105 protein-coding genes and 3 tRNA genes (1 of these 108 only partly in view) are annotated in these 113,514 nt (G+C 62.4%); 39 read left to right on the forward strand and 69 right to left on the reverse strand.

Features of this window, described 5'->3' with window-relative positions:
- Positions 1-314: 314 nt before the first annotated feature.
- The 11 genes from CLV85_RS00005 to CLV85_RS00055 all read right to left on the reverse strand — a co-directional run bounded on the left by CLV85_RS00005 (position 315) and on the right by CLV85_RS00055 (position 10,402).
- Positions 315-1,055 carry an NAD(P)H-hydrate epimerase gene (locus CLV85_RS00005; RefSeq protein ID WP_100387581.1) on the reverse strand — a complete coding sequence of 247 codons (741 nt, stop codon included), beginning with the start codon at positions 1,053-1,055 and terminating at the stop codon, positions 315-317.
- 11 nt (positions 1,056-1,066) lie between these two features.
- On the reverse strand, positions 1,067-1,849 hold the full coding sequence (locus CLV85_RS00010) for a DUF427 domain-containing protein (RefSeq protein ID WP_100387582.1): 783 nt from the start codon (positions 1,847-1,849) through the stop codon (positions 1,067-1,069).
- 126 nt (positions 1,850-1,975) lie between these two features.
- Positions 1,976-3,553, reverse strand: coding sequence for a carbohydrate-binding domain-containing protein (locus CLV85_RS00015; RefSeq protein WP_100387583.1), 1,578 nt, complete (start codon positions 3,551-3,553; stop codon positions 1,976-1,978).
- Between the two features lie 99 nt (positions 3,554-3,652).
- Complete coding sequence (locus CLV85_RS00020; RefSeq protein WP_100387584.1) at positions 3,653-4,045, reverse strand: HsmA family protein; 393 nt, start codon at positions 4,043-4,045, stop codon at positions 3,653-3,655.
- Between the two features lie 83 nt (positions 4,046-4,128).
- Positions 4,129-4,204, reverse strand: a tRNA-Arg gene (locus CLV85_RS00025).
- Between the two features lie 86 nt (positions 4,205-4,290).
- Complete coding sequence (locus tag CLV85_RS00030) at positions 4,291-5,040, reverse strand: SDR family NAD(P)-dependent oxidoreductase (RefSeq protein ID WP_100387585.1); 750 nt, start codon at positions 5,038-5,040, stop codon at positions 4,291-4,293.
- Positions 5,037-5,885, reverse strand: a complete 849-nt coding sequence (locus CLV85_RS00035) for a fumarylacetoacetate hydrolase family protein (RefSeq protein WP_100387586.1) — start codon at positions 5,883-5,885, stop codon at positions 5,037-5,039. The genes CLV85_RS00030 and CLV85_RS00035 overlap by 4 nt, the downstream gene beginning before the upstream one ends.
- Positions 5,882-6,988 (reverse strand): Gfo/Idh/MocA family protein, encoded by a 1,107-nt coding sequence (locus CLV85_RS00040; RefSeq protein WP_100387587.1) that lies wholly within the window; start codon positions 6,986-6,988, stop codon positions 5,882-5,884. Before CLV85_RS00040 ends, CLV85_RS00035 begins: the two co-directional genes overlap by 4 nt.
- 325 nt (positions 6,989-7,313) lie before the next feature.
- Positions 7,314-8,342 (reverse strand): isopenicillin N synthase family dioxygenase, encoded by a 1,029-nt coding sequence (locus CLV85_RS00045; RefSeq protein ID WP_100387588.1) that lies wholly within the window; start codon positions 8,340-8,342, stop codon positions 7,314-7,316.
- 90 nt (positions 8,343-8,432) lie between these two features.
- Positions 8,433-9,887, reverse strand: coding sequence for a glyceraldehyde-3-phosphate dehydrogenase (locus CLV85_RS00050; protein WP_100387589.1), 1,455 nt, complete (start codon positions 9,885-9,887; stop codon positions 8,433-8,435).
- 161 nt (positions 9,888-10,048) lie between these two features.
- Positions 10,049-10,402 (reverse strand): DUF1801 domain-containing protein, encoded by a 354-nt coding sequence (locus CLV85_RS00055; protein ID WP_205030302.1) that lies wholly within the window; start codon positions 10,400-10,402, stop codon positions 10,049-10,051.
- Positions 10,403-10,500: 98 nt separating this feature from the next.
- Between CLV85_RS00055 and dgoD the strand changes: the two genes are divergently transcribed.
- The gene (dgoD, locus tag CLV85_RS00060) at positions 10,501-11,646 is read left to right on the forward strand and encodes a galactonate dehydratase (RefSeq protein WP_100387591.1); all 1,146 of its coding nucleotides are present in this window, start codon (positions 10,501-10,503) and stop codon (positions 11,644-11,646) included.
- 92 nt (positions 11,647-11,738) lie between these two features.
- Here dgoD and CLV85_RS00065 read toward each other — a convergent pair whose 3' ends face one another.
- The 7 genes from CLV85_RS00065 to CLV85_RS00095 form a co-directional block, all read right to left on the reverse strand.
- The gene (locus CLV85_RS00065) at positions 11,739-12,476 is read right to left on the reverse strand and encodes an SDR family oxidoreductase (protein ID WP_100387592.1); all 738 of its coding nucleotides are present in this window, start codon (positions 12,474-12,476) and stop codon (positions 11,739-11,741) included.
- A gap of 31 nt (positions 12,477-12,507) precedes the next feature.
- A complete protein-coding gene (locus CLV85_RS00070) occupies positions 12,508-13,257 on the reverse strand; it encodes a FadR/GntR family transcriptional regulator (protein ID WP_100387593.1) in 750 nt (249 codons plus the stop codon).
- A 51-nt stretch (positions 13,258-13,308) separates the two neighbouring features.
- On the reverse strand, positions 13,309-15,423 hold the full coding sequence (locus CLV85_RS00075) for an alpha-galactosidase (protein ID WP_100387594.1): 2,115 nt from the start codon (positions 15,421-15,423) through the stop codon (positions 13,309-13,311).
- A 90-nt stretch (positions 15,424-15,513) separates the two neighbouring features.
- Positions 15,514-16,863, reverse strand: coding sequence for an ABC transporter substrate-binding protein (locus CLV85_RS00080; RefSeq protein ID WP_100387595.1), 1,350 nt, complete (start codon positions 16,861-16,863; stop codon positions 15,514-15,516).
- Between the two features lie 100 nt (positions 16,864-16,963).
- Positions 16,964-17,908, reverse strand: a complete 945-nt coding sequence (locus tag CLV85_RS00085; RefSeq protein ID WP_100387596.1) for a carbohydrate ABC transporter permease — start codon at positions 17,906-17,908, stop codon at positions 16,964-16,966.
- A 3-nt stretch (positions 17,909-17,911) separates the two neighbouring features.
- Positions 17,912-18,799: a carbohydrate ABC transporter permease gene (locus CLV85_RS00090; protein WP_100387597.1), complete on the reverse strand. Its 888-nt coding sequence runs from the start codon at positions 18,797-18,799 to the stop codon at positions 17,912-17,914.
- Positions 18,800-18,973: 174 nt separating this feature from the next.
- A complete protein-coding gene (locus CLV85_RS00095; protein WP_229820444.1) occupies positions 18,974-19,981 on the reverse strand; it encodes an ROK family protein in 1,008 nt (335 codons plus the stop codon).
- 79 nt (positions 19,982-20,060) lie between these two features.
- Between CLV85_RS00095 and CLV85_RS13555 the strand changes: the two genes are divergently transcribed.
- On the forward strand, positions 20,061-20,186 hold the full coding sequence (locus CLV85_RS13555; protein WP_268249131.1) for a hypothetical protein: 126 nt from the start codon (positions 20,061-20,063) through the stop codon (positions 20,184-20,186).
- A 62-nt stretch (positions 20,187-20,248) separates the two neighbouring features.
- Here the strand turns inward: CLV85_RS13555 and CLV85_RS00100 are convergent, their stop codons facing one another.
- The 8 genes from CLV85_RS00100 to CLV85_RS00135 form a co-directional block, all read right to left on the reverse strand.
- Complete coding sequence (locus CLV85_RS00100; RefSeq protein WP_100387599.1) at positions 20,249-21,607, reverse strand: DUF1501 domain-containing protein; 1,359 nt, start codon at positions 21,605-21,607, stop codon at positions 20,249-20,251.
- Between the two features lie 62 nt (positions 21,608-21,669).
- Positions 21,670-23,562: a DUF1800 domain-containing protein gene (locus CLV85_RS00105; RefSeq protein WP_147433323.1), complete on the reverse strand. Its 1,893-nt coding sequence runs from the start codon at positions 23,560-23,562 to the stop codon at positions 21,670-21,672.
- A 188-nt stretch (positions 23,563-23,750) separates the two neighbouring features.
- Entirely contained in the window at positions 23,751-24,281 is a 531-nt protein-coding gene (locus tag CLV85_RS00110) for a redoxin domain-containing protein (RefSeq protein ID WP_100389199.1), read from the reverse strand.
- Positions 24,282-24,325: 44 nt separating this feature from the next.
- Complete coding sequence (locus tag CLV85_RS00115; RefSeq protein WP_100387601.1) at positions 24,326-24,865, reverse strand: YaeQ family protein; 540 nt, start codon at positions 24,863-24,865, stop codon at positions 24,326-24,328.
- A 144-nt stretch (positions 24,866-25,009) separates the two neighbouring features.
- Positions 25,010-25,098: transfer RNA gene (locus CLV85_RS00120), tRNA-Ser, on the reverse strand.
- 65 nt (positions 25,099-25,163) lie between these two features.
- Positions 25,164-26,453, reverse strand: a complete 1,290-nt coding sequence (locus CLV85_RS00125) for an LCP family protein (protein ID WP_100387602.1) — start codon at positions 26,451-26,453, stop codon at positions 25,164-25,166.
- Positions 26,454-26,498: 45 nt separating this feature from the next.
- A tRNA-Ser gene (locus CLV85_RS00130) sits at positions 26,499-26,583 on the reverse strand.
- An 88-nt stretch (positions 26,584-26,671) separates the two neighbouring features.
- Positions 26,672-28,258 carry a PucR family transcriptional regulator gene (locus tag CLV85_RS00135; RefSeq protein ID WP_100387603.1) on the reverse strand — a complete coding sequence of 529 codons (1,587 nt, stop codon included), beginning with the start codon at positions 28,256-28,258 and terminating at the stop codon, positions 26,672-26,674.
- A 131-nt stretch (positions 28,259-28,389) separates the two neighbouring features.
- On the opposite strand from CLV85_RS00135, the gene CLV85_RS00140 reads away from it, so the two are divergent.
- On the forward strand, positions 28,390-29,709 hold the full coding sequence (locus tag CLV85_RS00140; RefSeq protein WP_100387604.1) for an aspartate aminotransferase family protein: 1,320 nt from the start codon (positions 28,390-28,392) through the stop codon (positions 29,707-29,709).
- A 79-nt stretch (positions 29,710-29,788) separates the two neighbouring features.
- Here CLV85_RS00140 and CLV85_RS00145 read toward each other — a convergent pair whose 3' ends face one another.
- Together CLV85_RS00145 and serS are read right to left on the reverse strand one after the other, a co-directional pair.
- Complete coding sequence (locus CLV85_RS00145) at positions 29,789-30,631, reverse strand: HAD family hydrolase (protein ID WP_189621852.1); 843 nt, start codon at positions 30,629-30,631, stop codon at positions 29,789-29,791.
- A complete protein-coding gene (gene serS / locus CLV85_RS00150; RefSeq protein ID WP_100389200.1) occupies positions 30,628-31,893 on the reverse strand; it encodes a serine--tRNA ligase in 1,266 nt (421 codons plus the stop codon). The genes CLV85_RS00145 and serS overlap by 4 nt, the downstream gene beginning before the upstream one ends.
- Before the next feature lie 67 nt (positions 31,894-31,960).
- Between serS and CLV85_RS00155 the strand changes: the two genes are divergently transcribed.
- Complete coding sequence (locus CLV85_RS00155; RefSeq protein WP_229820442.1) at positions 31,961-32,920, forward strand: diacylglycerol/lipid kinase family protein; 960 nt, start codon at positions 31,961-31,963, stop codon at positions 32,918-32,920.
- Positions 32,921-33,011: 91 nt separating this feature from the next.
- Here CLV85_RS00155 and pheA read toward each other — a convergent pair whose 3' ends face one another.
- Together pheA and CLV85_RS00165 are read right to left on the reverse strand one after the other, a co-directional pair.
- Entirely contained in the window at positions 33,012-33,983 is a 972-nt protein-coding gene (gene pheA / locus CLV85_RS00160; RefSeq protein WP_100387606.1) for a prephenate dehydratase, read from the reverse strand.
- Positions 33,984-34,008: 25 nt separating this feature from the next.
- Entirely contained in the window at positions 34,009-34,821 is an 813-nt protein-coding gene (locus CLV85_RS00165; RefSeq protein ID WP_229820440.1) for a M15 family metallopeptidase, read from the reverse strand.
- A gap of 76 nt (positions 34,822-34,897) precedes the next feature.
- On the opposite strand from CLV85_RS00165, the gene CLV85_RS00170 reads away from it, so the two are divergent.
- The gene (locus tag CLV85_RS00170; RefSeq protein ID WP_100387607.1) at positions 34,898-35,182 is read left to right on the forward strand and encodes a GNAT family N-acetyltransferase; all 285 of its coding nucleotides are present in this window, start codon (positions 34,898-34,900) and stop codon (positions 35,180-35,182) included.
- 21 nt (positions 35,183-35,203) lie between these two features.
- On the opposite strand, the gene CLV85_RS00175 is transcribed toward CLV85_RS00170, so the two are convergent.
- Genes CLV85_RS00175 through CLV85_RS00195 form a run of 5 tightly spaced genes read right to left on the reverse strand, consistent with a single transcriptional unit; the run spans position 35,204 to position 39,524 of the window.
- The gene (locus CLV85_RS00175; RefSeq protein WP_100387608.1) at positions 35,204-35,959 is read right to left on the reverse strand and encodes a heme ABC transporter ATP-binding protein; all 756 of its coding nucleotides are present in this window, start codon (positions 35,957-35,959) and stop codon (positions 35,204-35,206) included.
- Positions 35,956-37,014 carry a FecCD family ABC transporter permease gene (locus CLV85_RS00180; protein ID WP_100387609.1) on the reverse strand — a complete coding sequence of 353 codons (1,059 nt, stop codon included), beginning with the start codon at positions 37,012-37,014 and terminating at the stop codon, positions 35,956-35,958. Before CLV85_RS00180 ends, CLV85_RS00175 begins: the two co-directional genes overlap by 4 nt.
- Positions 36,993-38,042 (reverse strand): lipoate-protein ligase LplAB, encoded by a 1,050-nt coding sequence (gene lplAB, locus CLV85_RS00185; protein WP_100387610.1) that lies wholly within the window; start codon positions 38,040-38,042, stop codon positions 36,993-36,995. The genes CLV85_RS00180 and lplAB overlap by 22 nt, the downstream gene beginning before the upstream one ends.
- 33 nt (positions 38,043-38,075) lie before the next feature.
- Positions 38,076-38,537, reverse strand: a complete 462-nt coding sequence (locus CLV85_RS00190; protein WP_100387611.1) for an HIT family protein — start codon at positions 38,535-38,537, stop codon at positions 38,076-38,078.
- Positions 38,538-39,524 (reverse strand): alpha/beta hydrolase, encoded by a 987-nt coding sequence (locus CLV85_RS00195; protein ID WP_100387612.1) that lies wholly within the window; start codon positions 39,522-39,524, stop codon positions 38,538-38,540.
- Positions 39,525-39,647: 123 nt separating this feature from the next.
- On the opposite strand from CLV85_RS00195, the gene CLV85_RS00200 reads away from it, so the two are divergent.
- Complete coding sequence (locus CLV85_RS00200) at positions 39,648-40,064, forward strand: MarR family winged helix-turn-helix transcriptional regulator (RefSeq protein WP_100387613.1); 417 nt, start codon at positions 39,648-39,650, stop codon at positions 40,062-40,064.
- On the forward strand, positions 40,061-41,398 hold the full coding sequence (locus tag CLV85_RS00205; RefSeq protein WP_100387614.1) for an MFS transporter: 1,338 nt from the start codon (positions 40,061-40,063) through the stop codon (positions 41,396-41,398). The genes CLV85_RS00200 and CLV85_RS00205 overlap by 4 nt, the downstream gene beginning before the upstream one ends.
- 61 nt (positions 41,399-41,459) lie before the next feature.
- Here the strand turns inward: CLV85_RS00205 and CLV85_RS00210 are convergent, their stop codons facing one another.
- The 3 genes from CLV85_RS00210 to CLV85_RS00220 are packed head-to-tail and all read right to left on the reverse strand — an operon-like array spanning position 41,460 to position 44,898.
- The gene (locus tag CLV85_RS00210; RefSeq protein ID WP_100387615.1) at positions 41,460-42,308 is read right to left on the reverse strand and encodes a transglutaminase family protein; all 849 of its coding nucleotides are present in this window, start codon (positions 42,306-42,308) and stop codon (positions 41,460-41,462) included.
- Positions 42,305-43,237, reverse strand: a complete 933-nt coding sequence (locus tag CLV85_RS00215) for an alpha-E domain-containing protein (protein WP_100387616.1) — start codon at positions 43,235-43,237, stop codon at positions 42,305-42,307. The genes CLV85_RS00210 and CLV85_RS00215 overlap by 4 nt, the downstream gene beginning before the upstream one ends.
- A complete protein-coding gene (locus CLV85_RS00220) occupies positions 43,231-44,898 on the reverse strand; it encodes a circularly permuted type 2 ATP-grasp protein (RefSeq protein WP_100387617.1) in 1,668 nt (555 codons plus the stop codon). The genes CLV85_RS00215 and CLV85_RS00220 overlap by 7 nt, the downstream gene beginning before the upstream one ends.
- Before the next feature lie 85 nt (positions 44,899-44,983).
- On the opposite strand from CLV85_RS00220, the gene CLV85_RS00225 reads away from it, so the two are divergent.
- Positions 44,984-45,628, forward strand: coding sequence for an alpha/beta hydrolase (locus tag CLV85_RS00225; RefSeq protein WP_100387618.1), 645 nt, complete (start codon positions 44,984-44,986; stop codon positions 45,626-45,628).
- A gap of 43 nt (positions 45,629-45,671) precedes the next feature.
- Here the strand turns inward: CLV85_RS00225 and CLV85_RS00230 are convergent, their stop codons facing one another.
- The 3 genes from CLV85_RS00230 to CLV85_RS00240 form a co-directional block, all read right to left on the reverse strand.
- Positions 45,672-46,370: a potassium channel family protein gene (locus CLV85_RS00230; protein ID WP_229820438.1), complete on the reverse strand. Its 699-nt coding sequence runs from the start codon at positions 46,368-46,370 to the stop codon at positions 45,672-45,674.
- Positions 46,363-47,721 (reverse strand): TrkH family potassium uptake protein, encoded by a 1,359-nt coding sequence (locus CLV85_RS00235; RefSeq protein WP_100389203.1) that lies wholly within the window; start codon positions 47,719-47,721, stop codon positions 46,363-46,365. Before CLV85_RS00235 ends, CLV85_RS00230 begins: the two co-directional genes overlap by 8 nt.
- A gap of 66 nt (positions 47,722-47,787) precedes the next feature.
- Entirely contained in the window at positions 47,788-48,228 is a 441-nt protein-coding gene (locus CLV85_RS00240; RefSeq protein ID WP_100387620.1) for a nitroreductase family deazaflavin-dependent oxidoreductase, read from the reverse strand.
- A 95-nt stretch (positions 48,229-48,323) separates the two neighbouring features.
- On the opposite strand from CLV85_RS00240, the gene CLV85_RS00245 reads away from it, so the two are divergent.
- On the forward strand, positions 48,324-48,815 hold the full coding sequence (locus tag CLV85_RS00245; protein ID WP_147433324.1) for a hypothetical protein: 492 nt from the start codon (positions 48,324-48,326) through the stop codon (positions 48,813-48,815).
- A gap of 49 nt (positions 48,816-48,864) precedes the next feature.
- Here the strand turns inward: CLV85_RS00245 and CLV85_RS00250 are convergent, their stop codons facing one another.
- The 5 genes from CLV85_RS00250 to CLV85_RS00270 all read right to left on the reverse strand — a co-directional run bounded on the left by CLV85_RS00250 (position 48,865) and on the right by CLV85_RS00270 (position 55,077).
- Entirely contained in the window at positions 48,865-50,268 is a 1,404-nt protein-coding gene (locus CLV85_RS00250) for a mannitol dehydrogenase family protein (protein WP_158592980.1), read from the reverse strand.
- Between the two features lie 145 nt (positions 50,269-50,413).
- On the reverse strand, positions 50,414-52,105 hold the full coding sequence (locus tag CLV85_RS00255) for an ABC transporter permease (protein WP_100387623.1): 1,692 nt from the start codon (positions 52,103-52,105) through the stop codon (positions 50,414-50,416).
- Positions 52,105-53,214, reverse strand: coding sequence for an ABC transporter ATP-binding protein (locus tag CLV85_RS00260; protein WP_100387624.1), 1,110 nt, complete (start codon positions 53,212-53,214; stop codon positions 52,105-52,107). Before CLV85_RS00260 ends, CLV85_RS00255 begins: the two co-directional genes overlap by 1 nt.
- A 46-nt stretch (positions 53,215-53,260) precedes the next feature.
- Complete coding sequence (locus CLV85_RS00265; RefSeq protein WP_100387625.1) at positions 53,261-54,244, reverse strand: ABC transporter substrate-binding protein; 984 nt, start codon at positions 54,242-54,244, stop codon at positions 53,261-53,263.
- A gap of 59 nt (positions 54,245-54,303) precedes the next feature.
- On the reverse strand, positions 54,304-55,077 hold the full coding sequence (locus tag CLV85_RS00270) for a tyrosine-protein phosphatase (RefSeq protein WP_100387626.1): 774 nt from the start codon (positions 55,075-55,077) through the stop codon (positions 54,304-54,306).
- 125 nt (positions 55,078-55,202) lie between these two features.
- Between CLV85_RS00270 and CLV85_RS00275 the strand changes: the two genes are divergently transcribed.
- Positions 55,203-56,180: a sugar-binding transcriptional regulator gene (locus CLV85_RS00275; RefSeq protein ID WP_100387627.1), complete on the forward strand. Its 978-nt coding sequence runs from the start codon at positions 55,203-55,205 to the stop codon at positions 56,178-56,180.
- Positions 56,181-56,225: 45 nt separating this feature from the next.
- Here CLV85_RS00275 and CLV85_RS00280 read toward each other — a convergent pair whose 3' ends face one another.
- Positions 56,226-58,796: a helix-turn-helix transcriptional regulator gene (locus tag CLV85_RS00280; protein ID WP_100387628.1), complete on the reverse strand. Its 2,571-nt coding sequence runs from the start codon at positions 58,794-58,796 to the stop codon at positions 56,226-56,228.
- A gap of 131 nt (positions 58,797-58,927) precedes the next feature.
- Between CLV85_RS00280 and CLV85_RS00285 the strand changes: the two genes are divergently transcribed.
- A complete protein-coding gene (locus CLV85_RS00285) occupies positions 58,928-59,845 on the forward strand; it encodes an NAD(P)-dependent oxidoreductase (protein WP_100387629.1) in 918 nt (305 codons plus the stop codon).
- Here CLV85_RS00285 and CLV85_RS00290 read toward each other — a convergent pair.
- The 5 genes from CLV85_RS00290 to CLV85_RS00310 all read right to left on the reverse strand — a co-directional run bounded on the left by CLV85_RS00290 (position 59,842) and on the right by CLV85_RS00310 (position 65,586).
- The gene (locus tag CLV85_RS00290) at positions 59,842-60,870 is read right to left on the reverse strand and encodes a LacI family DNA-binding transcriptional regulator (protein ID WP_100387630.1); all 1,029 of its coding nucleotides are present in this window, start codon (positions 60,868-60,870) and stop codon (positions 59,842-59,844) included. The two genes, CLV85_RS00285 and CLV85_RS00290, sit on opposite strands and share 4 nt — an antisense overlap.
- Positions 60,871-60,956: 86 nt before the next feature.
- Positions 60,957-61,982, reverse strand: a complete 1,026-nt coding sequence (gene rhaS, locus CLV85_RS00295) for a rhamnose ABC transporter substrate-binding protein (RefSeq protein WP_100387631.1) — start codon at positions 61,980-61,982, stop codon at positions 60,957-60,959.
- Between the two features lie 60 nt (positions 61,983-62,042).
- Positions 62,043-63,086: an ABC transporter permease gene (locus CLV85_RS00300; protein WP_100387632.1), complete on the reverse strand. Its 1,044-nt coding sequence runs from the start codon at positions 63,084-63,086 to the stop codon at positions 62,043-62,045.
- Positions 63,083-64,072, reverse strand: a complete 990-nt coding sequence (locus tag CLV85_RS00305; RefSeq protein WP_100387633.1) for an ABC transporter permease — start codon at positions 64,070-64,072, stop codon at positions 63,083-63,085. Before CLV85_RS00305 ends, CLV85_RS00300 begins: the two co-directional genes overlap by 4 nt.
- On the reverse strand, positions 64,069-65,586 hold the full coding sequence (locus tag CLV85_RS00310) for a sugar ABC transporter ATP-binding protein (protein ID WP_100387634.1): 1,518 nt from the start codon (positions 65,584-65,586) through the stop codon (positions 64,069-64,071). Before CLV85_RS00310 ends, CLV85_RS00305 begins: the two co-directional genes overlap by 4 nt.
- A 225-nt stretch (positions 65,587-65,811) precedes the next feature.
- Here CLV85_RS00310 and CLV85_RS00315 point away from each other — a divergent pair, with 225 nt between their 5' ends.
- Positions 65,812-66,150, forward strand: coding sequence for an L-rhamnose mutarotase (locus tag CLV85_RS00315; protein WP_100387635.1), 339 nt, complete (start codon positions 65,812-65,814; stop codon positions 66,148-66,150).
- Between the two features lie 29 nt (positions 66,151-66,179).
- Here the strand turns inward: CLV85_RS00315 and CLV85_RS00320 are convergent, their stop codons facing one another.
- Positions 66,180-67,202: a LacI family DNA-binding transcriptional regulator gene (locus tag CLV85_RS00320; RefSeq protein WP_100387636.1), complete on the reverse strand. Its 1,023-nt coding sequence runs from the start codon at positions 67,200-67,202 to the stop codon at positions 66,180-66,182.
- Between the two features lie 230 nt (positions 67,203-67,432).
- Here CLV85_RS00320 and rhaI point away from each other — a divergent pair, with 230 nt between their 5' ends.
- Together rhaI and CLV85_RS00330 are read left to right on the forward strand one after the other, a co-directional pair.
- Positions 67,433-68,599, forward strand: coding sequence for an L-rhamnose isomerase (rhaI, locus tag CLV85_RS00325; RefSeq protein ID WP_100387637.1), 1,167 nt, complete (start codon positions 67,433-67,435; stop codon positions 68,597-68,599).
- Positions 68,600-68,686: 87 nt separating this feature from the next.
- Positions 68,687-69,736 (forward strand): LacI family DNA-binding transcriptional regulator, encoded by a 1,050-nt coding sequence (locus CLV85_RS00330; RefSeq protein ID WP_100387638.1) that lies wholly within the window; start codon positions 68,687-68,689, stop codon positions 69,734-69,736.
- Here CLV85_RS00330 and CLV85_RS00335 read toward each other — a convergent pair.
- From CLV85_RS00335 to CLV85_RS00365, 7 genes are all read right to left on the reverse strand, one after another.
- A complete protein-coding gene (locus CLV85_RS00335) occupies positions 69,701-70,834 on the reverse strand; it encodes a Gfo/Idh/MocA family protein (protein ID WP_100387639.1) in 1,134 nt (377 codons plus the stop codon). The genes CLV85_RS00330 and CLV85_RS00335 overlap by 36 nt on opposite strands.
- A gap of 95 nt (positions 70,835-70,929) precedes the next feature.
- Positions 70,930-71,916 carry a sugar ABC transporter substrate-binding protein gene (locus CLV85_RS00340; protein WP_100387640.1) on the reverse strand — a complete coding sequence of 329 codons (987 nt, stop codon included), beginning with the start codon at positions 71,914-71,916 and terminating at the stop codon, positions 70,930-70,932.
- Complete coding sequence (locus CLV85_RS00345; protein ID WP_100387641.1) at positions 71,913-72,935, reverse strand: ABC transporter permease; 1,023 nt, start codon at positions 72,933-72,935, stop codon at positions 71,913-71,915. The genes CLV85_RS00340 and CLV85_RS00345 overlap by 4 nt, the downstream gene beginning before the upstream one ends.
- Complete coding sequence (locus tag CLV85_RS00350) at positions 72,932-73,915, reverse strand: ABC transporter permease (RefSeq protein WP_100387642.1); 984 nt, start codon at positions 73,913-73,915, stop codon at positions 72,932-72,934. Before CLV85_RS00350 ends, CLV85_RS00345 begins: the two co-directional genes overlap by 4 nt.
- Complete coding sequence (locus tag CLV85_RS00355) at positions 73,912-75,423, reverse strand: sugar ABC transporter ATP-binding protein (protein WP_100387643.1); 1,512 nt, start codon at positions 75,421-75,423, stop codon at positions 73,912-73,914. Before CLV85_RS00355 ends, CLV85_RS00350 begins: the two co-directional genes overlap by 4 nt.
- Positions 75,420-76,466, reverse strand: a complete 1,047-nt coding sequence (locus tag CLV85_RS00360; RefSeq protein WP_100387644.1) for an aldose 1-epimerase family protein — start codon at positions 76,464-76,466, stop codon at positions 75,420-75,422. The genes CLV85_RS00355 and CLV85_RS00360 overlap by 4 nt, the downstream gene beginning before the upstream one ends.
- Positions 76,459-77,703: a cupin domain-containing protein gene (locus CLV85_RS00365; RefSeq protein WP_100389204.1), complete on the reverse strand. Its 1,245-nt coding sequence runs from the start codon at positions 77,701-77,703 to the stop codon at positions 76,459-76,461. Before CLV85_RS00365 ends, CLV85_RS00360 begins: the two co-directional genes overlap by 8 nt.
- Positions 77,704-77,935: 232 nt before the next feature.
- Here CLV85_RS00365 and CLV85_RS00370 point away from each other — a divergent pair, with 232 nt between their 5' ends.
- The 3 genes from CLV85_RS00370 (at position 77,936) to CLV85_RS00380 (ending at position 82,210) form a co-directional block, all read left to right on the forward strand.
- A complete protein-coding gene (locus tag CLV85_RS00370) occupies positions 77,936-78,697 on the forward strand; it encodes a DeoR/GlpR family DNA-binding transcription regulator (RefSeq protein ID WP_100387645.1) in 762 nt (253 codons plus the stop codon).
- A gap of 82 nt (positions 78,698-78,779) precedes the next feature.
- Positions 78,780-80,816, forward strand: coding sequence for a bifunctional aldolase/short-chain dehydrogenase (locus CLV85_RS00375; protein ID WP_100387646.1), 2,037 nt, complete (start codon positions 78,780-78,782; stop codon positions 80,814-80,816).
- The gene (locus tag CLV85_RS00380; protein ID WP_100387647.1) at positions 80,813-82,210 is read left to right on the forward strand and encodes a rhamnulokinase; all 1,398 of its coding nucleotides are present in this window, start codon (positions 80,813-80,815) and stop codon (positions 82,208-82,210) included. Before CLV85_RS00375 ends, CLV85_RS00380 begins: the two co-directional genes overlap by 4 nt.
- A gap of 160 nt (positions 82,211-82,370) precedes the next feature.
- On the opposite strand, the gene CLV85_RS00385 is transcribed toward CLV85_RS00380, so the two are convergent.
- On the reverse strand, positions 82,371-83,363 hold the full coding sequence (locus CLV85_RS00385) for a Gfo/Idh/MocA family protein (protein ID WP_100387648.1): 993 nt from the start codon (positions 83,361-83,363) through the stop codon (positions 82,371-82,373).
- 119 nt (positions 83,364-83,482) lie between these two features.
- Here CLV85_RS00385 and CLV85_RS00390 point away from each other — a divergent pair, with 119 nt between their 5' ends.
- From CLV85_RS00390 to CLV85_RS00400, 3 genes are all read left to right on the forward strand, one after another.
- Positions 83,483-84,133 carry a GntR family transcriptional regulator gene (locus CLV85_RS00390; RefSeq protein ID WP_100387649.1) on the forward strand — a complete coding sequence of 217 codons (651 nt, stop codon included), beginning with the start codon at positions 83,483-83,485 and terminating at the stop codon, positions 84,131-84,133.
- Positions 84,134-84,141: 8 nt separating this feature from the next.
- Positions 84,142-85,500 carry an alpha-hydroxy acid oxidase gene (locus tag CLV85_RS00395; RefSeq protein ID WP_100387650.1) on the forward strand — a complete coding sequence of 453 codons (1,359 nt, stop codon included), beginning with the start codon at positions 84,142-84,144 and terminating at the stop codon, positions 85,498-85,500.
- A 112-nt stretch (positions 85,501-85,612) separates the two neighbouring features.
- On the forward strand, positions 85,613-86,839 hold the full coding sequence (locus CLV85_RS00400; RefSeq protein ID WP_229820435.1) for an MFS transporter: 1,227 nt from the start codon (positions 85,613-85,615) through the stop codon (positions 86,837-86,839).
- 88 nt (positions 86,840-86,927) lie between these two features.
- On the opposite strand, the gene CLV85_RS00405 is transcribed toward CLV85_RS00400, so the two are convergent.
- The 4 genes from CLV85_RS00405 to CLV85_RS00420 form a co-directional block, all read right to left on the reverse strand.
- Complete coding sequence (locus CLV85_RS00405; RefSeq protein ID WP_100387651.1) at positions 86,928-87,776, reverse strand: endo alpha-1,4 polygalactosaminidase; 849 nt, start codon at positions 87,774-87,776, stop codon at positions 86,928-86,930.
- A 10-nt stretch (positions 87,777-87,786) separates the two neighbouring features.
- Positions 87,787-88,044 (reverse strand): hypothetical protein, encoded by a 258-nt coding sequence (locus CLV85_RS00410; RefSeq protein ID WP_100387652.1) that lies wholly within the window; start codon positions 88,042-88,044, stop codon positions 87,787-87,789.
- Positions 88,045-88,186: 142 nt separating this feature from the next.
- Complete coding sequence (locus CLV85_RS00415) at positions 88,187-89,023, reverse strand: M56 family metallopeptidase (protein WP_100387653.1); 837 nt, start codon at positions 89,021-89,023, stop codon at positions 88,187-88,189.
- Between the two features lie 2 nt (positions 89,024-89,025).
- A complete protein-coding gene (locus CLV85_RS00420) occupies positions 89,026-89,388 on the reverse strand; it encodes a BlaI/MecI/CopY family transcriptional regulator (RefSeq protein ID WP_100387654.1) in 363 nt (120 codons plus the stop codon).
- A 111-nt stretch (positions 89,389-89,499) separates the two neighbouring features.
- On the opposite strand from CLV85_RS00420, the gene CLV85_RS00425 reads away from it, so the two are divergent.
- The 5 genes from CLV85_RS00425 (at position 89,500) to CLV85_RS00445 (ending at position 96,322) form a co-directional block, all read left to right on the forward strand.
- Positions 89,500-91,104 (forward strand): cytochrome ubiquinol oxidase subunit I, encoded by a 1,605-nt coding sequence (locus CLV85_RS00425; RefSeq protein WP_100387655.1) that lies wholly within the window; start codon positions 89,500-89,502, stop codon positions 91,102-91,104.
- Between the two features lie 18 nt (positions 91,105-91,122).
- Positions 91,123-92,187: a cytochrome d ubiquinol oxidase subunit II gene (cydB, locus tag CLV85_RS00430; protein ID WP_100387656.1), complete on the forward strand. Its 1,065-nt coding sequence runs from the start codon at positions 91,123-91,125 to the stop codon at positions 92,185-92,187.
- Positions 92,188-92,202: 15 nt separating this feature from the next.
- Positions 92,203-95,541 (forward strand): thiol reductant ABC exporter subunit CydC, encoded by a 3,339-nt coding sequence (gene cydC / locus CLV85_RS00435; RefSeq protein ID WP_100387657.1) that lies wholly within the window; start codon positions 92,203-92,205, stop codon positions 95,539-95,541.
- Positions 95,542-95,626: 85 nt separating this feature from the next.
- Complete coding sequence (locus CLV85_RS00440) at positions 95,627-95,821, forward strand: hypothetical protein (protein WP_100387658.1); 195 nt, start codon at positions 95,627-95,629, stop codon at positions 95,819-95,821.
- A gap of 3 nt (positions 95,822-95,824) precedes the next feature.
- Complete coding sequence (locus CLV85_RS00445; RefSeq protein WP_100387659.1) at positions 95,825-96,322, forward strand: hypothetical protein; 498 nt, start codon at positions 95,825-95,827, stop codon at positions 96,320-96,322.
- On the opposite strand, the gene CLV85_RS00450 is transcribed toward CLV85_RS00445, so the two are convergent.
- The 3 genes from CLV85_RS00450 to CLV85_RS00460 form a co-directional block, all read right to left on the reverse strand.
- Positions 96,319-97,422: an acyl-CoA dehydrogenase family protein gene (locus CLV85_RS00450; protein ID WP_100387660.1), complete on the reverse strand. Its 1,104-nt coding sequence runs from the start codon at positions 97,420-97,422 to the stop codon at positions 96,319-96,321. The two genes, CLV85_RS00445 and CLV85_RS00450, sit on opposite strands and share 4 nt — an antisense overlap.
- A 28-nt stretch (positions 97,423-97,450) precedes the next feature.
- Positions 97,451-97,840 (reverse strand): VOC family protein, encoded by a 390-nt coding sequence (locus CLV85_RS00455; RefSeq protein ID WP_100387661.1) that lies wholly within the window; start codon positions 97,838-97,840, stop codon positions 97,451-97,453.
- Positions 97,841-98,126: 286 nt separating this feature from the next.
- Positions 98,127-98,492, reverse strand: coding sequence for a DoxX family protein (locus CLV85_RS00460; RefSeq protein ID WP_100387662.1), 366 nt, complete (start codon positions 98,490-98,492; stop codon positions 98,127-98,129).
- A gap of 158 nt (positions 98,493-98,650) precedes the next feature.
- On the opposite strand from CLV85_RS00460, the gene CLV85_RS00465 reads away from it, so the two are divergent.
- The 3 genes from CLV85_RS00465 to CLV85_RS00475 all read left to right on the forward strand — a co-directional run bounded on the left by CLV85_RS00465 (position 98,651) and on the right by CLV85_RS00475 (position 100,913).
- Complete coding sequence (locus CLV85_RS00465; RefSeq protein WP_308430448.1) at positions 98,651-99,049, forward strand: winged helix-turn-helix transcriptional regulator; 399 nt, start codon at positions 98,651-98,653, stop codon at positions 99,047-99,049.
- Between the two features lie 101 nt (positions 99,050-99,150).
- Complete coding sequence (locus tag CLV85_RS00470) at positions 99,151-100,422, forward strand: MFS transporter (RefSeq protein ID WP_244899820.1); 1,272 nt, start codon at positions 99,151-99,153, stop codon at positions 100,420-100,422.
- A 50-nt stretch (positions 100,423-100,472) separates the two neighbouring features.
- Positions 100,473-100,913, forward strand: a complete 441-nt coding sequence (locus CLV85_RS00475; protein ID WP_100387664.1) for a nitroreductase family deazaflavin-dependent oxidoreductase — start codon at positions 100,473-100,475, stop codon at positions 100,911-100,913.
- A 185-nt stretch (positions 100,914-101,098) separates the two neighbouring features.
- On the opposite strand, the gene ddaH is transcribed toward CLV85_RS00475, so the two are convergent.
- Positions 101,099-101,935, reverse strand: coding sequence for a dimethylargininase (gene ddaH / locus CLV85_RS00480; RefSeq protein ID WP_100387665.1), 837 nt, complete (start codon positions 101,933-101,935; stop codon positions 101,099-101,101).
- Between the two features lie 103 nt (positions 101,936-102,038).
- Here ddaH and CLV85_RS00485 point away from each other — a divergent pair, with 103 nt between their 5' ends.
- From CLV85_RS00485 to CLV85_RS00535, 11 genes are all read left to right on the forward strand, one after another.
- Positions 102,039-102,476 (forward strand): Lrp/AsnC family transcriptional regulator, encoded by a 438-nt coding sequence (locus CLV85_RS00485; RefSeq protein WP_100387666.1) that lies wholly within the window; start codon positions 102,039-102,041, stop codon positions 102,474-102,476.
- 203 nt (positions 102,477-102,679) lie between these two features.
- Complete coding sequence (locus CLV85_RS00490; RefSeq protein ID WP_100389207.1) at positions 102,680-103,900, forward strand: ABC transporter ATP-binding protein; 1,221 nt, start codon at positions 102,680-102,682, stop codon at positions 103,898-103,900.
- Positions 103,901-103,912: 12 nt separating this feature from the next.
- On the forward strand, positions 103,913-105,094 hold the full coding sequence (locus CLV85_RS00495; protein WP_100387667.1) for a polyamine ABC transporter substrate-binding protein: 1,182 nt from the start codon (positions 103,913-103,915) through the stop codon (positions 105,092-105,094).
- A 92-nt stretch (positions 105,095-105,186) separates the two neighbouring features.
- Complete coding sequence (locus CLV85_RS00500) at positions 105,187-106,071, forward strand: ABC transporter permease (protein ID WP_373296760.1); 885 nt, start codon at positions 105,187-105,189, stop codon at positions 106,069-106,071.
- On the forward strand, positions 106,068-106,910 hold the full coding sequence (locus CLV85_RS00505) for an ABC transporter permease (protein WP_100387669.1): 843 nt from the start codon (positions 106,068-106,070) through the stop codon (positions 106,908-106,910). Before CLV85_RS00500 ends, CLV85_RS00505 begins: the two co-directional genes overlap by 4 nt.
- 54 nt (positions 106,911-106,964) lie before the next feature.
- The gene (locus CLV85_RS00510; RefSeq protein WP_100389208.1) at positions 106,965-108,635 is read left to right on the forward strand and encodes an amidohydrolase; all 1,671 of its coding nucleotides are present in this window, start codon (positions 106,965-106,967) and stop codon (positions 108,633-108,635) included.
- Positions 108,636-108,669: 34 nt separating this feature from the next.
- Positions 108,670-110,097 (forward strand): NAD(P)/FAD-dependent oxidoreductase, encoded by a 1,428-nt coding sequence (locus CLV85_RS00515; RefSeq protein ID WP_100387670.1) that lies wholly within the window; start codon positions 108,670-108,672, stop codon positions 110,095-110,097.
- Between the two features lie 106 nt (positions 110,098-110,203).
- A complete protein-coding gene (locus tag CLV85_RS00520) occupies positions 110,204-110,860 on the forward strand; it encodes a TetR/AcrR family transcriptional regulator (protein WP_100387671.1) in 657 nt (218 codons plus the stop codon).
- Positions 110,860-111,567 (forward strand): hypothetical protein, encoded by a 708-nt coding sequence (locus CLV85_RS00525; protein ID WP_100387672.1) that lies wholly within the window; start codon positions 110,860-110,862, stop codon positions 111,565-111,567. Before CLV85_RS00520 ends, CLV85_RS00525 begins: the two co-directional genes overlap by 1 nt.
- Positions 111,564-113,423 carry a YhgE/Pip domain-containing protein gene (locus tag CLV85_RS00530; RefSeq protein ID WP_100387673.1) on the forward strand — a complete coding sequence of 620 codons (1,860 nt, stop codon included), beginning with the start codon at positions 111,564-111,566 and terminating at the stop codon, positions 113,421-113,423. The genes CLV85_RS00525 and CLV85_RS00530 overlap by 4 nt, the downstream gene beginning before the upstream one ends.
- Before the next feature lie 4 nt (positions 113,424-113,427).
- Positions 113,428-113,514: the 5' end (the start) of a cupin domain-containing protein gene (locus CLV85_RS00535; RefSeq protein ID WP_100387674.1), read on the forward strand. It continues 270 nt past the right edge of the window; 87 of the gene's 357 nt are visible here — the first part of the coding sequence; the start codon lies at positions 113,428-113,430; its stop codon lies beyond the right edge, outside the window.

The raw sequence follows: 113,514 nt of genomic DNA on the forward strand, positions 1-113,514 counted from the left end.
TTCAGCCTGCTTGTCAAACCAGCAATCCCGGACCGAAACAGCCCGAAACAACCAACCGACACACGCATGAAGCGGATACTCATCCTAAGATCTGAAGTCGGATCCTAATGAAAGGAATTCCGCTGTTTGACTCGACCACAACTCGAAAGTTGTGGAGGATGGTGGCCCCCACTTGAGGCCGGAAACCTAGCAGCAGAACTGCCCGGGACTTCCGCACCTTTGGGGTGACAAGAGGAAACATTACGTGCATTTTGCCCCCCTCGCCAACACCGCCCACATCCCGGGCGTGTCGCAAAAATGAGGCCACTAAAACACTATGTTTTCGACGCTCGAAGTTGCACTCGATAACCCGGAGCGAAGAGTGCGGGAGGCAGCTCGATACCTACCCGCCGATAAACCTCACGAGGAATTCCGATGTCGGCCAGCCAGAGAGTGCCGACGGCTTCGGCATCCAACCCCGTCTTCGGAGCAGCGAGCGTCACCGTGTGGGTCGCGGAGACATGAGCGCCTGGAGCTACGCCGGTTGTGGAGTCGACCCCAGATGGGATGTCGAGAGAGACGACCGGGGCGGGGTGGCGCGACATCCATCTGATGAGTTCAGCAGCTGCCCCGTGCGGTGCACCATCGAGGCTGTACCCCAACACGGCATCGACGAGCAGGTCAGCATCCACGGTGTCGAGGTCAGCGACCGTCGCAACTCGTGCGCCAGTGGCGCGGTAGAGCGCGAGTTGGTCAGCAGGAACGCCCTTGAGATGAGACGGGTTAGAGATCACCAGAGTGACATTGCCACCGCGGTTGGCCAGGTGGCGGGCGGCGCAGATTCCGCCGCCACCGTTGCCTCCGGTTCCGGCCAGCACCACTATCGGTGCTGATGGCCAGCGATCGCCGAGGAGCTCCACACACAGCGACGCCAGATTGCCGCCCGCGTTCTCCATCATTTGATAGAGGTTTGGCCCCAACTCATCGATCGCAATCCGATCGACCTCGCGCATCTGCGTCGTCGTAATTGCGGGCACGACGAGTCCGGCATCCGTTCGGAAGGAACTCGCAGTCACAACGGGCTCCGTTAGCTCGCGGGCGTGGACGGGAAGAAGTGCGTCTTGGCCTGCGTGAGCTCAACACCGTCGATGAAGATGTCGACCTTTTCGTTGTAGAACGCCACCAGGCCGGTGATCGGAAGCAACTGGCGTGTGGGGAACGAATATGACCACGCCAGATCGTCGTGAACCGTGTCGCCCACCTTCACTGACCAGTAATCGGTAGTGGTTCCCTTATAGGGACACTCGGTGACGGTGTCGTTAGGCACGAGGTGCTCAAAGTTCACATCGGTGCGATTGAGGTAGTACCGCGTCGGCAAACCGGTTTCATAGACCATGACCGGAGACGACGACTCGGCGAGAACGGCCCCGTCGAGCTCAACACGCACCGTGCGCGTGGAGCGAATAGCGTCCACGCGAGCGTACGGGCTACGCGGGTGCACGAAGATTTGCTCGTCTTCTTCGAACCAGGAGTCAAGCGCATCCCAATCAAAACGCACCATGCCAGCGAGACCGGGAAGGGAATCATCCGAAAACAGCTTGGCAGCGGACGACTGCTCTCGTTCGCCCGACTTGAGACCGAGCCGCATATAGGTACCGCGCGACTCGTGCTTCTCCTGCTCTTCATCGACAAGCACGTCATCATTCACGTCGTCGATAGGAATGTAGTACTGCGGATACGGCGCCCACTCCCACACATAGATCGCCTGTGTGGTGTCAAAGAGAAGTTCGCCAGCAAAGTATCCGCGAATGCGACGCGGGACAGGCTGAATGAAGTTCTTCTCGGTGATCATTGCTGGGTAGTCGTTCATCAGCGCTCTCTTTCGTCAGTGGATTTAGCCTGTCACCGTCGCCTGTGAGGAACAACAAAAACAGCGATCGCCGCCAGTGCACATCCCCCACGGATGAACACTGACGGAGATCGCTCCCGCGCCGGACTACGGGCGAGGTGCTCCCCCGCCGGGAGCTCCGCCACCGGCGCTTTCGCTGCCCGCTGCAGCGACTCCGGCAGTCACGGTTCCGGCGGTGTCGCCGTCAACCGTGACCGTGTAGGTCTCGCCGTTCGTGATGGCGGCATCCGACAACACGACCGACTGGAAGGACTTGACCGAGGTGAACTCGGCAACCACTGTGCCGCTGCTATCGAGCACCTGAACCGTCTGGTCGGCGCCATACGCCTGCTCGAGTGAAGCGCTCACCCAGCCCTGTGCCGAAGACGTTTCAGGTGACGTCGCCATGAAGGTCATACCGACCGCTAGCACTGTTCCGCTATCGACCACGATGGTGCCGTTCGCATCGAGCGCACCCTCACGGTCTTCTGACGATCCGAACACCGTGGTCATACCGCCCGTGACGAGCATCGACCCGTTGGAGTCGATTCCGTCGCCGGCAGAGTTGACCGTGGTCTCGCCGCCGGTGATCGACACCATTGCTCCGTCATCCGCTTCGACGATGCCGCCGATGTCGGTGGTGGTGCTGGTGCCGCTCGTCGCGTTGATGCCGTCATCGCTTGCGTTGACCGCAAGAACGCCGCCCTCGATCGTGATGTAGTACGACTCGATGCCTTCGTAAGAATCGGTGACAGCGGTTCCGCCGCCCGAGACCACGATGTTGACCTCAGACTTGAGCCCGTCGTCTTCAGCCGCGAGCGTGGTCGAACCGCCCGCGATCACGATGTCGGTCTGGGCCTGAACTCCGTCATCCGCCGCGGTGAGAGCGACAGTGCCACCCGCAATGTAGACGTAGCCGCGAGTTTCGTCTTCGTCGTTGTCTGACTTGAGCGCGTCGCCGCCGGCATCCACCGTGACGGTGCCGCCTTCGATTGTGAGGGAGTCCTTGCCGCGCAGACCGTCATCGCCGGCGGTAACCGTGATGTCACCGGAGAGGATGACGAGGTCGTCATGGCTCGTGATGCCGTCGTTGACCGAGCTGCTTACCGTGAGCGATCCGTCGCCCGAGATGGTGAGGTCGGCGTCGCTGAAGAGCGCGGCGTTGTAGTCGGCGTCATCTCCCGTGGAGGAGAGCGTGTTGGTTCCGCTGAGCGAAACGACGACGTCTTCGGCGTTAGCGACCGCGATCGCGGCGCTTGTTGAGCTAGAGATTTCGGCGCCATCGAGCACGAGGGCAACAACAGCTTCATCGTCGGTGTCGACGACAACTTGGCCATCGAACTGCCCCGAGAGAATGTAGGTTCCGGCCGCGCTAATGGTGATCGTGGAACCGGAGACGCTCACGCCATCGCCGTCGGCAGTTGCCGTGGAGCCGTCGAGGGCGATCGAAACGGCGCCATCGAGGGTCCACTCGTCGTCGTTGGTAGTCGTTGAGTTCGCGTTCGCCGCGAGGACTTCTGTCGCAACAGGTCCCAGGTTCAGGTCGACGTTCGCCTCGCTGATCTCGGCGGTCACGCTGGAGGTGACGGCGGGAGTTTCAACGGCGGTCGAGCATCCGGCCAACAGCACTCCGCCAATCAAGAACGTGCTGACTGCGGCGGTAAGGGTGAAGTGATTTCGCTTCATGATCAAGCTCCTCTGTTGGGTGACGTGTTACATCACACCGAGGTTCTCTATGAGATTTCTATGAGCGAGATATGCGTGAGCCGTGCATGTTGAAATGCTCTAGCCGAGGCTCGATCCCAGGGCGCCAACAATGTACGGCACGAGCCAGATTCCCCACACGATGACAGAGAGTCGGTGAAAGCTGGTCTTCTCGGCTTCACGGTTGCGCACCAGCACGACGATCGCCCAAGCGAGGTGCACGGCCATGAGAACGATCGCGATGACTCCCGTGACGCCCATCAGCTGGTTCAACGCGCTCTGCTCGATGCCGGCTGCACGATTCTCGGTCGCGATCAGGTTCATCAGGAATGTGCCCGTGGCATCCGCCGCCAATCCCAGCCCGAAGAGCACGACGTGCCACGGTTTGAGCACCCTCTGCACTCGCTCGCTCCACACCCCGACGGTGTAAAACACGAGGGCCAGTGTGATGAGGATGATCGCAGGCAGCAGCATCTCTCTAGTGTGGCCTGTTCACGGCCCGCGGGCGAAAGTGGTTCTTAACGACGAAAGCCCCACACGAATGTGAGGCTTTCAGCTGGTGCGCCCGGAGGGATTTGAACCCCCGGCCTATTGATCCGTAGTCAATTGCTCTATCCGCTGAGCTACGGGCGCATCTCATTGACTTTCGCCAACCAGAAAACTATACCAGCGGTTTCGGCCTCTCAATGACACTTTTGCCAGATGGATGCCGCGAACGCCTATTTTCTGACGCGAAGGTGCGCCACACCGCCATCAACTTCGAGCGCGGTGCCCGTCGTTGAGCCCGAGAGCGGGCTCGCTAGGTACGCGACGGCGCCGGCAACTTCTTCGGGCGTGACCATGCGTCCGGTGGCCTGGCGGGCATCCAGAGCGGCACGTTCCTTGACCGGATCGTCGAAGCCCTGCAGCATCCGCTCCACGAATGGGGTCGAGACTGTGCCGGGGCTGACCGCGTTGACGCGCACACCGTCCGCCACATGGTCGGTGGCCATCGCGTAGGTCAGCGCGAGAACGGCCCCCTTCGAGGCGCCGTAGAGCGCACGCTGCGGGAGGCCGTTGAGCGCGGCGATGGAGCACAGGTTCACGATCGCGGCGTGCTCAGACTGGCGCAGCCACGGCATCGCCGCCGCCGACACTCGTGCCATTCCGATGACGTTGATGTTGAGAACGCGCGCCCATTCGGCGTCGTCATTCTCTTCGACAGTTCCGACCGCGCTGATGCCGGCGTTGTTCACGACGATGTCGATGCCGCCCAGTTTCTCGGCGGCCGCAGAAACAGCGGCGTCGACGGAGGCACGATCTGACACGTCGGCGGTGAACCCATGGAGCCGAGCATCCAACCCCTCGGTGTTGAGGTCGAGCACCGCAACCGTGGCACCGCGCTCTTCTAGCGCGAGGGCCGAGGCGAGGCCGATGCCGGAAGCGCCACCCGTGACGAGGGCGACGAGACCGTCGAACTCGGCACTCATGCCTGCACCAGAGTCTGGCGAGCGCGACCGAGGCCGTCAATCTCGAGTTCAACGACGTCGCCGGCGCGCAAGTACGGCTGGCCCTCGATGCCCATGGCGACGCCTGCCGGGGTTCCCGTGTTGATGACGTCGCCGGGCTGCAGCACCATGAACTGGCTCAGGTACCAAATGATGTGGTTCACGCCGAAGGCCATGTTCGCGGTCGTGCCATTCTGGCGTTCGACACCGTTCACCCACAGGCGCAAGCCCAAGGCTTGAGGGTCGGCGACCTCGTCAGCGGTCAGCAGTTCAGGCCCGAACGGATTGAAGGTCTCGCAGCTCTTGCCCTTGTCCCAGGTTCCGCCACGTTCGAGTTGGAAGGCGCGCTCGGAAACGTCGTGCGACACGGCGTAACCGGCAATTACGGCAGCCGCGTCATCCGGAGACTCAAGGTAGCGAGCGGTCGCGCCAATCACGACGCCGAGCTCGACCTCCCAGTCGGTCTTTTCGCTCGTACGCGGGATGAACACATCGTCGAAGGGGCCGACCATCGTGCTCGGATCTTTCATAAAGATGACGGGCTCATCGGGCAGCGTCGCGCCCGTTTCTTCGGCGTGGTCGCTGTAGTTGAGGCCCACACACACGATCTTGCCGGGGCGCGCGATGGGCGCACCCACACGAACACCCTCGGTAGCCACAGCGGGAAGAGTGCCTGCGGCGAGCGCAGCCTTCGCGGCAGCAACACCATCCGCGGCGAAGAATGCCCCATTGATGTCGGCAGCGATCGACCGCAGATCGAAAGCTTCCCCGTTGTGCAAAGCGACGGGGATTTCTGAGCCAACCGGCCCGAGTCGCGCGAATCTCACTGAGTGTTCTCCTTCGTTGCCAGCGCGATACCTTCGCGCTCTTGTGATTCATAACCGGCCTCGACGACCGCCATGGTGTGCATGACGTCGTCGACCGAGGTCGGAAGTTCAGAAACTGAGCCCTCGAGGAAACGCTGCAGCGCGCTCATCGAACCGATGAAGGCATCCGGGAACCAGCTGCCCTCAAACGGTACCGGCTGCCAGCCCAGCTCGGGCTTGTCGGTATAGGCGATAGCGAGAGCGTCGGGGCCTCCGCGCGGATAGTCGAGCATGAGGCCCAACTGCGCGCGAATGGCGCCCTTGGTGCCCTCCCACTTCACGAACGCCTCCTCGAACTCGCCGCCGAATCCGTGGTCGTGGTTCGTGCTGATCGTGACCCGCAGCGGCCGATCGCGGTACCGCATGATGATCGTCGAGCGAGTGTTCGAGACCTGAGGCTTGGCCGGATGCCGCACCGTCGCCACGCTCACACCGTCGGGGTCGCCCAAGAACGAGCGCACCAGATCCATGTAGTGCACGCTGTGCATGTTGAGTTCGAGCCGCTCGATGCCGAGCACGTGCGGGAAGATCTCCCACGGCGTCTCGGTCGCAATGCGGATTTCCATGTCATAGAGCTCGCCAATCGCGCCCTCGGCGATGAGCGTGCGAGCGGCCGCGATGTACGGCGCGAACCGCAGTTGCGTATTGACGGCAGCAACAAGGTTCTTGCGGTGACAGATCTCGAGCAGCACTCGCGCCTCGGCCAGGTTCTGCCCAAACGGCTTCTGGATGAGCACCGCCGCACCATCAGGCAGCTGGTCGAGCACTGCCGGGTACTGCTCGGGCATGAGCGCGAGGTCGTAGACGGCATTTTTCGGAGCCGCCGCTACGGCATCCGACAACGACGTGTACACATTCGGGATGCCGAACTCATCGGCCAGCGCCTGCGCCTTGGCCGCCGTGCGGTTCACGATCCCCCACACCTCGAACCCCGCCTTGCGGTAGGCCGGCAAGTGAGCGTCTTTGACGATTCCGCCGGCGCCAATCATGACGACGGGCCGCGGATGTTGCGGCAGCGCCACCGTGTAGGCCTCGGCTGGCTCACGTTCTGGAAAGTGCGACACGGGGTGCTCCGGCTCTCATAGACGGTAAAACTCGTGATCAAACGATATATCAAACGCGTGGAGGCGGCAATGCGGCGGGCGGGAACTCCGCGGGGTGGCGGCACTGGCAAATGTCGCCGGCCTTCGGAAATTCAGGAAATTCGAGCGCGCGATGGCTTTATTGGCACGTTGGGAGCTACGAGCAGACGAATCTCCTGAATTTCCAACGCTGGCAAGCACGCGGAAGGCGTCGAGGGTAGCTGTGCGCCACAACGACAAGTGCGGCCCACCCGCAAGGGTGAGCCGCACTTGTCGTTGTGTCAGCAAATAGCGCTAGCGAGCGGCCTTAGATCGCACCCCGCGGGCCCTGGATCAGATCATCGTGATGAATTTGGGCAACGTTGGGGTGCGCCCGCATTCGGTAGCGGAGGGCATTGTCTCCGTACGTTTCGAGGATCGGGCTGTTCGTGGGGTCGAGCGAGAGTCCGCGCGCTTGAGCGGCGAGCTCGGGTGGCAGCTGCAACTGCGGCATCACGGTGTCGAGAGCCGGGTTGAAGAAGAACGGGATCGAGATGCGATCATCGCCGATCAGAGGGGAGATGACGCGGTGCAGGGTCGCCTTGAGATAACCCTCCGTCGCGAGTTCGAGCATCTCGCCGATGTTGACGACGAACGCACCCGGCTTGGGCGGGACATCCACCCACTCGCCCTGGAAGTCGACCTGCAGGCCGCCCTTGCCCGGCTCCACCATGAGCAGCGTGAGAACGCCGCCATCGCGGTGGGCACCGACGCCCTGCTTGGGCTCCGGGTTGGATTCACCGGGGTACCGCACGATCTTGAGCTGCGGGAACGGCTTCTCCGCAAAGGCGTGATCGAACACGTCCTCCGGCGCACCGAGCGCTTGGGCCCACGCGCGCAGCAGGCGCAGTGAGACAGCGCTGAGCTTGTCGTTCCACTCGTTGACCAACTCGCGAAGCTGCGGCACGGCATCCGGCCACAGGTTCGGTCCCTCGAGGCGCCAGTAGTCAGCGAGCCCGGCAGCGTTGTCGACCACGTCGCGCTCGGGGCCCACGTCGATCTGTTCACGCCAGTCGGTCTTGCCCTCGGTCAGCTCGCCACCCACTCGCGTGTAGCCGCGGAACTGCGGGCTGTTGACATTCTCAACAGCCAACTTTTGCTCAGCGGGCAGGGCAAAGAACTCGCGGGATGCCGCAAGCAGGTCATCCATCAACGATTCTTCGACACCGTGACCAACGAGGTAAAAGAACCCCACATCATGGGTCGCACACAGCAAATCATCCCGGAATTTAGCGGCCGATTCGGGGCCGCCATCAAGCAGCGAGAGGTCAATGACTGGGAGCGCGGAATCGTTCATGTCACGATATTTACACGCGAAGTTTGAGAAGTTCCCATTGTTACGCTCACAGCGTGAGGCACGGGCGTCACACGATCACAGTTCGGAAAATTATGCTCCGACTGCGGCGCGTTCGGGAATAACTTGCGGGTGCGTTTGCGCCATATGTTCGATCACGCGCACCACCTGGCTCGTGTACCCGAACTCGTTGTCGTACCAGACGTACAACACGAGATGCTTGCCTGTGCTGATCGTGGCGAGCCCGTCAACGATGCCCGCGCGGTGCGAACCGATGAAGTCGCTCGACACGACCTCGGGCGAATCGATGAAGTCGATCTGCTGCTGCAGGGTCGAATCCAGCGAGAGCCCGCGCAAGTAGCGGTTCACTTCTTCGCGGGTCGTCTCGGTCGCAAGGTTAAGGTTCAAAATCGCCATCGACACGTTGGGAGTCGGAACTCGGATGGCGCTGCCGGTGAGTAATCCCGCCAGTTCCGGAACAGCCTTCGCGACTGCCTTCGCCGCACCCGTCTCAGTGATGACCATGTTCATTGGGGCCGAGCGGCCGCGGCGGTCACCGGAGTGGAAGTTATCCGTGAGGTTCTGGTCGTTCGTGTAGGAGTGCACGGTTTCAACGTGCCCATGCTCGATGCCGTAACTGTCGTTAATGGCTTTCAGCACCGGCGAGATGGCGTTCGTCGTGCACGAGGCAGCCGACAGAATCGTGTCGCCGTCTTCGATCGTGTCGTGGTTGAGGCCGTAGACGATGTTCTTGATCTCGCCCTTGCCGGGGGCGGTGAGCAGAACACGCTTCACACCCTGGGCGGCGAGGTGCTGGCTGAGGCCTTCCTGGTCACGCCAGCGGCCGGTGTTGTCGACGACGATGGCATCCGAAATTCCGTACTCGGTGTAGTCGACCGTGGCGGGGTCGTTCGAGTAGATGACCTGGATGAGCGTGCCGTTCGCCAGGATCGTGTTGGCGTCGGTGTCGACCGAGATCGTGCCCTCGAACGGACCGTGGATGCTGTCACGACGCAGCAGGCTGGCGCGCTTGACCAGGTCGTTGTCTGATCCGCGGCGCACGACGATGGCGCGCAAGCGCAGCCCGTCGCCGTTGCCGGCGTGCGCGATGAGGATGCGGGCCAGCAGTCGACCGATGCGTCCGAAACCGTAGAGTACGACATCCACGCCCGCCGGCTTGTCTTCGGCACCGTTCTTGAGCACGGGCGCGAGTTCGGTCGTCAGGAATTCACCGAGGTCGCCGCCCACTTCGCGGTAGCGGTTGACGAGCTTGGCGAGGTCGATGGATGCCGAGTTGAGGGCCATCCCCGACAACGCCACCATGATCGGCATTGTCTCTTCGATCGGAAGCTCAGCCTCGTTAAGCTGGCGAGCGAAACGGTGCGCCTTGAGCACCTCAACCGGAGACTGGTTGATGAGTCGACGCCCGTGAATCGAGGTCACGACGCCGTGGTTGCGATACAGCCCACCGATGAGGGGAATCATTGCCTCGGCCAGTTCTTGGCGGGCATTCCATCGGTCAAATTCGTCGCTGTGTTCGCGCTGCATCAGGTTCCTTCCGACTGCACTGTCTCGGGGCGAGTGGGCGCGTTTGTGACGCGCGGCCCCGCCTCCATTGTTTCAGAGAGCGTGCACCAGAACGCGAGTGGACCCCTGCAATTCGGGCAACTGTTGAGCCAGCGCCAAAGGGAGCAGTTTTTAACGCTCAGTTAGTTGAGTTCCGCAGCCGCACGCACGAGATTTCGGAAGGCGTCCGGATCAATAGTGTCGCCGTTGTGCAGATCAATCGCCCGGCGGGTCTTTGCGTCGAGGCTGCCGTTGAAAAGGCCAGCCGGGTCGTCGAGCGATGCCCCCTTGGCGAAGGTGAGCTTCACCTTGTCTTTATAGGTCTCCCCCGTGCAGATCAGTCCGTTGAGGCTCCATGCTGCAACGCCAGCCGGATTCGAGGGCTTTCTCCATTTCACTTCTTCGACGACCTCAGGCAGCGCCTCGACGATGAGAGCACGGAGCTGGTCGAGCAGTTCACTTCGCCAGTCGCTGGGGTGGGTAGTCGCGTCGCTCATAGCGCTCACTGTACTCGCAGCCGGCCGCGATCCTCGAGGCATTCCTGCCCTCGTCATCGAATAGTACGATAATAGGATTTAGCAACCGAGGGGGCATCGTGAAGATCGCACGCATCGAAACATTCCTCGTGCCGCCGCGCTGGCTCTTTGTGCGCGTCGAGACGGACAACGGCATCGTCGGCTGGGGTGAACCCGTTGTCGAAGGCCAGGCCGACATCGTGCGCGCCGCTGTCGAACAGCACGCCGAATACCTCGTGGGGCTCGACGCCACTCGCATCGAAGACCATTGGCAAGTGCTCACCCGCGGAGGCTTCTATCGCGGCGGCCCTGTCGCCTCTAGTGCGATTGCCGGCATCGACCAAGCGCTCTGGGACATTGCGGGCAAGGCGCACGGCGTTCCCATTCACGACCTTCTCGGCGGCGCCGTTCGCGACCGCATCCGCATGTATGGCTGGGTCGGCGGCGACGAGCCCTCCGAGCTGCGCGACAACATTGCCCAGCAAGTCGAGTCGGGCCTGACCGCGATCAAGATGAATGCAAGCGGGCGGATGTCGCCCCTCAGCACCGTGAGCGCCGTCGCCGAGGTCGTCGACCGGGCTGCGCTCGCCCGCGAGGTCCTTGGCCCCGACCGGGATTTCGCGATCGACTTTCACGGACGCATGACCGCGGCGAACAGCCGTCGCATCCTCCCCCTTCTCGAGCCTCACGCTCCCTTCTTTGTCGAAGAACCTGTCGTGCCCGAGAAATCGCACGTGCTCGACGGCATCGTCTCGTCAACGTCGATCCCGATCGCCACCGGCGAGCGCCTCTTCACCCGCAACGAGTTCCTTGGTCCACTTCAGGCCGGAATCGCCGTCGTGCAGCCCGATCTTTCGCACGCGGGCGGAATCTCCGAAGTGCGCCGCATCGCCGCCCTCGCGGACATGTTCGACGCTCAGCTCGCGCCGCACTGCCCGCTCGGGCCGATCGCGTTGGCGTCGAGTTTGCAAGTCGGGTTCAACACCCCGAACTTCTTGATTCAAGAACAGAGCATCGGCATCCACTACAACGTCGGATCAGACGTGCTCGAATATTTGATGGATACGAGCGTCTTCGACTTCACGAGTGGCTACATCGAGCGGCTAACCGCGCCCGGGCTCGGCATCGATATCGATGAGGCCGCTGTGCGCGCCGCCGACAAGGTGGGGCACCAGTGGCGCTCCCCCGTCTGGCGTAACGACGACGGGTCACTCGCCGAGTGGTAGCTGGCCGAGTGGTAGCTGGCCGACAGCGCCAGCGATAGCCGAGCCGAGCGCTCGATTGCGGCCGCAGCAGGGCGCGCGCCAGCGAACGCGCGCTAAGCGCCGAGCGTTGTTGTCATACCGCCGTCAACGACGAGCGAGGCACCGGTGATGTACGAGGCACCGTCACCGGCCAAGAACTGGATGACCGAGGCGACTTCTTCAGGCTTACCCAGTCGCTGCAGAGTGGCCTGGCGTCGCGCCAACTCTTGAGCTTCAGGCCCTTGGTGATCCCACTGCCGCGTCTCGATCGATCCGGGCAGCACGACATTCACGCGCACGTGCGGGGCGTAATCGAGCGACAACTGACGGGTGAGCGAAATGAGTCCGCCCTTTGCGGCACCATAGGCAGGCTGCTCGGCCCACGACAGCACCCCGTGCACGCTCGACACATTCACCATGCTGCCGCGGGCGGCGGTGAGGGTGTCATGGAAGGTGCGCATCGCTCGGTACACGGATGACAGAGTCACCGAAAGCTGCTGGTTCCAATCGCCTTCGCTCTGTTCGTGCGCTATGCCGGTGACTTGAAAGAACGCGTTATTGACGATGACCGCGGGCGGGCGATTCGCGGAGCGCAGCTCGAGCGAGAGCTGCTGCCACTGCTCGGAATCCGCGACGTCAAGGCGATGGGCGGTCGCTGCGCCGCCGGCCGCAACGATCTCGGCGGCGACCGCGGCAGCGGCATCCACGTCAATATCAGTGACAACCACATCGTCACCGGAGGCAGCGAAGAGGCGCGCAGCAGCAGCGCCGATTCCGTTGCCGGCGCCAGTGATGAGCACGGTGCGGGTCATGCCTGCAGCCTTCCGGTCGCGAGGGCCACCATTAGAGCGCCGGCTTTCGATTCGAGACGAGTTCTGCCCCGGCCGCGTCTTTGCTCACGATGGTTTCGGAGTCACGGTTCGACTGATCCATGAGGATCTTCATCGCAGTTCCGGCTGCCTCGGCATCGCGGGCCACGATTGCGGTCACGACAGCCCGATGCTCATCTAAGAATTGCGTGGTGGTTTCGTGGGCGAAGGCGAGCTCATCGCGAGCATGCAGCGCGGGCTCGAGAACCACTTCGAAGCGTGCCAAAAGTTCGTTGCCGGATGCTGCCAAGATCGCCCGGTGAAAAGCCAAGTCAGCCTTCACGTGCGACTCGACCTCGGTGTTCTCGAAGGTCGCGGCAAGGTCGACCATTGCCGCTTCGATCTCGGCGCATTGCTCGTCACTGCGGCGTACGGCAGCGAGGCGGGCCGCAGCGGGTTCGAGCACTTGCCGCACCTCGCTGAGCTCCAGCACGAGAAGCGGATCGGGCACGCCCTCCGAACGCCAGGTCATGACGTCGCTATCGAGCAATTGCCAGCGCTCACGCGGGGTCACATAAGTGCCGAGCCGTGGTCGTGCATCCACGAGTCCCTTAGTTGTGAGTACCTTGATCGCTTCGCGGACGACGGTGCGACTGACCTGAAACTCGGTGAGCAGCGCATCCGGATCGATGATGTCTCCCGACACGAGTTCGCCCCGCATGATGCGGCGACCGAGCACGTCAACAACGTGGCCGTGCAAACCTCGACGTGAGAAAGTAGTCATCCCCGCGATAATACTGTGCTCGAGATCAGCGCGCCGAGAATGCCCCCATCGTCACACCCGCTTCGCCTCAATAGTTACCGCACTCTCGGGGAACAAAATGGGAGCCAAGAGCCCCTTGTCTGCCAACGCCCGTCCGGTCACTTCAGCCCCCGCGCACCACTGCGGGATCGAGCGAGCGGACGGCGGCGCTGCACCGGCCGGCTCCACAAGAGTGACGCGGTAACGCGCATCTGGGTCAAGGCCTGACAGCCGAATGCGGGCAGGGATGCTTGATCCAATGTCACGCAATTGCACGTAACTGTAGATCGCCGCGTCCTGAGACGGAGCGACGACTCCCATGATGTGCACGGGAGCATCGTCATCGCCCTGACGGACAACGCGGCCGCTGTGCAGCAGCGCGCGGTGGTCTTTGTAGTACTGAGCCCACGATGCGAGCTGGGCACGTTCCTCTGGTGTGCACTCAGTGATGTCCCACTCAATACCCGCGTGCCCGAAGAGCGCAATCGCTGCCCGGAACTGCAGCGTGTGCACTCGCCCCGTGGTGTGGGAGCGTGTGGGGCCAATGTGCGTGCCGAGCATTTCGGGCGGAATTGCAAACATCGTGTTGCGCTGAATTCGTTCCCGTTCGAGCGCATCATTGCAGTCTGACGCCCAGAAACGGTCCGCATGCTGCGCCATCCCCAAATCAATGCGGGCCCCGCCCGAAGCGCAGGATTCGATTTCGACATGAGGATGCCGCTGCTTGATTTCATCGAACAAGCGATAGATCGCGAGCGTCTGCTCGTGCACCGCAGCATGCCCGAGATGAGAAGGTTCCACCAGCGGGCGGTTGTGATCCCACTTGATATAAGAAACCGCATTGGCGCTGAGCACCGCGTCGACTTGGCCGAGCACGTGGGCATAAGCCCCCGGATGCGTGAGGTCGAGCACTTGCTGGTTGCGCACTTCGGCCGGGATGCGGCCGTCGGCCCCAAAGATCCACTCCGGATGCGTGCGGTACAGCTCTGAGTTTGCATTGACCATCTCGCCCTCGAACCAGAGCCCGAACTGCATCCCGGCAGCCTGCACCCGGTCGATCAGCGGAGTCAGTCCCTCCGGCCAGACGGCCGTGTCGATCACCCAGTCGCCGAGCCCCGCGTTATCGTCGCGCCGGCCAGCAAACCAACCATCGTCGAGAACGAAACGTTCGACGCCGACCTCGGCTGCGGCATCCACGAGGGCGCTGAGTTTGTCGAAGCTGTGATCGAAGTAGACGGCCTCCCACACATTGAGGGTGAGGGGGCGAGGCGAGTTGGCCCCGAGGTGGCCGGGGCGGGCACGGAGCCATTCGTGCAGGCGGTGCGACACCCCGTCAAAACCGTCACTGGCAAAGGCTGCCGCGACAGTGGGCGCACGGTAGCTGGCACCCGCGTCGAGGATCATCTCGCCCGGCAGCAAGAGTTCAGCTGCACCGATCTCGGTCCGGCCAGTAGCAGTGCGCTCGATCATGTGGCGAGTGTTGCCGCTCCACAGCAACCCGACGCCCCACACTGAACCGTTCTGGAACGTGGCTGCATCGGTCATCGCGAATTGCATGATGGTGGAATCGTGGCTCGTGCGGCCCTCGAGAATGTCGCGGCTCCACAGCCCTGGTTGGATATCGCGTCGGAACAGCTGCCGCTCGTTAACCCAACGCCCGCTGAAGTCGATCGACTCGGTCGCGGTGTCTGGCAGCGGAAGCCACGTAGCGAATTCCTCGACCTGCAGGCCCTCGGCGCCACTATTGGTGATCGTGGAGTCCACCAGAATCACTCCAGAGTGAGCCACCGTAAACGTGCACGTTACTCGTATGCCTGCAGCGGCATCCTCCGACTCAAAATGCAAAGCGGTGTCGGATGCGCTCACTGTGGTCAGTTCAAATTTGTGGGTCCAGTCGGCTCCCGCCCGGTGCGCCCGCACCGCAGGGCGACCGTAGAAGCCACGCGCATTTTCGCGCCAGATGCCGGAGGGAGAGCTCACGTCACCGTTCGGAGCCATCGCTGTTTCGGCGCTCAGCACCTCAAGATCGGCGAGCATGCCCTTCCCCCAGTCCTCGCCCCAATGGATGATGTGGGGCGTTCCGCTCGACGTGTCGACGACGAGACTGACGCCTGCTGCGCTGAGGTGGTGAAGGTTCTGCGCGGTCATAATGTTTTCACTTTCGGTGGGCCGAGAGCCCAGGAAGAGGCGGCCGCCCGCGTACGGGGTAACGGGCGGCCGCCTTAGTTGTGGCAGGAGCTACTTGAAGAGCGCGTTCACCTGGTCATTGGCTGCGGAGAGCGACGAGACGGGTTCCTTACCCGACATCACTGCTTCCATCGCCGGGGTCATGAGCGCGTTCACGTCTGACTTGTGGTCAGTGATCGGGAACAGGAACGTGGTTCCCTCATCCACCTGGATGGTGAATGCGTTCACATCGACGCCCTTAGCCGCGAATGCCTCAACGGCGGCATCGGTTGCTTCAGGGATGGCGGGGAAGACTACTGCAGCATCGGCGACAACCGACTGGCAGTCGAGTGAGCCCATGTACTTGACCCATTCCCAGGCCTCTTCAGGATGCTTCGTGCCGGCCCAAATGTTGTCGGCCAGCCCGTTGAACATCGACGCACGCTCGCCCGTCGGGCCAGTCGGTGTTGGCGCAACTGCCGGAGTGAAGGAGTCAGTTGTTGCGCCAAACACATACCCGGTCATCCAAGAGCCATTGCTTGCCAACGCTACTGATCCAGCGGTCAGTTGATCAGACCAGGAAATACCGGTCTGAGCTGCGAGGGAAGGCATGTAGCCCTTTTCGATGAGCGAGCGCCACCACGTAATGGTGTCCTGAAACTCAGGAGCGTCGAAGTTGTATGAGCTGCCCCAGGGGCCATCGGTTGCCTCCCAACCATTGGCTGCCGCGAGGTAGCTCCACTGCGTTTGACCGTCGCCGAGGGCGCCGGCATTAGAGGCTTCAAACCAAATGCCATAGGTTTCCACATTGTTCTTGTCGAAGCCAGCCTCATCACCGCGTACACCGTCCTTATCAACGGTGAGGTGGGCGATGACGTCTTCGTAAGTTCCACCGTCGTCGGGGTTCCAGTCGAGGGCACCCAGCTGCTCTGCTGTGATTCCCGCGGCATCTGTCAGCTGCTGGTTGTAAAAGAGTGCGATGGTGTCGAAATCTTTGGGCAGTCCGTACTGAACGCCCTCGGGGCTCTTCCACAGATCCACGAGTCCGTCTTGGTAGATCGAGGTGTCGATCCCATCAGCCTTGATGTAATCGTCGAGGGGGAGGATCTGATCGTTCAATACGAACTCGGGGTAGTACGCGAGGTGGCTCGTGAAGACATCGGCGCTATTGCCGGAGACTAAGCCGGTGTTGATCTTCTGCCAATAATCTTCCCAACCTGACTGGTCAATCGTGATCGTGATGTCAGGGTTTGCTGCATGGAAGTCATCAGCACACTGCTGGTATGCGGGCATTTGGTTTGCATCCCAGAGGCTGTACTTAATCTCTACGGGACCGTCTGTCGTTGCGGAGCCAGCGGAACAACCGGCCAAGACAAGGGGCACCACTGCAAGTGCAGCGATTCCCGCCAGTGCTTTCGTCATTGCTTTCTCTTTCTCTTGGGTTCAACCGTTCAGCGACAATGCTGAAGCGGTCGGATGGTCGCTCTGTGCGGAGCGAAACTATGGCCTCTAACGAGGTGGGCTATTTCACGCCCGAGGATTGGATTGATCCGACGATCTGCTTACCGAAAATCAGGATCAGGATGAAGATGGGGATCGCCGCCAGCAGCGCACCGGCCATGAGTCCAGCCCAGTCGGGGTTTCCCGCGGGAGTCTGGGAGCGGAAGATTCCGAGACCCACAGTGATCAGCTTCGATTCTTCGGTGGTACCGACCAGCAGCGGCCACAGGTAGTCGTTCCAGTAGAAGATGAACTGCAGCAGCGCCAGCGTGATGATCTGGGGCCAGACCAAAGGCACGGCGATACGGCTGAAGATTCGCCACTGGCTTGCTCCATCGATCACTGCCGCCTCAATGATGCTGAGGTTCACGCCAAAGAAGAATTGACGAAGAAAGAAAATCGCGAACGGTGTCATGAACATCGCCGGCAGAGCGATGCCGATGATCGTGTTGAGCAACCCCAACTCTTTGATCAGGACAAAGTTGGGCAGAATGGTGAAGATCACGGGAACCATCAGCGCGATCAAGAACAGGTTGAAAACAGCGTCGCGCCCTTTCCATTTCAGCAGTGCGAACGCGTACGCGGCCATCGCGCTGAATGCGATCTGGAACACGGTGATGAGCGTCGCCGTGATGATCGAGTTGAGCATGTAGAGACCGAAATTGATGGATGCGCCAGAGCCGCCCTCAGCAATCGCTTCCTCCGGGGTGGCGAGGCCGAGCACTCGCTCGATCGGGCCCAGCGTGAAGTTGACCGGGAGCAGGGAGAGAGGCTCACCGAACATTGCCCGGTTGTCGCTGAATGCGGTGCGCACCATCCAGTAGATCGGGAACAGCGTAATGATCACGACGATCGCGAGGGCCAGCCGTCCGAAGAACTTGGAGACAGGCGACTTGGCCATTGCGGGATCTTCCGCGCTGCTCGCCCGAACTTTCTTGGCACGCTTCGTGGGTGTCTTGATGGACATGATCTACCTCTCCATGTCTGACTCGTTGGCCCGCAGTAGGCGGTTTTGAATGAGCGCGATTGTGGCGAGCAGAATCATCAAGATGACGGCGAGCGCCGAGGCGTAACCGAAGTCGAATCGCTCAAACGCTCTCTCAAAGATGTAGAAATTGATCGCTCGCGTTGCGTCGACCGGGCCACCGCCAGTGGTAACGGCGATGGTGTCGAAGATCTGGAATGATCCAACGACGGTGACTACCAAGACGAAGGCAAGAACCGGACGCAATAGAGGAAGAGTGACGCTTCGGAATACCCGGAATTCGCCAGCTCCATCGACTTCCGCTGCTTCATAGACGTCGCGGGGAATAGCTTGCAAGCCGGCAAAGAGAAGAAGAGCTGTATAGCCAACGTGACGCCACACATTCACAAGCGCGATCGTAGGCATTGCCCAGGCTTCGCTTCCAAAGAATCCGATCTTGCTGAAACCGAGCCAGTCGATCGCGGCATTGATGAGGCCGAGGCTGTAGTCGGCGAGCCAGAACCAGACAAGTGCGACGATCACATTAGCGATGAGGTACGGCAAGACGACGACTCCGCGGATCACCATCGACCGAGTGAAACGGTGCATGAGCACCGCCAACGCGAGGGCGATGACCGTTTGGAGCCCTACGTTGATGAAGACGTATTGGAACGTCACCGCCATCGAACGCCAGAACACCGCGTCATTGAAGATGTCGATGTAGTTCTGGAACCCGATGAAGGTGGGGTCCCGCAGCAGGTTGTAGTCGGTGAAGCTGAGGTAGATGCCACGAATGGTTGGCCACAGGAAGAAGGCGAGGAAGCCGATGCTGGCGGGGATGAGAAACAGCATCGCCGGAACGATCTGATTATCCCTACTGACCTTTGCTGCCATGGGCGGAACCTCACCTAACTTCGTTGTTGGTTGAATTGTTCCATGATGGAAGTAATCAAGTCAAGCGATTAGGTGAAAGTTTTTCGGCGCCGCGAATAAGCATGCAGAAACAACGAGAATCCCTGTTCGGCGCAAGCTCTTCGCGACACGAGCCGACCACAGAGACCAGGATCGCTAAAGGCTAGAGATCGACCGATCAAACGACGTCTGGATCGCCACCGCAGCGGCACCCTTAGCCCAGATGCCGAAACCAGTCTCATCGACCACCAACGAAAGTGGGCGAGCCTCTGGATCACGCTCTTCGTTCATTACGCGCATCACTTCGGCGCGAGCAACGTCCAGGATTCCCGTGCCCTCACCGGCCAGCAGCACCTCGTGCACCATCGCCAAGTTTGCCGCCAGCGCAATGAAACGACCCAGCGCGTGCGCCGCCTGGTGAACGATCGCGAGCAAGTCGGGCTCGCCCGCGCTTGCGCCCGAGAGAACGTCGGCGTAGCTCAACTGTCGCCCCGTGGCTTCTCGAGCCTGCGTCTCGATACTCTCCACCGTGAGCATCGCCGTCGCGCATCCTTCGTGGCCGCGGAAACAGCGCGGACCACCCGGCTCAAGAGGCAAATGCCCGCCGAGTTCGATTCCGGTCTCTGGAGTACGTACGACAGCGTCATCCCAGACGAGGCCGTATCCAATGCCAGCACCAATCGTAATAACGGCGAAATCCCGCATATTGCGGCCGAGACCAAACCAGTGTTCGCCCTCGATAAGAGCGATGAGGTCGTTCTCGACAGTGACAGGGACCCCGAGGCGCTGCTCCAAAGCGCCGCCGAGGTCGACCGACGTCCATTCCAAGAAACGAACGTTATCCACGACGCGGTTACTCAGGACTCGGCCGCCAACAGTAACGCCTACGCCAGCAATCGCCTCCTCGCCCTCGCGATCGAGCTCAGCAAAGAGTTCGGCGATCGCATCGACCACCACGGAGACCTCATGGCTGGCGAGCACTTGGTCAGCCCGAGCAAAAGCTCGAGCACGCTGATCCGAAACGACTCCAAACGCTGTTTCGCTCGTGAGTTTCACCCCCAAAAAACGGCGAGGGTTTGGCGGGATATCGAGTGGCTTGGCGGGTCGCCCGACAGAGCCGCTGAGCGTCTCACCGACCTCAACGATGATCCCGCTATCAAGCAAAGGTTTGGAAAGCCGCGTAAGCGTTGGTGGCGTAAGTTGCAGGCGCCTGAGGAGTTCGCCGCGCTGAATAGGGCCGTGAATGAGGACAGCCCGCGCGAGCGACGTCGTGGGCGACATCGCGGTCAGCCGACGAGACTCCGTCGCGTTCGCTGTCGAGCTCGAAGAATTCGCCAAGGACATGACTCCGAGGCTACCTCAGCGGTAGCGCTCGACCTGATGTCCACCACGACAAAACTTGGGCGTCACAAGAGCCTCACGCTATTGCGACTACGCCATCACGCCGATCGGCGCGACCTTCCACTCGGGGAAGATGATGCTCGCATCGCCAGCGCTGAGGTCAAGACGGTTCATGACGACCTCGCCAAGCAAGTCGCGGAAGTCGTTGCTGCCGGGAACGTCGCCGTGGTCGAGCACATCGGCACCGAGACCCTCCCACTTGCCGTGAACGCCGCCCTTGACGCCGCCGCCGAGAACCATCGCTAGGCCACCGTGCCCGTGGTCAGCACCGGAGCTGTCGTTCTGGCCAACACGGCGGCCGAACTCGCTCATGAGCACGACGGTTGTCGTCTCAGCCTTGGGGCCAAGGTCGGCGAAGAAGGCGGCGAGGCCATCGCCCACAGCCTTGAGCATGTCGTGCATGTCGCCCTTGTCTGGGGTTCCGATGTCGGTGTGCATGTCCCAACCACCGAGATCCAAGGTTCCGACGCGCAGGCCCACGTTGGCACGGATGAGGCTCGCGAGGGTGGCGAGGTCGTTTGAGAAGTTGTCGTCCGCGTAACCGCGAGCCTGAGCATCCCCGGCTGTGGCGGCAATTTCTTGCGCTTCACCCGACGCGCTCAAAGCGAGGTTGGCCTGCTGGGCGATCGGATGATCGAGACCGGTGTAGAGGTTCGCAAGAGCCGTGCGGGTCGGACCAAGCAACGAGTCGTCGACGTCAATGGCCATGCGCTCAAGGTCGGGAACGACGAGCGCGTTCGAGTCACCAACGAGGGAACGAGCAAGCCGGTCGCTCGCACCGACACCGCGCCAGGTCGTTCCGGGGCCGCTCTGCTCGAGCGCCCGGTTGAGCCACCCTGTCTGCGAAGCGTTGCCGGCCGAGCCGCCACGCTCCAGGCAGTCTTGAGCTTGAAAGTGACTGCGCGAGAGATCGGGGGTGCCGATGGCGGGCACAGCAGCGATCTTGCCCTTAGCCAGCATGGGCTTGAGCGCCGCGAGCGCAGGGTGAAGTCCGAAGCCACGTTCGAACGGGATGAGCCCCGAGTTCTCCCGTACCGCGATACCCGGCCGTGCCTTCAACAGGTCGGCGTCGGTCGCGGGCACCAGCACTGAGAGTCCGTCCATTCCGCCGCGGAGGAAGACCACGATGAGCGCGCCGGTGTCTGGCGAGCCGGGAGCCGCGTACGACGCTTGCGTCGTGACGATCTGGGAACCAATGGCGGCGACACCCGCCATAAGCCCGCCCTGCAGCATCCGGCGTCGAGTGAAGCCCTTCGACCACAGTTGACGACGAGCTTGCTCCTCGGCAACCACGATCTCGCTGTGGGCTCGGACCGCGGAGTCGAGGTCAGTGGGGCCCAGTTGGCGCCAGTCGGGGCAGTCGGGGTGAAGAAAACGGGTCTCGGTCATTGGGGGTTCTTTCTCGAGTCGGGTTCGAGCAGCAAAGGTGGGGAGGAACTGAGCGGCGGCGATTAGCGCAGCTGAAAGTAGGGAGAGTCGAGAACGAGCGCGGCAAGCGCGGGAACTTGCCAAGCATTTCCCTGCTCCGCAACGGCGGAACCCTCAACGTCGAGATACGCGAGCAATACGCCGCGGTGCTGATCGCTCAGCGGACGCCCAATGAGGTGCTGAGCTATCGCGTCGACCCACTGCGAGTTGGTCTGGCCCGCCGTGGGTGCGAGAGCTTCGTTGAGCTTGGTGGGAGGAGTGAGCCCCTTGAACCAGCCGCCCGTCAGGCCGCGGTGGAGATTCCAACGGCCCACGGTCTGGCTGGCTGAAAGCCACGCTCCCGTGACATCCGGAAAACCGTTCGGCGGCGTCCAGGTGAGCGGCGCGTGGCCAAGGTTCTGCAGCACCCAGTAAAGGTTCTTGATGCCATCGGCCAGCTTGTCGCTGGGGCGGGCATCTACTGCACGGGCCGAGCCCACGGCATCCTCAAGCGGACGACGCGACTTCTCGCCAATAGCCGCCCAGAACTCGGAGCTCGCGAAGAGCGCCTTGAGCACCGGAACGATGGCGGTGTCATTGTCGAGGTAGACCTGCGCGAGACGGTCGAGCAGAGCCTGCGGAGGGCTGTCGGAGACGAAGCGAACCGCGAGCTTGCGCACGACGGTTGCCGCAGTGGCCGGATGATGCGCCAGTACGCTCACGTAGCGGTCACCCATTTCGAGCCCACCGTCGGCGCTGGCATTCTCGTCAGAGAAGAACGAGGTAGCAACCGGCCCAACATAGTGACGCTCCGGGCGGTAGCGGAACTCTCGTGTGTCGTAGTCAATGGCACGGCCAGAGAGGATCATTGCGCTGTTGCGCACGTCACCCTCGGTGTAGCCCGAGGTGACACCGAGGGTGTGCAGCTCGAGCAACTCACGACCAAGGTTCTCGTTGACGTTTGTCTTGTTCGACTGTTCGTTGTTGAGGTACGTCAACATGGCCGGGTGGCGCATTGCCGCGTGCAACATATCGGAGTAGCGACCAAAAGCATTGGCCCGAATGACAGTGTTCGCGTAGTCGGGGCCGGTAGCCCAGACGCTGTCGGATGGCGTGGTCACGTTCAGCAGGTTCGCGAACACGTCCACGACCACTTCGAAAAGCTGCCGCTTGCTGAAGACCTGCGCCGCGAGAGTACCCTGGCCAGTCTGGCGCGCAGCCTCCCAGCCGAACTCTTTCACCGAGGAACGCACTCCGGCGATGGGCTTTCGCGCCAACGGGAACGCCGCCCATGCAGCATCGCCATCAGGATCGGAGATGGATGCCGGAGCGAGCTGGGCGCCCAACCACGAGTCGATGCCTGAGGCCGAGAGATCAGCGAAGTCGCTCGCACGCGGGCCAAAGGTTGCTCGCGCCAGCAAATGGGAGTGCGTCTGATCGTTGTTCGCGACCCCCGTGGAGATGACCTCGGGTTTCGTCGACCCCTTGGGCGGAGCAGGCTTCGTGACGGGCTTGGCAGCGGCGGGAGCATCCGCCCGCGGAGCAGTGCCCGAGCCGGCACCGGGGTTCGCGTAGCTCTGGTCGCGGTCAGCGGGAGGGTTCGCGGTGGCCGGCGAACGGGGATCGCTTGTGGCCGGAGGGTTTGCCGTTCCCGGGGTGCGGTTTGTGGGCGGCGCTGTCGTCGCCGTGCCACTCGGGGTGGGCTTGGGCGTCGTGGGTACGGGGGTGTTCGGCACGGACGAGCCACCAGGCTTGATCGGCGCACCGAGCCCGTCGGAGGATGCCGTCTCGATCGAAGGGCCAAAAGCGGCGCTGCTTGCGGCCGCTGCGCCGACTGCTGCCAGCGCGGCCACCCCGCTCGTAATGATCATGCGGCGGGCGAGAAGTGTCTCTCCCTCACCGCCAGTCTGTGCGTCGGGGGTTACGGGAGGATTCACGCGAAGGTCCTTCGTCGGGCTCACGTACGCCGGTCGCCGACTAGGTTTCGACAGCCATACACGCACTACTGAATAACGATTCGTGCCCGATACTATGGCGGGGTTACAGCCCCTGTCTACCCCCATCGGGGGGACAAGGGGGTGATTCAGATTTTCGCGAGCGCGTGACGGCCGGATGCTGCCCGTGGCTAGGGTGCGACAGTCCCGCGGGCGGGATAGTCGGTCTCGGTCACGTATTCGAGACCGTGGATGATGGCCTTCACCGGCATCCGCCCGAAGGGCATGCTCGAGACAGTACTCCAGAACACGGTGCCGTCAGAGTCCAGAATGACCATGCCCGGTTCGCTGAAGAACTCGGGTTCACCCTTCTTGAAACCGCTCGAGATGAAGAGGCCCCACTCGCGGGCTTGCTCGTGACTCAGACCGTAGGCGATCGGAAGACGCGAAAGCTCCCAGTCGTCGATTGAGATCGTGGCGCGTTTGAGAGTGTCCATGCTGATGGCGACGATGCGACCTACCCCGGCGTCACGGAGAGCATCCATCTCGTCATCGAGCTCGCGCAGTTGCTTGCGGCATACCGGGCAGTGCAGCCCGCGGTAGAAGACCATAAGCGTGAAGCGACCATCCGCGCCCGTGCCGAGCTCGAGATCATCGAGCGTTCCGCCGCGGGCAAGCGGCAACGAAAGAACGGGAGACTGGGTTCTCGGCAGGATAGTCATCGTGTAGTTCAACGCGACCAGGGGTCGCATTCATTCCGCGCGGTCTAAGCGACCTCGTGAGTGTGCAGTTCTGAGGTGAGCGTCGTGCCGTTGAGCTCGAGGTACAACTGGCCCTCGGTCACCGACAGCGTCATGGTGTTGCGGCGCTCGACGGCGGCGACAGCATCGTCGACGAAGCCTGCATCGAAACTCCGGAAGACGATATCGCTGGAGTTGTGGATGCGCTTTCCCGCCCAAGCAGCGGAAACCTTCGCCGGGTCGCGGTGCGTGTAGACCGCAACACGGCCCGCGAGCTTGCTGCCGAAGTGCAGGCGAGCCGCATCCGGAGCGCCCACTTCGATCCACGCCGTGATGGTTCCCGTCATGTCGCGCACGAGAACAGCCGGCTCATCGGTTGACGAAATGCCTTCGCTGAACGCAATGCCTTCCTCGAACTCGAGGCAATAGGCGAGCAAACGCGTGACCATGTACGGCGCCGTCTCGGAGGGGTGCAGCGCGACGCGCAGGGTGAAATCGTCGTAGACCCCGCGATCCACGTCGGCCAGTTGAACTGCGAAAGTGTGAATCGTTGCGCCTGCTGCCATAGCGACTGAGCCTAGCCGCTGGATGCCGCGGGCAGTGACCGCCCGCTAGCGCCGTTAGCCACTTCCCGCTCGCGGCCTCTCGGCAGCGGAATGCGCCGTGGGTTAAAACAGAAAAACCCCTGAATGATCAGGGGTTTTCTTCTGCGGAGACGAGGGGATTTGAACCCCTGGTACCCGTTAGGGTACTCCACCTTAGCAGGGTGGTGCACTAGGCCGGACTATGCGACGTCTCCAGACGTACTCAGCAATCATAACCGCTCAAGCACGGAACGACGAACCACACCGAGAATCGAACGAATTAGTAGTTGTTGGTGACCGAGCAGGTGTAGTCAGCAGCGTTCTGGCCGCGGATGTCGAGCACGGGAAGATCTTCCTCAACCGGTGCCGCTGTGGCGCTGTCGGTCGGCTCTGGTGTGGCCTCAGCAACCGGAGCGTTAGGGTCGGCGATCGACCCAACTCCGTCTCCTGCTTCTTCGAGGCTAAACGGCTGGTCGGCGGCGATGAGTTCCATCATCTGGTTGCCGAGGTACTCATTGGGCTGAACCTTGCCCGAGTAGATTCCCGTGCCACCGGTGCCACCGGGGTACTGCACGAACTGAACGCGCTCGAGAGGGATATCTTTCAACGCAAGAGCGATCGACACCATGGTCGGAACATCCGCGAGGCTGTTCGAGAGCTGCATGTTGGTGATGGCAGCATCTGCGAGGTTATACAGCTTCTTGTAATCACTGAGCGTGTCTGAGCTCTTGAGCGTGCGCACGAGCGACGAAAGGTAAACCTGCTGCGAGCTAATGCGGGTCAAGTCACTGCCGTCGCCGACACCGTGACGCGACCGCAGGAACGCGAGTGCCTTCCACCCCTTAAGGTTGTAGGTTCCTGCCTTGGGAAGGTCGATGCCCGTGTAAGGGTCGACGAGCGGACCGTCGACACAGACGTCTACACCACCGATGGCGTTGGTCATCTCGATGACACCGTCGAAGGTGATGATTCCGGCGAACTGGATGTCGAGCCCCGTGAACTCCGAAAGCGTCAGAGCGACGCAGGGAAGGCCACCATACGAGAGCGCTGTATTGAGCGGCTCTGTGGAGTAGTACTTGTTGTAATCCCCGTTGAGGCTGGGGCACTCGGGGATTCCCATGACCATGTCGCGGGGAAAGCTGATGGCCACTGCAGACTGGCGGTCTTCGGCAACGTGCAAGATCATGTTGACATCGTTGAGCTCGCCAGAGGCGTCTTCAACGGTGCCGCCGATGCCGCCCTGGCCGGCGCGAGTATCGCTACCGGCAATAAGAATGTTGAAACCACCCTCGAAGCTACCGATCTGCGGCGGCGGGCCTTCCGTTTCGCCAATAAGCGCCACCGTGTCGCGCTGGCCATAGATGCTGTCGAAAGCGACAGCGCCAACAGCGGCACCACTCACCAACAGCACAGCAAGTGAAGCAGCAACAACCTTGGCGATTGAACCCCACGGGCCCGGCTTCTTCAGCCGGCCGTGTCGTGCCACACCTTGAACATCAGGCTTCTTCTTGGGGTCAGTGCGTTCGACAGAGCGCGAACGCAGCTCTGAGCGCGGACGAAGTTCACTCATCGCACTCCCCTTTCTTTCGACGGAATCAAGACGCAGCACGCAGAGCGGAGGGCGTGGGATTCGAACCCACGAGACATTTCTGCCCACCAGTTTTCAAGACTGGCTCCATCGGCCGCTCGGACAGCCCTCCTTGCGTGACGCAAGTTCAGAGTGTATCTGATGCCCGCAGGGCGTACCTGAAAGGCAGGCTATAAAGGCTCGAAATGGGGGTAGACCAGCTAAACGCTGAGCCTCAGGGCCGCCCAGAGCTCGAGACGGCCCTCGAAAGTCTCGAGATCGAGGTTCAGGATGCTGCCCGCCTGATCCACGCGCGACCGCACCGTGTGACGGTGAATGCCAAGACTCGCGGCGGTCGCGCCCCACGAGCAATCGTGCGCGAACCAAGAGCGCAGCGTCTCCACGAGGGATGCCGAATGCTTGGCATCGAAATCGGCGAGTGGCGTGAGGACTCGATGTGCCACTCGCTCAGCACCCGCCGCGTGCAGCACCCCGAGCATCCCGGAATCAGCGATCTCGGCGAACTCGGTAACGCCGGGTCGCTCGCCTCGCGCCTGCAGAGCGCTGGTTGCTTGGCCCACAGCCGTGGCCAGTTCGGTGTAGTCCGAAGCGAGAGCACTGCCCGCCACGAGTTGATGGTCGTCGACAAGTTGCTCGAGCTCGTGGAGTGCCGAAGGAGAGGTGCCCGAGTCGCTTGCGGTCTCGACCAGTACGACGATCACGTCACCACGCACGGCGAAGAACGCGCGTCCCTCAGCGTCGAGGGCCAGCACATCGAGGGCGTCAAGAACGAAGTGGCTTTGCGTGTGGCGGGCGAGTGCGAAGACGCTCACGGGTTCGGTGGGCAGATCGCCCCACACTTCCGTCGCGATCGAGCGGGCAGCAACAACTTTGCCCTCGAGCAGCAGTTCTAAGAGCGACGATCTCAAGTGACTCCGGGTGGCGTCGAGCGCTCGGTTTTGTTCGAGCGCCAGTGTCGCCATGGCGATAACGCTCGTGACGAGTTCGTTTTCGGCACGGTCAAGAGGTACACCGCGCCCCAGGGCGAGAGCGCCGCGCAGAGCACCGCTCTGGCCGAGCGTCTGAATCGTCACTTGGCCCGCTTCGAGAGTGAGAGCCGTGGATGACCGGCTCCCCTTTCGCAGTGCCCGCGACACCTCATCCCGCACGGGTGCGGCAAAACGATCGCCCGAGCGTCGAAGTCCCGGAACAGGAACCGGATGCCCGGTCACGTCGAACAGGCCGACCCAACACGAGAGTTGACGCTCGAGCTCGATGAGAGTTGACCGCAGCCCGGTGGGTTTAAGGGCCGCATAGGAGATTGCTTTGTGCGCCGCGATCGACCACTCCATGCGACGACTGCGTTCAGCCGCAATCTGGTCGGCAACCTCGCGGATGACGGCGATGAACGGAACCCGGTCGGGCACATCGATCAGCGGCAGGCCAGCCCGCGCGCACTCGACCGCCAGCCCCGTCGGCATTCCCTGATGGAGGAAGTGCGTGGCAAAGCCGAGGCCGACGATGCCGGCGTCAACAAGGCGGCGCACATAAGAGTTGTAGTCGTAGGTCTCCGTGGCGGCGGCAAAACCGAACTGCGCGCCATCCGTGAGAAGTACGTTGCCGGCGCTCAAGAAAGGAGTGGGGTCATCGAGGTCTGAGCTGTGAACCCACGAGATCGGGGCCGCCAGGCGGTCAGCGAGCGCGGTGCCCGCGGTGACGTCGACGGCGTCGGTGAGATCCGCCGAGGCGGCAACGAGACTCAACCGCAGGGTGCGCTTGGCGAGGAGCCATTCAATCGTTGGAAGCATCCGGATATCCCCTCATTGCCCTGCCCTCACATTATGTCGAACAATTGGCAGAACGCTATACAAATTGGCACCCACGCGCGATTCGCCGCGGACGATAGTGGAGACATTCGTTCCGTCTTGAAAGGTGCCTCATGAACTCCGCGCCCGCATCACCCCAGCCCAGCAACGCCGACACCGTCGCGCTCGACCGCGCCCACGTGTTCCATTCCTGGTCTGCGCAGGGCGCGCTGAAGCCCCTCGTACTCGAAGGCGGCCTCGGCAGCACCGTGTGGGACAACGAAGGTAACGAATACCTCGACTTCTCCAGTCAGCTCGTCAACATCAACATCGGCCATCAGCACCCCGCCGTCATTGCGGGCATCAAGGCCCAGGCCGACATCATGGCCACCGTTGCTCCCGCGCACGCCATCAACATCCGCGGTGAAGCAGCCCGCAAAATTACCGACCACGCGCCCGAAGGCATGAACAAGGTCTTCTTCACCAACGGTGGAGCGGATGCCAACGAAAACGCCATGCGAATGGCTCGCCTGCACACCGGCCGCGACAAGATCATCTCGCGCTACCGCTCGTACCACGGCAACACCGGATCGGCCGTCGTCGCGACCGGCGACTGGCGCCGTATCCCCAACGAATACGCTCGCGCTCACGTGCACGTATTCGGGCCCTACGAGTACCGCTCCGAATTCTGGTCGGACTCCCCCGAACAAGAAGCCGAGCGCGCCCTGCACCACCTTGAGCGCACCATCCAGGCAGAAGGCGCCGAGTCCATCGCCGCCATCCTGCTTGAGAGCATCCCCGGCACCGCCGGCGTGCTGACCCCGCCGCCCGGCTACATGGCTGGCGTGCGCGCCATCGCCGACAAGTACGGCATCCTGCTGATCCTCGACGAGGTCATGGTGGGCTTCGGCCGCACCGGCCACTGGTTCGCGTTCGAAGCCTTCGACGTGAAGCCCGACCTCATCACCTTCGCCAAGGGCGTCAACTCGGGCTACATTCCCGTGGGCGGCGTCATCATCTCTGACGAGATCGCGGCCACCTTCGACGAGCGCGTCTTCCCCGGCGGCCTTACCTACTCTGGCCACCCGCTCGCTGCGGCCTCCATCGTTGCCTCCATCACGGCAATGGAAGAGGAAGGCATCGTGGAGAACGCCGCCATGATCGGGCGCGACCACATCGCTCCCGGCCTCGCCGCCCTCGCCGACAAGCACGAGTGCATCGGTGACGTCCGCGGAAGCGGCGTCTTCTGGGCGCTCGAACTCGTCGCGAACCGCGAGACCCGCGAGCCGCTCAGCGCTGCCGACATGGGCAAGGTCAAGGGTGCTCTCGTGAAGCGCGGACTACTGCCGTTCATCGCCGACAACCGCATCCACGTTGTACCGCCGGCCGTCGTCACCGCCGAAGAAGTCGCTCGCGCGATGGCAATCTACGACGAAGCCCTCAGCGAGCTCTAGAGAATTTCACGACACCACTAACGAAGGGGTGCGACAGAGCTCATAGCTCAGTCGCACCCCTTCGTCGTGTGAAATCAGTTCAGCGTTGTGACGCAGGAAGTGCGTCCAAGAACATCGTGAGCGCGAGCGCGGCACCGTCGTTGACGTCGCTTTCGGTGACCTGATTGGCCACCGCGAGCACGTCATCCGGAGCCTGCCCCATGGCAACGCCACGGCCGTGCGACGCTGCCCACTCGAGCATGTCGATGTCGTTGCGGCCATCACCCATGGCGAACACGCGCGTGCGCGGGATGCCGAGGCGCGAACGCACGTTTTCAAGCGCCGTGGACTTGTTGACGCCATCGGGCGCGATGTCGAGCCACGCCGTCCAACCGACGTTGTAGCTGACCTTGTGGAGCCCCATCTTCTCGACCACCGACAGGAAGTCGTCAACCTGGTGCTGAGGTGAGATGACGACAACACGAGTGGCCTGCACCTTAATGAGTTCGTCAAACGACACGTCTTCGCTGACTGCGCCAAGGGCGCCATCCGGAAACTTGCCATCGACGAAGAACTTGCCGGTGGCATCTTCGACCGCATAGTTGGCCGACCCCAAGTGCTGCTTGATGCTCGTGAGCACCTCTTTAGGGTTGAACATCTCGACGAACTCGCGGGCGTAGCCGCCGTCGGCCAGCGGATCGCGCTTGAGCGTAATCGCGCCGTTCGAGCACACCACGTACTCGGGCTTGAGCCCCAATTTGCGCAGAATCGGCAGAGTCATCGCGACCGAGCGACCGGTCGCCAACATGACCTCGTGACCGGCATCGCGCACCTTGGCGACAGCGTCAATCACGACGTCGTTCATCTCGCCCGACTCGAGCAGCACAGTGCCGTCGATGTCGAGTGCGATCATCCAGCGGTCATCCTGTGCTGCGATTGTCACGCGAGTGGCTCCAAAATTTCGAGGCCGCCGAGGTAGGGGCGAAGTGCTTCTGGCACTACGACTGACCCGTCGGGCTGTTGGTGGGTTTCGAGGATGGCAACCAACCAGCGGGTGGTGGCCAAAGTTCCGTTGAGGGTAGCGACGGGGGCCGTCTTGCCCGACTCAGTGCGGTAACGGATGTCGAGGCGACGCGCCTGATACGTCGTGCAGTTAGAGGTCGAGGTGAGCTCGCGGTACGTGCCCTGGGTCGGAACCCACGCCTCAATGTCGTACTTGCGGGCCGCGCTAGAACCGAGGTCGCCACCGGCAACGTCAATCACGCGGTAGCTGAGCTCGCAGGCCTGCAGCATCGACTCTTGGAACGACAGCAGTCGCTCGTGCTCTTCTTGAGCGTTCTCGGGCAGCACGTAGCTGAACATCTCAAGCTTGTTGAACTGGTGCACGCGCAGGATGCCGCGGTTGTCCTTACCCGCGGAGCCAGCTTCGCGGCGGTAGCAGGTTGACCAACCGGCGTAGCGCAACGGTCCCTTCGAGAGATCGAGGATCTCATCGGAGTGGTACCCGGCGAGCGCAACTTCACTCGTACCCGTGAGGTAGAGGTCGTCGGCAGGCAAGTGGTAAATCTCGTCAGCGTGCTCGCCCAAGAACCCGGTGCCGGCCATCATTTCGGGGCGCACGAGGGTGGGAGTGATGAGCGGGATGAAGTCGCCAGCGATAGCGCGATCCAGCGCCATGTTCATGAGACCCAGTTCGAGTCGCGCGCCGACGCCCTTGAGGAAGTAGAAGCGGCTGCCCGCCACCTTCACTCCGCGCGGGATGTCGATAGCACCAAGAATCTCGCCAAGGTCGGCGTGGTCACGGGGCTCAAAGTCGAACGATGCGGGCGTACCCACTTCGCGAACGAGCTCCCAGTCATCCTCACCACCGACAGGCACGCCTTCGACGGCGATGTTGCCAAGCGACCCGACGATGCGCGTGAACTCCACTTCAGCTTCGGTCGATGCCTGCTGAGCCAGCTTCACCTGAGCCGACAGCTCTTGGGCTTGCGCCACCAGAGCCTTCTTCTCGTCGGCGGGCGCCTGAGCAACCTTCTTGCCGAAACTGTTTTGCTCGGCACGCAGCGCCTCGAACTCGCCAATGCGTGCACGGCGGTTCTGATCGGCGGCGATAGCGTCGTCAACTAGCTGAACGGATGCCCCGCGAGCGAGTTGCGATTGCCGCACGGCTTCAGGGTTTTCTCGGAGAATTTGGGGGTCAATCACCACTACAGCCTACCGATTCATGGCGTAGCGTTTATGTGTGCCCTCCCCTCGAAATACAAAACCTAAAATGGCGGTTGTTTACAACCCCATCAAGGTCGATCTTGCCAAGCTCAAGAAGCTGGTAAACGCAGCCGCGAAAGCCGCTGACTGGGCTACCCCGCTCTGGTTTTCTACGACCGAAGTGGATGCCGGACAAGAGGTTACGGGCAGTGCAATTCGTCGCGGCGCTACCGTGGTTATCGCGGCAGGTGGCGATGGCACGGTGCGTGCTGTGGCAGAGGCGCTTCGCGGCAGCGGAGTCGCGATGGCTGTCGTTCCGGCCGGCACCGGCAACCTGCTCGCCCGCAACTTGGATCTCCCCGCGGGCAACTTGCACGAGAGCGTCGACATCGCCTTCAACGGCTACGACCGCCCCATCGACCTCGGCATGGTCAACATCGTTCGCGACAACGACGACCACGAAGAGCACGCCTTTCTTGTGATGGCCGGCCTCGGGCTCGACGCCAAGATGATCAAGAACACGAGCACCAAGCTCAAGAAGGCTGTGGGCTGGCTTGCCTACGTTGACGGCATCGCCCGCTCGATCCCCGAACTGCGCCCGGTAAAGCTGCGCTACAGCGTGGATGGCGCCCCCAACCGCTCGCTCAGCGCGCACACCGTAATCATCGGCAACTGCGGCTCACTGCCGGGTGGACTGCTGCTCATGCCTGACGCTCAACCGGATGACGGCATCCTCGACATGGCAGCGCTCGTGCCTCGCGGACGTTTCGGCTGGCTCAACATCTGGAACAAGATCGCGTGGGAAAACGGCGTACTGCGCAAGAGCGTGATGGGCCGTCGCATCATCGACCTCTCGAAAGACGTGCGTGACGTGCGCTACGCGAAGGGTAGCGACCTCAACATGATCGTCGACAACCCCGAAGAGTTTCAGCTCGACGGCGATGAGTTCGGTCTCGCCAAATCGGTACACACCTGGGTCGACCCGCTCGCGCTTATTGTGCGCGTGCCCAAGTCGCGCTCGAAGTAGCGCGCGGGGTAGCCCGCGGGGTAGCGCGCCAGCCCAGCACGCTCGGGCCCAGCACGCTCAGCAGAGCACGCTCAGCACAGCTAGCTCTGCGCTAGCTCGCGCTCGGCTCGTCGGTAGTCGGCTCGCCCGTGATGATCGCGCGCAGCCAATCGCGGGCCTCCACGAAGACGTCGTTGCCATAGCGCGGTGTCACCGTGGTGGCGAGCTTGTCTGCCCGCGGGTAGCTACCCAAGAAGATGACCTTGGGGCTAAAACGTTTGAGGCCTAAGAGAGCATCAGCTACACGCTCATCGAGGATGTGACCCTCAAGGTCGATGACGAAGCGGTAGCGCCCAAGCTCATCACCGATCGGGCGCGACTCGATCAAGCTCAAGTTCACGCCACGAGTAGCGAACTGCTCGAGCATGTCGAGGAGTCGACCGGGCTTGTCATCGGGAAGCTCCACGATGAGGCTCGTCTTGTCGGCTCCCGTTGGCTTCGGCAAGTCGGCAAGCGCGCTCACGAGAACGAAGCGGGTGACCGCGTTCTGGTTGTTGCCGATCTCCGTTGCCAAGACATCGAGTTCGTAGTGCTCGGTTATGCCGGGCGGGGCGACAGCGGCATCCGCTAGTTCGCTTTCAAGGAGCGTTGCCGCGGCGGCCACGTTGGAGCTGGCCGGCATGTGGCCATGGCTGGGCAGAGTGGCGTCGAGCCAGCGTCGCGTTTGAGCGTAAGCCACCGGATGCGCGTTGACGACCTTCACGTCGGCGAGCGTGGTGCCGGGCCGCGCGACGAGCACGAAGTTCACCGAGACGAGGTATTCGCCCAGAATGCGGAGGTTGGGCACGTTGGCGAGGGCATCTTGCGTGGCGCTGACGCCACCCTCTACCGAGTTCTCGATGGCAATCATCGCGGCAACACTACGGCCGCTCGTAACGTCGTCGAGGGCTTCGCCGACGTTGTTGACGCTCCTCCACTGTGCTCCGACTGCTTCGGGAACCTGCTTGAGCGCAGCCTCCGTAAACGTGCCGGCGGGCCCCAGGTAGCTGTAGCTCACAGTGGCAGGGCTGGGCGTCGAAGTCATGTGACGAGTTTAGGGGTGTGGGAACCTAGCCGTAGGTCGGTGCGGCGGGCAGACCAAAGAACTCTTCGAGAGTTTGGATGCCCGTGCCGTGCAGTTCTGCGGCAAGTTCCTTGCCCACATAACGCAAGTGCCACGGTTCGTACTCGTAACCGGTGATGTCGGTTTTTCCTTCGGGGTAGCGCACAGTGAAGCCGTACTTCCAGCCGTTCTCATCGAGCCATCGGCCCTGCGGGGTATCTCCGAAGCACTGGGTGAGCGTGCAGTTGGCGGGCAACGCACTGATATCAATTGAGAGTCCCGTTTGGTGCTCGCTGTGACCCGGTCGCGCGCTCGTGAGGTCAGCCGCCTCTTGACCTAGTTGCGACACCCAGCCGGCGTACACGCTCTCTTGAGACCAGTAGCTTCGATACGAACTCTGCGATTGCATTTGCAGCCCGGTGTCAGTTTGATAAGCCGCAAACATCTCTACGACAGCCGCAGCAGCTTCCGGCCGCAAGTACGGTTCGTACACATACGGCACATCGACGAAAACGAGTTCAGGTTCGTACGTTTGCGGGTTGAGCGGGCGGAGCTTATTGGCGACGACCCACAGGCTGCTCGCGTCATCCGTCGAGTACTGCGTCTTGTCGAATGTGGGTGTCGGCGTAGGGGTCGGAGTGGGCGTCGGTGTCGGCGTGGGGCTCGGTGTTCGCGTTGCAGTGGCTACGGGTTCGGGCGTGGGCGCCAGAGCCACGAAGGAAATCACCACGGCAGCAACAATCAGCACGAGTCCCGTGACAGCAATGATGATCAGACGGCGGTTCGATCCACCGGATGCGGGGGCAGCAGATTCAGACACCCGTCGATACTATTCCCCTGCTTTGGCGCGCCGCAGAACACATCCCCAATCGAGCACCCGCGAGTAGGGTTGAACTATGGCCAGCGAAGTTATCCACGACCCCGCGATGCACCGCTACGAGCTGCTTGTCGACGGGATTCAAGCGGGCCTCGCCGACTACCAACTGCGCGACGATCAGATCGTGTTCGTCCACACAGAGATCGATCCCAAATATCGCGGTCAGGGTCGCGGTACCGAACTCGCTCGCGGCGCCCTCAATCTGGTGCGCGCCGAAAGTGAAACCCGCGTCGTGGCTAAGTGCGAATTCATCGACAAGTTCATCACTGACCATCCCGAGTACCGCGACCTCCTCAGCCGCTAGCGGCCGCCTCTAGCGAGGTAGTCAGCGGCGAGGGACGACGACCGGATGCCCGCCCACGTCGTGCAGGTCAACCGCGAGGCCATAGACCCGCTCGACTCGCTCGGCGGTGAGTACCTCGCTGGGAGTGCCGATGGCGTCGAGCGTGCCGTGCGCGATAAGCGCGAGGCGGTCGGAGTAGGCGCCGGCCAAGCTCAAGTCGTGGAGCACCACGACGACGGCCCGGCCATCCTGAGCCATCGTGCGGGCGACGCGCATGACGTCTTCTTGGTGGCGCAGGTCAAGGGCAGCGGTCGGCTCATCCAGAAACACGACGGGCGTGTGCTGAGCAAGCACGCGCGCGAGGGAGACGCGCGCTTTTTCGCCACCCGACAGCGTCGTATAGCGGCGGTCACCCAGATGAGCGACATCCGTTACTTCTAAGGCTTCGTTGACCACGGCAACATCGTCGCGACTCTCGACTTCGCGCGCCCAGGGGCTGCGACCCATTGCTACAACCTCGGAGACGCGGAATGGAAAGCTCACGCTGTTCTCTTGAGTGAGCACGGCACGCAGTCGGGCAAGCTCGCCGTGGCGGATGCCGCCCACGTCTCGACCGTCGATCGTCACGGTGCCGCTGTCGGGCTTTCGATCGCCGCTCAACACCGCGAGCAGAGTGGATTTTCCGGCACCGTTCGGGCCAACGAGGGCGAGCACTTCGCCCGGCGCCACGTCGAGGCTGACGTCGTCGAGAATGGCGCGGCCTCCAAGCCGCACACCGATATTGCGTGCGCTGATCATGCCCAGCCTCCGCTCTGGCGACGCTGACGGAAGAGCAGGTAGAAGAAGAACGGGCCACCAACGAGCGAGGTGAGCAAGCCAATCGGCAGGTCGCCACCCGCAACGACGGAGCGGGCGAGCAGGTCGGAGAGCACGAGCAGCACGCCACCGCCGATGGCGCTCGCGACGATGAGCGCGCGGTGCGCCGGGCCGATCACCATGCGCATTGCGTGCGGCACCACGAGACCGACGAAGGCGATGATGCCGACGAACGCCACGGCCACACCGGTGAGCAGCGCAACGATCACGATCGAGACAATGCGGAGGCGTTCAACGTTGACGCCGAGGTGGCGGGCGTTGCGCTCCCCCAGCGCCAAAAGGTCGAAGGGGCGAGCGAGCACGATGGCGGCAGTGAGGCCCACAGCGGTGACGAGCGCGACGATGAGCACTTCGCTCCACCGCGATCCGTTGAGTGAGCCGAGCTGCCAGAACACGATCTGCTCGCGGCTGCCGGAGTCAGCGATGAACAGCAGGAAGGCCAATCCCGCGCCAGCGAAGGCATTGACCGCGATACCGGTGAGCAAGAGCGTGACGACTTCGGTGCGGCCGTTGGCGCGCGAGACGAAGTACACGAGCAACGTGGCGAGCAGACCGCCGACGAAAGCAAAGAGCGCAATCGCCCCATCGCCGAGCGCAGAAATTCCTACGACGATCGCGATGGCTGCGCCGAGAGCGGCACCGGATGACACTCCGACCACGCCCGGTTCAGCCAGTGGGTTGCCGAAAATGGCCTGCATGACGGCGCCGGCCACGGCGAGGGCGGCGCCCACGACCAGGGCCATCGCTATGCGCGGAAAGCGTACGACCCAGAGCGTGGATTCCACGATGGAGTCGCTCGGGGCCCACTCGTTCTGGATGCCGAGCGCCCGCAAGAGAGAACCGCCCACTTCGGCGGGGCTTACGGGCAGTTGCCCGAGCACGGCAGACGCCACGACACCACCGAGCAGCAGAGCGGCCAGGGTGAGCGTGAGGGTCAAGCCGCGGAGGGTGTGGTTCACGGAACGCGCTGCAGCCACTCTTCGGTGCCGAACTTCTCGGCAACGAGTTCTTCAGCGCGCGCAATCTCGTCGCTCGTCAGTTCGCTCTCGGCAAGGCCGTGGAGCCCACGGAAGGTCGCAACCATGGTGTCGATGATGTCGGCGCGCTCCATTCCGGTCTGGCTGCGCAGCGGGTCAACCCGCTTGGCCGCGGACTTGGTGCCCTTGTCGCTCATTTTCTCGCGACCGATGCGCAAGACCTGAACCATCTTCTCGCCATCCATGTCGTAGCTCATGGTGACGTGGTGCAGCACGGCACCGGCGCCGAGACGCTTCTGGGCCGCTCCGCCGATCTTGCCGGTGGGGCTCGCAATGTCATTGAGCGGCTGGTAGCTCGCTTCGATGCCGAGCGACTTGAGAGCGATGATGACCCACTCGTCGAGGAAGGCGTAGGAGTCCGCGAACGTCATCCCCTGCACGAGCTCGACCGGTACATAGATCGAGTAGGTGATCACGGTGCCGGCTTCCATGAACATGGCGCCTCCACCGGAGATGCGACGCACGACCTCGAAGCCGTACTTCTTGGCGTTCTCGAGGTCGACTTCGTTGCGCAGCGACTGGAAGCTGCCGATCACGACGGCGGGCTTGTTCCACTCCCAGATGCGCAAAGTGGGCTTACGGCGACCGGAGGCAACCTCTTCGGAGAGCACCTGATCCATCGCCATTTGCATGCGGGGTTCCAACGGCGGGCCGGTGACGATCTGCCAGTCGTAGTCTTTCCAGGTCGTGGCACGCTGCAGGGCGCGACGGATGGCCGTGGCCACCGATTCGGCAGAGAAGCCGAGCATCACCGTGCCCTCGGGCAGTGACTGCTGAATCGCGCTCGTGATGGTCTTCGCGTCGGAGTTAGCGGGCAGACCTTCGATGGCGGCGTTGATGTCTTCGAGGGCCTCATCCGGCTCTAAGAAGAAGTCACCCGCGAGACGAAAGTTGGTGATGGCGTCATCGACAACATCGAGATCGACCACTACGAGTTTTCCGCCGGGCACCTTGAATTCGCCGTGCATCGCTCACCCCTGTCTAGTTGTACTCAATCCAGCCTACTGGGCAGCGTCAGGCTGCGGAATTGACCAGTCGAGCGGGGGAACAAACTCCCCATGCCCGTGGTCGATCATCCGTGCTCGCAAACGCTGAAAAGCCTCATCGAGCGCCTCGGTGCCGGGATCGCGATTAATGCCGGTGTGGCTGTACTCGTAGACGGTCCACGACGGCCACACATGCAAGTGCGCGTGCGGCACCCGGTAGCCCTCAAACATGACGCCGACGCGATCGGCATCCCACTCGTCGCGCTGAGCGAGGCCGATGAGGCGCCCGACGCGGAAGATGTGCATCGCGAGCTCTTCGTCGAGGTCGCTCCACCGATCAACCTCGATGCGCGGAATCACGAGCACGTGACCCGGCTTGCGGGGCTCGATCGTGAGAATGGCAAAGACACGGTCATCCGCCCAGATGAAGCGCCCGGGCGAGCGACCGTTCAGAATCTCGGTGAAAATCGACGCCATCTATTCGGATGGAGCAGGTTCGGACGGTGCTGCGTCGGACTGCGCTGCGGCTGACTGTGTTGCGCCGGGCTGGGTCGCCTCGTTCTTGGCCGCGGGCGGCAACGGGGCGTCCGGATGCACCGGCTTGAGCCGCGCATCGAGCCACGCCACCAGGTCAGCGATCACTTCGTCTTTATTGGTCTCGTTGAAAATCTCGTGACGCGCACCCGGGTACACAATCGCTTCGATATCGGTGAGCTTGGAGCGCACAACGTAGTCGGCGGCGAGCGCCTCGATGCTTGCTTCTCCGCCGAGCGAATCTTCGTCGCCGATCATGATGAGCAGCGGGATGTCACGGGCGAAGTGTTTGGCCGGGCGCCCCATGAGGCGCATTCCATCGACGGGGCCGAAGAGCTTAAGGGCATCTGCGTAGAACGTCAGCGGGTCATTCACGAAGTCTTCGGCAACCTGAGGATCGCGGCTGAGCCACTCGTAACCGGTGGTGCCGAGGTCTTTGTGCTTGGCGTTGAGGTTGCCGCTGTTCATGTGAGCGAAGGTGCGGTGCGCGGTGCCCGTGAGGATCGCGACTTCGTATTCCTTGGAGTGCGTGTTGAGCACGTCTTGCACCATAAGCGAGCCCCAGGAATGACCGAGCAGAGCGAGCGGAAGCGTGGGGTGATCGCGGCGGATGATGGCCGAGAGTTCGCGGATGTTTTCGGTGGCGGCGCGCAGCCCGCCCTTGCCGAGCTTGCCCAGCTTGCTGGCGTCACCCGCGTTTTGGTCGAGACCGGTGGCACCGTGGCCGCGGTGGTCGTCGGCGTAGACCGTATAACCGGCGGCGACGAGAGCTTGAGCAACGTGCTCATAGCGGCGGGCGTGATCGCCGAGGCCGTGGGTGAGCTGCAGAACCGCGTGGGCTTTCGGCGATTCCCACACGTAGTAGTGAATCGTGACTCCGTGCGCGTCAACGTAGGAGTGGTCAGTTCGTGGCGCCGTAAACGTGGGCATGAGGGCCTCCTTGCTGTGCCATTCTACGGCCGTGAACGTGAGAGCAGAATGAGTGAGTTTCGTCTGCTGCCCCTTCGCGTTTACGAAACTAGTTAGCAAGACTAATTTGCTAGACTAACGAATATGCCTGACAAACTAGACGACGAACTCCGCATCGCCTTCATGCGCATCGCCCGTCGCATCCGGCAGCAACGCCACGACGACACCCTCAGCGACAGCCAGCTCTCCGTTCTCTATGTGCTCAGCCAGCATGGCGGCAGCACTCTCGCGGCCCTCGCCGAGCACGAACGCGTCACCCCGCCGTCGATGAATCGCACCGTCAACTGCTTGAGCGATGACGGTCTCGTCACGCGCTCCAGCTCCCCCGACGACGGCCGCAAAGTGCTCATTGAAGCGACGGATGCGGGAGTCGAGCTAATCGCCAAAACTCGCCAGCGCCGCGCCGAATGGTTTGCCGCCGAACTCTCGACCCTCTCCGCTGACGAGCACGCCGCCCTCCATGCAGCCATCCCGGTGCTGTTGAAGTTGGCCAATTCGTGAGCGCAATGTTCCGCTCGCTTCGCTTCTTCAACTACCGGCTCTGGACCATTGGCGCGATCGTCTCCAACACGGGCGCGTGGATGCAGCGCACCGCCCAGGACTGGATCGTTCTTACCGAGCTGACCGACCATGACGCCGCGGCTCTCGGGTTCACGATGGCGCTGCAGTTCGGTCCCCTGCTTTTGCTCATGCCCATCGCGGGAATCATCGCCGACCGCTTCGACCGCCGCGTCGTGTTGCTGTGGACGCAGTTCAGTCAGTTCATTCTTGCGCTTGGCCTCGGCATCCTCGTGGTCTCGGGCTACGTCGAGCTGTGGCACGTTTACGTCTTTGCGCTACTTCTTGGTGTGGCTACCGCGATCGACGCACCCGTTCGTCAAGCCTTCGTTTCGGAGCTCGTGAGCGACAAAGACCTGCCCAACGCGGTCGCGCTCAACTCCATGTCATTCCAGAGCGCCCGCCTCATCGGCCCCGCGATTGCCGGAGTACTCGTTGCCGCAATCGGCTCCGGCCCGGTGTTCCTCGTGAACGCGGCCTCGTTCGCGGGCGTGCTCGCGTCGCTGTGGTTCATTCGTCGCAACCAGCTCTATCCCGTGGCCAAGCTCGGGCGAGCGAAGGGCCAGATTCGGGATGGGCTGCGCTACGTGCGCAACCGGCCAGACATCCTGATCGTGCTCGTCATGGTCTTCTTGGTCGGAACCTTCGGGTTCAACTTCCCCGTCTTCATCTCCACCATGGCGACCACCGAGTTCGGCAAGGGCGCAGCGGAGTTCGGCCTGCTCTCGTCGATGATGGCCGTGGGTGCGATCGTCGGCTCGTTGTTGGCCGCTCGCCGCGAGCGCGCACGTTTGGGCGTTGTCGTGGTCGGCTCCGCATTCTTCGGGATGGCGTGCCTGATCGCCGCGCTCTCCCCCAGCTACTGGACCTTCGGCGCCGCCCTCACGATCGTCGGCGTCTCGTCACTAACGATGATGACAACCGCCAACGCCTACGTTCAGACCTCCACGACACCGATCATGCGTGGCCGCGTCATGGCTCTCTACCTCGCGATCTTCGCCGGCGGTACCCCGATCGGCGCCCCCATCGTTGGCTGGGCCGCCAACGAACTCGGCGCCCGCTGGGCCCTCGGCATCGGCTCCCTCTCGGGGCTTCTCGCCGCGGCCGCCGCGATCATCTGGCTTGTCTACAGTCGCGGGATGCGCGTGGGCCGCGTGCCCGAAAGTCGCTTCCGCCTGCGGTTGCGCTTCCCGCCCGAGCCCACACCCGATGAAGAACGCGAACTCGCGACACAAGAGATCGCGATCGTCGAGACGACCACTCGCCGCACTAGCTAAACGCAGCGTGGGGCGGATGCTCGCAGCATCCGCCCCACCTGTCGTTCTCGTCTCTGGCGGCCTACGCCTCGCGGGTGATCTCCACGCTCACGAACAGCTTCGAGCCGAACGGCCCCGCATACACACCGCGAAGGGGCGGCACATCGTTGTAGTCGCGACCGCGACCCACGAGCACGTGCCGGTCTCCGATATCGATGAGGTTGGTCGGGTCGTAGCCGCGCCACTGCCCGGCACAGAACCACTCGATCCACGCATGGGATTCGCCCGTGACCTTCTCGCCGATAGCGGCATCCGGTTTCGGGTGAAGGTAACCAGACACATAGCGAGCCGGGATGCCGACCGAACGCAAAGCGCCGAGCGCGAGGTGAGCGATGTCCTGGCAGACACCCTTGCCACCGGTCCACGCTTCTGTCGCGGTCGTTGCCACTCCCGTGACGCCGCTCATGTACTCGATGGCGTTACCGATGGCCTTTGAGATTTCGAGCGCGCTCTCGCACGCGTCATCCGACTTCGCCGCAATGTCTTTCGCGAGTGCGACGACCTCAGCCGGCGGCTCGGTGCGGCGCGTCTGGCTGAGGTTCTCGACGGCATCCATCGACAGCTCGGCGGCCGCTTCAAGTTCGGCCCACGACATGCACTCCGAGTCGTGCTCGCGCTCATGAACCTCAACAAGGCTCGTGGCGGTCAACGACAACTCCTTATGACCCGTCAGCACCTCAAACGAGGCAACGCGCGAACCCCAATAGTCGACATAGTTGCTCTGGCTAGAGAGCGGCAAGATGTCGAGGTTCGAGAACAACACGAGCTGGCTCTCGACACTGGCGGGCAGCATCCGAGCCTCGTTGTACGACGCGGTAACTTCGCCGCCGTAACTGAAACCCGTGGAATGGACGATCCTGAGTCGCTTCATGAGATCTCTCCAACCCACTCGGGAGCGGCATTCGTGGGGAAGTAGCGGTGACGCACTGCCTCCGAAGCCGCACTCGTTGCCGCCTGCACTCGATCCATATGGTGAGGCAGGTCATCCAAAATCTCGGCGATCGGCCGATACTCCAACTCGCTGCGAATCTTGCCAAGCAAACGCTGCGCATCATCGTTCACACCGACGCGGTTCATGCGGTGGGGCTCGAGCTCACGCATGCAGTCCTCAGCCCGCGAAACGGAGAAGAGGATGCTGCGCGGGAACAAGCGATCCAGCAGCAAGAACTCGGCGGCGTTGCTCGCGCTCGGCACACCGCGATAGGTGCGCAAGTACGGCTCGTAGGCGCCACACGATCGCAGAATCGTGGTCCACGACGGACCACTGGCTTCCGTGAGGCTTCGCGTAGCCAAGAGTCGCGCGGTCATATCTGCACGCTCAAGACTGCGCCCCAAGGTGAAGAACTGCCACGCTTCGTCCCGACTCGTCGCAGACTCGACAATGCCCACGGCCAGAGCGGAGCGCTCACGAACCCAAGAGAAGAAGTCAGCGACCTTGTCTCCTGAAATTCGGCGCGGCATTCGAGTCTGGGTGGTGTTGAGGCACTCCCACAATTCGGTGGACACGATCTCGCGAGCACGACGCGCGTTCTCGCGAGCGGCACCCAAGGAATAGGCGATCGAGGCGGGTTCGGTACGGTCAACCGCGAGGATCGACAACACGTCACCGCGAGTGAGAGTGACGTCGGCCGGAGCCTCGCTACCCATCACACTCAAGAGCGCGCGGCAGGCGTCATCCTCTTCAATCCACGGATCTTCGAGGAGCAGCTGAAGGTGAACGTCGAGGATGCGGGCGGTACCGTCAGCACGCTCAATGTAGCGACCGATCCAGAACAGCGATTCTGCGATGCGACTCAGCATGATTGACCTCCCTCGGTGTCGATACTCTGCTGTTGCTGCTCTTCTTGACGCTGTCTCTGCGTGAGCGTTCGAGTGGTGTCATGATCCTCGGCGTGATCCTCATGAACCCCCGCCTCGAGCAACATCTCGGGAGTGATGACCGTGATTGCTTCCGTATCGGCCTGGCGCTCGACGAGACCCTGAACGGTGCTCTCCGACTCCGCCACTTTTTCGCGGCCAACAACCCAGGTGTCTTTCGAGCCACCACCCTGTGAACTGTTCACGACGAGCTGACCCTCGGGCAGTGCAACGCGAGTGAGACCACCCGGCAGCACCCAGACATCGTTTCCGTCGTTAACCGCAAAGGGGCGAAGGTCGGCGTGACGCGGCCGCATACCGTCGTCGATCACCGTGGGGATCGTCGACAACTGAACCACGGGCTGCGCGATCCACCCGCGCGGATCCTTCAGAAGCTGCTTGCGCAGCGTCTCCAACTCCGGCTTCGTTGCGGCCGGACCAATGACGAGGCCCTTACCACCGGAACCATCCACGGGCTTCACCACGAGCTCGTCGAGCCGGTCGAGCACTTCTTCCAGCGCCCCCGGATCTTCGAGTCGCCAGGTATCGACGTTGGGGATGATCGCCTTCTCACCGAGGTAGTACTCGATGAGATCGGGCAAGTAGGTATAGACGAGTTTGTCGTCGGCTACGCCGTTTCCCACCGCGTTGGCGATCGTCACGTTTCCGAGGCGAGCCGCGAGCATCATGCCCGGGCTGCCCAACATGGAGTCGGCACGGAACTGCAGCGGGTCGAGGAACTCGTCGTCAACCCGGCGGTAGATCACGTCGACCCGAGTGGGGCCCGCCGTGGTGCGCATCCAGACCCGACCGCCGGAGCAGAACAGGTCTCGACCCTCCACGAGCTCGACGCCCATGAGGCGCGCGAGCAGCGTGTGCTCGAAGTACGCGGAGTTGTAGACACCCGGAGTGAGCACAACGACGTTGGGTTCATCCACGCCGCCCGGCGCACTGGCGCGCAGAGCCTGCAGCAGCTTGTGGGGGTAGTCACCGACAGGGCGAACCCGCATCGAGACGAACAACTCGGGAAGCGTTTGGGCCATGACTCGACGGTTCGAGATGACGTAGCTCACACCGCTGGGCACGCGCACGTTGTCTTCGAGAACGCGCCACGCACCCACTTCGTCGCGGATGAGGTCGATACCGCTGACCTGAATACGCACACCATTGGCCGGGTCGATGCCCGCCGCTTGACGGTGGAAGTGACTGGATGACGTGATCATCCGAGCCGGAATCACCCCATCTTTGATGGCATTCTGGGGCCCGTAAATGTCGGCCAAGAATGCCTCGAGCGCTCGAACGCGCTGCTTGATTCCCGACTCAACCTGTTTCCACTCGGAGAGGTCAATAACTCTGGGAACTGCATCCAGAGGAAAGGGTCTCTCTTCGCCAGCGAAGTCGAAGGTAACGCCCTGGGCGAGGTAACTGTCGGCGAGTGCTTCAGTACGTCCGCGCAGTTCTTCCTGCGTCATTTGCGCCAGCGCGTCATGAATCTCGCGGTAGGGGCGACGTATCTCGCTATCGGCAGAGAACATCTCATCCCACGCGGCTGGTCCGGTGCGTTTGGAGGCGCTTGATGTGTATCCGTCAAACAAATCTGCCATGTACAGACACTATGCGGGTTAATCGATTTCCGCGCGAAAGTGCGTTGATTCAGCCATATTGACGCGCACAATTTACAGTTAAGTAATGGCTGCCAACCTCCCCACAATTCTCGTTCTCCCCGGTGGAGGGTATTCGCGCCTCGCACCCCACGAAGGCGAGCCCGTTGCTGCCTGGTTGCGTTCGATCGGCTGGAATGCTCGCGTCGTTGAGTACCCCGTTGCCACGAAGCATCCCGCTCCATTGCTGGCAATTCAGTCTGAAATTGCGAAGGAACGTGCGCTAGGGGCACCGCTCGTGGGTGTTGTGGGCTTCTCCGCTGGCGGCCATTTGGCCGGCCACGCGGCTGTAGCGCCCGTTGCTGACGACAACGAACGCCCCGACTTTGCCGTGCTCGGCTACCCCGTTGTCACCATGACGGGCGAGACGCACGCCGGCTCTCGCGAGAACCTCATCGGGCTGGATGCCAACTCCTTCCTGCGCGAAGACACCTCACTCGACCTGCTGGTCACGCCCGCCACGCCTCCCATGTTTATCTGGCACACGGCTGCTGACGAGCCCGTTCCGGTCGAAGCGCACTCGTACCCACTGGCCATGGCACTGGCGGCGGCCGGCGTGCGCCACGAACTGCACGTCTTCGCCGACGGCAAGCACGGCCTCGGTCTCGCCGAGGGCACGCCCGCCGAAGCGTGGCAGGCACTGTGCGAGATCTGGTTGAGTTCGCTGCTCTAACGAGAGCTCGCTGCTCTAACGACGCAAACGCGGCGTCGCTGATCTAGCGGCGCAAGCTGAAGGCTTCGGCCTTGTTGGTCGGGCCCGAAACGAGAATGGTGTCGTCGGCGGCGATGATGGTTTTCTCGTCGGTGTAGGTCCAAGTGCCACCGAGCGGGCGAACGGCCGTGACCGTGACTCCCGCGGTTGACCGCACACGAGACTCCCCCAGCGTCTTGCCGATAATCGCGGCCGGCGGGGCCATCTTGACGAGAGAGAAGTTGTCGCCAATCTCGAGGTAGTCCTGCATCGATCCCCGCACGAGGTGAGCGACGCGACGCCCCATCTCCTTCTCCGGGTAGATAACGTGGCTGACACCGAGCTGTTCCAAGATCGTGCCGTGCGCATCGCTGACGGCCTTGGCCCACACGTGCGCGACATTGAATCGCAACAGCAGCGACGTGGTCAGGATGCTCGCCTGAATGTCACTGCCGATCGCCACCACGACGCGGTCGAACTCGGGCACCGCCAACTGCTGCAGTACCTCCTCGCGCGTGGAGTCAGCCGAGACCACATGGGTCAACTGGCCATTCATCTCCTGCACGATCGACTCATCCAGATCGACGCCGAGCACTTCGGTGCCGTTGGCCATGAGTTCCAGCGCCAGAGCGCGACCGAAACGGCCCAACCCGATGACCACCACCGAATCTGCGGCGGCTACGGACGAGGCATCCGAGCCAGAGAACATGCGCAATTTAGCCAATGATCGGCCTTTCTTTGGGAAGTTCATACAGGACAGCGCGCTCACGCAGAGCGAGCGCGGTAGCAAAACCAATAGGGCCGAGGCGGCCCACAAACATAAGGACAGCCAAGATCAGTTGCGCGGCCACCGGCAGCTCGGGCGTGATGCCCTCCGAGAGGCCGACGGTGCCGAACGCCGACACCGTTTCGAACAGCACGGGGCCCAGCGGCAACCCCGAGAGCAACATGATGCTGATGGTGGATGTCGCGACAACGCCGACCGAGAGCAAGACCACCGCGATCGCCTGACGGTGCACCGCGCGCGACAGTCGCTTGCCAAAGACGTTCACGACGCCGTCTCCGCGCACCTCCGCGAGGAGGATGAAGAACAGCACCGCGAAGGTCGTGATCTTGATGCCACCGGCGGTGCCGGCGGGGCCACCACCGATGAACATGAGTGCGGTCATCCCGAACTGGCTTGCTTCGCTCATAGCGCCGATGTCGATGCTGTTGAAGCCAGCCGTGCGGGTTTGCACGGATTGGAAGAAGCCAGCCAGAAGTTTGGTCTGCCAGTCGAGGGGGCCAAGGGTGGCGGGGTTGTTCCACTCGATGAGCGTGATGTAGACGGTGCCGGCGACGAGCAACAGCGGGGTTGCTGCGATGACGATGCGGGTGTTCATGCTCCACTTGAGGCGGTTGCCGCCGTGCCGCAAGAGTTGCACGATCACGGGGAAACCGAGTCCGCCCAGGATGATCTCGGCACACAGCGTGAGCGAGACCACCGGGTCGTCAACAAACGAGATCATGTTGTTGCTGAAGAGGGCGAAGCCGGCGTTGTTAAACGACGACACCGCATGGAAGATCGCAAACCACGCCGCCTCCCCCACGCTGTAGCCGTAGCGCAGCAGAAACCAGAAGAAGAGGATGAGCGCGCCGATGCCCTCGATGATGAGCGAGATCTTGAGCACGCCAAGAATCAGCGAGCGCACATCGCCAAAGCCGACGCTCTTGGTCTCGGCAGCGGCCGTAATGCGTGAGCGCAGGGAGAGGCGGCGGACCACGGCGATGCCAATGATGGAGGCGAAGGTCATGACACCAAAGCCACCCACTTGGATGAGCACCATGATCACGACTTGCCCGAAACCGGTCCAGTAGGTCGGCGTATCGACAATGACATGGCCAGTCACGCACATCGCCGAGACCGCTGTGAAGAACGCCTCTACGAGCGTTGCGCCACCCGGACCGGTACGCGAAATGGGTAACGCCAGCAGGGCTGTGCCCGCTGCGATACCAATCAGAAACCCGAGGAGAGTCAGCTGTGCTGGATGAACCAGTTTTCGCTTATTACCCGCCCCACGGACGATATTGTGCACCGGCACACACTACGCCTGTTTGGGACCAAACAGCACGACTAATGTGTGCGATGCCCAACCGCCTGCCTAAGCGCTGATCGGCTCCAACACGAAGACCGGAATCTCGCGCTCAGTTTTGGCTTGGTAGTCCGCGTAGTCGGGGTAGGCCGCGACCGAACGCTCCCACCAGAGAGCCTTCTCGTCACCGGTCACTTCGCGTGCCATGAAATCGCCCTTGAAGCCCACATCGTGAAGCTCTACATGCGGATTAGCCACGATGTTGTGGTACCAGACCGGATGTTTCGGGGCGCCGCCCAGCGAAGCTACAACGGCGTAGTGGCCGTCGTGTTCCACGCGCATGAGGGCGGTCTTGCGCAGCTTGCCGGATTTGGCGCCGACCGTGGTCAAGACGATGATCGGCATCCCGCGCATGAGGTTACCTTCATGGCCATTGCTGGCCTCGAAGACCTCGGCCTGATTGCGGGCCCACTCTGATGTGCTGGGTTCGTATTCTCCTGTTAGCGGCATGCTTCCACGTTACCTTCCGGCGGCTGAAGACCTTACTCAGAGATAGGTAGTTTCTACTCATGCGCTGCCCTACGCTCAAGGGCTTTACTGGTCGCATGATCACTTCACAGCGCGGGCTGAAAAGCGCAACCGCCATCGCTATTGCGGCCGGCCTCACCGTTTCCCTTTCCGGTTGCTTCGGCAACCCCCTCGAGAGCTTCACCGACAACCTCATCGAGGACACCGTAGAGAACGCGATCGAGGGTGCAACCGGCGTCGATGTAGATGTTGACGGCGACGGCACGGGAGGCTCGCTGCCCAAGTCGTGGCCTGCAGAGGTTCCTGCCCCCGACGGCGACATTTTGTTCTCGCTCGGAATGGACGATGGCTACAGCGCGACGATTCAGGTGGACTCTGACGCGGCAGCCGAGGCAGGCTACGAGGCACTCATCTCCAGCGGTTTCGAAATGATCTCCGAACTTTCGCTCGGCGACAACGGTTACCTCTACGGTCTTGAGAGCGACAGCTGGATCATTCAGTACTCGTGGGGCACGACCGAGGAAGACGGCACGCTCGTGAACATGATCGTGTCCGCCGTCGAACAGTAGAAAGATTCCGAGCTAGAGGCGGTGGGATCGTAAGGTCACACCGCCGAAGCTAGCCGTTCATCGAAGCACAAGCATGTTTGATCGCGTCACGCACTGGCAAGCTGTGTACCAGTTTGCTCATTTCCTCGAACTGCGCAACGAAGTCGGCTTGAGATCCCAGAGCGCCAAAAACGCTGGAATCAGCCAAGAAGCTGTCCGGACCGCTAGGGTGCTGCACCCGCCGGCTTAACTCAGCGGAATGAGCATCATTCTGCGTCAGTGGATCTCCGTTGTCGTCAACGCCTTCGACGAACTTCGCCCACCCGGCCACGGTAAGCGCACAGGCGAGTGCGGCTCGCCCACCCTCGACACAGTGCTGGGCGATAGGAAGGACGAAAATGGGGATGCGATTAGACGCGTCCGTTGCCAAGCGTTCCAAGGTGTCGCGAATATGCGGGTTGGAATACCGCTCTAACAGAGTCTCGCTATAGCCCGAGTAATCGATGTTCTGGAGTTTCTGCAGGCTGGGGATGGCCTCCTTGGCCCAAAAGGCTCGCAACAACTCTCTCATCACGGGATCCTGCGCCGCATCGTGAACCAGGCGATAGCCCATGAGAAGCCCAAGATATGCAATGACTTGGTGGCTACCGTTCAGCAAACGAAGCTTCATAAGTTCGAAGGGAAGAACGTCGTCGACGAGTTCCACTCCAGCGTCAGCAAAAGGGGGACGTCCAAGGCCGAAGTTGTCCTCTAAAACCCACTGGAAAAAGTTCTCGCTAGCGACGGGCCACGAGTCGTCGATCCCGTATTCATCGCGAAGGTGCTGTAATTCAGAGGCCGCCGTGACCGGAGTGATGCGGTCAACCATTGAATTGGGAAAGACAACGTTCTTCTCGATCCAGTCTCCGAGTTCGGTAGAACGTAATGTCGCAAGTCCCACGGTGGCAGCTCGCGCGACATCCCCGTTAGAACGTATGTTGTCGCACGACATCACGGTGAAGGGCGCGATTCCCCGTTCACGTCGCAATCGCACAGCCTCGACGATGTAGCCAAAGGCCCCCGTCGGCCTACTCGGCGTAGACAAATCCGAAATGACCATGGGCGAATCGGGATCAAAGTCACCTGAAGCGTGGTTTTGCAGATAGCCGCCTTCGGTGATCGTAAGCGAAACGATCTTGGTTTCTGGGTCGGTTAGGCGTCGAAGCACTTGGTCAGGGTCATCCGGCCCAAAAATGTATTCGACGATTGAACCAATGACTCGCACACTTTCTTCGCCAGATGCCGCGCGTGTGACAAGCGAGTACAGCGAGTCCTGAGCCTGCATGACGTCTCTCATCACTGCATCATTCGGCATCAATCCGACACCACAGATCCCCCAATTGCGGTGTCCGGCTGCGAGGAGATCGTCGACGACAACCGCTTGGTGGGCACGGTGGAATCCGCCGACTCCTAAGTGCACGATCCCCACCGACACGTTCGCTCGGTCGTACTGAGGAACTGACACGCGCGGATCTAGGGACGTGAGTGAATCTGAGTTGAGAGCAAACACCATGACACATGGCCTTTCAATCGATCGAGTGGAATCTTAGCCGTCCGCGTGAGCGGTACCTTCGCCAGCGTTAGACGAGAATCTTGTCGTCTTTGCCGAAGACCTTCATGAGGATGACGACAGGGATCAGGCTGACGACAATGAGAATGGTGCCCATGGCTGATGCGTTCTCGTAGCGCCCGTAAGAGACGTTGCTGAATACCTGAATTGTCATCGTTGCCGTGCTGCTGCCGTAAAGAATCGCGGTCGCATTGAACTCACGGATGACTGTTGCCCACGTCAGCAGGGCGCCTGACACAATAGCGGGCACAATCATTGGCACGGTGATGCGCCAAAACGTCTGCGAGGGCGGTACGCCTAGGTTCACCGACGCTTCCTCTGCTGAGGTTCCCAGTTGACCCAGTAGCGATGAGATGGAACGTATGGAATAGGGCAAACGCCGCATGAAATACGCCATAACCAAGATCAGGCCGGTTCCGGCAAGGAAGAAGGGCGAGCTACCGAATCCCATGCTGAAGGCAATACCAAACACGACACCAGCCACAGCGTACGGAACCATTGAGAGCAGATCGATCGTGCTGCCCAACCGAGTCTTACGCCGTGCAATGACATATCCGATAATTGCTCCGGCCAACGTGCACGTCACGGTTGCAATGGTGGTGAACAACAGTGTGTTTCCTAGGGCCGGCAGCAGCGTCGCGTCGGTTGTATAGCCGTCAAGTGTGAAGTTCCAAGTAAATCGCTGAAATTCAGTCTTCAAGAATGACGTGACAATCACTGTGATCAGGGGCAAGACCGCAATGAGGATCACCCCGTAGACCGCGGCGATAACAAGGATTCGCTTAATTCCATGCAGCTCCATAGGGGCCAACGGCGTGACTGCCGACACTCCATACGCATGACGTTTCGCGTAGCTTCGCTGCAGAAGGAGCGCGCCGATGCAGACGACGAGCAGCACGACGGAGAATGAGGCTGCCTGCGAGAAGTCCGCGCCTTGAGCCTCATTGATGTAGGAGTTGTAGACGAGGGTCGGGAACACCCTCACGTTCTTTCCGATCACCGCCGGGGTACCGAAATCGGAGAACGCAGTCACGAAGACCAAGAGCATTCCCGTCGAGATGCCTCCTCGTAGCTGCGGAAGAATCGCCCGGAAGAAAGTACTTGTTCGAGTTCGGCCGAGGTTGATCGAACCGTCCTCGACGCTCTGGTCGACCGACGACAGCGCCGAACTCGTCATGAGGAAGACAAACGGCAGCCCCTGCAGGGTCAGGACGACCAACATTCCAGGAACACCGACGATGGACGGAAAGTCCAGTCCACCGGCAACCAAGGCTTTCCGCAAAATACCGTTGGCACCAAAAAGAAGGATCCAGGAATACGCTCCGATGAACGGTGGCGAGACAAGCGTCAACACCACAGCGGCGCGGATCGCTATCTTGCCCGGTACATTGAAGCGGTACACGAAGTAGGAGAGCGCCACCCCCACGAGCCCCGCCATCAGCGTCACCGTGATGCTGATGAGGAAGCTGTTGATCAATGACTCGAAGTAGTAAGCCTTGGTGAAGAGCTCTACATAGACACCGAGAACATCAGAATCTGTGCCAGCGAGGCTCTCAGTGAACATCCGCACGAGGGGATAGATCAGGAATACCGCAAATAGAACAACTGCCAGCAGGGGCATGAGGGACCAGAAGTTAAAGCCTTGGCGGTATTGGGCGAGCACGCCGCCCAGTCGCTGCTTGTGTTGATTGAAAGTAGTCATCACACCAACACGTCCTCGCGAGCTTCACGCTCAGCAGCGGCATCGTTCGCGAAGACAGCGACATCGGCGCTCACGAGCACAACTCCTACTGCTACACCCGGCTGCGCGCTCCTTGGGCACTCTGCAGAGGGAACGCGCAATAGCAACGTTTCCTCAACCCCGATATCAACACGCAGCTGAACCTGAGGCCCCAAATAGGAACGAGAAACTACGGTGCCAGCGAAGAGGGAATCCTCTCCGGCGTTGGCGAGACGGAGCTCTTCCGGGCGCAGCCCAATGTGACACGGTCCACTTGCGGCCTCGGGGAGACGCACCGGAACCGCTACTCCATTGGCTAGACGGGCGCTAGTTCCGCCATCCTGCAGTTGAGCGGGAATAAAGGCTCCTTCGCCAACGAACTTCGCAACAAACATGTGCTGTGGCGAGGCGTATATCTCCTCTGGAGTGCCCACTTGCAGAACTCTGCCGTTACTCATGACCGCTAGCCGGTCCGATATGTCCAGAGCTTCTTCCTGATCGTGGGTGACATAGATGGTGGTGATTCCGAGCTCCTGCTGGAGCTTTCGCACGTCGTTGCGCAGACGAACCCGCAACTTAGCGTCGAGGTTGGCAAGTGGCTCATCCATAAGAAGCACCCTGGGGCGAATCACTATGGCTCGAGCGATCACCACGCGCTGTTGCTGGCCGCCGGACAAGTTCCGCGGCATGCGGTCGCCATAACCTCCGAGGTCGACCATGGCGAGAGCTTCGTCTACGCGAACCTTGAGTTCGTCTTTGCTGATTTTGCGCGCACGCAGACCATACGCAACGTTCTCCCACACGGTGAGATGCGGGAAGATCGCATAATTCTGAAAGACCATCCCTGTGTCGCGACGATGCGCGGGAAGATCGTCAATCGTCACTGTGCCAATCCTGAGGCTGCCGGACGATTGCCGGTTGAAGCCGGCAATCGTCCGCAGCAGAGTGGTCTTACCGCAGCCACTCGGGCCCAGCAGAGTAAAGAACTCTCCCGATTCAATAGTGAAACTCGCGTCCTCAACAGCGACATTTCCGCCATATCGGATTTGGATTCCGTCCAACGTGACGGATGAGTCTTCATGATTCTGCATCGGTATATTCCTTTAAATCTGGGCCCAGAACGTGCAGGCAGGGTGCTTAGTTGACCGACGTGAGGATTGTCGTCCACTCGTCGAGGAAGGCTGCTTTGTCCGCAAGGACATCAGCGGGAACCTCAATGAGGTCGAGCGTCGACAAGTCCTGCAGAGTGTCCGGAGTCTCCGAATCCGTAGTGGTGGAACGCATGCCCTTGTGCTCGCCTTGCATCCACGTTTGAGTGTCGCTCGACAGCATCCAGTTCATGAATGCGTCAGCAGATTCCGGGTTGCTGCTGTTCTCCACGAGGTAGAACATGCCCACGTTCACAACGATGCCGTCTGTGGGGTACCCCGCCACAATGTCTTCGCCGTCAGCAACCTGATAGACGGATGCTTCTGCACCGATACCGATAGCCGCTTCACCGTTCGAAATGGCCTGAATTGGTCCGAGCGAGCTCTGCGCGATCACAACGTTCTGCGCAAACTTCTCTACGAGCGGCCAGCCGCCTGCCGCATACACAGCGGCGAGCGCGTTGAAAGCGCTACCTGACTGCGTGGGATCGGCGATCGATACCTCTCCTCGCCATTGCTCGTCGCCGAGTTCTTCCCATGAGGACGGTGCTGCACGACCATCGAGTACTTCGGTGTTGTAGCCGAAAATTACCGGATTCAAGATTGTGGGGATGGCGTACTCGCCCTTGATCCATCGTTCGTCAACATTGGAGACGTCGATCGAGCCCTCGTATGCACGATAGAGCTCGGGGTTCGAGTCGGCAGGACTAGATCCAGAAATCGCTACGTCAGTTTGGGGGTTGTCTTTCTCAGCAGCAACACGGGCGTCTGACTGACCTGAGCTCACTGAAACGACCTGAAGTTCAATGCCTGTTTCGCTCTGAAAGCGTTCAGCGAACTCCGGCATCGTCGATTCGGTCGAGTAGATGACGAGAGTCTCGCCGCTGGCCGGTTCCCCGGCGTCCGCGGCGCAGCCTGACAGCATCACCGCGACCGCGGCGATGGCCGCGATACTGAGCTTCTTGATAGTCATGATGAATTCTCCTTTGAATTGAATGTGATTGGTTCTCTGGGGGCTGGGGCGATCGCTCGCTAGCTCCCGGGCGAGATTGACAAGAAATTCGCACGCAGCGAGTCGAGTTCCTCCTGCTGCATGCCGTTGTCAATCAGGAAGCTCTCGACGGATCCGAATCGGCGACGAATCTCCGCCAAGGTTTCCGCTAGATAGCTGGGTGGTGCTTTGCGCGGGTCAGCCCCGAGGATCGCTCGTGGCAGGCCCGCCTTCTGGTAGAGGTCTCGGACGGCCCCGTTGAACTTGGCGCCCAGGATGATCTCGCTGGCGCCGTAATCCAACAGAACCGTTTCTTCGTCGACCCCCAGTACGAGGTGAATCAGGGCAATGATCAGCCCCGTACGGTCTTTTCCGGCTGTGCAATGCACGATAACCGGCGCCCCTTTGTGTTGCGCAATCGCTGAGATCGCTTCAACTAGTTTGGGCGCGTGATTGTCCAGCACCAGCTGGTACTGGCCAAGCAACGTAGGGAACGCGGAGAAGTCATGACTAAAGAGCGTCTCTTCAAAAATGGGGATTCGTCGGTAGTCGACAGCCGCAGGAAGCACGTCGGGCGCAGCATCCGCCTCAATTTTCTCGCGTAAATCAACAACAAGAGCGACGCCCAAAGCCGTAATTTCGCCAAGGTCTGCGTCGGACAGCGAGGAAAGCGCATCAGCCCGGTAAAGGACACCCTGTCGAACTGACTTGCCGTTCGCCACTGGGTACATCCCGGCGTCGCGTGCTTGGAACGTGCCTTCAGCAAGAATGCGACGCTCAGAGGCAGTCGGCGGCAAGATCGTCAGGTTCGTCATTGAATGGTGCCTTTCTGGGGAGCCGTTTGGCTTCGAGATTTACATTATGGGATATAGGTTTCAAATTGCAAGTAGCGCTAGTATTGGTGGAGCAGCCATGAGATGCACGCAAGTTGAGGAGCACAGTGAAGTCATCCGATAACCGGGAAAAAAGTTCATTAGGCCGCGCTGCCAGCTCTCTCGGCCGAGCCGATGCGATTCTCTTCGCTGCGCGGCGTTTCTACATCGACGGGGTTGCCCGTGCGGTGATCAGCGAAGAACTAGGCATCAGCAGGTTTCGCGTCGGCGGCTTGCTAGAAGAAGCACGTTCCGGCGGCTACGTGTCGATCGCACTCATGCGACCCGACGGTCTAGACGTAGATCGGGCCCGCGCCCTGATCGAAAAAACACCACTAGATCGCGCTCTGGTCTCCCCAACACTGGTCGAGGGAGACCTCGCAACAGTGCTTGCAGGAGCAGCGGGAGGCTACCTCACAGAGAACCTCGGCCCCAACGCCATCCTTGGTCTCTCCTCTGGGCGCACCACCCACATGATCGCGCGTTCGACTCAACGCCTCGCATGCTCCGCGATCGTTCAGACCACGGGTGTAGTCAAAGTGGACACTCTCACGGAGAGCCCGATAGAAACCATCCGTCGCTTGGCTCAACTCTCAGGCGCCGACAGCTACCCGATGTACGCGCCAGGGCTTCTTCCGTCGCCTGATCTCACTCAGGCGGTCGCGGCAGAACCCGGCATTGCGCGCACCGTAGCGATGTTCCCGCAGATCACGACCTTGGTGGCTTCCATTGCGACGTGGGGGCCCTACACCTCGGTGTTTCATGACGCCTGCGATGCAGAAGCTCTCGCCGAGATCAAAAAGACAGCCCCGGCGGCTGAAATTATTGGCACGCTCATAAACGCAGACGGCACGATTGTGAGCCCCGAATTCACGCGACGTTGTGTCGCTATGCAAACCGAAAACCTGCGGTCGGTCCCCGATGTAGTGGGAATTGGCGGAGGAGGCCATCAACACGAAGCCGTTCTTGCCGCCGTGCGTAGCGGAATCATAAACACGCTCGTGACTGATGCCGGAACCGCTGATTACGTGCTCGCAAATATGTAGCTTTCGTTCGGCTCGACGAGACTCCATCCCCGTGCACCACGAGCACTACAGCTCGGCGAGTACGTCCTCGAGCTCTACGCGGCCTTTGACCCCCAGCTTGCGGTAGATGCGCGCCAAGTGGTTATCCACCGTGCGCACCGAGAGCCCCAGCTGCTCGCCGATTTCACGACTGCGTTTACGGCCAGCGGCGGCTCGAGCGATTGTCCACTCCCGCTCGGTGAGCTCATCCGCGATGGCGTCGCCCGGCACGCGATCCATGTCGGCAGCGAGGCGGCGGGCGAGCAACGTGGCTTTACGCTCCAACTCGCTGCGATCGGCCTTGGCTGCGGTACGCGCGCCTTCCAGAAGGCCATCGACCGCGAGCGCAGCTACTCCCGAGGCAGCGAGAGTGGGGGCGATTTCGCAGAGGCGTGCGACATCCGCTTCGGCTGCGGCGTGAGCCCATTCGTGGATGCGGGCAATGAGCGGAGACGGCGAGAGTTGCGTCAGCAGTTCCAACTGTTCCAGCGCGGCTGCCGGATGCCCGACCCGAATCGCCACGGTCAGGGTGAGGGCGCTCAGCAGGAAGTGGCCCAGGATGATGCCTTCAGCAACGGCGGCAACGATGACCGCCGCCGCTTGTTCCGTACGCCCTTCGGCGGCAAGCAACCACGCCTCGCACTCGGCGCGCTGCAGAATGACTTTGGCGTCGCCCGCATGTTCCGGGGAAACCTCGGAGAGCAGTTCGCGCGCCGTTTCAGGCTCGCCCAGTTGCGCGTCGACGGTGGCATGGAGGGCGACGGCGGTGCCGAGGAGCCCGGTGAAGTCGCGCCATTTCAGCTGCTCGACCGCGAGCGTCGCGAGAGCCTGAGCATCACACAGTCGCCCCTCGTGTAGGCGAACGATGGCCAGCGCATACGACCACACGCCCGCCGAGTCAGCGAAGCGGTCGAGACGGCGTTGGGCAGCAAAGTCGCGAGCGCGCACGATCTCGGCATCAGCAACGAGGGCTAAGAACTCGGAGAGATCGAGAAGCGAACCCGCAAAGGGCGCCTCGAAGCGATAGGCCTCCGCCAAGGGACGGGTCTGAAGAATGGCAGCGAAGGCGTCGGCGGGGTTGCCCGCCATCGTCGCGATCATCGCCGCGGTGAGTCCCGCGTTCACGGCACCGAGTCCGCCGTCGGGCGATACCGGATCCGCCACTTCGGAGAGAGCCCCCGCATCTCCGGTCATGAGTTGCCACTTGGCGAGTTCCGGGCGCAGCACCGCTTGGGCACCGGCATCCATTCTCGACAATTCACACGTCACGCGATCGACGGCATCCGAAGGGCGAGAGAGTCGATAAACCATGTGCTGACCCCAGCGGGCAAGAGCGATGGCACGCTGTTCTTGATCCTGCGACAGTGCGATGGCGGACTCGAAAACGACCGACGACCGCTCTGACTCGGCCAGCGCCGAGAGCGCACTCGCCAACACGAGCTCGGGCGCGAAACGGCGTTCAGCGAGCTGGGCACGTTCAGCGAGAGAAGCTGCGACCGCATGGTCCCCGGCGGCATGCGCGTAGCTCGCCGCCCAGTCCAAGTCGTCATTACTGATCACGGCATCGGTGGTGGTGAGCAATACGGTTGCGGTGAAGCGCAGCTGCTGATCGCCCATCGGCATCAGTCGCCCGGCGATCTCCTTCACCAATTCGGCACGCTCGGCCTGCGCCAGATCGATCGTGAGGGCCTCGGCAAACAACGGATGGGCCAGGCGCACGAGCGGGGTGGTTTCGTCGCCGGCATGCTCGGCGATGCCTTCACTCGTGAGGTAAGCCAGAGCATCCCCCTCGTCGGCAGCGATAGCCGAACGCGGGATGGGTTGAGCGATCGCAATCAGTTGCGCCAGGCGACGCTGAGCCGCAGAAAGCTGCTCCACGCGGTCGGCAATCGTGGCGCGCACATGCTTGGGCAGTGTCGCCACCGACACCTCAACACCGAAATCACCACTGCGGATGCCGCCCGCCCTACCAGCAGCAAAGATCAGTTCCCGCAGCATCAGCGGGTTGCCGCGGCTCGCCTCGAACAGGGCTCGGAGGCTCTCGGGGCGCAGGGTGCCGCCCAAATACTGTTGGAGGATCGACTGGCTGTGTTCGAGACTCAACCCTTCTAGCTCCACGATGTCGATCAAGTTTTCGTGCAACAGACGCGCGATGGGGCCGTCGACCTCATGCGAGTCGCGAGCGGTGAGCAGCGTCGTGACACCGAAGACGCGCACAAGTTGGTACAGCACGCTGGCGGAGACGGCATCCAATAGCGGCGCGTCATCAATAACGAGAACGAACTTCTGCGGGTTCTCCCCCACCACTCCGACGAGCGCTTGAACGCGGTCGCTCACGCTCTCAATGTCATGTCTGCCGGCGCTGGCGAGCACCGGGGCGAGGGCTCCGAGTGGAACATCAACCAGCTCCGCGAGGCCGATAACGGGGATGACGGTGCGTCCATCGGCGCGGAGCGCGTGCGAGATGTGGGCGCCCAATGTTGTCTTGCCAACGCCGCTCGGACCGCGCAACATGACCGACCGCGGACGAGGGCCGCGAAGGGCCGCGAGCACAGCATCCCTCTCGCTTTCGCGGGGTACGACCGGCCAGCGCGCCATGAAGCCCCTCCCTCCCAGCAATAGTCAACGTCGCCGACAGCCTAGTGGCCGGGTGTTGCGAGGTGAATAACGATTCTGTGAGGCATGCTGGAGAGGCCGTTGCCCGCCGCCGATTTCAGGAGCCCTGCGCCATGATCACGATTGCCCTTCCCGACCAGCAGATCTTCGACCGACTCGCGCCGCAGTTGCCCGACGCCAACGTGATTGTGTGGTGCCCCGCTGACGGCGCGCCGCCGGTGCATATCGACCTCGTGCTTGTCGGCTATTTAGGCGCATCCGGTGGTCTCGGCGCGTTCGCCGGAATGGATGTCGCGGCCATCCAGTCTCAGTCGCTCGGTTATGACGGCATCGAGAATCGGCTGCCCGCCGGCATCACCTACTGCAATGCTGTCGGAGTACACGAAGCCTCCACGGCCGAACTCGCTGTGGGCATGATCATCTCCGAACAGCGCGGCTTTCCCGCGCACTTCGCGAACCAGCAGACCGGCACATGGGACCAGCACGAGCAGCCCGGGGTTGCTGGCAAGACCGTCGTGATCGTGGGTGCCGGCGGAGTCGGAAACCAGATCGCCGACAAGCTCGCCCCTTTCGATGCCAACGTCGTGCGCGTCGCCCGCAGCAACCGCAGCGACGAACGCGGAGCCGTTCAATCCATGGATGCGCTTCCCTCGCTGTTGGCGAAAGCCGATATCGTCGCGATCGCCGTTCCCCTCAGCGAAGCCACGACGAACCTCGTCGACGCCGCCTTCCTGGAGGCGATGAAACCCGGCGCGCTGCTCGTGAATGTATCTCGCGGCAAGATCGTGGACACCGACGCTCTTGTGGCGGCGGCATCCGCTGGCCACGTTCGAGCAGCGCTCGACGTCACCGAACCCGAACCGCTGCCCAGCGATCACCCGCTCTGGTCAACTCCCGGCGTGACAATCACGCCCCACATCGGCGGAGCAACCTCAGCGATGCACGCTCGAGTGGATGCCCTCATGCGCGAGCAGACACGGCGCCTCGTCGCGGGTGAGCCCCTGGCCCATGTGGTGGTTGACGGGCGCTAGCGGGCTCTGGGATCCGACACTCGGGTCGATTCGCGCACGACGAGCTCGGGGCGAAATACAGTTTGGCGCGGAATCATCGTGGGATCCGCGGCTTCTTCGAGCAGCACCCGAAGGGCCGTCTGGCCAATCATCGCGCTCGGCTGACGAATCGATGACAGCGGAACAGCAGCGGCGCTAGCAAAAGCGATGTCGTCGAAACCGATGAGTGCGATTTGCTGCGGAACTAGCAGCGATCCGTCCACAATGAGCGACTGCAAAAGCCCGAGCGCCAGAAGATCGTTCGCGGCAAAGACTGCATCGGGTCGATGCCGACGAGGACGTTCCAAAAGCCGACGGCCTGCCGTGACGCCCTCTTCCACGGTGAGGGCGGCGGAGGCAATGACTTCCATCTCCACGTCGAGCTCGCAGTTCTCAACGGCAACGCGAGCGCCCTCCAGCCGGTCCCGCACTTGATGAAGGTCGAGCGGCCCGCCGACGAAAGCAAGACGACGGCGACCGGTGTCGATCAGATGCTGAGCAGCAATCTGCCCGCCCGCCACGCTGTCGACCGCAACAGAACTGAACTGACCATCGACATTGACCCTGTCGACGAGCACTGCAGGAATGTCGCGTGATTTCAGCAGCTGAAGGCGAGCGTTGATGTCACCATAAGGAGAAATCAGCACTCCACGAACGCGCTGCTCCTCGAACAGGTCGAGGTACATGCCTTCACGTCGCGAGTCCTCGTCGGTGTTGCCAACGAGTATCGCGATGCCGTTCTTGGAACCTTCGTTTTCTGCCCCGCGGACGACCTGATTGAAGAACGGATTCTGGCCGTCGAGAACCACGAAACCTACGGTGGAGCTGGTGCCAGCCCGCAAGCGGCGGGCAGCGTCATTGCGAATGTAGCCGAGCTCATCAATCGCGTGTTTGACGAGGGCACCGGATACCGGAGAGACCTCAGTCGGTTTGTTGAGGAAGTTGGAGACCGTTCCGACGGATACTCCGGCAAGACGCGCGACGTCGCGAATACTTGCGGCAGCCATTGCTCTCCTGACGGGAATAGGGGCTGGGTGCAGGAATGGCCCACGGGTCTCTCAACCGGTGGGCCATTCGCGCCAAAGCGGGTGCCTTAGAAGTCGAAGTCCGCGATGTTGTCCTTGTTGAAGGTGTACGGGTCACCCAGCAGCACAACGCCGTCGGCGCCTACCGTGTAGCTTCCGAGCTTTCCGGCGTCGAACTCGTCGCCTTCTGCACCGGTGATGTCGCCCTCGATGAGTGCCTTGGCACCGTAAGCAGCGAGGTAACCGAGGTCACCCGGGTTCCACAGAGCGAATGCGGTGACGGTTCCGTCATTGACGAAGTCACGCATCTGGTTCGGGGTTCCGAGGCCGGTCAGCTGAACCTTGCCCTTGAAGGACGAGTCCTGGAGGTAACGAGCCGCAGCCGAAATACCAACAGTGGTCGGCGAAACGATGCCCTTGAGTTCCGGGTAGGTCTGCAGCAGTGCCGCAGTCTTGTCGAACGAGGTCTGGTCGTCGTCGTCGCCGTAAACAACCTCGACGAGCTCGATGTCGGGGTGGTTGGCGGCGAGCTCAGTCTTCATGAGTTCGATCCATGCGTTCTGGTTCGTTGCGTTGGCGGTAGCCGAAAGAATAGCGATCTGGCCTGCATCACCAATTTGCTCAGCAATCAGGTCAACCTGAACCTTAGCGATTCCTTCAGAGTCAGCCTGGTTGATGAAGAGGTCGCGGCAGTCGGGGCTGGTGTCAGCGTCGAAGGTTACTACCTTGACGCCAGCGTCGCGTGCCTCGCCAATGGCGTCGCACAGAGCTGACGGGTCATTAGCGGAAAGTGCGATAGCGCCGACACCCTGCTGTGTGAGGGTGTTGATGTAGCTGACCTGGCCGTCGGGGCTTCCCGTTGCGGGGCCAACTTCAGCGTACGTTCCACCGAACTCTGCGATGGCTTCTTCTCCACCGGCATCCGAGGTGTCAAAGTAGGCATTTCCGAGGTTCTTGGGCAGGAAGGTGATAGCCAAGTTGCCATCGCCATCGCCACCGCTGTCTCCACCGGTTGCGGCGCAACCTGTGGCCACAAGCGCGAAGCTCACTGCGAGTGCAGCGAATGCTCCGGCGCGCTTTGAAGAGTTAAACATCGTCGTTCTCCTTTAGGGATGTGAGTCGATGACTGTGACACCGACACTGGTGCGGGAAACTCAACCGGTCGCGGTCGGTGAGCTGCCTTTGGTTCCTCCGGGTCGACCGCGCTTACTGCGCAGCCAAGCCAAGAAGCTTGTTCCCACCACAGACGCGATCAGCAGCGTTCCTGTGATGACGTTGATGACGTCGGACGTGACGTTGGCGAGTCGAAGAGCACTCGCGAGGGTTCCGATGAGCAGCACCCCAGCGAGCACTCCGGGGAGAGCTCCACGGCCGCCGAAGATCGAGACACCACCGAGGAGCACTGCCGCGATGACGGAGAGCTCCAGGCCGGTGGCGTTGTCGCCGCGGGCGCTGCCGAATCGAAGCGTGTAGTAGATGCCGGCAAGCGCCGACACAATTCCACTGAGCATGAAGAGGATGAATTTAGTGCGCTCTACGTTCACACCCGAGAAGCGTGCCGCCTCGGGGCTGAGTCCGATCGCGAAGATGCCGCGGCCGAAAGTGGTGAAGTGCAACAGGATGCCGAACACTAGGGCCAGCACCACAATCAGAATCACGACACTCGGGATCGCCGTGTCGCCGATTTTTGACTTCGCAAGGTCGGTCCAGAACTTGTTGAACTCGGTGACCGCTGTAGTTCCCAATAGGCCGACAGCGAGCCCGCGGTACAGTGCGAGGGTTCCAATGGTCACCGCCAGGGACGGAAGGCCGACGATCGTGATGAGCGCCCCGTTGATTGCTCCAGCGATCAGACCAACCAGCAGAGCAACCAGAGCAGCGGCCGGAATCGGCATCCCGTTTTGGTGAAGCACTCCGACGGTCACGCTCGACAGACCGACGATGCTGGCCACTGACAGGTCAATCTCGCCGGTGATAATCACAAGCGTCATCGGCAGGGCGATCAAAAGAATGGGCGCAATGTCAAGGAAGAGGTAGGTAATCGTGATCGGCTGTGCGAAGGCGCGAACAGACATCATTGAGACGATGATGACGAGGGCGAGGGCGCCAATGACGGCGGCTTCCCGCGAGATGAGAAGGCGGCGCCAGAGGGGCTGAGAGTAGTCGCGGTACGTGCGTGCCGCTGTGGTGCCGGTCATGACTCGTCCCTCATTTCCAGTAGTTTGCGAGATTGTCGAACGGCGAGAACACGGTCAAGCACAATCGCGCCGATGATGAGCACGCCGACCACCGCCCGTTGCCAGAAGTCCTGCACGCCCAGAATGGGCAGCGCACGGTTGATCGTGAGCAACAAGAACGCGCCAATGGCCGCACCCCACACTGTTCCGCTGCCGCCGAAGATGGCGACACCACCGATCACGGCCGCACCGACTGCTTGCAGCTCTAAGTTCACACCCGCCTGCGAGCTCACCGTGCCGTAGCGGGCTGCGTAGAGAACACCGGCGAGTCCGGCAAGAGCTCCCGAGAAAATGAATGCGACGAGAACACGCTGCGTGACCTTGAGCCCGTAAAGGTTCGCGGCTTCGGGGTCAGACCCGATGGCGTACAACTCGCGACCGGCGCGCTGCGTGCGCAGGAACCATCCCGCAGCCACCAGCACTACTAGGGCAATGATCGTGAGCCAGGGGATGCCGAACAAGGAACTTGTACCCAAGCTCAAGAACGCCGAGGGAAGGTCGGAGCCATTGATGCGGTCGCTTCCCGTCCACAACACGTTGATGCCGCGGTAGGCATACAAGGTACCGAGGGTGATAACGAGCGCTGGCACTTTAGCGAAAGCGACTAATGCGCCATTGATGAGACCCAGCAGTCCACCAAAGACGATTCCAATCACAAACACCGCAATGATCGGGATGCCGGGGAGATCAATAAAGAGACGGCCAGTCAAGTACGCCGTGAGTCCCAACACCGAACCGACCGACAGGTCGACGCTGCGGGTAATGATCACGATCGCTTGGCCGACCGCAAGCAACAGCAGAATCGACGGCGTCAGCAGCAGGTCACGAAAACCATCCGGGCTAAAGAGGAAGGTGGGGTTACGTGCTGTCGCGACAACCACGACGAGCACGAGCGCGATCATGATTCCGGTCTCGCGCGCCTTGATCAGTTTGCTGAGCATTTTCATGAGGCCACCTCCGCGTGGGTTGCGGCGAACATGACGGACTCAGCCGTGGCGTCCGCTCGATCAATTTCTGCAGTGATGCGGCCTTCATGCACCACGAGAACTCGGTCGGCCATGCCCAGGACTTCGGGCAGTTCGCTCGAGATCATGATGATGGCGAGGCCTTCCACGGCGAGCTCCGAGAGCAAGCGGTGAACTTCGGCCTTGGTGCCGACGTCGATGCCTCGCGTTGGTTCATCGACGATGAGCAGGCTCGGGTTGGTGGCGAGCCATTTGGCGAGCACCACCTTCTGCTGGTTGCCACCGCTGAGGGTGCCGACTTCGGTATCGAGTGCCGAGGCCTTCACTTCGAGCTTGTTTGCCCAGGTACGAGCGCTGGCATTCTCGACTGCACTCGTGATGAAACCGAACTTGGCGAGCGCCGAGCGGATAGCAAGCGTGGCGTTCTTAGCAACGGATGACTCGAGCACCAGTCCTTGGCGACGTCGATCTTCGGGCACCAAGGCCAGCCCGAGGTTCATCGCAGCGGCCGGGTTGCGCTTGGGAATGCGAGTGCCGTTGATCGTCACCGTTCCCGTCTTATAAGGATCGACGCCAAAGATAGCGCGGGCGATCTCACTCCGGCCGGCACCTACAAGACCGGCGAGCGCCACAATCTCCCCAGCACGGACCGAGAAGTTGATGTCGTGAAACTCACCAGGTTCGGTCAGGCCCGAGACTACGAGGACTTCGTCACCGATAGGCGCATCGATCTTAGGGAACAGCGAGGCCACATCGCGGCCGACCATCTGGCGAACGATTTCGTCGACAGTCGTCTCGGCGATCGGGCTCGTAGAAATGTAAGCACCATCGCGCATGATGGTGACGGTGTCGCAGAGGTCGAAGACTTCTTCGAAGCGGTGAGAGATGAAGAGAAGTGCACGACCTTCATCGCGAAGGCTGCGGGCGACAGCGAAGAGACGCTCTACCTCAACCCCGCTCAGGGCAGCGGTTGGCTCATCCATCACAAGCACTTTGGCGTCGAGCGAGATGGCCTTCGCGATTTCGATGATCTGCTGGTCGGCGATCGAGAGCCCCTGCGTCGGGCGGTCGGGGTCGATGCGAACGCCAAGACGCTCGAAGAGGCCGAGCGCTTCGGTGTGCATCTTCTTGCGATCGATGCGACCGAGCGACTTGATGGGCTGGCGGCCCATAAAAATGTTCTCCGTAACCGACAGGTCAGGAAAGAGCGTCGGCTCTTGGTAGATAACCGCGATGCCCGCGCTCTTGGACTGAGCGGTCGACGTGAAATCAACGGTCGTGCCTTCGAGAGTGAAGTCGCCGCCATCGCGCTGGTACAGCCCGGCGATGATCTTCACGAGTGTGGACTTGCCTGCACCGTTCTCGCCAACGAGGGCGTGGATCGAACCGGGGTGCAGGGCGAGTGTGCCGTTGGTTAGCGCGACCACCGAGCCAAAAGTCTTCGCGATGCGCGAGAGCTCAAGCGTGGGTGCGCTTGGCTGCGTGCTGTTCGACATCGTTGTCTACCTCGTCGTATTTGATGAACTCGAACTGAATCGATTCAGTCGATGTTCAGAAACGATAGGTGGGATGCACCGCTCTCGTCAACCCCAGCAACCGAATCGACACCCGGCCCCCCTCAAAATCCGAGTAAACACAAGGAAACGTACAGATGTTGACGGACGAAGATTGATCGCTCTAGTCTCGGCACACACTCTAAAACGTTTCAGCGAAAGGCCATCATGACCCGCGTGTGCTTCCAACTGCAGGTGCGACCCGAACGACTCGAGGAGTACCTCGCGCGCCACACTCCCGTCTGGCCCCGCATGCTCGAGGAGATCGAAGCATCCGGTCGCCGCAACTACTCCCTCTTCGTTCGCCCCGATGGAATGCTCATCGGCTACTACGAGACAGACTCGGTCGAAGCATCCCAGGCCTACCTCGACCGCAGCGCGATCGCCGCCGAGTGGGAAGCGGAAATGGCAGAGTTCTTTGTTGCCCTCGATGGTCGCCCCGATCAGGTCGCAACAACGCTCCCCGAGGTGTTCAACCTCGCCGACCAGCTCGCCGCCGCACACTAGCAACAGCGCGTCAGACAGCGAGCGCCGCGTCAAACAGCGTCGACGGCGCTAGCCGACGTCGAGCGCCTCACGACTAGCTCAGGCTGGAACTCCACGTGGCGCGGAGACGCATCCGGATTCGCCACTTCTTCCAGCAGAATCTCCAATGCCGTGTGGCCGATCATCCCTGCCGGCTGGCGGATCGACGAGAGCGGAACCACCGCGGCGGCGGCGAAGTCGATGTCGTCATAGCCGATAAGGGCTATGTCTTCGGGCACCCGAACATTCGAGCCCTGCAGCATGAGCGCTTGCAGCACTCCCATCGCGACCAGATCGTTCGCCGCAAAAATCGCATCGGGCAGTTCGGCGCGCGCGGCAATTTCAGCGCCCGCTTTGCGGCCAGCGATCACACTGAGCGAATCGAGAGTCACGAGCTCGAGGGAGACCTCCGGGTGAGCCCGTGCGGCGAGCTCTGCACCTTCGAGGCGGTCGGCAACCTGGCGAATCGAGAGCGGCCCCCCGACAAAGACCAAGCGTGTGCGTCCTTCGGAGATCAAGTGCTCTACGGCCATTCGCCCGCCGGCCACATCATCCACCGTCACGGAGCTGAAAGTGCGGTCGGGGCTCGCCCGGTCAACGAGCACGGCAGGGATGCCCCGCGCCCGAAGCGCGCCAAGCCGGGCAGTAATATCACCGATCGGCGAGATCAATACCCCGTGCGAGCGCTGTTGCTCAAATAGTTCGAGGTAGGCCCGCTCGCGCGCAGGGTCTTCGTCACTGTTTCCGAGAATGACCGAAAGCCCCTCTTGGGCCGCGCGGGTTTCGGCGCCACGGGCGACATCGGTGAAGAAAGGATTTCGTACGTCAAGAACGACAAGACCGACCGTCTTACTGTGACCATCCCGCAGCTGACGGGCAGCATCATTACGCACGAAACCGAGATCATTGATCGACTGCTGAACTTTAGTAACCGTTGCCGGCGCAACCTTTGACGGATGGTTCATAACGTTAGAAACGGTGCCCACTGAAACGCCCGCATGGCGAGCAACATCTTTAACGCTGACCCCACTCATGCTTTCCTGCTTTCTCAGCCACGTCGCTGCCCAGTTATTGTCTGATCGCTGGTTAGATTTTGAATCGTTCAATAGTGGCACGGAATCGCTGCACCTTGACGAAAACCCGCACAAGACCTTATTCTCGACCTGCATAGTTAAAACGATTCAATGAAGAGTTGATGAGTGAGACACCGCACACTCGACGTCCGAGCGTTGCCCGTCATCACCCGCAGAACAAAGGAACAGCAGTGACCAGCTTCAGCTCCATCGCAGCCCGCCTCGAAGAGCAGGCCATCGAACTTCCCTCCTGGGCATTCGGCAACTCCGGCACCCGTTTCAAGGTTTTCGGCACTCCCGGAACGCCTCGCACCCCCGAAGAGAAGATTGCGGACGCTGCTCAGGTCAACAAGTACACGGCACTCTCGCCGACAGTTGCCCTCCACATCCCATGGGACAAGGTTGACGATTACACCGCCCTGCGCACCTTCGCCAACGACCACGGCGTTGACCTCGGTACGGTGAACTCGAACACCTTCCAAGACGATGACTACAAGTTCGGTTCGCTCACTCACGTCGATCCCACGATTCGCCAGAAGGCGATCGACCACCACTTCGAGTGCATCGATGTGATGGATCAGACGGGTTCGCGCGACCTCAAGATCTGGCTCGCTGACGGTTCCAACTACCCCGGCCAGGCCGACATCCGTGGTCGCCAAGATCGCCTTGCCGACTCCCTGCAAAAGATCTACGACTGCCTCGGCGACGAGCAGCGCATGGTGCTCGAGTACAAGTTCTTCGAGCCCGCTTTCTACCACATGGATGTCCCGGACTGGGGAACCAGCTACGCGCAAGTAGCCGCGCTCGGCGAGCGCGCTCTCGTGTGCCTCGACACGGGCCACCACGCCCCCGGCACCAACATCGAGTTCATCGTGATGCAGTTGCTACGCCTCGGCAAGCTCGGTTCCTTCGACTTCAACTCGCGCTTCTACGCCGATGACGACCTCATCGTGGGTGCCGCCGACCCCTTCCAGCTGTTCCGTATCCTCTACGAGGTCGTTCGCGGCGGCGGCTACGGTGCCGACAGCGGCGTGGCTTTCATGCTCGATCAGTGCCACAACGTTGAAGACAAGGTTCCCGGTCAGATGCGTTCGGTGCTCAACGTGCAGGAGATGACCGCTCGTGCACTGCTCGTCGATTCGGATGCTCTCACCGCTGCGCAAGACGCCGGTGATGTTCTCGGTGCCAACGGCATTCTGATGGATGCCTTCTACACCGACGTGCGCGCTGACCTTGCTGCTTGGCGCGAGTCGCGCGGCCTGCCCGCCGACCCGATGGCGGCGTACGCAGCATCCGGTTACCAGCAGAAGATCGCCGAAGAGCGCGTTGGTGGCGTTCAGGCTGGATGGGGAGCCTAGGCGGCTTAAGTAGCCTGCGGCCAGCATTAATGGGGTGTACGCTTACTCTGGGTTTGGTTCATTGAATCAAAGGCAGCGGAAGGCACAATGGCGAACATTCGGGACGTGGCGCGGCACGCGGGAGTGTCCGCGGGCACTGTCAGCAACGTACTCAATCGCCCGAGCTACGTCAACGCTGCGACACGCGAAAAGGTGCTGAACTCGATCAAAGAGCTCGAGTTTGTTCCCGTCGCCAACGCCCGCCAGTATCGCCCCGGACGCGAACGAACGCTGGGCTTCGCTCTCGCCGACATGGGCAACCCCTTCTTCGTCGATGTCGCCCTCGGCGCTGAAGCCGCCGCTAAGGAATTCGGCGTTGGAGTGGTAATCGTTCACAACGGCGAAGACCCCGCCCGTGAACAACAGAACCTCGACCTGCTCGTGCAACAACGCGTGCACGGCATCATGATCACCCCGGTCGATGAACGCAACCCTCGCCTCGAGGAACTCATTGCACGCGGCGTGCCCGTGGTCTACGTGGACCGCATCTCGGGTGACCACCCCTGCTGCTCGCTCGCCACCGACGACTTTGCCGGTGGAAAGATCGCCGGAGAACATCTGCTCGACCTCGGCCACACCCGGATCGCTTTTGTGGGCGGATCTGCCATCTCTCGCCAGGTCGACGAGCGCTTCAACGGTCTCACCGCCGCCGCTACGAAAGCGGGGCTCGCCCCATCCGACATTGAACGCATCGACGTTCCCTCATGGAAGTTTGCCGAAGGCCGTCACGCCGGCAGGCTCATCGCTGAACGCCCCCGCGACGAGCGCCCGACCGCAGTCTTCTGCGCCAACGACATGCTCGCCCTCGGTGTGCTTCAAGAGTTTGTGCTCGACGGCATCTCAGTGCCCGACGAGATCTCCATCATCGGCTTTGACGACCTCGATTGGGCCAGCGCCGCCACGGTTCCCCTCACGACTGTTCGTCAGCCGCGAGAGGAACTCGGCCGCACCGCGGTGCGGATGATTCTCGACGAGATCGAGCAGGGTGCATCCCATGAGCACGAGCACGTCATCTTCGAGCCCGAACTCATTGTGCGAGCATCCACGGGCCCGTCGCCGAAGCTACGAGACAGCGCACCAAGCGCGCTGCTGGTCTGATTTTTCGACAGCGTCGATTACCTTCTGAATCTCCCACGCCTCACGGAAATCGGGCGACGACGAAGTGCCCGCAACGATGGCATCGATAAACTTCTTGACCTCAAAAATCTTGAGTTCGTGCAGCCCGATGTTGATTCCCGACATCGGCCACAGCGCTGCGTAGTCGCCATGCCTCGGCCCCAGTTCAATCGTGCGGAAGCCGTGCGAGTCGAGTCCATCAGAGTCGAGCGAAACCTCGAGTTTGTGGCTGTCTTGCTGACTGAAGCGGATGGCGCCGCGGGTGCCGGTGAGCGTAAACGACACTTCAAAGGCACGCCCCACGGCTACGCGGCTTGCCTGCATTGAGCCAATAGCCCCATTCGCAAATTCGAGCAGCGACAACGAGTAGTCGTCGTTGTCAACGGTGTGCCGGATGCCGTCAGCGTCATTGCGCTCCGGGACAACGATCTTCGTCATGCCGCTCACCCGGGCAACATCGCCAACAAGGTGACGCGCGAGAGAGATCATGTGCGACCCGAGATCGCCGAGCGCTCCGCCACCGGCCCGCGCCCGGTCAGTGCGCCACGTGAATGGCACGTCGGGGTCGATCATGGTGTCAGCGCTGAAGAAGCCGGTAAAGGAGATGAGTTCGCCCAGCTCTCCCGCATCGATGAGTTGTCGAGCAAGGGTGATACCGGGGTTCTGCAGGTAGGTGAAACCGACCTGAGTGGTGACTCCCGCTGCTTCGGCTGCTTCGGTCATGGCCAAAGCGCCCTCAACGGTGAGCGCCAAAGGCTTCTCGCACCAGATGTGTTTGCCGGCGCGTGCCGCCGCAATCGCCACTTCTTCGTGGAAGGCATTGGGGGTAACGATGTTGATGATGTCGATCTCGGGATCGTTCACGATGTCCTGCCATGAATCGGATGCCCGTTCGAAACCGTACTGCTCGGCCGCAGCCTGAGCACGTTCGAGAGTGGGATGAACAAGCGCTACGAGCCGTGGCTCCAGCCCCACATCCCCAAAAACAGCACGGACATTTCGCCACGCCATTGAATGCTCTTTTGCCATGAGGCCGTCACCGATGAGTCCGATTCCCACGGTCTTAGTCGTCTTATTCATGCGCTTGCTCTCTCCTCGTCGTTAAGGATGGGGGTGTTAAGAACGTGGGGCCACGCTTCTCAGCGTGGCCCCACAGAATCTTGCTCGCTCTCGACTTAGAGGGCGGGCTCCAGGTCGTCAACGTTGTCGATGTCGACGATGGTGTTCTCCAGCGGGACCATCTCGGGAACCGTCTCACCCTTCATCACGGAGATGAGGGTTTCGATGGCGAGTTCACCGTTGCGGAACGGAGGCTGCAGGATGGTGCTGAACTGCTTGCCTTCGCGGATGTTGTCGAAGGCTCCAGCCTCACCGTTGATGCCAACAACGACCGGAACGAAGTCGAGTCCGCTCTCTTCGAGTGCCTGCAGGAAGCCCTTGGCCATCGTGTCGTCCTGAGCGTAAACGCCCTTGATCTGGTCACCGAACTTGGTGATGAGGTCGCGCGAAGCTACGAGAGCCTTCTGCTGGTCGAAGTCAGCGTTGACCGTGGCGAGAATCTCGAGCCCTGAACCCATGCTTTCGAGTTCGTCGAGGAAGCCACCACTGCGGGCGATCTCAGTACCGTTTCCGGCCTGGCCCGCAATAACAACGATGCCGCCAGTGCTGTCGAGGGCACCGTCGAGCTGCTGAGCGCTGATCTTGCCCTGGTCGTACTTGTCGGCGCCTGCGAAGGACTGAATGAGCTCCATCGACTCGTCACCGGCACGGGTGTCGATGGCGACAACGGGGATGCCAGCCTGCTCTGCCTTGAGCAGTCCAGGCAGGTAGCTGTTCTCGTCTGCTGGCCAGAGCAGGATGCCGTCAACACCGCGCGAGACGCAGGAGTTGAGCTGTTCTGCGCCGGTCTGAGCCGAGAACTCTTCGCTGACGATGGTGAGCTCTACGCCGGCTGCATCTGCAGCGGCCTGAGCGCCCTCGTTAGCCGGGGTGACGTAGGGGTGTGAGTTGGCGAGCGTGACATAGCAAATGCTCTTGCCTTCGACACTGCCTGCGTCGCCGGATGCTGAGTCCGTGCCTGAATCGGCGGCGGTGCAGCCTGCTACTGCGAACAGAAGCGTGGCAGCAGCCGAGGCGACGAGGATATTACGACGTGCAATCATGCGTTCCTCCTAGGAAGTGGTGTGTTTCTTGGTGCGACCCTCACGCTTCTCTGCGCGCGGGAAGATGCGCCGCCATGTCCGGAGACAATGCGGTCGAGGCTGATCAGAAGGATCAGCAGAAGGCCGGTGTAGATGGCCTGGGTGTACGACGGAACGCCGTTGTATTCAAGGGCTGTCGTGAGGGCGCCGAGGGCGAGCACTCCGCCGAGGGTGGCGAGCGACGAGCCGCGGCCACCTTCGAGTCGCGTGCCACCGATGACCACAGCGGTAATCGCGGGGATCAACATGACGGCACCGGCAACAGGTGACCCTGCGGCGGTACTCAGCGACTGCATCATCCCTGCTAACCCGGCAAAGAAGCCCGACAGAATGAAGGACGTTGCAATGTACCCGTTGGCGTTGATGCCGCTTGAGGTGGCTGCCGGAGCATCGCTGCCGACCGCGTAGAGGTTGCGCCCGGTGGGGGTGAGCTTCAGCCACACGAACATCAGCACGGCAGCGGTCAAGAAGATCGCCGATCGTGGTGTGAGTATCCAAAGGAAGTCAGCTGTCAACGGAAGACCGAAGATCGGGTCTTCTGAACTCAACGGGTACGAGTTCGTGAGCAGCAGGGCAAGTGACGCGAAGATCAACAGCGTGGCCAAGGTCGCGACGAGCGAGTTGATCTTGAACACCACCACCATCAACGCATTGACCGCACCGATCAGAATGCCGACGGCGACACCCGCGGCGGCGGCCGGAACGTTGCCGATGACCGGCTGCATGAAGATCGTGGTGATGCCCGCCATCGACATCATCGATCCAATAGAGAGGTCGATCTGGCCCGCGATCAGCACTGGCGTAAGGCCGAGTGCCAAGAAGCCGACGACCGTTGCTCTGTCGAGCACCGACTGGAGCGTGTTGACGGTGAGGAAGTCGTCGAGGCTCAGGCCGCCAAAAACGGCGACCGCAACGAGCATGATGACCAGTCGGTACTGAACCGCACGGGTACCGAGTAGAGCGAAGTCGAAGTTTTTCACAGTCTTCCTGCCTTCCGACGAAAGTACGCGTCGATGCCGACGGCTCCGAGCACAATGGCGCCCGTGATGAGTCCGGTTGCTTGGCTGGGGAAGCCGAGCAAGATGATCAGGTTGCCGATGAGGGCGGTGATGAGCACGCCGCCGACGGTGCGCAGCACGCTACCGTTGCCGCCGAAGACGCTCGTTCCGCCGATCACCACTGCGGTGATCGCCACGAACTCGTAGCCGGTACCGATGATGGGGCGCGCTTGGCCGTTGCTCAGAGCAAGAAGCACTCCGCACAGTCCGGCGAGAAAGCCCGTCATTGCAAACGCGGCGGCCTTCGTGAATCGCACGGGAACCGCGCTGGCCTGAGCTGCTTGGTAGTTGCCACCGACCGCAAGGCTCCAGCGACCAAACGAGGTGCGGGCGAGCAGCGGATGCAGAATCAAGGCCACGAAGATGAAGATCCAGATGAACACCGGGATGCCCAGGATGCTGCTCTTCACGAACGTGGAGAGAGCGCTCGGCTGGGCGTACACAATGCCACCACCGACGAGCAGCTGGCTCAGGCCGAGGAGCACCGAGCCGGTGCCCAGAGTCGCGATGATCGGGTTGATGCGCAGGTAGCCGATCAGGATGCCGTTGACGACACCACCCATACTCGCGACGAGCAAGCCCATCAGCGCAGCGAGGCCGGTGCCCATCGATTCTTGAGCACCGAGGGTGACGAGGGCGCCCATGGCGACGTTGGCCGGAACAGAGAGGTCGGCGAGACCTCCCGAGACCATCACGAAGGTCATACCGAGGGCGATGAGGCCCACCGCCGAGTTGGCGTTGAGCACGTTGGTCAGGTTGTTTACCGTCAGAAATGACGGTGAGGCAACTGACCCAATAACGACGAGCACCAGAATTGCAATGGGGATGCTCAGCGTACTGAACAGTGCGCCGGGCGTTTTGCTCTTGTCGAGGCTTTTCGCGGGTGCGACGAGCTGATTCATGCGGCCACCTCCTGACCTGTTGCGGCGCGCATGACCGACTCTTCGGTTGCATCCGCGCGGGAAATTTCTGCCGAGATCACGCCTTCGTGCAACACGAAGATGCGATCGCAGACTGCGAGCAGTTCGGGCAGCTCGGAGCTGATCATGAGTACTCCGCCGCCGTCTTGGGCGAATTCGCCAATGATGTGATGGATGTCAGCTTTAGCGCCCACATCGACACCTCGGGTTGGCTCGTCGAGAATGAGCAGCTTCGGTTCGGAGAGCAGCCACTTGCCGAGAACGACCTTCTGCTGGTTTCCCCCACTGAAGACGTTGAGCGGACGCTCGACCTGGGGCGGGTTGACCTTGAGACGGTCGGCAAGCTCCGTGACGATCTTGCGTTCCTTGCCCAAGAAGATGAGCAGGGCATTTGTGATGCGCGTGATCACCGGCAGGGTGAAGTTTTCGCGAACCGACAACCCCGGAATGATTCCTTGGCCCTTTCGGTCTTCGGGAACAAGAGCGACCCCGGCGGCAACCCCCTGACGAGGCGAGCGGATCTTCACCGTCTTGCCCGCGAGGGTGATGGTGCCTTCTTCGAGCGGATCGAGCCCAAACAGTGCGCGAGCAACTTCGGTGCGGCCTGAGCCGACGAGGCCTGCTAGCCCGACGATCTCGTGCTTGCGAACATCCAGAGTCACATTGTCGAACTGACCGGCACGCGATGCGCCGACAACCGACAAGACTTGCTCGCCGAGCTCGAGATCAAATTTGGGGAACATCTCGTTGAGGTCGCGACCGACCATGAGGCTGACCATCTCATCGGGAGTGATTCCCGCGACGTCCCGAGTTTCGATGTGGCGGCCGTCGCGAAGAACGGTTACCCGGTCGCCGATTTCCATGACCTCTTGAAGGCGGTGACTGATGTAGATGATCGCGATGCCGCGGTCACGCATCTTGGTGATGACATCGAAGAGAACGCGAGTCTCTTTGTCTCCCAGCGACGATGTCGGTTCATCGAACACCACAATGTTCGGCTGGCGCGCGACAACCTTGGCGATCTCGACCAGCTGTTGCTGGCTAATAGAGAGGTCGCCCAAACGCGTGCCCGGATCGATGTCGGTGTCGAGTTCGTCGAGCACCGCAGCAGCTTTCGCGTTCATCGCGCGGTAGTCCACGAAAGGACCACGCTTGGGCATCGCGCCCAAGCTGATGTTCTCGGCCACCGAAAGATCGGGAACGAGGTTGAGCTCTTGGTAGATCATGCCGATACCTCGGCTGCGGGCTTCGCGCGGGGTCCAGTGGGTCGCTTTGCGACCACCGACCTCGATCTCGCCCTTATCGGGCTGGTAGAAACCGGCCAAAATCTTCATCAGCGTGGACTTGCCAGCGCCGTTCTCTCCGACGATGGCATGCACTTCGCCCTCGTTGATCTCAAGATCAACGTCTTGAAGCGCCATCACGCCGGGAAAGGATTTGGTGATCCCGGTCATCCGAAGAGCGACTGCGGGTGTCGACTCGGTTGTCATTCTGAACTCCCCTCATCGCGAACACTGTCTGATCCATTGGTTCGCTGAAGTGTGAATCGCACACTGTAGCTGACGCTCTGCCCGGCAGGGATCGAGGTGAGCTCGCCGGCCTCGCGTGCTGCATTGCGTCCGAAAACGTTGGCGGTGTTAGTTGGTTCGATGCCTAAGGCGTAATGCCCCTGACCGACCATCTTCCACTGGAAGAGCCACGGGAGCTCCAGCCCGGAGAACTCGACAATCAGTTCAAGACCGAGATCGGGGTTCGTTACACGTACCTGTGCCGCCGGCTCGTCGCCGATCGTGTGGCGGAAAACCTGTTCGGCGAATCCGGGAGTGGGCGCGGCGCCTGTCTGCCAGGTATCGATTCCCTTCTCTCCCTCGGCGTCGCGGGCGACGGTTTCGCGGGAGGGAATATCGACAATGGTGTTTTCTGACAGCAGCGGCCAGCCGAGGTTGATGTGGTACAGAATCATGTGCGGCTGCTCGGCGAATGACTCGTTGGTCACGGTGTCTTCGAGCAGGAACGACGTCGCGCCGACCTCAGCCGAAATCGTGCGCTGCAGCGTCAGGTTCTCGCCAAAGACAGCGGCCTGACGAGTAACGGCCTTGACCACTACTTCGCGGGCGTTGGCTTCGGCTCGGATGACGCGAGCTTTCTGCGCACCGATGCGGCCGTGCAATCCCAAAGTCTGCCCCGCGTCGTCACCAGCCGGCCCGAACGTGTCGAGACCACAGGTGGCGAGCAGTCCGCCGCCGAAGGTCCGCAACCAACCAGCGCCCTCGGGTTCAAATGCTTCAGGGGCGGTGATCTCGGTCGGCGAGATCCACGCGATGGGGATGCCGTCGAACGTGACCTGCCCGATGTCGAGCGCCCGGTCCGGATGAAGTTCGACCTCCATACCGCTGCCGTTCACCATCCGCAGACGGCGCGCACCCCGCGCAGGCCCTTCGGCCTCCACGAAGCTGTCGAGTCGAACGACCTGAGAGAGCGAACCTACGCGTTCTCTCAGGGCCGTTCCCTCGCGACCAAAAACGTTAGACATGGAGTCCCAATTCGGCGTTCTCGGGACCGAAGTGCTTGAGAATAACGAGGTCCTGGGTAGCGGAGCGGTTAGTAACGGTAACTCCGGCGCGAGCTGCCGACTCGGTGACGAAGAACTCGTCTTGGCTGAGCTGTCCGAAGCGGATGAGCGTGGCGGCGGCGATGTCGTGGGTGCCGAGCGTTCCGGTTCCCTGCACGGCAATGAGACCGTACGCATCAGCATCCGTCACCGTCACCGACTGGCCCGGGCGAACAGTGAGCTCCTTCGCGCTGAAGTGAGGCGAGCGGTACACGATCCACTTTTCAACGTACGCGGTCTCGCCATCAGCCAGCGACTGCGCGGTCGAGTACGGCGCCATGAAGCGGTTCGTCACGAAGTTGGGGTCGGTGTTCTTCTCCCAGTCGAGCAAGGAAATGATGAAGTCGAAGTCTCCGTGGTGCTCCGGCGGAACGTCCTTCCACAGGAGTTCCTCGGGAACCTCGCGGTTATTGCTCCACGACTCACACATGCAGAAGACGTCGCAGGCGGCTTGGGGTTCGTAGGTGCAGATACTGGCGGGAGCGTGCAGAACGCCCGACGGGATGTCCCACCCGGTGCCGAGCTGAGTGCGGTAGCCGCGCGAAAGATCGGTGATGCGGTTGTCGCCACCGTCGCCGAAACGCATGAGGCGGGCTTTCACCTGATCAGTGGTGACCTCGGGCTGGAAGCCGAGGAACGAGATCGGCTGGTCGCCCAAGTGGTTGTTCATGTGAGGCGAGTAGTAGTAGGCCTCGGGCTTGCCGGGCTTGTCTACGAGCGCAGCTTTCTCATCCGTGTGGTGCACGTGAAAAGGCAGCGCCTGCTGGTTGTCGAAGAACTTCGAGTACATCGGCCACTTCTCGTGCTGCGTCCAGAGACGCTCACCAATCGCTTCGCCCTTGTGGTGTCCGACGAATTCGTCGAAGGGAAGCAGTGCGCCACCATCGGGGTCAACGACGAGGCTGAGGCCTTCGTTTGCTCCCGTGAGAGGCCCGTTGTCGGCGCGAACGGCGGAAGAGAGCCAGCGCTCATCGATGCCGCCCCGGCCCTGGGCGAAGGGGAAGTAGTCATCCGGGTGAAGGCGGATACGGCGACCGGGAGTGCAGAATGCGCGGGGAACCCAGGTGGGGGCGAGCTGAACGATGCCCTGCCCAGCTTCGAGAGCGCGATCCATGCCGGATGCGCTGCTTGCGACGTTTTCGTACGCTCCATCGACCATGTGCGATTCTCCTTCTTCAAGCCGGTGCGGCAGCTTGGCGAATCGCACAGGCTGCTCTGCCGTGTCTAGTTCAGTTCTGGTTCAATGAACCGGTGTTCAGTGAACCTATCACTCGTGACGGGAAAGTGTCAACGCTCAACCACATTGGTGCAGATGCGGGGGCGCCCCTCGAACGTTTGTGTGAAATTTCGTGGGTTGTAACATGAAATCTCACACACCACCGAGGAGCACGATGGCGACGATTGGCACTCTGGGCGCACAGCAACGGCGAGCGATGTTGCAGGAGCGCCTCAATCGCGACGGCGCTCTGCGCCTCGACGACATCGCTGCCGAGCTCGCCGTCTCGGCGATGACCGTGCGCCGCGATCTCGATGAGATGGAAGCCGAAGGGCTGCTGCGGCGGGTACGCGGCGGAGCGATCTCGATCTCGGGGCCGCGCCCCTTCGATGAACGCCGTGCCGTGCGTGCCCGCGCCAAGCAAGTGATCGCCACGAAAGCGTTGGCGCTCATTCCGCAATCGGGAGCGATCGCGCTCGACGCTTCCACCACGACCGGCACGATAGCTACGACGATCGGCCAGCGTGATGGGCTTTCTGTCGTCACCAACTCGTTCGAGAACTTCATTTGCCTGCGCTCGATTCCGGGGGTGACCGGGGTGCTCACAGGCGGCGAGTCCGAGCCGAAGACCGAGAGTCTGGTGGGGCTTCTCGCCTGCCAGGGGGCGGCATCCGTGCTGTACTCGCGCTTCTTCTCCTCGGCGAGCGCCGTCGACCCGAGTCTCGGCAGCTCTGAGGTATCGCTCGATGAGAGTCAGGTCAAGCAGGCCTTTGCCGGCGCCGCTCGCGAGACGATTCTCTGCGTCGATTCGTCGAAGCTGGACGACCAGTCGATCGCGGTGAGCTTCAACCTGCGTGACGTGAGCTTGCTGATCACCGAACTCGACCCGCGGGATTCCCGGCTGGATGCTTACCGGGAGCACGTCGAGCTTCTCTAACATGCACGCTCCCTTGCACCTTCTGGTAATTTATTGTTAGATTTCACAAATACTTACAAACCTGACGATACGGGATACCTCCATGACGAACCCCACTGCCGCTGAACTCATCGCTCGGTCGAACCGCCTCGGTTCTGACCCACGCGTCACCAACTACGCCGGCGGCAACACGTCGGCCAAGGGCACCGAAACGGATCCGGTTACCGGCGAGCCCATCGAACTCATGTGGGTGAAGGGCTCCGGCGGAGACCTCGGGACGCTCACCGAGTCAGGCCTCGCCGTACTGCGCCTCGACCGCCTGCGCGCCATGACCAACGTCTACCCCGGCGTTGACCGCGAAGATGAAATGGTGGCGGCGTTCGACTACACGCTGCACGGCAAGGGTGGCGCCGCGCCATCCATCGACACCGCCATGCACGGACTCGTGGATGCTGCGCACGTCGACCACTTACACCCCGACTCGGGAATTGCTTTCGCCACCGCCAAGGACGGCAAGAAGCTCACCAAGAAGGCATTCGGCGACCAAGTTGTGTGGGTTGGCTGGCGTCGCCCCGGCTTCCAGCTCGGACTCGACATCGCCGAGATCAAGGCGAAGAACCCGAAGGCGATCGGCTGCATCCTCGGTGGCCACGGCATCACCGCGTGGGGCGACACGAGCGACGAAGCAGAAGCCAACAGCCTCTGGATCGTCACGACCGCCGAAGAGTACATCGCCGCGAAGGGCAAGAAGGCACCGTTCGGTCGCAACGTTGCCAAGAACGCTGCACTTCCCGAGGCCGAGCGCCGCGAGAAGGCCGCCGCGCTTGCCGCAACCATTCGCGGCATCGCGAGCCACGATCGCCCCATGGTCGGTCACTTCACCGACTCTGACGTCGTTCTCGACTTCCTCGCTTCGGCGAACGCCCCCAAGCTCGCCGCTCTCGGCACGAGCTGCCCCGACCACTTCTTGCGCACCAAGGTCAAGCCGCTGCTGCTCGACCTGCCCGCTAACGCGTCGGTCGAGAAGAGCATCGAGCGTCTGAAGGAACTCCATGAGGAGTACCGCAAGGACTACACCGCGTACTACGACAAGTTCGCCACCGACGACTCCCCCGAGATCCGCGGCGCAGACCCGCTCATCGTTCTCGTTCCCGGCGTCGGAATGTTCAGCTACGGAGCGAACAAGCAGACCGCCCGCGTTGCCGGCGAGTTCTACGTGAACGCCATCAACGTCATGCGTGGCGCCGAAGCAATCTCGAGCTACGCCCCCATCAGCGACGCCGAGAAGTTCAACATCGAATACTGGGCACTCGAAGAAGCCAAGCTGCAGCGGATGCCCAAGCCCAAGTCGCACGCCACGCGCGTTGCTCTCGTCACTGGCGCAGCATCCGGAATCGGTAAGGCCATCGCTACCCGCCTCGCAGCGGACGGCGCCTGCGTCGTTATCGCCGACCTCGACCTTGAGAAGGCTCAGGCCGCCGCCGCCGAAATCGGAAACACTGATGTCGCCATCGGCCTCAAGGTCAACGTGACCGACGCCGAAGCGATCGACCGCATGGTTCAGGATGCCGTCCTCGCCTTCGGTGGCATCGACATCGTGGTGAACAATGCCGGAGTTTCACTCTCGAAGCCGCTGCTGGAGACCACCGAGAAGGATTGGGACTTCCAGCACGACATCATGGCCAAGGGTTCGTTCCTTGTCTCCAAGGCGACCGCGCCGGTACTGATCGATCAGGGAATGGGTGGCGACGTCATCTACATCTCGTCGAAGAACTCGGTCTTCGCTGGCCCGAACAACATTGCGTACTCGGCCACCAAGGCCGACCAGGCTCACCAGGTGCGACTCCTCGCAGTCGAGCTGGGCGAGCACGGCGTGAAGGTCAACGGCATCAACCCCGACGGCGTCGTACGCGGTTCGGGAATCTTTGCCGCCGGCTGGGGTGCCAACCGCGCCAAGACCTACGGCATCGAAGAGGACGACCTCGGCAAGTTCTACGCTCAGCGCACGATCCTCAAGCGTGAGGTTCTGCCGGAGAACGTGGCGAACGCGGTATCGGTGCTCACGGGCCCCGACCTCAGCCACACCACTGGTCTCCACATCCCCGTTGATGCTGGTGTTGCGGCGGCCTTCCTCCGATGAACGCACAAGTTATCGCCGCGGTCGATCTGGGTGCGACCAGTGGCCGAGTCATGCTCGGCCACGTGGGTCACAACGAGCTCTCGGTTCGCCCCGTTGCACGTTTTCCCAACGGGCCAGTTCGCCGCGCCGATGGCTTGCACTGGGACATTGATGCGCTCTACTCGAGTGTTCTCGCTGGCTTGGCGGCTGCTGTTCGTGAAGAGCCGCAGCTGTCGAGCATCGGCGTGGACTCGTGGGCGGTTGACTACGCGCTGATGGCGGGCGGGCAGATGGTTGCCCCTCCGTTCCACTACCGCGATGATCGTACGGCGGCGGGCGTGGAGCGCGTCCACGCGATCGCCGATCATGCTGAGTTGTATGCGTCGAACGGTCTGCAGTTTCTTCCCTTTAATACGCTGTACCAGTTCGCTGCCGAGCAGAACCTTGCCGAGGTGGACGGCTTCCTTCTCGTCCCCGACCTCATCAACTACTGGTTGACGGGGCGTCAGGTTGCCGAGCAGACCAACGCCTCGACAACCGGGTTGCTGAATCTGGCGACCGGCCAGTGGGATGATGCGCTCATCGAGAAGCTCGGGTTCTCCCGCAGCCTCTTCCCCGAGCTGGTTACTCCCGGCACGACGCTGGGGCCGGTGCGCGACGAGCTCGGCATCCGTGCCGACGTGGTCGCTGTTGGATCGCATGACACGGCATCCGCTGTCGTCGCGGTTCCGGCCACGAACGACGACTTCGCGTACATCTCCTGTGGCACCTGGGGGCTAGTGGGTGTTGAGCTCAACTCCCCCGTGCTCACCGAAGCCAGCCGGGCCGCGAACTTCACCAACGAGGGCGGTGTGGACGGACGGGTGCGTTACCTGCACAACGTCATGGGCCTCTGGCTGCTGAGCGAATGCGTGCGCGACTGGCAGAAGGAAGACGCCAGCGTCGACTTGCTCGACCTGCTGGCGGCGGCATCCGCTCTCACGACGACGGTGCCGATCTTCGACGCCAACGACGCCCGCTTTCTCGCCCCCGACGGCATGCCCGAACGCATCGCCGCCTGGTGCACCGAACACGATGTGCCAGCGCCGCAATCGCGCGTGGAGTTTGTGCGCAGCATCATCGAAAGCCTCAGCGTTGCTTTCGTGGATGCCGTACGCACGGCTTCAGACCTCTCCGGAAAGTCGGTGTCGGTCATCCATATCGTCGGCGGTGGTTCGCAGAACGAGTTGCTCTGCCAGCTGATCGCGGACCGCAGTGGAATGCCGGTGCTCGCCGGCCCCGTGGAGGCCACGGCTATTGGCAACGTGCTCGTTCAGGCGCGCGCCCAAGGCTTCGTCGAGGGTTCGTTGGAGAGTTTGCGCAGCCTCGTCGCTGCCGCGTTTTCGCCGAAGCGCTACTTGCCGCGTTCGCAGTAGACCGCCGGGGCGCTGTGCACGCCGGAGTTACCCGCGGCATGCACAGCGCCTTCGTGTGCGCTTAACGAACACAGCGCCAGCCACCGATCAATTCGGTAGCTGGCGCTGAGGTGATTAACACGCGAAGGCTAGGCAGCCCGCGCTGGCGCGAGTGAGCTCGTTAGCCTTCGTCGAGCATCGGGTAGGTCAACCCGATCTGACGACGGATCTCGTCGAGCGTGTGCATGATTTCGATGCTCTCGCTCGGCGACAGGATGTCGTTGGCGATCTCACCTTCAGTGACGAGGCGCTCGAGCTCGGCGGCCTGAAACTGCATGCCGCGACCCGTAACGGTGCCGTCGAATTCTTCAACAACGTTGCCCTTGCCATCGAAGCGCGTGTAGGTCGTGGGCGCGTACCAGGTCTCGGCGATTTCGATGCGGCCTTCAGTGCCGACGATCACGGCGCGCGTGGGGCCGGCGAGGTCGAGCGTCGTCTGCAGCACTGCTTGAGCTTCGGTGCCGTAGCTGAAGATCATCGAGGTCTGGCGGTCGACATCCGTGCCGGTCTTGGTGGCGACGGCCACGATGCTCGACGGCGCCCCCAGAATGTCGTGCGCGAACGACACCGGGTAAATGCCGAGGTCGAGCAGTGCACCGCCGCCCAGCAGGGGGTTGTTGATGCGGTGCAGCGGGTCGCTGGGCAGGTTCTGGTTGTGATCGGCGATCACGCTGCGGATCGTTCCGAGAGCCCCGTCGGCGATGAGCTGACGAATACGCACCATGTGCGGCAGGTAGCGCGTCCACATGGCTTCGAGCACGACAAGGTTCAGTTCGGATGCCCGGGAGACGACGGTCTCGGCCTGCGCCGCGTTCATCGTGAACACCTTTTCCACGAGCACATGCTTGCCCGCGTTGAGCGCGAGGAGCGCGTGCTCTTCGTGGAAGGGGTGAGGCGAAGCAACATAGATCGCGTCAACATTCGGGTCAGCAACGAGGTCTTCGTAGCTGCCGTGCGCGGTCGGGATGCCGTACTCGGCAGCAAACGTGGTGGCCGATTCCGCGGTGCGGGATCCGACCGCAACGACGTTGTGGCCGTGCTCGATGAGGTCGCTGGCTTGTAGGCCCGCGATCCACCCGGTGCCCAGAATTCCCCAGGCCACTTGCTTCGTCATGCCATCTCCTTTGTTGCGCACGAAAACATACGTCGCCAATGTAACAGGTGTCTATTTTGCTTTGTCTTACATTCTGTTAGATTGTTTGACAATCCGAGTCAACGAAGAGGGAGCGCACGATGATTGAGAACGCTGCAGTGCTCCCCGAGACCGTCGCTCAGAAGCTTCGCGCGGACATCATCGCCCAGCGCGATGCCCCCGGATCGGCCATCACCGAGTCGGCCGTCGCCCTGCGGTTCGGCGTTGCCCGCCCCACCGCGCGCATCGCCATTGACCGCCTCGTCGCTGACGGCATCCTGCGTCGCGAAGCCCACCGGGCCGCGCGCGTGCCCGAGCTCAGCTACGACGACGTGCTGGATCTCTTTGACACCCGCTCCATCGTGGAGACCGCCGCGATGGCGGCGCTAGCCGAGGCCGGCGCGATTCCGGCGGAGGCGCTGGCAGCCCACCGGGCGCTCACCGCCACCGATGATTTCGCGCACCACGACATCCAGTCCCACCGCGCGCTCGTCGCCGGTCAGCCCAGCTCACGCCTCACCCGCCTGCACGAACTGCTCATGGGTGAAGTCGAGCTGTGCATTGGGCAGGTTCAGTCTGCCCAACTCATTACCGCCCACGAGGTGGCCGAACAGCACCAGGGCATCCTCGATGCCATCACCGCCGGGGATGCCGCGACAGCAGAGCGCCTTACCCGCGACCACATTTTGGGGGCGCGCGATCGCCTCCTCACCCACCTCGACACCGACACCGATCTCGACACCGACAGCTAAGGCACCTCATGGTTAAGCGTCAATTTCCGAACCCCGTAGAGCTCGCGAAGCTCATGAAGTTCAAGGCCCCCGAGCTCAACGGCAAGAAACGCCGTCTCGACAGCGCCCTCACGATCTACGACCTCAAAGACATCGCCAAGCGTCGCACGCCCAAGGCTGCCTACGACTACACGGATGGCTCGGCCGAAGGCGAAATCTCGTTGAGCCGTGCGCGCCAGGCCTTCGAAGACATCGAGTTTCACCCCTCGATCCTTCGCGACGCTTCAAACGTCTCCACCACCACCCAGATTCTCGGCGGCACCTCCGCGATGCCCTTCGGTATCGCCCCCACGGGATTCACTCGTCTCATGCAGACCGAGGGCGAGATCGCGGGCGCGGGCGCGGCAGCGGCAGCAGGCATCCCGTTCACGCTGTCGACGCTCGGCACGACATCCATTGAAGATGTGAAGGCCGCAAACCCGAACGGTCGCAACTGGTTCCAGCTGTACGTGATGCGCGAGCGAGAGATCTCGTACGGTCTTGTCGAACGCGCGGCCGCCGCTGGCTACGACACCCTCATGTTCACCGTCGACACCCCGGTTGCCGGGGCGCGACTGCGGGATAAGCGCAATGGCTTCTCGATTCCGCCGCAGCTGACGGCCGGCACGATACTCAACGCGATCCCCCGCCCGTGGTGGTGGTTCGACTTCCTCACGACTCCCCCGCTCGAGTTTGCGTCGCTCGCAACCACCGGCGGCACCGTGGGCGAACTGCTCGACTCCGCCATGGACCCGTCAATCAACTACGACGACCTCAAGATCATCCGCGCCATGTGGCCAGGCAAGATCGTAATTAAGGGAGTGCAGAACCTTGAAGACTCGAAGCGCCTTGCCGACCTAGGCGTCGACGGCATCCTGCTCTCGAACCACGGTGGCCGCCAGCTCGACCGCGCGCCCATCCCCTTCCACTTGCTGCCCGAGGTCGCCCGCGAAGTCGGTAACGACGTTGAGGTGATGGTCGACACCGGCATCATGAACGGTGCGGATGTCGTGGCTTCGATGGCGCTCGGTGCCAAGTTCACACTCATCGGCCGTGCCTACCTGTACGGCCTTATGGCCGGAGGTCGCGAGGGCGTCGACCGCACGATCGAGATCCTGTCGGACCAGATCGTGCGCACCATGAAGCTGCTCGAAGTCACGAGCATCGAAGAGCTTGAACCCAAGCACGTCACTCAGCTGCAGCGACTGGCACCCCGTGCCGTCGCGCCGAGCGCCGCCGCTGCGGTTCCCGCTAAGCGTGCTGCGCCGCGCAAGGCAGCCGCGTCGACTCCGGCCGCGACGAAGGCCGTCACCAAGAAGGCTGCCACCAAGACTGCTGCAAAGAAGTAAGACCACTCGTGCCGCAGGTTGTGGTGGGCTGCCGCGCGAGTTCTCTACCCCGCCGGGTTTCGGCTTCTGACCTCGGTCAGTTGAGACCCGGCGGGGCATAGGGTTAAGCATCGTGACTCAGAACTCTGTCGATGCCCCTCCTCCCGTCTGGCGGGCACCCGGAATACCAGCTCTGTTGGTGCTCACGGCCGCAGGTTTCGGAGGCTTCGTTGCGCTGATTCCGGTCGTTCCGCTGTGGGCGGTTCAAGGTGGGGCAACCGAAGCTGGCTCGGGGTTGGTGAACGGACTCCTGCTGATCGTGACGGTCATGACGCAACCCTTCGTGCCGCGCCTGCTCGATCATTTCGGCACCGGCCGCGTACTGGCGGTGGGGCTTGCCCTCCTCGGCGCCCCCGCGCTCTTGCTCTTCATCTCGGATCAACTCGCGTGGATTCTCGCGATCTCGGCGGTGCGCGGAATTGGCTTCGGCATCCTGACCGTTACCGGTTCCACGGTGGTAGCGAACCTCGTCGATCGCACCCAGCATGGTGCCGCCGTCGGAATCTACGGCGCTGCGATTGCTGTTCCGCAGATCATCCTCGTACCAACCGCATCCTTCCTCGCCGACACCGTCGGGTTCTGGGCAGTCTTCGTGATTGGCGCCCTTCCCCTGCTCGGCATTAGTTCTGCCCCGCGCCTTGCGCGAGTGCTTCGCGAGCAGGCTGCCGCTCGCGACCTTCTCCCCTACACCGACGCGACACCGATCGTCTCCGTGGATGGCGGAAAGTCAGAACGCCGCTCGCTTGCGATCAGCCTTCTGCGACCGATGATGCTGCTCAGCGGCGTCACCCTCGCCGGTGGTGCCCTGCTTACCTTCGCCCCGCAAATGAGTTCCTCGCCCGGCGCTACTGCCGCGGCTCTCGCGCTCCTCACCTTGAGCGCAGCTATCACTCGCTGGTCCATCGGCGGGCTCTCCGACCGTTTCGGTGCCGAGCGATTCCTCTGGCCCCTCGTCGTGATCTCGGTGGTCGGACTAGTGGCGATTGCCGCCGCCGTTCAGAATCCCGACGCCACCGGCATCCTGCTGTTCCTGGTCGGCATGACGCTCCTCGGTATCGCCTACGGGGGTCTGCAAAACCTGACGCTCGTGATCTCCTTGGCAGCCGTGCGGCGCAAGCAGTACGGCACGGCCAGCGCCGCCTGGAACATTGGTTTCGACCTCGGCACCGCTCTCGGTTCGGTTCTCATCGGAACCCTCGCGACCGCGTTCTCGTTCCCGCCCGCCGTCTTGGTCGCCGCCGCAATCTCGTTGCTCACGCTGCCGCTCGCGTTCTTGCGTGGGCCGAAAGTCACCGACTAGCTCACGCGCGGGCTAGTCGGCCGGCGAGTTCGCTGCCCGGCACGTTGGCCGACTGTTGGCGGCCAGTGGCGCCCTCGCGCGAGCACAATCAGCAGTGTTCGAAGGTGTGCTCGGCTGAGCCGGGCGGCGTGAGATCGCGATCCCGCAGCATCGTGATGGGCGGTGTCGCAGCATCCGCACACACCTCAGTGAACGGGCGTCGCAGCTCATCGGTGTACTCGACGTCGATAACGGCATCACCATAAAAGTCGGTGAAGTCGCCGCACTCTGAGTACTGGTCGCACTCCTCCACAATCGCGAAGTCGAACCCGATGGCGGATGCCGCCTCCCCCAGCAACTCCGCCGAATTCTTCTGGGCTACCGCGAGTCCGCTACTGTGGCCGAGCTGCACGAACAGCGTCGCCATTGCTACCGCCTGCTCGCGCTCAAGAATCCCCTCGGAGCGCGTGTAGCTGTCGAGGTTATCGAACTCCACCGCCACGAACCCCTTGCCTGCGCAGTCCTCGATCAGCGGCGCGAGTCGCTCGGCGATCGCCTCACGATTGCTCGCGGTACGGATGTCGAGAAGCGTCTCGTCTGGCCAGTTCGCATCGATAACCGGATCGCCTTCGGCATCGCGCAGCAGCAGCTCGCTCGGCCACGACTCCCCCGGCTGCGATTGAAAGCCGTTGAGGTAGCAAATGGAATAGGCACCGGCGAGAGGTTCTTCGCTGGCGTCGCGCACCACGACAGTGACGGCAGCGTCGGGCTCGTACGCTGCGCCGAGCTGGTAATCCGCGACGGCGCCGGCGGCGAAGAGGCTCGGGGAGGCGGTAGCGGTGGAAGGGTCGCGCGGCTCAGTTGTTGGCGGGGCAGCGGCGGAGCATCCGGCGAGCACAGTAAGCGCGACCGCGACACACAACGCCGCCCACGGGGCTCGTCGTGGGCGTGCTGTCATGCAGTCGAGCCTAGGCTGCTCCGGCCCGGCGCGAGATGTAGGTCGCGCGCATGTGGGAGCGGTGCGGTGGCAGCTCGGCCCGAATGAGCGCGAAGCTCGCAACGATCGCCAGCAGAGCCGAAATGCCCAACACCACGGCGGGAAGCGGCGGGATGCCCGCGGCTAAGTCAAGGCCGGTGCCGGCCACGATCAGCCAGACGGTGGCTGCCGCAGCGGCGGTAAGGCTCGCCAGAAGAACGACTACCCACCCGAATATTTTCCTGTTCATGATTGCCCCCGTGCTTTCAGTTCTGCTGGTTAGTGCGACTGTGTAGCGCGAGAAAAAGCCTGAGACTTTCTCTCTACTTGAACGCTAGACCCCAAATGGGGGCCAATCTAGTCGTCATTAAGGCGGACTAGCTCAGTGAGGTCTAGGCGAGACGAAGCAGCCGAGCACGCAGTTCTTTTGGGGTCGATTCAGGCATAGCGGCGGAGAGCTCGCTGCGCTGCGGGAGGGCTCCGCCTTCAGCCACTACGGTGATGGCGCGCGCGAGACTGCCGCGGCTGACGTCTTTCAGGGCGTTGTCATCCGCGTGCATTTCGAGCAGGAGAGCGACTTCGCGGGAAGCGTTGCGGGCTGTGGGCAGCCACGGCAACGAGGCTTTCCACGCGGTGAAGAAGATCAGCACGATGTCGTGACGCAGGCGCACGTGGGCGCGTTCGTGTTCGACAACCGCACGCAGCTCTTCTTCGTCGAGCAATGCAATCAGGCCAGCGGACAGTACCGTGACGGAGGTCAAGGCGCCCGGCAGGCAGTAGGCAACGGGCGCGGGGGTATCGATGAGGCGCGTGCCGGGCCGGTCGGTCATTGGCTCACTCAGCAGGGTGATGAGTTGGGAGTGCCGGGCACGCTCGCGCTCGGCATAGACGAACGTGACAAGCAGGTTCAGCAGCAAGTGCACAGTGAGGAACAATGCTCCCGAGAGTGCGAGCAGCGACCACACCGAGGAGCCCTCAGGGAGTTCATTGTGGGTGACGAAACGCCACATGCCCGTGGCGGCATCCGGAAGATCGCTAGCGAAGGTCGCGGCCCCGAGCAGTACGAGCGAACCGATCATGCTGAAGCCACCTACGAGTGCGACAAGTTGCCAGACGAGCAGCCCGAGAGTCGGGCGCTTGTACGCCCAACGCGCCCCCGGAAGGATCGCCGGCACGGGCCAGGCCAAGAGAATGGCGATGGCACCGAGGATGATCGCGGCGGCGACCACGGTTAGCGTCCGGCGAGAATACGGCGGAGGGTCTCAGCTTCTTCGTTCGAAACCTGGCCGACGAACCGCTCGAGCACGGCAGTACGGTCGCTCGCTCCGCCCAACACCTCGTGCATGAGGTCGGCCATGTGCTCAGCACGAACTGAGGCGGCACGGTAACGGTGCGGACGCACATCCCGTTCGCGCACTACATAGTTCTTCTTCTCGAGGCGAGAGAGCACGGTGAGAACGGTCGTGGCGGCCAGTTCACGGCCCGACGCCTCCGACGACGCGAGGGCAGCCTGAAGGTCATAGGCCGAGAGGCTTTCGGCGCTCGCCCACAGCAGGTCCATGACACTGCGTTCGAGTTCACCTAGGGAGTTCATGAAGCAATTCTACCCTAAGTAGAAATAATTTCTACGAAGGTGTAGAAATGTATACACAGCGGTTCTACAGGATGTAGAACTAGCGCGAAACCCGCCACCGAAAGGCCAGGAGTGGACCCCCTAGAAATCGCCAGATGGCAATTTGGAATCACCACCGTCTACCACTTCATCATGGTTCCACTCACGTTGGGCCTCGGCCCCATCGTGGCGCTCATGCAAACCCAATGGGTGCGCACGGGTGACGAAAAGTGGCTGCGCATGACCAAGTTTTGGGGCAAGTTGTACCTCATCAACTTCATCATGGGTGTGGCCACTGGCCTCGTTCAGGAGTTCCAGTTCGGAATGGCGTGGAGCGAATACTCCCGCTTCGTCGGCGACGTCTTCGGAGCACCGCTGGCCATGGAAGGCTTGCTCGCCTTCTTCTTTGAGTCAGTCTTCCTCGGCCTCTGGATCTTCGGTTGGGATCGCCTCGGCAAGAAGCTGCACCTCGCAACCCTGTGGATTGCTGTCGCCGGCTCCGTCGTCTCGGCTTTCTTCATCATCGTCGCCAACTCGTGGATGCAGCACCCGGTCGGTGTTGAACTCATCGACGGTCGCCCCGTCATGACCGACATCTGGGCCGTGCTCACCAACAACACCGCCCTCTCGGCTTACTCCCACACCATCACCGGTGCCATCGCCGTCGGCGCGGGCTTCGTGGTCGGCATCTCGTGGTACCAGCTGTGGCAGCGCCGTCGCGATGGAATCGACACCGTGGATGCCACGGGTCGCGTCGTCGTCGGCGAGAACCTCAGCATCCCCGGTCGCGATCGCAAGGACCACGCCGTCTGGATCAAGAGCATCCGCATCGGCGCTGTAATCGCCGTTCTCGGATTCGGCGCGCTCTCGATCACGGGTGACCTGCAGGCCAAGCTTATGTTCGAGCAGCAGCCGCTCAAGATGGCCGCCGCCGAGGCTGCGTGCCACGACGGCACGAGCTTCTCCGTGCTCTCGATTGGCCCACTCGGCGGCCAGAACTGTGACGACGTCGTGGGCATCATCGAGATTCCCGGGCTGCTCTCCTTCTTGGCCCACGGGGACTTCGATACCGAGATCAAGGGCGTGAACACGCTCATCCCTGAATACCAGGCGCTCTATGGAACCAACCTGCCGGATGACCCGCTGTACGGTGAGCGCGCCGGTCAAGAAATCGAGTATCTGCCTCTCATGGAAGTTACTTACTGGGGCTTCCGCCTCATGATCGGTTTCGGTGCTCTCGCTGCCGGCTTCGCGCTCCTCACTCTGTGGATCGTTCGCAAGGGCACGGTGCCGCGCTCGAAGTTCCTCATGGGAACGGCATTGCTCAGCATCGCTGCCCCGTTCGGCGCCAACATCGCCGGTTGGGTCTTCACCGAGATGGGTCGCCAGCCCTTCGTGGTCGCCCCGAACCCTAACCCCAGTGGCGTTGACGGTGTCTTCATGTTCACTGCCGCCGCGGTCTCCCCCGGCGTGAGTGGAGAAGAGATGATCTTCTCGCTCGCCTCTCTGGCTCTCGTCTACGGCTTCCTGCTTGTCTTCGAGATCAAGCTGCTCGTCAAGTACGTGCGCGGTGGCGTTGCCTCGGCAATGCCCGAGCTCGCGCATCCGGATGGCGAAGGCCACGACGGCACGGGCAGCGACCCTGACGACCCCAACAAACCAGACAAGCGCGACGACGTTCTCGCGTTCGCCTACTAAGCAGAAGGGCAGCTACTCATGGAACTTCTTCCCACTATCTGGTTTATCGCGATCGCGGCATTGTGGATCGGCTACCTCCTTCTCGAAGGCTTCGACCTTGGTGTCGGGATGCTGCTGCTCTTCAGCACCCGCAAAGACCGTGAGCGTCGCCTCATGCTCAATGCCATCGGCCCGGTCTGGGACGGCAACGAGGTCTGGCTGATCACAGCCGGAGCCGCCACCTTCGCTGCATTCCCGTTTTGGTATGCATCGCTCTTTTCGGCGCTCTACATCCCGCTGACGATTGTGCTCGTGAGCCTGATCTTCCGCGCGGTTGCGATTGAGTACCGCGGCAAGGGCTCCACCGACAAGTGGCGTATGTGGTGGGATCGCGCTCTCGGGCTCGGCTCGCTCGGTTCCGCTTTCGGTATCGGTGCAGCCCTCGCGCTCACCACCACCGGTCTCCCGATTGACGCAAACGGTGACCGCGTTGGCGGCGCCTTCGCCTGGTTCACGCCGTACGCCGTCCTCGGTGGCCTCGCGGTCGTCGGTTTCTCGCTGGTTCACGCCTCCGTCTTCCTCGGCCTCAAGACCGATGGTGACGTGCGCGTTCGAGCCCGCAACTTCGTCGTGCGTTGGAGCCCCGTAGCCCTGCTGCCCATCGTGGCGTGGGTGCTCGTCATCCAGTTCCAGAACGGAACGCTCATCACCTGGGCGCTCGTTGTGGTCGCGGTGATCGCGGTGGTCTTCGGTTGGATCAGTGCTCGTGCCGGACGCGAAGGCTGGGCCTTTGTGGGGATCGCAGCATTCTTGGTCGCGGGGGCGTCATCCATCTTCGCCGCCGTCTACCCGGTTGTACTGCCCTCGACGCTCGACCCCGCGTTCAACCTCACGATCTCCAACGCGGCGAGCGGGGAATATACCCTCAGCGTTATGAGCATCGTCACCGCCTTCGGTTTGCCACTGGTGTTCGTGTATCAGGGCTGGACCTACTGGGTCTTCCGCAACCGTCTGAGCGAACACCACATCCCGGAGGCCCACCTCGTGAAGCCTGCGGTCGCCCCCGCTTCGTCAGCGAGCGCCTCCGCTTCCTCAGCGAGCTAGGGCACGATGGAGGGCATGAGAGCCAAACTCCACGAACGACTCGCAGCAGGCTTCGGCCCGGGCGGTGTGCACACACTGTTCGGGCTGGGGTTGCTGTCGTCCCTCAAGGGACTGGCGCTCGTACTCATGGCCGAAGCGGTCGCTCGTGGCGTCGTCGGCGTCATTGAAGCGGATGCGGCAGCCTGGCAGTTCGCCATCGTTCTCGGTATCGCGGCCGGTCTCCTCCGCGCGGCTACCGCGTGGGCTACGGAGAGTTTCGCGACCCGCGCCGCCTTAGGGGCCAAGGAGTCTCTGCGCCACGAACTCGCGGAGCGAGTGCTCACCGGCTCCGACGCTCGCTCGGGCGCAAGTACCGCGATTGCGACCGTGGGGCTCGACGAGCTCGACAATTACTTCCGCGTCGTGCTGCCTGCGATTGTGACGACCGCGACGGTTCCGTTGCTAATTGGCGCCCGCATCCTGTCGGTCGACTGGGTGAGCGCGCTCATCATTGTGCTGACCGTTCCGCTCGTGCCGGTGTTCATGATTCTTGTGGGCGGTCACACGCGTGAGCGTGCCGAGGCCGCCAGCGCGAGCCTCGAACGACTCTCCGATCACCTCGTTGAGTTGGCCCGTGGCCTTCCCGTTCTCGTCGGCCTTGGCCGCGTTGCGGAGCAGTCGAAAGCGTTGCGGTCGATCTCCGCCGAGAACCGCACGAAGACGATGGAAACCTTGCGCACCGCTTTTCTTTCGGCGCTCGTGCTCGAACTCATCGCCACGATTTCGGTGGCGGTCGTCGCCGTCTTCGTCGGTGTGCGGCTCGTGGATGACCAGCTCTCGCTTACCGTCGGCCTCATCGCTCTCGTGCTCGCGCCCGAGTGTTTCGCGCCCTTCCGCGAACTGGGTGCCGCGTTCCACTCCTCCGAGAACGGGCTCACCGCTCTGCGTCGTGCCCGCGCGATCATCGACGCACCGCGCGCTCGGGAACACCGCCAGAGTGCCGGTGGATTCCGCGTCATCGACCTCACCATTTCTTATGAGGGGCGCGGGCGGCCTGCGGTCGACAAACTCAACTTCCGCGCAACGCCCGGCACCATCACTGCTCTGGATGGGCCAAGCGGCAGTGGAAAATCCAGTGTTCTCGAGGTGCTCGCGGGCAATCGCGAGCCGAGCGGCGGCAGCGTGTGGGGCATCGACGTCTCCCGCGTGGCCTGGGTTCCGCAGCATCCACACACCGTTGCTGACACTGTGATCGACGAACTTCGCCTCTACAGCAGCGACGAAAAAGCCATCAAGTCGGTGCTGCTTGACCTCGGTCTCACCGCCGTTGCCGAGGCTGATCCGCGCCAAGTGAGCCCGGGCGAGCTGCGCCGCATCGCCGTCGCGCGCGGACTGCTACGCGTCGAAGCGGGCGCCACCCTCTTGCTGCTCGATGAGCCGACCGCCCATCTCGACCCGGCATCCGCCGCTCGCGTTGAAGCCGCGATCGCTGACCTGCGTGGTCGCCCCGTCACGGTTCTTGTTGCCTCGCACGAATCAGGAATCGCAGCACTGGCCGATCAGGTTGTGGCCGTGGGCGCTTCGGGCGGCACCCGCGCTGTCGAAGCTCGCGTTGATCCGCTGACGGTCGACGGTGACGTGGATGTTGACGCTCTCGACGCGCCCCGCACAACCCGCGCGACTCTCGCCAGCCTGCTCGAGTTTGTGCGCCCCTCCCTCGGAACTCTCGTCGGAGCAATTGCTCTCGGCGTCGGCGCGAGCCTCTTCGCGATCTCGCTGACCGCGATCTCGGGCTGGCTGATTGTGCGGGCGAGCGAGCATCCGCCCATCATGTTCTTGCTCGTCGCCATCGTGGGTGTGCGCTTCTTCGGCATCGGTCGTGCGGCTCTGCGCTACGCGGAACGTCTCGCCACCCACCGCGCTGTGCTCGGTTCCGTGATCGAGTTGCGGGTCGCCCTGTGGAATGGTCTTGGCGCTCGGGCACTCGGTTCGCGCGCGCTCGCCAATGGCGGGGTCGCGCTCGACTACCTCGTGGCTGCCTCCGACCGGGTGCGCGATCTTGTTCCCCGCGTCGTGCTGCCTCCCGCCGTCGCTCTGGGCACGTCGCTCGCTGCGCTCATCGCGGTCGGGATGCTGCACGCTCCCGCCGTTCCCGTGTTGCTCGCAGGTCTCGCGGTCGGGCTCATTGCGGCGCCCATCATCGCCGTGATCGTGGACCGCTCGGCCGCCAACGGCATTGCCGAAGTGCAGTCCCGCGTCGTGCGCGCCTTCGCCGCCATGACCGGTGCTGCCAGCGACCTGCGCGCCAACGGTGTTGGGGAGCGGATGCTCGCCCGCCTCGATCACATCGACGCCGAAGCCGGCGCACTCTCCCGCCGCAGCGCCCGCGCCCTCGGAATCGGCAACGCGGTTGTCGTGCTCGCCTGCTCGGTGACCGCCGTCGCGATGCTGCCCATCGCCGCTCCCGCCGTCGTCGCCGGAACCCTGCCCATCGGCATCGTCGCCGTACTTGTACTCATCCCCATCGGCCTCGTTGACTCGCTCATCGCCTTCGTCGACTCCGTGCAGCAGTGGCCGGCGCTGAGCGCGGCGCTGGCGAAGGTGCGCGGGGTTACTGCGGGGGTTGAGCGTGCTGGTAGTGCTGGCGGTGCTGTCTCGCGCGATGCTGCTGCCGCGAGCGCAGACCAGCCCCTCGGTGACGTGACCGTTCTGGAATTGCGAGAGCTCGGCATCCGCTGGCCTTCGAGCCCGACGCTGGCATTCTCGAGCGCGACCGCTCGGGTTGAGCGTGGCGAGTGGCTTGTCGTGGAGGGTCCGTCGGGCGCGGGTAAGTCGACGTTGTTGGCCGCTCTGCTCGGGTATCTTCCAGCGGCCGCTGGCTCGTGGCGCCTTAATGGTGTGGATGCCCGCGAGCTGTTGCCTGAACAATTGCGTGCGGCGGTGACGTGGTGCCCGCAGGAGTCGCACCTCTTCGATTCGACGATCCGCGCGAACCTGCTGCTGGGCCGTGCGCACGATGATCAGCCGACCGAGCAGGAGCTCGTCGCGGTGCTGCGTCAGGTAGGTCTTGGCCCGCTCTTCGATTCGCTCGACCGCGGGCTCGACACTCGCGTTGGGTCGGCGGGCGAAAGCCTGTCGGGCGGCGAGCGCCAGCGCCTCGCGGTTGCCCGAACTCTTCTCACGCGGGCGGATGTTGTGCTCCTCGATGAGCCGACCGCCCACTTGGATGCCGCGAGCGCCGAGCAACTCATCACCGACCTGCGCACGGCTCTCGCCGACAAGATCGTGGTGCTTGTCAGCCATCACGATGATGAGCGTCGCGATGACGATGTGAGCCTGCGGCTCGGGGCGCGCGAGCAGGTCGCTGCGGTCTAGCTCGGTTACGCGCACAGGTGGTGAGCGGCTTCGATAGTTACCATTGAGGCAACGTCGTTTTTCAGAACGGCTGCCGGAGGATGCGATGACGAACAATACGAGAAGCACGGCAGCCCTCTTCTGGAGCGGCGTGATTGTCGCTGCTGGCTCGCTGATCCTTCTTCTCCTGCGAGCGCTCACGGACAGCCTGACGACGTTGGGGGTTCTTGCTCATCTCGCTACCTTCACCGTGGGGTTAGTACTTATCTGGCAGCATCGACGCGCGACGAAGAAGTCTTAGATCGTGCATCCGCAGCGAAGCGTCAAGGACATCGCCGCCGTTCTCGGCTGCGTCGCGGTGGCATTGACTCTGGGCACTGTGCTCGTAGTGCTGGGAACTCCCTATTACGGCTCGACAGGCACGGAGCTGCTGCACGCTTTCGCCCGCGCAACCGCACTGGGCCTCCCGGTAGCAGCCCTGTTCGGCGTGCCAACGTGGTTGTGGCTGAGCGCACGAGTTCCCGCTCGAGCGCTCCCCATCGCACTATTCATCGCGCTGAGTCCACTCTTCGGGATCGTGCCTGGTCTCGCAGTCTTTGTTACGGGGCTCATCACCCACCTAGACACTCCCGTGTTCCTGGGCATGTTCATGATCGCGGCGGGAGCGTGGACCGCACCTATCGCGACTGCGCTCTACTACTTGGTTCTGGGCAAGCGACCGCGTATCGCGATCTCGCTCGGCGGTGTCGCTGTTGTTCTCGCGCTGTTGGGCTGGGTGAGCATCGCCATCAACGGCGGCTAGCCCCCGAACAGGTCGCTCGCGACAGTCTTGTACACCGACTCCGGGTTCGAGGGGTGGTAGATGCCGGCGAGCACATCGCGTTGCAGCCGCGAGAGTTCGCTCGTGCTGCGGAAGGCTCCTCCCCCGGCTGAGCGCATCACCTGGTCGACAACGTGGCGTGCGGTTTCGATGCTGCGGTGCTTCACACCGGTCAGTTTGCGGAACCACCCAGCCCCGTGATCCACGAGCCCATCAACGTCATCGACGATGCTGTGCAACTGGGGTTCAATCGCGTCGAGCGCAAGGGCGGCATCCGCCATGCGCCACCGCAGATCCGGATGCTCGGAGTACGCCTCACCATTGATGGCCGAGCTGCGCTGCTGCAGTGCTTCGACCCCGAGCTCGAGGGCGCGGTCTGCGAGCCCCGCATAGACGGAGGCGATGAGCGGCAAGAAGTTGGCGAACACGGCGAAGATGAACGGATCGGCGTTGGGGCCGACAGGCAGCACGCGGGCGACCCGGTTCGCGGGAACGAAGGCGCCATCCAGCACTGTTGTGTGGCTTTGGGTGGCGCGCATGCCGAGGGTGTCCCAGTCGCCGAGGGAACGCCAGCCGGGTTCATCGCGAGAGATGAAACCATGCACGAGGGTTTCGGTGCCATCGTCGGCGGTGTGCTTACCGAAAAGTCCGAGCTGGGTCCACGCGGGTGACAGCGACGTGAAGATCTTGGTGCCGGTAAACGCGTAACCGCCCTCGACGGTTTCGGCGGTGGTGAGCGAGTCCCACATGACGAGATCATTGCCGGGTTCGCTCAAACCGAAAGCGAAGATTTCGCCGGCTTCGGCATCCGCCAACAACCAGTCGAGGCTCGAGTCACCGCGCTCGCGCAGAGCCCACGCAACACCGATCCACACGAGGTGCATGTTGATGGCGAGCGCCGTGGCCGGAGCATATGCGGCAAGCAGGCGCTGATCATCCGCAAGCTCACGCAAACTGCGCGGCTTCAAGTAGCCAACGGCACGCAGCTCTTGCAGGTCTTCGGTGAAGAAGATGTTCTCGCGGTCGTAGCGCGCGGCCCGCGACCGGATGCGATCAAGCAGTGCTGGGGTGAGTACCGTCATGGGTCAACGCTACTGTGCGCGCGTGGCCTCAGGCTGAGATAAGGGAAAGCACATTCCCCGCCGGGTCTTTGAACCACGCGATCTCGGGGCCGTGCCCGCGCATGATGCCCTTCGCGTCCGTGCCGAGGTCGCCCATGAGGTCGCCGTCGTTATAGATCTTGGTGACCACACCCCGCTCGTTGAGCGCATCGACGGCGGCTTCGACATCCTCCACCGCAAAGTTCAGGATGGTGAAGCTCGCCGGCTCGTGGGTCTCCTTGGGGTAGATGGTCACTTCGGCACCGCCGGGAAGCGTGAGGCGCAGAGTGCCCATGCCGCCATCGGAGGCTGTGAGCCCCAGCGTCTCGGAGTAAAAGGTTCGAGCCGCGTCGAGGTCGTTGACGCTGAAGCCAGAAAAAGCGGTGATGGGGGAAAACATGATGCTCCTTCTCTATCCCTCGCGGGTGGCCGAGGCGCGGCCTGCCTGAGTCGCGCGATGCGAGGTGACTCGACGCTACGCCGCTGCGCCGCGAACCGCTACAGACAAACAGACCCGCAGCCGCAGCCGCAGCCGCAGCCGCACAGGCTCGCAGGATCGCAGGATCGCAGGATCGGCGAACAAACAGCCCCACGCACACAAATGCGGCGTGGGCCTCGGGTAACCCCGGTCCACGCCGCATCCGCTGGTGAGCGCTAGGTGCTCAACTCTGTGTGCTGGTCTCGCTTTAGAAACCGGCGAAACGAGCGATTGCTACGAAGAGGGCAAGCAGCAGCAGTACTGCGTTCACGGGGAGCGCCTTGAACTCGCCGCGACGGGCGTGAATGATCATGGCGACTGCCTGCACGAGCACGAGGCCTACGGCGGCGATCGGGGTGAGGATCGGGAGGATGCCAGTCAGCACCGGCACGATAAGGCCGATGGCTCCGAGCACTTCGAGAACGCCGACCACCCGCAGGATGGGGATACCAGCGCCTTCAGCCCAGGGGAAGGTCGTGAAGGCCTTGTCCTTGGCAACGGTGATTTTCTGTCCGCCGGCGGCGAGGTAAGCGAGGGCGAGGAGTCCGGAGACGATCCATACGGCAATAGTCATTGGTTTTCTTTCTTTTCAGTACGAGTTGTGGTCAAGATCTGGGCCCGGTTACCTAACGGAACTGTGACAGTTACCATTGGTTACTCAGGCAGTATTAGTAACCTAGACTGGTTCGAGAGGCCTTACAAAAGGCACACAGAGGTAACCAAGGAGCCACCATGGCCATGCGTGAGATGCAAGAGATGTGTGAAGCCCAGCGCGGAACCATCGTTCGCGAAGCCCTAGAACGCATCGGCGACAAGTGGACGCTGCTGGTCGTCGGCATGCTCGAGACCGGGCCGCAGCGGTTCACCGTGCTCCGCCAGCGCGTACCGGGCATCTCGCAGCGCATGCTCACGCGCACCGTGCGCCACCTCGAGCGCGACGGCCTCGTCTCCCGCACCGTCTACTCCGAAATCCCTCCGCGCGTTGAATATGAGCTCACGGATGTCGGCCGCGAACTTCTGCCGCCGATTCTGGCGATGGCCGATTGGGCCCTCGCCAACTCCGACAGGGTCGAAGAGAGCCGCCGCGCGTACGACGAGTCCGCCGCTCAATTGGCGGCAGCGAAGCAGTAACCCCCTCGCCCAGCGGGCTAGTACGATTTTGTCTATTAGTTGCGGCAGGAGTCGCAACACCAAACGCTGGCCCGACGGTGGGTACGAAGGGTTGAGTGGTTGTGGTTTCCTCTGACGTGAACGTGGTGCAGACGGGCCGACGCTCTCCAGCACAGCGATCACCGGTGAAGTGGCTGCCGTGGGTGAGCCTGGTCGCCGCCGCCGGCGTCATCTCGGTGATGACTGCTCCGGGTCAGACCGCCGGAATCTCCGTCTTCACCGACCCCCTCATCGCTGAACTCGACGTCTCTCGCACCGGCATTTCCGTCAGCTACTTCTTCGGCACGATCGTCGGCGCCGCCGCCCAACCGTTCATCGGCCGCGCCCTCGACCGCTTCGGCGCCCGCTACGTCACCATCGTCATCGGCGCCCTGTTCGCGAGCGTGCTGCTCACCCTCAGTTTCGTCGACGGCATCGCTGGCCTCACCGCCGGGTTCGTTGGTGTGCGGATGCTCGGCCAGGGTGCCCTCAGCCTCGCCGCCACCACGGCGGTCGCCCGCGCCATCACCCATCGCCGCGGTCTGGCGCTGGGCATCACGGCCGCCATTGGATCCGCCGGAATCTCCCTCGCCCCCGTCGGCCTCGAACGACTCATCTCGGCCGTCGGCATCCACGCTGCCTGGCGCTGGGAAGCCGCGATTGTGCTCGCCGTCGTCGTGCCCCTCGCGTTCATCCTGCCGAAGCGCAGCCGGGCGGCCGCCCAGGCCGAAGATCTCTCGACGGCGCAGATCGTCATCCAGAAAGAATCGTGGATGCTCGGCGAAGCCGCCCGCACCGGTATGTTCTGGGTCATCGCGGCCTCTCTCGCCGCCTCCGGCATGCTGAGCACCGGCCTCGCCTTCCACCAGATCGCGATCCTCGGCGAGCGCGGCCTCACCCCGTTCGAAGCGGCCGCCAACTTTCTCCCGCAAACCGTCACAGGCATTGCGGCGACCCTCATCGTCGGCGCTTTCGTCGACCGCGTAAGCCCCAAGCTGTTCGTCATCTTCTCGATGCTCACGCTCGCCGGCTCACTGCTGTTGCTCTCCGTCGTCGGCCCCAATGGCACCGCCGTTCTCTACGGTCTCGTGCTCGGCGCGGCCGGCGGAAGCCTGCGCGGGATGGAGGCGGCAGCCTACGTGCGCTACTACGGCACCGCGCACATCGGCTCCATTCGCGGTGTCACAACCGCGATCGCCCTGGGCTCCACGGCTCTCGGCCCGATCGCCCTCTCGCTGGCCGTCGACGTGAGCGGCAACTTCACCGAGCCGGCCGTGTGGTTCTCGAGCATCCCGATTGCGGTCGCCGCGCTCGCACTCTTCGTGCGCCCGCCGCAGCGCCGCGCGGCTGTCTGAACGTCTGAACGCTCTCAACCCCCACCCAGCAGAAGCGCGAGAATAGACCCATGAGCACCAACAACCGTCTCAGCGACCTCGGCATGAAACTCATGAACGGGGTGCACCGCGCGATCCTTGCCGTCTCTGGCGGTCGCCTCGGCTGGACTCTGGGCGGCATGCCCTCACTCGAGCTTCACACCACCGGGCGGGTGTCGGGCATCCGCCGCTCAACGATGCTGACGGCGCCCGTGCACAGCAAGGGCCGTTGGGTGATTGTGGCGTCAAAGGGCGGCGACGACCGCGACCCGCTTTGGTACCGCAATCTGCAGGCGAATCCGGATGCCGAAATCACCGTTCGCGGACGTACCGTGCCCGTGCGCACTCACACCGCCAGCCCCGCCGAGAAGGCAGAACTGTGGCCCCAGATTGTGGCCGTGAATTCGCGCTACGCGGAGTACCAGACCAAGACCACGCGCGACATCCCGGTCGTCATTTGCGAAGAGCGCTAAGCGCGCGAACACTGCACCTCAGCGAAAACACGAATGGCCCGCGCTCGTGGCGCAGGCCATCCGTTCTGTTCATTGCGCCATGCGCATCTTCGCCGGTGAGCAGCGAAATCTAGGTATCGCGCCGCTCATCGGTGAAATCGAGGCACCCCACGACGCGTAGCGACGAAGCCGAGGTGCCGTGCCGACTAGCGGCGAAGTTCCAAAGTGCAGCACTTCACGCCGCCGCCGCCGAGCAGCAGCTCGGAGAGGTCGACGCCGATGGGGTTGTAGCCGCGTTCCTTGAGCTGACGCTCGAAGTCCTTGGCACGGGCAGCGATAACGACGTTGTAGCCGTCGCTGTAGGAGTTGAGTCCGAGCACTGCCGCATCCTCTTCACTAGCGAGAATGGCGTCGGGATACAGCGCACGGAGTTTCTCAAGCGAGGGCTCATCGAAGGCGCTCTCGAGGTAGGCAATGTTGGTTTCGTCGAGCTTCGCGATGGCGGTGTCGACGTGGTAGAAACTCGGGTTAATGAGGTTGAGGGAGACAACGTTGCGACCCGAAAGCTCTGCCAGCTCCCGGTGGCTTTCGACTGAAGTACGGAAGCCCATGCCTGCAAGGATGTCGTCGCCGACAAGGAGGAAGTCGCCCTCACCCTCATTAACGTTCTGGGGGGAGGCCACGTCGAAGCCGTTGGCGCCGAACCAGTCCATGTAGGCGGGGCCTTCCGCTTTGCGCTCGTCGTACGTGAAGAGGGCGCCGTAGGCCTTGCCGTCAATTACAAAACCACCGTTGGCGGCGTAGACCATGTCGGGCAGGCCGTCGATGGGGTCGATGAGCTCGACGGTGAAACCGAGGTCAATGTAGGTGTCGTACAGCGTCTGCCACTGCTTCACAGCGAGGCTAGTGTCGGTGGGGTCGTTGGGGTTCATCCACGGGTTGATGCTGTACGTGACCGTAAAGAAGTCAGGACGGCACATCAGCACGGTCTTCGCGGTGGCCTGGCGTGCAGGCGTGGTCGATTCGGTGTCAGTGATCGTCATAGCCCCAGTGTTTCACGCACCTATCCGCAATGTCTCCGCAATCTGCGCACTATTTACGCGCATACCCTAGCCAGCGCACAACAATCCGCCGTACGCTGGGTAAATGGACAAGCTGGACGCAGGAATCATCGACATGCTCCGCCTCAATGCCCGCGCAGGCTATGGAGATATCGGAGAAGCGGTGGGGCTCTCGGCCTCCGCAGTTAAACGGCGCGTCGATCGTCTCGTCGCGAATGGCACCATCCGCGGCTTCACGGTGCAGGTCGATCCGGCCATCGACGGCATGGGCACCGAGGCGTATGTCGAGCTCTTTTGCCGCGGAAACGTGGCTCCGCACGAACTCAAGCGCATCTTGAGTGCCATTCCCGAAGTGGTGGATGCCGGAACAGTCAGCGGGTCTGCTGACGCCGTCGTCCACATGCGCTCGCGCGACATCCACTCGCTAGAAGTCGCCCTCGAGCGGCTGCGCACCGCCACCAACATCGACAACACGCGCAGTTCTATTGTGTTGTCTCGCCTCATTCACCGCCGCTACGAGTGACTAGCCCGTGTGACGCCATTGCGATTTCTTAGATTTGCACCGTGAAATCATCAAAAAACAACGAAATCCGTTCCGTAACACGATCTTAACCATGCAAACCGTTGCACTTCGCTCTGTTTTCCGATTGACTACGAGTCACTCGCGAATCAGTTTTCGCGAACTCGGAGGTGCGCAAGAACGTGACGGTTTCAGCCCAAAACACCATGCCCGCAGGCTCAGCCGCGGACCATGCGAACGCAGACGCGGCGAACACAAGCGAACCTGAAGGTTCCGTTGTCATTGAGGGCGTGACCAAGAAGTTCGGTGGCGCCGTTGCTGTCGACAACATCAGCTTGCACGTGCGCCCCGGTGAGTTCCTCTCTCTGCTCGGCCCCTCGGGCTGCGGCAAGACGACAACACTGCGCATGCTCGCCGGCTTCGAAGAGCCGACCTCGGGCAGCATCCACATTTCTGGTCAGGATGTCGTGGGCGTTCCTCCCCACAAGCGCAACGTCAACACGGTTTTCCAGGCCTACGCTCTCTTCCCGCACATGAGCGTGGCGGAGAACGTGGCTTACGGCCTTCGCCAAAAGGGCACGCCTAAGTCGGAGATTCGCGAGCGGGTTAGTGAATCGCTCGATCTCGTGCAGATGCGCTCGTTCGCCGACCGCAAGCCCACGCAGTTGTCCGGCGGCCAGCAGCAGCGCATCGCGCTCGCCCGGGCCCTCATCAACCGCCCTGCCGTTCTTCTCCTTGACGAGCCGCTGGGTGCGCTTGACCGCCAACTGCGCGAGGAAATGCAGATCGAGCTCAAGCTTCTGCAGTCACGCCTCGGCATCACCTTCATCTTCGTGACGCACGATCAGGGTGAGGCGCTCTCGATGAGCGACCGCATCGCCATCATGCGCAAGGGCCGCATTGAGCAGCTGGATGACGCTGACTCGATCTACGACTCCCCCGCGAGCGCCTACGTCGCCGGCTTCATTGGCCAGCAGAACTTCTTGCCGGGCATGATGACGAGCGACCTGAACGTGATGGAATCACCGTTCGGTGTTCTGCGTTCGGTGATCCCGCATCCAGAACTCGAAGCTGGCGTAGATGCTCAAGCCGCTGTTCGCCCGGAGGCCGTCACGGTCACGGCGACCGCTGGCACCAGCGCAGCCACCGCCCCCACCGCAGAGAACCGGATCGCGGGCGAAGTGCTCGGAGTTTCTCACCAGGGTGAGACGCTGCAGTTCTTGGTCTCCATCGGCGACGGCCAGACGCTGCTGTCGCGTGTTCCGCGCCCGACCGCCCCGCGCCTTGCCGTGGGTGACGCGGTGGTGTGCACCTGGGATGCCACCTCGGTTCATCTCTTCCCCAGCGAGCAAGCAACTCAGGCTCAAGCCGACATTGCCCGCGCCGTTTCTAACCCCGCCCCTCCGACCAGCTCGATCTCGCTTTAAGGGAGCAACCTGATGTCACACGAAAACCCCGTTCGCATTCTCGCTTCGACCGCCGCGACAAAGGTCATGAAGTCTGAGCTCAACCGCCGCCGCTTCTTGGCGTTGTCGGGCACGACCGCCGGCGCAGCTTTGCTCGCCGCGTGCTCGCCTCAGTCGGGCACCGGCTCCTCTCCTCAGGCCACGGGTGGTGCGCTTGAGGGGGGCCTTTCCGTCTACAGCTGGGGAGACTACGACGACCCGGATCTGGTCAACGAGTTCACGGCCGACCTCGGCCCGAACGTGACGTTCGACTCGTTCAACTCGAACGAAGAGCTGATCTCCAAGCTCGTTGCCGCTCGCGGCACGAGTGGCTACGACATCGTCGTTCCGACCGGCCCGTTCCTTCCCCAGATGATCGAGAACGGCCTACTCAGCCCGTTGAACCTCGACCTCATCCCCAACATCAAGCACGTCGACCCCGCATTCTTGGGCCGCGACTGGGACCCGAACAACGAGTACTCCATCTCAAAGGCGTGGGGCACCACCGGTTTCGTCTACGACAAGACCAAGATCACCCGCGAACTCACGTCGTGGAAAGACTTCATCGACGCCGCCCAGAACGAAGCGAGCGGCAAGACGTCTGTTCTCGATGACCCGGCTCCGCTGCTCGGCATTTACTACTGGGCCAACGGCATCGACTGGAACACCACCGACGAGGCTGACCTCGCTGCCGCCGAGGAGTTCCTCACCACGCAGCTCGCTCCGCACCTCTCGGCTTTCGACTCTTACCCCGGTGGCGCCGCCATCCCGCAGGCTCAGCAAATTCTGATGCAGTGCTGGAACGGCGATGCTCGCCTCGGCATCATGGAAAGCGACGAGCCCGAGCGCTGGCAGTGGGTTCTCGGCTCGCCCGACACTGAGCTCTGGATGGACAACTGGGCTATCGCTGAGGGTGCCACCAACCCCGAAGCCGCTCACGCTTTCATCAACTACGTGCTCACGCCCGAAGCTGCTGTTCGCCAGCTCGACTACACCGGCTACCAGACCGGAACCAGTGGAATTGAAGACCTCGCTCGCGATGCAGAACTCGAAATGCTCGACCTCGTGTTCTTCGACGAAGAGACCATCAAGACCATGCACACCCAGACCATCAGCGAAGCACAGCAGCGCATCGTTGAGATCTGGGACAAGACCAAGGTTGCTGCAGGCTCCTAGCCTGCGCTGTTAATCGAGAAGCCAGGATGACCACTCTCACCGAACGCCAGTCGGCGTCGTCGCCGAAAGCACCACGACGGCGCCCCCGCTGGATGAAGCTGCCGAGCTTCGCCCTCGCGATCCCCGCGTGGGCGTGGCTGTTCGCCTTCTTCGTCGCGCCCGTCGCGCTCGTGGTGTGGTTCAGCTTCGGCTACAAACCCGGCATTTTCGGAACCCACGCCAACGACGTGCTGTCTTTCGACCGCTACGCCGAGGCGCTGTCTCCGACGTTCTTTGCCACGTTCCAGAACACGCTGTGGGTGGGAGTGGTCGGCACGCTTATCTGCCTGGCCATCTCCATCCCATTCGCGTACTGGCTCGCGTTCAAGGCTCCGGTTTCTCGTCGCGGCATCCTGCTCGCAATGGTCATGATTCCGTTTTGGACGAACTTTTTGGTTCGCACGATCGGTTGGCAGATCATCTTGGCTCCGAGCGGCGTTCTCTCTGAGGCGCTGCAATCAATCGGTGCGCTCGATGAGCCGCTGGAGATTCTGTTCACCCGCACGGCCGTACTCATCGGTGTGGTGTACAACTACTTGCCGCTCATGATTCTGCCGATGTTCGTTGCTTTCGACCGCGTCGCGCTGCCGATGCGGGAAGCGAGCAAAGACCTCGGTGCTGGGCGCTGGTCGACTCTCTTCAACGTGACGCTCCCGCTGGCTAAGCCCGGCATCGTCGTGGGCATCCTGCTTGTGTACATCCCCCTGATGGGCGACTACATCACGGCAACCGTGCTCGGTGGTGCCAAGGGGAACATGGCTGGCCAGATGGTCGCCAACCAGTTCCAGACCGCTCAAAACTGGGCACTGGGATCGGCGATGGCTGTTGTTCTCGTGCTGACAATTCTCACCACGGTGGCAATTGCCGCCCTCATCTCCTGGCTCGCGGCATGGCCGTTGCGCGCCAATCAGAAACTCGTGTTGGGAGACAAGTCATGAAGCGACTAGCCCTGACAGACCTTTCGCTCAAGGTGTGGGCAGTGATCGTGTTCGCGTTCCTCTTTGCGCCGATTGCCGTCATCATCATCTACTCGTTCAACGAGGGGCGCTTGCTGGTCGCGTGGAACGAATTCGGCTTCGGCTCGTTCGCTGCCATCGTCACCAAGCCAGCGATTACGGATGCCGTGATGGTGTCGATCCAGACCGGTTTTGTTGCCGCTCTCATCGCTACCGCTCTCGGCACGATGGCGGGCGTTGCGCTCGCCCGTCGCGCTGGCAAGTGGGCAGCACCGTTCTTGCTGCTTCTCGTGCTCGTCACGGTGACCCCCGAGATTGTGGATGCCGTTTCGCTCTTGCCGTGGATGGTGTTCCTGGGTCAAGACCTGGGTCTCAGCATCTTCGACAACGGCCTCGTTCGCCTCGTCGTCGGCCACTCACTCTTCGCGACCGCTGTCGTGGCGTACATCGTGCGCTCGCGCCTCGTGGGCATCGACGAAAGCTTGGAGGAGGCCGCGGCAGACCTTTACGCTCCGCCGTTCAAGCGTTTCACGCAGATCACTCTCCCGCTCGTGATGCCCGCCGTTCTCGCGGGTGGGCTGCTCTCGTTCACTCTCAGCCTCGACAACACAATCGTGTCGGCCTTCGTACAGGTTTCCGGTTCAACACCGTGGCCCGTCTACGTGCTGAGTGCCGTGCGCACGGGCTTGCGCCCCGAGATTGCGGCGGTCTCGACGATCATGCTGCTGCTGACGCTGCTGGCTCTCGGGCTCGTGGCGTACGTCTTGCGTCGTGCTGGCGATTCCGCCACCGACATCGCCAAGACCGTGGGCGGCGGCTAAACCACTCGCGCCTCACCTGCCTCGTTTCGAACGAACCAGAAAGTGCACGAAATTATGACGTTTGCTGACCTCGTTTTCACCGGCGGCGCTGTCTTCACGGCGACCGGCAGCGAGCCGATGCTCGGCAGTGTCGCTGTGGCTGACGGCCGCATCGTTGCCGTCAGTCGCGATGCCGCTGGCTATGCGGCCGTGCGCGATCTCATCGGCCCCGACACCGAGGTCATCGACCTCGATGGCAAGCTGTTGATCCCCGGATTTCAGGATGCCCACGTGCACGCCGTGTGGGGCGGGCTCGACCTCATCCGCTGCGATCTCTCCGAGGACTCGACGCGCGATGAGTACGTAGCGCGGCTGTCGAACTATGCCGCGGCGAACCCCGAGCTCGAGTGGATTCTGGGCGGTGGCTGGAACATGTCGGCCTTCCCCGGTGGCACGCCAACGGCATCCGATCTCGACCTGGCAGTTGCCGACCGCCCCGCGTTCATCCCGAACCGCGACGGCCATGGCGCCTGGGTGAACTCGCGCGCGCTTGAGCTTGCTGGCATCACCGCCGAGACTCCCGACCCTGCCGATGGCCGCATCGAGCGCGACGCCGACGGTAACCCCACCGGCACGCTGCACGAGGGCGCGATGTCGCTCGTGAATGCGCTGCTGCCCGAAACCTCGCCCGAAGATTATGCTCGCGCGCTTCTGATTGGCCAAGAGTATTTGCACTCGCTCGGCATCACCGCGTGGCAAGACGCCATCTTGGGCGGTTACGGGGATGCCGGCGACGCCACTCCCGCGTACATGGCTGCGGCCGAGTCGGGCGACCTCACCGCTCGCGTGGTCGGAGCCCTCTGGTGGGATCGCACGCGTGGCCCCGAACAGATTCCCGAACTGGTGATGCGCCGCGAGAAGAACGCTGCCGGGCGCTTCGCCGCGACGAGCGTGAAGATCATGCAAGACGGCGTTGCCGAGAATTTCACGGCCGCCATGCTGGAGCCCTACCTCGACGGCTGTGGCCACCACACCGACAACTCGGGCATCTCCTTCGTCGATGCCGCCCAGCTGATCTCGAACGTCACCGAACTCGATGCGCTCGGCTTCCAAGTGCACTTTCACGCCATCGGCGACCGCGCGGTTCGCGAGTGCCTCGACGCGGTCGAAGCAGCGCGAGCGATCAACGGGCCCAACGACAACCGTCACCACATTGCGCACCTGCAGGTCGTGCATCCGGATGACGTTCACCGCTTCGCCGAGTTGGGCGTCACCGCCAACCTGCAGTCGTACTGGGCTGCGCTCGAACCGCAGATGGTCGACCTGACCCTGCCGTTCTTGGGTGACCCGCGCAGCTCGTGGCAGTACCCGTGGGCCGACCTGCACCGGGCCGGAACGCACTTGGCCTCGGGCAGCGACTGGTCAGTATCGAGCCCTGACCCGATGGCGGCCATCCACGTTGCCGTGAATCGCATCGCAGCTCCCGGCCACGAAGAGGGCGAGTACGACGCGTTCTTGCCCGAGCAAAGCATCGACCTGCTGACCGCCATGACCGCGTACACCGCGGGCTCGGCCTTCACCAATCACTTGGATGAGACGGGAACGATCGAGGTCGGCAAGCTTGCCGACCTGGTCGTTCTCGATCGCAACCCCTTCGCGGGTGCCAAAGCCGACATCGGCCGCACCCGCACTGAGCAGACGTTCGTCGAAGGCGAGCGCGTGTACCGCGCGCCCGCGCAACCATAAAGCTCGCCGCCCCGGCGAGAGAGGAAAGTGCCCCATGGGCAAAGTAGTGTTCGAAAGAAATGTGCCAGCGGCATCCGTGATCAGCCACTCCCTTGAGGGTTCGATTCACAAGCCGTTCTGGATTGATGATGTCGCCGGCGCGCGCACGTTCAGTGCGCTGCAGGGTGACGTTAAAGCCGACCTCGCCGTTGTGGGAGGAGGATATCTCGGCCTCTGGACTGCGGTGCTCGCCAAGCAGCGCAATCCTGATGCTCGCGTTGTGCTGCTCGAAGCCCGCGAACTCGGCTGGGCCGCCTCGGGCCGCAACGGTGGTTTCTGCGAAGCTAGCCTCACCCACGGCGAAGAGAACGGTCTGAGCCGTTGGCCGACCGAGTACAACCAGCTCGAACGCCTCGGCCTGCAGAACCTCGATGAGATCGAGGAGACCGTCACGACCCTCAACCTCGATGTCGACTTCGAGCGTACCGGTTCCCTCGACCTCGCTATTGAAGAGCACGAAATCGAGTGGCTCACCGAGACCGAGACCAACGACGACACCGTCTTTCTCGACGAGGCCGCCGTGCGCGCCGAAGTGAACTCGCCCACCTACCTCGCTGCCATCTGGAACAAGCGCATCAACGCGATCATTCACCCCGCCAAGCTCGTTCATGAGCTGGCGCGAGTCGCGAGCGAACTCGGCGTGGAGATCTTTGAGAACTCGCCCGTTCGTGAAGTGGAGACATCCGGTGGACCCACGGATGCCGCAGTCGTGCACAGCAAGCATGGTCGCGTTCACGCCGCCAAGGTTGCGCTCGCGACTAACGCTTTCCCGTCGTTGCTGAAGCGCACGCGCCTGCACACGGTGCCCGTCTATGACTATGTGCTCATGACGGAACCCTTGAGCCCCGAGCAGCTTGCCTCGATCGGGTGGTCGAACCGCCAGGGCCTCGCGGATATGGCGAACCAGTTCCACTACTACCGTTTGAGTGCTGACAACCGCATTCTGTTCGGTGGCTATGACGCGATTTACCACTACGGCCGCAAGGTTCGCGACGAGTATGAGAACCGTCCCGAGAGCTTTGAGAAGCTCGCGAGTCACTTCTTTACGACGTTCCCGCAATTGGAAGGTCTCAAGTTCAGCCACCGCTGGGCAGGCGCGATTGACGCGTCGACTCAGTTCAGTGCGTTCTTCGGTCTGGCTCGCAAGGGCCGTGTCGCGTACTCGGCCGGTTTCACCGGACTGGGTGTTGGCGCGACACGCTTTGCCGCTCAGGTCATGCTCGACAAGCTCGACGGCCTCACGACCGAGCGTACCGAGCTGGAGATGGTGAAGAAGCTGCCGCTGCCGTTCCCGCCCGAGCCGATCGCTTCGATGGGTATCAATGCCACGCGCTGGTCCCTCGATCGCGCCGACCACAACAAGGGTCGCCGCAACGTGATTCTGAAGACGCTGGATGCTCTAGGCCTTGGCTTCGATTCGTAAGCGTTTCAGTTCGTAGCTTCTGACGCTGTAGCGGGGGTGCCGTTCGGCACCTGAAAGTCACCTGTAATAACTTGCACAGTACTGTGCAAGTTATTACAGTGAGGGCATGACCACCCCCGCTCCTCGTCGCCCACGCCAGGACGCCGTCGATAACCGCGCCGGCATTCTGAGCGCTGCGACCACCGCGATTGCGCACGACCCTCAAGCCTCGATCGACACCATTGCCCGCAGCGCTGGCCTCTCGCGCCGCGCTCTCTACGGCCACTTCGCCGACCGCAACGCACTCGTCACCGAGATCATCGACGCGGGCGCCGAACGCTTCAACCGCATCGCCCTCAGCGTCACCGACCCCGATGCCCAGCTCGCCCTTGCGCGACTCACCTCGTTGCTCTGGCAAGAGGCCGCGCACGTTCAGGTTGCGGCATCCATCGCCCTCGACGACGCTCACCTCGCCTCCACCGGCAAGGCTCTCGCGCCGCTGCGGGCCGCCGTCGCCGCGATTCTGCAGCGCGGGCAAGACGACAACACTCTGCGCACCGATGTGGATGTTGCCACGCTCGCCCGCCTCGTCGAAGAGGCCGCCCGTGCCGCCATCACTCGCGTTGATGCCGCCCTGCCCGAAGCGCGTTCGCTCGCCGTGCGCACCACGCTCAGCATGGCTGGCCTCTCGTGGCGTGAAACCGTCGCGCTGCTCGAGCAGCATCCCGAGATCCTCGGCGACCCTGCCGCGGATGCCGCACCAGCAACCGACGTCGAACGCTGATGCGGGCCGAACTCAGCGGCGTCACTCAGGGTCGCAACGCCGAAGACTTGCCCGCGACATCCACGAACTTCGCCAGCGGCAGCGTGACGCTGGCCGTCGCTGAAACCGAGCAGCGCCCTACCGTTCTTGGCCTTATCGCGTCTGGTCGCATGCGCCCCTCGACTGGCACCGTCACGATCGACGGGCGAGCGGATGCCCGAGCGCTCCGTCGTCGTGTTGCTCTTGTTGACGCTCCCGGCGTCTCTGACCCGGATGCCGGAGTACCGCTCGTGGGCGTCGTCGCCGAAGAGCTGATGTTCGCTGGCCAGCGCGCCGACCCGCTCGCCGCGCGCCGCTGGCTGGATGAGCGGGGCCTTCGCCACCTCACCTCCACCGCCATTGCGGACATCGAGCCCACGACGCGCTTGCGGGTGCTGTGTGAGCTTGCTGTGCTGCGCCCGCACGTCGAGGGTCTGGTCGTGACGGCACCCGATCGTCACGGCGGCCAGCCACTCGACTGGTGGACACTGTTTGGCGAGTTCGCCGACCGTGGCTTTGCCGTGCTGGCGGTTGCCGGTCGCGCTTCGGAGTGGGCGATCACGCACGCCGATGTGATCCTGCGAGCTGAAGCCGCCGAGCAAACCCTGCGCAACAGCCTCGGAGCATTTGATGAACGTACCGCCGCCTGGGCCCAAAGTGGCGGCGGCGTAGGAGTAGAAAACGCATGAAGGTTCCCTCCATGATCGCCGCTGAACTGCGGCGACTCACCTCGTCACGCATGGCCATGCTGGCCTTGCTCGCGCTCATGCTCGTGCCGGTGCTCTACGGCGGCGTGTATCTCTGGGCAAACCAAGACCCGTACGGCAGCTTCGCAGAAGTTCCCGTCGGGCTTGTCGTCACCGACGATGGGGTGCCCGCCGATGGCGATACCGAGGCCGTGAACTACGGCCACGAAGTCGCCAATGATCTCCTCAAGGGCAACGACTTTGAGTGGCACGTGCTCACTCCCGGCGAAGCTGAAACGGCCCTCGCCGAGGGTAGCGTCGACTTCACCGTCACGATCCCCCACGACTTCTCGGATGCCCTCACTTCCATCGGGGGCACCGACCCGCATCAAGCTGAGATCGACCTCGAAACCAACGACGCCAATAACTACCTCGCGTCCACGATTGGCAAGCAGGCTGTGGAACAGATTCGGCGCTCGGTAGCGGAACTCGTGGGAGAAGAAGCGGCCGGCACTTTGCTCACGGCTATCTCTGACATCCGCTCTGAACTGTCGGATGCCACCGATGGCGCTTCGCAGTTGCTCGACGGCTCGCGCGACGCCGTTTCGGGCGCCGATGAACTATCGGATGGCGCGAGCACGCTCGCCTCGGGATTGACCGAACTCAGCGCCGCGACCAGCAGCCTCGCCAGCGGAGCCGACCAGCTTTCTGCCGGAGCCGCCCAGGTCGCTGGCGGCAACACCGAGCTTGCCGGTTACGCCGATCGTGCGGGCACAGCCGCCCAAACCATTGCGGATGCTCTGCCCACCGCTCGCGCCGACCTCGTCACCGCGCTCACCGAGCAGGGCCTCGACGCCACTCAGATCGACGAGGTGCTCTCTGCCCTCGCCCCCCTCAGTGATCGCATCGCGGAGGGCAACGGCACCGTGCAGTCCGCGGTGGCTCAGGTCGATGAACTCGCCGCGGGCGCGAACACGCTCGCGAGTAGCGCGGCTGAGCTCGCCTCGGGGGCGCAGCAGATTGCCACAGCGACCGGCAGCGCGACATCCGGAGCATCGCAACTCAGCGCTGGCGTCAGCACTCTCGAAAGCGGACTCTCCACGCTCTCCGACGGCACCGCCGAATTGCGCGACGGCCTCGCGAGCGGCGTGGAGGCACTGCCCGATTCCAGCGCCGACCTTCGCGCCCTGCAAGCCGAAGCCATCGCTGATCCGGTCGCCGTCGAGTCAAGTTCCGTGACCGCTGCCGGCAACTATGGCGCCGGGCTCGCACCGTTCTTCAGCGCCCTAGCCGGCTGGATTGGAATCTACGCGCTGTTCCTCATCGTGAAGCCCGTCTCCAAGCGCGCCGTGACGGCCCTGCGGTCGCCGATCCGGGTCACCTTGGCTGGGTGGCTCACGCCCGCCATCCTGGGCGCGCTTCAAATGGTCGCCCTGTTCGGCATTCTCGCAATCGCGCTCGGCTTCAGCTTCACGCACCCCGTCGGCACCCTCGGCGTGATGGTGGCGGCGAGCTTCACCTACGCGGCGATCATCCTTGCCCTCAACATTTGGTTCGGCTCCGTCGGCCAGTTCTTGGGCCTCGTGCTCATGGTGCTGCAACTCGTGACCGCCGGCGGCACCTTCCCGTGGCAAACTCTGCCTGCACCGCTGGCCGCCCTGCACCACATTCTGCCGATGGGCTACGTCGTGGATGCCATGCGCCAGCTCATGTACGGCGGCGACCTTGCGCGGGTCGGCACCGACGCTCTCGTGCTCGGCGCTTGGCTCGGTGGTGCCCTCATCTTCGCCGCGATCGGAGTGACCCGCATGACCCACCGCCGCACCCTGCGCGATCTGCAGCCCAGTCTCATAGGCTGAGCCCATGACTGAACCCGCAGCGCTTCTCACCCCCGGCACGCCCCTCGCGGCGAGCGCCGTCCCCGTCGCCCACGAAGCCCTTGCGGCCGAC

It is taken from the genome of Salinibacterium amurskyense (assembly GCF_002797685.1).
GTDB classification, from domain to species: domain Bacteria; phylum Actinomycetota; class Actinomycetes; order Actinomycetales; family Microbacteriaceae; genus Rhodoglobus; species Rhodoglobus amurskyensis.

What these genes read in the sequence shown, in the direction of transcription:
- CLV85_RS00010 (WP_100387582.1), bottom strand. Translation starts at nt 1,849, where the DNA reads ATGAACGACTACCCAGCAATGATCACCGAGAAGAACTTCATTCAGCCT.
- CLV85_RS00015 (WP_100387583.1), bottom strand. Translation starts at nt 3,553, where the DNA reads ATGAAGCGAAATCACTTCACCCTTACCGCCGCAGTCAGCACGTTCTTG.
- CLV85_RS00020 (WP_100387584.1), bottom strand. Translation starts at nt 4,045, where the DNA reads ATGCTGCTGCCTGCGATCATCCTCATCACACTGGCCCTCGTGTTTTAC.
- CLV85_RS00030 (WP_100387585.1), bottom strand. Translation starts at nt 5,040, where the DNA reads ATGAGTGCCGAGTTCGACGGTCTCGTCGCCCTCGTCACGGGTGGCGCT.
- CLV85_RS00045 (WP_100387588.1), bottom strand. Translation starts at nt 8,342, where the DNA reads ATGAACGATTCCGCGCTCCCAGTCATTGACCTCTCGCTGCTTGATGGC.
- CLV85_RS00050 (WP_100387589.1), bottom strand. Translation starts at nt 9,887, where the DNA reads ATGCAGCGCGAACACAGCGACGAATTTGACCGATGGAATGCCCGCCAA.
- CLV85_RS00055 (WP_205030302.1), bottom strand. Translation starts at nt 10,402, where the DNA reads ATGAGCGACGCGACTACCCACCCCAGCGACTGGCGAAGTGAACTGCTC.
- CLV85_RS00065 (WP_100387592.1), bottom strand. Translation starts at nt 12,476, where the DNA reads ATGACCCGCACCGTGCTCATCACTGGCGCCGGCAACGGAATCGGCGCT.
- CLV85_RS00070 (WP_100387593.1), bottom strand. Translation starts at nt 13,257, where the DNA reads ATGACTACTTTCTCACGTCGAGGTTTGCACGGCCACGTTGTTGACGTG.
- CLV85_RS00075 (WP_100387594.1), bottom strand. Translation starts at nt 15,423, where the DNA reads ATGACCGCGCAGAACCTTCACCACCTCAGCGCAGCAGGCGTCAGTCTC.
- CLV85_RS00080 (WP_100387595.1), bottom strand. Translation starts at nt 16,863, where the DNA reads ATGACGAAAGCACTGGCGGGAATCGCTGCACTTGCAGTGGTGCCCCTT.
- CLV85_RS00085 (WP_100387596.1), bottom strand. Translation starts at nt 17,908, where the DNA reads ATGTCCATCAAGACACCCACGAAGCGTGCCAAGAAAGTTCGGGCGAGC.
- CLV85_RS00090 (WP_100387597.1), bottom strand. Translation starts at nt 18,799, where the DNA reads ATGGCAGCAAAGGTCAGTAGGGATAATCAGATCGTTCCGGCGATGCTG.
- CLV85_RS13555 (WP_268249131.1), top strand. Translation starts at nt 20,061, where the DNA reads ATGAGGACAGCCCGCGCGAGCGACGTCGTGGGCGACATCGCGGTCAGC.
- CLV85_RS00100 (WP_100387599.1), bottom strand. Translation starts at nt 21,607, where the DNA reads ATGACCGAGACCCGTTTTCTTCACCCCGACTGCCCCGACTGGCGCCAA.
- CLV85_RS00110 (WP_100389199.1), bottom strand. Translation starts at nt 24,281, where the DNA reads ATGACTATCCTGCCGAGAACCCAGTCTCCCGTTCTTTCGTTGCCGCTT.
- CLV85_RS00115 (WP_100387601.1), bottom strand. Translation starts at nt 24,865, where the DNA reads ATGGCAGCAGGCGCAACGATTCACACTTTCGCAGTTCAACTGGCCGAC.
- CLV85_RS00125 (WP_100387602.1), bottom strand. Translation starts at nt 26,453, where the DNA reads ATGAGTGAACTTCGTCCGCGCTCAGAGCTGCGTTCGCGCTCTGTCGAA.
- CLV85_RS00135 (WP_100387603.1), bottom strand. Translation starts at nt 28,258, where the DNA reads ATGCTTCCAACGATTGAATGGCTCCTCGCCAAGCGCACCCTGCGGTTG.
- CLV85_RS00140 (WP_100387604.1), top strand. Translation starts at nt 28,390, where the DNA reads ATGAACTCCGCGCCCGCATCACCCCAGCCCAGCAACGCCGACACCGTC.
- CLV85_RS00155 (WP_229820442.1), top strand. Translation starts at nt 31,961, where the DNA reads ATGGCGGTTGTTTACAACCCCATCAAGGTCGATCTTGCCAAGCTCAAG.
- pheA (WP_100387606.1), bottom strand. Translation starts at nt 33,983, where the DNA reads ATGACTTCGACGCCCAGCCCTGCCACTGTGAGCTACAGCTACCTGGGG.
- CLV85_RS00170 (WP_100387607.1), top strand. Translation starts at nt 34,898, where the DNA reads ATGGCCAGCGAAGTTATCCACGACCCCGCGATGCACCGCTACGAGCTG.
- CLV85_RS00175 (WP_100387608.1), bottom strand. Translation starts at nt 35,959, where the DNA reads ATGATCAGCGCACGCAATATCGGTGTGCGGCTTGGAGGCCGCGCCATT.
- lplAB (WP_100387610.1), bottom strand. Translation starts at nt 38,042, where the DNA reads ATGCACGGCGAATTCAAGGTGCCCGGCGGAAAACTCGTAGTGGTCGAT.
- CLV85_RS00190 (WP_100387611.1), bottom strand. Translation starts at nt 38,537, where the DNA reads ATGGCGTCGATTTTCACCGAGATTCTGAACGGTCGCTCGCCCGGGCGC.
- CLV85_RS00195 (WP_100387612.1), bottom strand. Translation starts at nt 39,524, where the DNA reads ATGCCCACGTTTACGGCGCCACGAACTGACCACTCCTACGTTGACGCG.
- CLV85_RS00200 (WP_100387613.1), top strand. Translation starts at nt 39,648, where the DNA reads ATGCCTGACAAACTAGACGACGAACTCCGCATCGCCTTCATGCGCATC.
- CLV85_RS00210 (WP_100387615.1), bottom strand. Translation starts at nt 42,308, where the DNA reads ATGAAGCGACTCAGGATCGTCCATTCCACGGGTTTCAGTTACGGCGGC.
- CLV85_RS00215 (WP_100387616.1), bottom strand. Translation starts at nt 43,237, where the DNA reads ATGCTGAGTCGCATCGCAGAATCGCTGTTCTGGATCGGTCGCTACATT.
- CLV85_RS00220 (WP_100387617.1), bottom strand. Translation starts at nt 44,898, where the DNA reads ATGGCAGATTTGTTTGACGGATACACATCAAGCGCCTCCAAACGCACC.
- CLV85_RS00225 (WP_100387618.1), top strand. Translation starts at nt 44,984, where the DNA reads ATGGCTGCCAACCTCCCCACAATTCTCGTTCTCCCCGGTGGAGGGTAT.
- CLV85_RS00240 (WP_100387620.1), bottom strand. Translation starts at nt 48,228, where the DNA reads ATGCCGCTAACAGGAGAATACGAACCCAGCACATCAGAGTGGGCCCGC.
- CLV85_RS00245 (WP_147433324.1), top strand. Translation starts at nt 48,324, where the DNA reads ATGATCACTTCACAGCGCGGGCTGAAAAGCGCAACCGCCATCGCTATT.
- CLV85_RS00255 (WP_100387623.1), bottom strand. Translation starts at nt 52,105, where the DNA reads ATGACTACTTTCAATCAACACAAGCAGCGACTGGGCGGCGTGCTCGCC.
- CLV85_RS00260 (WP_100387624.1), bottom strand. Translation starts at nt 53,214, where the DNA reads ATGCAGAATCATGAAGACTCATCCGTCACGTTGGACGGAATCCAAATC.
- CLV85_RS00265 (WP_100387625.1), bottom strand. Translation starts at nt 54,244, where the DNA reads ATGACTATCAAGAAGCTCAGTATCGCGGCCATCGCCGCGGTCGCGGTG.
- CLV85_RS00270 (WP_100387626.1), bottom strand. Translation starts at nt 55,077, where the DNA reads ATGACGAACCTGACGATCTTGCCGCCGACTGCCTCTGAGCGTCGCATT.
- CLV85_RS00280 (WP_100387628.1), bottom strand. Translation starts at nt 58,796, where the DNA reads ATGGCGCGCTGGCCGGTCGTACCCCGCGAAAGCGAGAGGGATGCTGTG.
- CLV85_RS00285 (WP_100387629.1), top strand. Translation starts at nt 58,928, where the DNA reads ATGATCACGATTGCCCTTCCCGACCAGCAGATCTTCGACCGACTCGCG.
- CLV85_RS00290 (WP_100387630.1), bottom strand. Translation starts at nt 60,870, where the DNA reads ATGGCTGCCGCAAGTATTCGCGACGTCGCGCGTCTTGCCGGAGTATCC.
- rhaS (WP_100387631.1), bottom strand. Translation starts at nt 61,982, where the DNA reads ATGTTTAACTCTTCAAAGCGCGCCGGAGCATTCGCTGCACTCGCAGTG.
- CLV85_RS00300 (WP_100387632.1), bottom strand. Translation starts at nt 63,086, where the DNA reads ATGACCGGCACCACAGCGGCACGCACGTACCGCGACTACTCTCAGCCC.
- CLV85_RS00305 (WP_100387633.1), bottom strand. Translation starts at nt 64,072, where the DNA reads ATGAAAATGCTCAGCAAACTGATCAAGGCGCGCGAGACCGGAATCATG.
- CLV85_RS00310 (WP_100387634.1), bottom strand. Translation starts at nt 65,586, where the DNA reads ATGTCGAACAGCACGCAGCCAAGCGCACCCACGCTTGAGCTCTCGCGC.
- CLV85_RS00315 (WP_100387635.1), top strand. Translation starts at nt 65,812, where the DNA reads ATGACCCGCGTGTGCTTCCAACTGCAGGTGCGACCCGAACGACTCGAG.
- CLV85_RS00320 (WP_100387636.1), bottom strand. Translation starts at nt 67,202, where the DNA reads ATGAGTGGGGTCAGCGTTAAAGATGTTGCTCGCCATGCGGGCGTTTCA.
- CLV85_RS00330 (WP_100387638.1), top strand. Translation starts at nt 68,687, where the DNA reads ATGGCGAACATTCGGGACGTGGCGCGGCACGCGGGAGTGTCCGCGGGC.
- CLV85_RS00335 (WP_100387639.1), bottom strand. Translation starts at nt 70,834, where the DNA reads ATGAATAAGACGACTAAGACCGTGGGAATCGGACTCATCGGTGACGGC.
- CLV85_RS00340 (WP_100387640.1), bottom strand. Translation starts at nt 71,916, where the DNA reads ATGATTGCACGTCGTAATATCCTCGTCGCCTCGGCTGCTGCCACGCTT.
- CLV85_RS00350 (WP_100387642.1), bottom strand. Translation starts at nt 73,915, where the DNA reads ATGAATCAGCTCGTCGCACCCGCGAAAAGCCTCGACAAGAGCAAAACG.
- CLV85_RS00355 (WP_100387643.1), bottom strand. Translation starts at nt 75,423, where the DNA reads ATGACAACCGAGTCGACACCCGCAGTCGCTCTTCGGATGACCGGGATC.
- CLV85_RS00360 (WP_100387644.1), bottom strand. Translation starts at nt 76,466, where the DNA reads ATGTCTAACGTTTTTGGTCGCGAGGGAACGGCCCTGAGAGAACGCGTA.
- CLV85_RS00365 (WP_100389204.1), bottom strand. Translation starts at nt 77,703, where the DNA reads ATGGTCGATGGAGCGTACGAAAACGTCGCAAGCAGCGCATCCGGCATG.
- CLV85_RS00370 (WP_100387645.1), top strand. Translation starts at nt 77,936, where the DNA reads ATGGCGACGATTGGCACTCTGGGCGCACAGCAACGGCGAGCGATGTTG.
- CLV85_RS00375 (WP_100387646.1), top strand. Translation starts at nt 78,780, where the DNA reads ATGACGAACCCCACTGCCGCTGAACTCATCGCTCGGTCGAACCGCCTC.
- CLV85_RS00380 (WP_100387647.1), top strand. Translation starts at nt 80,813, where the DNA reads ATGAACGCACAAGTTATCGCCGCGGTCGATCTGGGTGCGACCAGTGGC.
- CLV85_RS00385 (WP_100387648.1), bottom strand. Translation starts at nt 83,363, where the DNA reads ATGACGAAGCAAGTGGCCTGGGGAATTCTGGGCACCGGGTGGATCGCG.
- CLV85_RS00390 (WP_100387649.1), top strand. Translation starts at nt 83,483, where the DNA reads ATGATTGAGAACGCTGCAGTGCTCCCCGAGACCGTCGCTCAGAAGCTT.
- CLV85_RS00395 (WP_100387650.1), top strand. Translation starts at nt 84,142, where the DNA reads ATGGTTAAGCGTCAATTTCCGAACCCCGTAGAGCTCGCGAAGCTCATG.
- CLV85_RS00405 (WP_100387651.1), bottom strand. Translation starts at nt 87,776, where the DNA reads ATGACAGCACGCCCACGACGAGCCCCGTGGGCGGCGTTGTGTGTCGCG.
- CLV85_RS00410 (WP_100387652.1), bottom strand. Translation starts at nt 88,044, where the DNA reads ATGAACAGGAAAATATTCGGGTGGGTAGTCGTTCTTCTGGCGAGCCTT.
- CLV85_RS00420 (WP_100387654.1), bottom strand. Translation starts at nt 89,388, where the DNA reads ATGAACTCCCTAGGTGAACTCGAACGCAGTGTCATGGACCTGCTGTGG.
- cydB (WP_100387656.1), top strand. Translation starts at nt 91,123, where the DNA reads ATGGAACTTCTTCCCACTATCTGGTTTATCGCGATCGCGGCATTGTGG.
- cydC (WP_100387657.1), top strand. Translation starts at nt 92,203, where the DNA reads ATGAGAGCCAAACTCCACGAACGACTCGCAGCAGGCTTCGGCCCGGGC.
- CLV85_RS00440 (WP_100387658.1), top strand. Translation starts at nt 95,627, where the DNA reads ATGACGAACAATACGAGAAGCACGGCAGCCCTCTTCTGGAGCGGCGTG.
- CLV85_RS00450 (WP_100387660.1), bottom strand. Translation starts at nt 97,422, where the DNA reads ATGACGGTACTCACCCCAGCACTGCTTGATCGCATCCGGTCGCGGGCC.
- CLV85_RS00455 (WP_100387661.1), bottom strand. Translation starts at nt 97,840, where the DNA reads ATGTTTTCCCCCATCACCGCTTTTTCTGGCTTCAGCGTCAACGACCTC.
- CLV85_RS00460 (WP_100387662.1), bottom strand. Translation starts at nt 98,492, where the DNA reads ATGACTATTGCCGTATGGATCGTCTCCGGACTCCTCGCCCTCGCTTAC.
- CLV85_RS00465 (WP_308430448.1), top strand. Translation starts at nt 98,651, where the DNA reads ATGGCCATGCGTGAGATGCAAGAGATGTGTGAAGCCCAGCGCGGAACC.
- CLV85_RS00475 (WP_100387664.1), top strand. Translation starts at nt 100,473, where the DNA reads ATGAGCACCAACAACCGTCTCAGCGACCTCGGCATGAAACTCATGAAC.
- ddaH (WP_100387665.1), bottom strand. Translation starts at nt 101,935, where the DNA reads ATGACGATCACTGACACCGAATCGACCACGCCTGCACGCCAGGCCACC.
- CLV85_RS00485 (WP_100387666.1), top strand. Translation starts at nt 102,039, where the DNA reads ATGGACAAGCTGGACGCAGGAATCATCGACATGCTCCGCCTCAATGCC.
- CLV85_RS00490 (WP_100389207.1), top strand. Translation starts at nt 102,680, where the DNA reads ATGCCCGCAGGCTCAGCCGCGGACCATGCGAACGCAGACGCGGCGAAC.
- CLV85_RS00495 (WP_100387667.1), top strand. Translation starts at nt 103,913, where the DNA reads ATGTCACACGAAAACCCCGTTCGCATTCTCGCTTCGACCGCCGCGACA.
- CLV85_RS00500 (WP_373296760.1), top strand. Translation starts at nt 105,187, where the DNA reads ATGAAGCTGCCGAGCTTCGCCCTCGCGATCCCCGCGTGGGCGTGGCTG.
- CLV85_RS00505 (WP_100387669.1), top strand. Translation starts at nt 106,068, where the DNA reads ATGAAGCGACTAGCCCTGACAGACCTTTCGCTCAAGGTGTGGGCAGTG.
- CLV85_RS00510 (WP_100389208.1), top strand. Translation starts at nt 106,965, where the DNA reads ATGACGTTTGCTGACCTCGTTTTCACCGGCGGCGCTGTCTTCACGGCG.
- CLV85_RS00515 (WP_100387670.1), top strand. Translation starts at nt 108,670, where the DNA reads ATGGGCAAAGTAGTGTTCGAAAGAAATGTGCCAGCGGCATCCGTGATC.
- CLV85_RS00520 (WP_100387671.1), top strand. Translation starts at nt 110,204, where the DNA reads ATGACCACCCCCGCTCCTCGTCGCCCACGCCAGGACGCCGTCGATAAC.
- CLV85_RS00525 (WP_100387672.1), top strand. Translation starts at nt 110,860, where the DNA reads ATGCGGGCCGAACTCAGCGGCGTCACTCAGGGTCGCAACGCCGAAGAC.
- CLV85_RS00530 (WP_100387673.1), top strand. Translation starts at nt 111,564, where the DNA reads ATGAAGGTTCCCTCCATGATCGCCGCTGAACTGCGGCGACTCACCTCG.